The sequence below is a fragment of the Streptomyces diastaticus subsp. diastaticus genome, assembly GCF_011170125.1.
Lineage (GTDB): Bacteria > Actinomycetota > Actinomycetes > Streptomycetales > Streptomycetaceae > Streptomyces > Streptomyces diastaticus.
Map to the genome: position 1 here is coordinate 2,462,501 of NZ_BLLN01000005.1, position 115,343 is coordinate 2,577,843.

Here is a 115,343-nt window from a genome sequence, read left to right on the forward strand (position 1 = left end):
ACGATCAGGGAGACGACGACGGACGGGGCCCACCAAGTGCGGGTGCGGTGGAGGGCGGCAGCTGGGAAGTCGTGGGGGTAGAAGCCGGTCAGATCCGCGTGGTCCGGCGCGGCGGGTGCGGTGCCCACCCCTGCTCCTGGCGCGGCGGAGAGATGGGGCGGTCGGGCGCGGCCGAGTCGACGAGGGAGGGATGAGTGGTGACGCGCTTGGTAGAGGGAGACGAGTGCGTCCCTCGGGGCGGGTGAGGCGGCGTCGGCGCAGCAGGGTTTCAGGGGGCGCCCTTCCGCTTCCTGTGATGGGGGGGCGGTGCGGGACGTCAAGGACCGTCCCCGAGTGCCCCTCCTGGTGAGACGGACCCGGGCGGGGCGTTCGACAGCTTGGCGGACTGGCCGCGCGGGACAGGCCCGGCCGAGAGGTGGCACGGTGGGCGGGCCGGTGGCGGGTGAGGCCGTCCGTTGGTGCTGCGACCTGCGAAGTTGCTGAGCCGTGGTGCGGCGGTGTTGAGCGGCCTGCTTGTGACCTGGCCGGCCTTCTTGCCGGCCATGGTGGGAGGGCGGCCGTCGCCACGGCTTCACCGGGCGAGGCGGCGGTGGCGGCGATCTCCGTCGCCGTCTTCCTCCTGGTGCGGTTCGGTGGGCCGATCGCCGTCCAGGGCCCTCGGACACGGGCGGTCGCTTCCAGCTCTACCCGCGGACTGCGGGTGGTCCGGGAGGGATGGATCCCATCCGATTGCGGCACGCCTCGGTGCGCGGTGCCATGGCTGCGGTGGAGCTGCTGTTGACGATGGGCGCGGTGGCGTGTGCGGCCTCGCTGGTGTCGGAGCGGGGCCGGCGGGTCGGGTGGGGGGCGCTGATGGTGCGGGAGCGGGTCCCGGTAGGCCGAGCCCTTGAGCGGGGCGCCCCTACCGTGGCCCGCCGCCCGAACCCTGGCCCCGCCGAGCGGGTGAGGGACTGGACCTGTTGTCCACTCCCGATGCCCTGTGGCTCGCGCCGCGCCAGTACCTGGCCGGTGCCGGGCGGGGTGGGCGCGGGGCGCAACGTGGCAGCGGAGGCGTACGAACGCCGGGAGCGGGAGCGCCGGAAGGCGGCGCCGGTCCGCGAGGGTAGTTCGGGGCGGTGGTCCCGGAGGCCGGGACGCGTGGGGCCGTACGAGGGAGGGGCGGGGCGGGGTGCGAGGGGTCGGCGTCGGAGAGGGCCGGTGGGGTGGAGCGTCCGGGTCCGGGGGCGGCGACCGGGGTGGTGCCGCCGGTGCCCCGGTGCAGCGGTGCTCGCCGGGTCAGTCGGTGAAGCGGGTCGGGGGTGTCTCCAGGTCCTCGAGTTCGACGCCGGGGGCGCTCAGGACCACGTCGCCGGCGAGGTGGACGGTGTGCTGTTCCCCGGTTTCGACATCGCCGACGAGGTACTCGTCCACGGTGAGGGGACCGTTGTCAGTCGCGTGTGTTTCGCTCGTCCGCAAGGCCCACTGCTGATCGAGTGTGCGGGGAGCGAGGGCCTGGCCGGTGAAGGAGACGAGGCGGACGCGGGTCGGGGGTGACGTGGTCGTGAGGTGCAGCAGGCGGGCGGTGGCGACGAGGAAGGCCGGGGAGTTCCCGGTGAAGGCGTGGGCGGCGACGGTGCCTTCGGTCGCCTCCTCGCCGACGGGGTCGGTACGGACCCAGGTGACGCCGTCGAGGGCGCCGCCCCGGACCTGCCAGCCGCCGGAGTGCAGTTCGAGGCGGAGCGGACGGCCGAGGTCGTCCAGGGTGAGGTCGACGGAACCGAGGTGCTCGGGGCCGTCCGCCGGATCGGGGACGGCGGGCCCGGTGCCGTGCGCGTGAGTGCCGGACGCCGGGGTGTGGGCGGTGAGTTGGGCGACGTAGCGCCAGCCGTGCGGGCCTGGCGCGCAGTGGAAGTGTTCTTCGGCGAGGGGGGTGTGGTCGTGCGGATCGTGCAGGGAGTAGCGGCCTTTGGGCATGGGCTGCGGGTCCTCGTGGGTGGCCGGTATGGGGACAGGCCCCCGCCGGGGTGGCGGGGGCCTGCGGTGTGGCTGCGGGACCGGTGGTTCCGGCGCCGGACGGCGGGGCCGGCACGGCGCGCGGACGCGGCCGGGCCGGGGTCAGTACCGGTAGTGGTCCGGCTTGTACGGGCCTTCGACGGAGACGCCGATGTAGGCGGCCTGCTCCGGGCGGAGGGTCGTCAGCTTGACGCCGAGGGCGTCGAGGTGGAGGCGGGCGACCTTCTCGTCGAGGTGCTTGGGCAGCACGTACACGTCGGTGGGGTACTCGTCGGGCTTGGTGAAGAGCTCGATCTGGGCCAGCGTCTGGTCCGCGAAGCTGTTGGACATCACGAACGACGGGTGGCCGGTGGCGTTGCCGAGGTTGAGCAGACGGCCCTCGGACAGCACGATGATGACCTTGCCGTCGGGGAAGGTCCAGGTGTGGACCTGCGGCTTGACCTCGTCCTTGACGATGCCGGGGATGGCGGCGAGGCCGGCCATGTCGATCTCGTTGTCGAAGTGGCCGATGTTCCCCACGATGGCCTGGTGCTTCATCCTGGCCATGTCGGAGGCCATGATGATGTCCTTGTTGCCGGTGGTGGTGACGAAGATGTCGGCCTGGCCGATCACGTCGTCGAGCGTGGCGACCTGGTAGCCGTCCATCGCCGCCTGCAGGGCGCAGATCGGGTCGATCTCGGTGACGATGACGCGGGCACCCTGACCGCGCAGGGACTCGGCGCAGCCCTTGCCGACGTCGCCGTAGCCGCAGACGACGGCGGTCTTGCCGCCGATGAGGACGTCGGTGGCGCGGTTGATGCCGTCGATCAGGGAGTGGCGGCAGCCGTACTTGTTGTCGAACTTCGACTTGGTGACGGCGTCGTTGACGTTGATCGCCGGGAAGAGCAGCACGCCGTCGCGCTGCATCTCGTAGAGGCGGTGGACGCCGGTGGTGGTCTCCTCGGTGACGCCGCGGATCTCCGAGGCGAGCTGGGTCCACTTCTGCGGGTCCTCGCCGAGGGTGCGGGTCAGCAGCTGGAGGATGACGCGGTGCTCGTCGGACTCGGCGGTGGCCGGGTCGGGGACCTTGCCGTCCTTCTCGTACTGGACGCCGTTGTGGACGAGGAGGGTGGCGTCACCGCCGTCGTCGAGGATCATGTTGGGGCCGCCGGTGGGGGTGTCCGGCCAGGTCAGCGCCTGCTCGGTGCACCACCAGTACTCCTCCAGGGTCTCGCCCTTCCAGGCGAAGACCGGGACGCCCTGCGGGTTGTCCGGGGTGCCGTTGGGGCCGACCGCGATGGCGGCGGCGGCATGATCCTGGGTGGAGAAGATGTTGCAGGAGGCCCAGCGGACCTCCGCGCCGAGGGCGGTGAGCGTCTCGATGAGGACGGCCGTCTGGACGGTCATGTGCAGCGAGCCGGTGACGCGGGCGCCGGCCAGCGGCTGGGACGCGGCGTACTCCTCGCGGATCGACATCAGGCCGGGCATCTCGTGCTCGGCGAGGGTGATCTCCTTGCGGCCGAACTCCGCGAGGGAGAGGTCGGCGACCTTGAAGTCGTGCTGCTGGGCGGTTGCCATGGTGGGCTGCTCCTCGTATCGGGTCGAGGGTGGGTACGGCTGACAGGGCGGACGGGCGGACACACCGGTGCCCGGCCACCCGCGCTCGCAGTCCGTCGGAGGCCCTCTCTCCCTCGGCCGGCCCGGTGGGGGCCGCCCGACCGCCATCAGCAGCGACGTCTGTCTCGGGGACCGAATCTACACCGATCGGGCCCGCGGGCCCCAGTCCGCACCGGGGTCTGCGGCGATCGTGCAGGTCAGTGCGGTGAGGAATCCGGGGCGGGAGTCATACCGGGGTTGGTGCCGCGCTTGGCGGCCGCCTCGTCGTAGAGGTCGGGTTCGAGGTAGATGGCGCGGGCGATGGGGACGGCCTCGCGGATGCGGGCCTCGGCGGCGTTGATGGCGGCGGCGACCTCGGCGGCGGTGTCGTCGTGCCGGACGGCCAGCTTGGCGGCGACGAGCAGTTCCTCCGGGCCGAGGTGGAGGGTCCGCATGTGGATGACGCGGGTCACGGTGTCGCCGTCGACCATGGCGGCCTCGATCTTGCGGACCTCGTCGACGCCGGCCGACTCACCGAGCAGGAGGGACTTGGTCTCGGCGGCCAGGACGATCGCGATGACGATGAGGAGGACGCCGATGCACAGGGTGCCGACGCCGTCCCAGACCCCGTTGCCGGTGGCGAGGGCGAGTCCGACACCTCCGAGGGCGAGGACCAGGCCGACCAGGGCGCCGAGGTCCTCCAGCAGGACCACGGGCAGCTCGGGGGCCTTGGCCCGGCGGATGAACTGGCTCCAGCTCTGCTTGCCGCGCAGCGGGTTGGACTCCTTGATCGCGGTACGGAAGGAGAACGCCTCGGCGATGATCGCGAAGACCAGGACGCCCACGGGCCAGTACCAGTGCTCGATCTCGTGCGGGTCCTTGATCTTCTCGTAGCCCTCGTAGATGGCGAACATGCCGCCGACGGAGAAGAGGACGATGGAGACGAGGAAGGCGTAGATGTACCGTTCGCGCCCGTAGCCGAAGGGGTGCTGGGGGGTGGCCTGGCGCTGCGCGCGCTTGCCGCCGACGAGCAGCAGGCCCTGGTTGCCGGAGTCGGCCAGCGAGTGGACGCTCTCGGCCAGCATCGAGGACGACCCGCTGAAGAGGAAGGCCACGAATTTCGCCACCGCGATGGCGAGGTTGGCGGAGAGTGCCGCGACGATCGCTTTGGTGCCGCCTGACGCGCTCATGGTTTCTGGGTCCCAATCCCTTGGTCGTCCCGGGCCGCGGGGACGGTCCGGGTGCCGCGGCCCGGACGGGCCGGGCCGCGGCGGGACATTGTTGCAGCAGCCGGGAGAAGGGGGTGCGGGGTCAGGTGAGGGCGGTGGCGCGGAAGACCGTGCCGGGGCCGCGGAGTTCCACCGGCTCGCCCGCCGGGACGAAGACGGACTGGCCCGGGCCGAGGGCGAGCTCCCCGACGGTGGGGGTGCCCTCGGTGCCCAGCAGGATCTGCGGGGTGGTCAGGGTCAGGTCGCGGCCCGGCGTGCCGGGGGCGAGGACGAACCGGGAGAGCCGGAAGTCCTGGACGGGAGTGTCGTAGACCTCCTCGCCGTCCGGGGACGCCTCGGGGCGCAGGACGGCGGGGACGGCCGGGTCGAACCGGACGATCCGCAGCAGTTCGGGGACGTCGATGTGCTTGGGGGTGAGGCCGCAGCGCAGCACGTTGTCGGAGGCGGCCATGATCTCCACGCCGAGGCCGCGCAGGTAGGCGTGCGGGACGCCGGCGCCGAGGTGGAGGGCTTCGCCGGGTTGCAGGCTGACCTGGTTGAGGAGCATGGCGGCGAGGACGCCGGGGTCGCCGGGGTGGTGGCGGGCGAGGTCGGCGTAGGTGGCGTGCGGGCCGCCGAGGCGTTCGCAGGCGGCGGCCGCCTCGGCGACGGTGGCGGCCATCTCCTCCCGGTCTGCGGTGAGGACGGCGGTGAGGACCTCGCGCAGGGCGGCCTGCTCGGGGTGGGCGCGCAGCAGGTCGACGTACGGCTTCAGGGAGTCCAGGTCGAGGGCGGCGAGGGTGTCGGCGGCCTCGGCCGGGGCGCGGAAGCCGCAGAGCCCGTCGAAGGGGGTGAGGGCGCAGACGAGTTCGGGCTTGTGGTGCGGGTCCTTGTAGTTGCGCTCGGGAGCGGTGCGCGGGACGCCGCGGCGCTCCTCGTCGGCGTAGCCGGACGCGGCCTGGTCGCTGTCGGGGTGGACCTGGACGGAGAGGGGCGAGTCCGCCGCGAGGAGTTTGAGGAGGAAGGGGAGCTGGGGGCCGTAGCGGGCGGTGACGGCGGGACCGAGTTCACGCTCCGGGTCGGCCGCGATGAGGTCGGCGAGGGAGCGCGGGCCCTCGCCCCGGTCGACGAGGGAGGGGGCCCCGGGATGGGCGCCCATCCAGAGTTCGGCCTGCGGTTCGCCGGTGGGCTCGGTGCCGGTGAGGTGCGGGATGGCGGTGACGGAGCCCCAGGCGTAGGGGCGGACGGTGTTCTGGAGGCGATCCATGGTGTGGCTCCACAGGCGTCGGACGAGGGGGCCGGCCCGCTGCCGGGGTGGGTCTCGGGCGCGGCCCGCGGTGGGTGCGTCGGGGCGGCCGGGCAGCGGCGGACCCGGTGCCCGGTCATGATCGGGGGGTGGTGGCGAGCGCGAGGTAAACGGCGGCGAAATCCGTGGTGGCGATCAGCTCCGCGGTGGCGGCGAGATCGCCGCCCTCACCCGGTTCGAGTTCGCTGAGCGGGGCCGAGTGGGCGAGGGCGAGTTCACGGGCGGCGGGGGCGGCGGTCAGGCCGCCCGGCGGCCGGTCGCGGAGCAGGACCACGCGGGCGCGCGGCGGGCCGGGCTCCTCGACGCGGTCCCGGAAGAAGTCGTCGGCGTCGGTGGCGTCGGCGCTGCCCGTGACGAGGAGCGCGCCGTGGGCGGCAAGTGCCTCCGGGAGGGCCGCCGTGAGGGCGGGGCGACCGGCGAGTTCGGCGAGGACGGCGGTGAAACGGCGACCGATCGGTCCGGCGCCCGGTCCCTCGGTCCAGACGAGGGGCAGGGACTCGGCCAGTTCTGCGGCGAGTGTCTTGGCGGGGTTGGAGTAGGCGGCGACGGCGGGGCCGCAGCGTTCCGCGGTGGTGTCGAGACGGTCGGCGAGCTCGTGGACGGCGTCGGCGTCCGCGTCGACCAGGCCGGTGCGGTCGAGGAGGAGCAGCAGCGGGGTGAGCAGGGCCCAGAAGGCGCCGGGGGCGGCGGTCGTGCCGTTGGCGTACGCCTCGACGGGCTCCTCCTCCAGTACCTCGCCCGGAGCGGTGGCCATGGGGACGGCCAGACCGTGGGCGCCCTGGACCGCCTCGGCGACCGGGGTGCGGTCAGGGGCGACGGCCACGACGGTGCAGCCGCGTCGGTACGCCTGTTCGGCGAGGAGGGCGAGGCCGGGTTCGCCGCCGTCGTGGGTGGCGATCAGGAGCAGGTCGACCGGGCCGGCCCAGCCCGGCAGGGCCCAGCGCAGGGCGCCCGCGGCGGCGGCGACGCCCGTCGGGGCGAGCGGGACCACGGGGCAGGCACCGCCGGCGAGGGTGCCGAGAAGGTCGGCGGCGGCGGTGGCGGCCGTACCGGGACCGGCGGTCAGCACGGTGCGGGGCCTGCCGTCGGGGCGTAGCCCGGTGATGCCCGCCTCGGCGGCGAGGCGGGCCGCCGTACGGACCCGGGCGCCCGCGCCGGCCGCGTCGCGCAGGAGGCCGCGCGGGTCGGCGCGGGTGAGTGCCTCGGCGTCGTCGAGCAGGGTCTCGTCGAACATGGGAGGGGCCTCCGGTTCGCTGGCCGGGCGCGCCTCGGGGCGGCGGGCCCGTGCGGGTGCTCCTGCGTCTGCCCCGGGGTGGCGCGGCCTACCTCGTCGGGGCCCGGCCGCGCCGCGTGCGGGGGTGCTGTGCGGTGTCGTGTCCCGCGTACGCGGGTACGGCTCGTCCGCCCTGGTCAGGCCGGGCGGCGGGCCTCGTCGACGAGGAGCACCGGAATGCCGTCGCGGACCGGGTACGCCAGTGCGCAGCCCTCGCCGGTGCAGAGCAGTTCCAGGGTGGAGCCGGTCTTCGACTCCTCGAGGGGGGCGTGGCACGCCGGGCAGGCGAGGATTTCCAGGAGGCCGGCTTCGAGTGCCATGGGGGGTCCCTTCGGGGTGCGGTTGGGCTCGCGGCCCGCTTGATCAGAGCCTACCGGTGGGGAGGTGGGGTGTGGCTTCAGGTGTGGCCGGGGTGTGGCTTCGCGGCTTGCCCCGCCGAGCGCCGGCCGGGCTGCCGGCCGGCCGGGCTGCCACGGGGAGCCTCGGTCCGTTCGGCCGTGGCGGTCGCGGGGTGCCCGGCGCCCGCGGGGCCGGGGCCGCGTGACCGGTCGTCGCCGGGCCGACGGGCGCAGACGGCCTCGTGAGCCGGCCGGGGTGGTGCGGCCCTGTGAGGAGGCGCCGTCCGGCTGAGCGGCGACCGCCGGCTGGGAGACCGCTCCCGGGCCGGCGGATCCGGCGGGCCGGGTGTCCGCCCGGGCGGTGGGACGGGACGGGGCCGGTGCCGGTGGTGTCGGGTCGGGTGGCTGTCGAGTCAGCGGCCGTTCCAGGGAGCGGGGAACGGGCGTGGGCGGAGTCGTGTCGGTGGGTGGGCTCCGTCACCGGGCGGAGCATTGCGCGAGGGTGGCCGCGGCGTTGCGGCGGGCGGCGGCGGAGGTGGTGGGTGGTTCCGGAGGTGCACCGCGGGTCGTCGCGCAAGGACACGCGGGTGGTTCAGGGCCGTGGACGGGGTCGGGGCCGCGCCGGTGGTGGTGGGGCATTCGTACGGAGGTCGGTGTTCACGGGGTGCGAGCGACGGGGCACCTCGTGTACCCGGTGGCGTGGGTGCCGGACGTCGGGGAGAGCGTGGCGGGGCTGGGCGGGGCTCGGCGGCGTCGCGGGAGGCGGTGGTCCTGTGCGGGGAGGAGGGGGCGACCGGGTTGTGGCCCGTGGCCACCGGGGTGCCGTACGGGGACTGTCCCGCACCGCTCGCCGACCGCGCCGTGGGCTGTCGCGCGAGCAGGGGCCAGGGGGGCGGGAGCGGCGTGCCGGAGCGGCAGGAGTGGAGGACGACCCCCTCGACGTACGGGGTGTGTGTGCCCGGGACCGTGCGATCGCCCCAGGGTGCGGCGTACGGCCGCGCGGTGCGGCGAGGTGCGGGAGTGGCGGACCGGCCACTCCCCGTCCGGCGGGCGGCCGGGGCTCGCCGGACTCGTACGGGAGGTGCTCGCCGGGCTCGGGGGGACGGCGTGGAGGCGGACCCGCGCCCCCGCTACGGGCGGACTCGTGCGCCGGTGCCCCGCAGGGGGAGGGCGGGCGCCGGCGGGGCCTGGGTGGCGGGCGCGGCGCGGGCCGCCGTCTCCCGCCCGAGGACCCTCGCCCAGGCCGCTCTCCGCCGATCCCCACGCCCCCGGCACCCGGCGGCCGACCGCCGCTCACCCGGTCGTCGGCCCGTCCAGCGACCGGCGCTCGGGGCGCCGCCCGCCGTCACCCCCGGACCAGGTGCAGGACGTCCTTCGTGAGGCGCTCCAAGGTGGTGCGGTCGCGGGCCTCGGCGTTGAGGCGGAGGAGGGGTTCGGTGTTGGAGGGGCGGAGGTTGAACCACCAGTCGGGGGTGGTGACGGTGAGGCCGTCGAGGGTGTCGGCGGTGGCGCCGGGGTGGTCGGCGTAGGCGGCGCGGACCTGGGCGATGGTGGCCTGCTGGTCGGTGACGGTCGAGTTGATCTCGCCGGAGCCCGGGTAGCGGTCGTACTCCGCGACGAGGGCGGAGAAGGGTTCGGGCTGGCCACCGAGGGCGGCCAGGACGTGGAGGGCGGCGAGCATGCCGGTGTCGGCGTTCCAGAAGTCGCGGAAGTAGTAGTGGGCGGAGTGCTCGCCGCCGAAGAGGGCGCCGGTGGCGGCCATCTCTCCCTTGATGAAGGAGTGGCCGACGCGGGTGCGGACGGGGGTGCCGCCGTGTTCGCGGACGACCTCGGGGACCGACCACGAGGTGATGAGGTTGTGGATGACGGTGCCGTGACCGCCGTTGCGGGCCAGTTCGCGGGCGGCGACCAGAGCGGTGACGGCGGACGGGGAGACGGGCTCGCCGCGTTCGTCCACCACGAAGCAGCGGTCGGCGTCGCCGTCGAAGGCGAGGCCGAGGTCGGCGCCCTCCGCGCGGACGCGGGCCTGGAGGTCGACGAGGTTCTTCGGGTCGAGGGGGTTGGCCTCGTGGTTCGGGAAGGTGCCGTCCAGCTCGAAGTAGAGCGGGACGACCTCCAGGGGCAGGCCGCCGAGGACGGTGGGGACGGTGTGGCCGCCCATGCCGTTGCCCGCGTCGACCACGACCTTGAGCGGGCGGACGGCGCTCACGTCGACCAGCGAGCGCAGGTACGCGGCGTAGTCGGCGAGGGTGTCGCGGCGGTCGAGGGTGCCGGGGGCGGCGACGGGCGCGGGGGCCGAGGCGGGGTCGTCCAGCCAGCCTTCGGCGAGGGCGCGGATCTCGGCGAGGCCGGTGTCCTGCCCGACGGGGGCGGCTCCGGCGCGGCACAGCTTGATGCCGTTGTACCGCGCCGGGTTGTGCGAGGCGGTGAACATCGCGCCGGGCAGGTCGAGGGCGCCGGAGGCGTAGTAGAGCTGGTCGGTGGAGCAGAGGCCGATCTCGACCACGTCGAGGCCCTGCTCGGCGGCGCCCCGGGCGAAGGCGTGCGCGAGGCCGGGCGAGGAGGGCCGCATGTCGTGGCCGACGACGATCGCCTTGTTGCCCGCGGGCACAGCGGTGACCTGGGCGAAGGCGGCGCCGAAGAGGGCGGAGAGGTGCTCGTCCCACTGGTCGGGCACGACTCCGCGTACGTCGTACGCCTTGACGATCTGTGAGAGGTCCGCGGTCACGGCTGGCCCTTCTTGCCGGTGGGGCTGCTTTCGGACCGCCCAAGCTACCCGGCGGGGGCGGCGGGGCCGCCGGGCGGGCGGACCTGGCCGGGTGGGCGGGGCCGGCCGGCCCCTACAGTGCCGGGATGACGTGGGTCAGGGAGATGGCGGTGGGCGACGCCGCGGCCGTGTCGGCGGTGCGCGTGGCCGGGTGGCGCGCGGCGTACGCCGGGGTGATCCCCGGCGCGTACCTCGACGCGATGAGCGTGGAGCGGGACGCCGCGCTGCGGGAGGAACGCTTCGCCGCGGGGCGGGCGGCCGGGCTGTGCGACCTGGTCGCGGTCGGCGCGGACGGGCAGGTCGTCGGCTGGGCCTGCTGCGGTCCGCGCGACACCCCCGGAGCCGGGCCGGGGGCGGGCGAGGGCGAGCTGTACGCCCTCTACGTGCGGCCCGCGCTGCTGGGCCGGGGCGTCGGCCGCGCGCTGCTCGGGGCGGTCCACGACGAGGCGGCGGGGCGTGGCTGGGGCGCGCTGGTGCTGTGGGTGGTCGAGGCCAACGCCCGCGCCCGCCGCTTCTACGAGGCGGGCGGATACCGGGCGGACGGGGGCGCGCAGGACGAGGAGTACGAGGGGGTGGTGGTGCGGGAGGTGCGGTACCGGCGGATGACGGGGCCACCCCCGGGCGGGTCCGGCCAACCCTCGGACAGGGCCCGGGGGTGCCTGAGTTCCCGCACAGCGCCCACGGCGCCCGGCACGCGCGCCCGCCCCACCGGGCGATAGCCCGGGTACGTCCGGTACGAGAGCTTCCGCCCGGCGTGCCGAGCGCACGCACCGGACACCGCGCAGGGCCTTGAAGCCATCCCCCTAGGCCAGCATCCACCCCAGGACCGCCGTGCTCTGGCCCACCACGATCAGGCACATGACCAGCAGGAGCCCCAGGCTCCAGGGCAGCACCTTGCGCAGGAGGTCGCCCTCCTTCCCGGCGAGGCCGACGGCGGCGCAGGCGATGGTGAGGTTCTGCGGGGAGATCATCTTGCCGAGGACGCCGCCGGAGCTGTTGGCGGCGGCGAGGAGTCCGGCGGACAGGCCCGACTCGCGGGCGGCGGTGACCTGGAGGGCGCCGAAGAGGGCGTTGGCGGAGGTGTCGGAGCCGGTGACGGCGACCCCGAACCAGCCGAGGACCGGCGAGAGGAAGGCGAGGCCCGCGCCGGCCGCGGCGACGGTGCGGCCGATGGTGGCGGCCTGGCCGGAGAGGTTCATGACGTAGGCCAGGGCGAGGACGCTGACCACGGTGAGGATGGCGAAGCGGAGTTCGTGGACGGTGCCACCCCACTCACGCAGCGCGTCCTTGGCGCGGACACCGAGGACGAGGGCGGTGAGCAGGCCCGCCACCAGGACGAGGGTGCCACCGGTGGCGACCAGCGGCAGCGAGAAGACGTTGGCCCCGACCGCCTGGCCGTTCGCGTCGGACACGTCGAGGAAGGGCCAGTCGAAGGAGTGGGTCGCCTTGGCGAGGAGTTCCTTGACCGGGGGTACCTGGGCCAGGGAGAAGACGGCGACGATGAGCGCGTACGGGGCGTACGCCCGGTAGATCTCGGGGCGCGGGTCGTCGTGGTCGAGGTCGTCGCTGCGCACGCCCTGGAGGACCGAGGCGCGGACGGCCTCGTCGGCCGGCTTGCGGGCGCTCGGCACCAGCATCAGGGCGGCGGCCCCGGCGAGGGCGGCGGCGATGTCGGCGAGCTGGGCGGAGAAGTGGTTGGCGGCGAGGAACTGGGCGGCGGCGAAGGCGAGTCCGCAGGCCAGGGCGGGCAGCCACGTCTCACGCAGCCCCCGCCTGCCGTCGACCAGCCAGATGAGGACCAGCGGCACCACGAGGGCGAGCAGCGGGGTCTGACGGCCCACCACCGAGGCGACCGAGTCCAGCGGCAACCCGGTGACCTGGGCCAGCGTCACCACCGGGGTGCCCATCGCGCCGAAGGCGACGGGGGCGGTGTTGGCGACCAGGGCGACGACGGCGGCGCGGACCGGGTCGAAGCCGAGGGCGACCAGCATCACGGCGCTGATGGCGACGGGCGCGCCGAACCCGGCCAGCGCCTCCAGCAGGGCGCCGAAGCAGAAGGCGATGACGAGTGCCTGGATGCGGGGGTCGTCGGAGACGCGGCCGAAGGAGCGGCGGAGGATGTCGAAGTGCCGGGTGCGCACGGTCATGCGGTAGACCCAGAGCGCGTTGACGACGATCCACATGATCGGGAAGAGGCCGAAGAGGGCGCCCTGGGCGGCGCCGGAGAGGGTCTGGCCGAGCGGCATGCCGTAGACGAGCCAGGCGACGAGGGCGGCGACGGCGAGGCCGAGGGCGCCTGCCCGGTGTGCCTTCATGCGGACGGCGCCGAGCAGGACCAGCACGGTCACCAGCGGGAGGGCCGCGACCAGGGCGGAGAGCGGCAGGGAGTCCGCGACGGGCTCCAGGGGTTGGACGAACACGCGTGCCTCCTGGCGGGGGTGGGGTGGGGCGCGGTTGCTGTTCGTACGTGCCGGGTGGTGCCGGGGGTGCGGTGCTGCCGGAGGGGCTGCGGGGAGGACCGGGGGAGGGGGCGGGCGCTGTTTTCCGGTGGGCGGAAGCTGATCTCCGGTGGTTGGGCATGGTTGTGGCCGCCGGAAGAGTTCGTCAATGGGGTGAACGAAATCGGCGCCCGGTCGCGGTGACCGGGCGCCGTGAGCGTCCGTGCGAGTCGGGGCGGACCCGAGGGGGCGCCGGGGTCAGGAGTCCGGCGAGCGGAGCACGCGCAGGTGGCCGCGGCGGGTGGAGGGCAGCTGCTGGTCCGGGGCGGGGCGCGGTGCCGGGTCCGGGGCGCGGCGGCCGGGAGCGGCCGGGCGGTCCTGCGGGCGGGCGGCCTCGCGGACGGCGTCGGCGAGGGCCTCCAGGTCGTCGCCGCTGGGCCGGGCCGGGCCGGCGGAGTCGGCGAGACGCACGACTTCCCAGCCTCGGGGCGCGGTCAGACGCTCGGAGTGCTCGGCGCACAGGTCGTAGCAGTGCGGTTCGGCGTAGGTGGCGAGCGGACCGAGGACTGCGGTCGAATCGGCGTAGACGTACGTCAGTGTTGCGACGGCAGGGCGACCGCACGCGGTGCGCGAACAGCGACGTACAGGGCTCACGATGTTGGACGGTACCGCACTCTTGAACGGGCCGCGACGACTCTCCCCCCGCCCACGTCCCCGTGTCGGTGCCCGGACGGGTCCGGCGCGCCCCTTCTGAGGTGGGGCGATGCGGTGGGGAGCGGTGGGCGGGGCGAGGGGGTCGGGAGAGCCGCGGGGGTGCTGGGGGGCCTTCCCGCCGGGTTCGCGCCCCGGTTTGGCCGAAACCGGCCGACGCTTCCGGGGGTGGCGGCCCGGCACTCCGGGTGCCGGCCATGTGCGGCGGACTACGCTGCGACGGTGATGGACGACGTATCTCCGGGCCCGACGGACCCCGCGAGCGGGTCGGACGCCGCAGGGCGCCCCGACGACGCCGCGGGTTCACCCGCCGTGCCGCCCTGCCCGCCGCCCGGCGGTCCGCGCCCGCGCCACCGCGACCGGCACGGGCGCGGTATGCGGGGGCCGGTGGCCCCGCCCCAGGTGCCGCTCTCGGCGAGCAGGGCGCAGGTCTTCGACGACTTCGTGCGGGACGCGGTGGAGCGGCTGGAGCGGCACGTGCCGCAGATCGCCGACATCGACTTCCTCGTCCAGGAGGTGCCGAGGCCGCAGGGGGCCGGTGACGACTGGCTGGACGAGGCGGTGCCGCTGGGCGCCGCCGTGGGCGCCCGCAAGGGCCGGGCCGCGCAGGTGGTGGTCTACCGGCGGCCGGTGGAGATCCGTGCCAGGGGCCGCGACGAACGGGCGCTGCTGGTGCACGAGATCGTGGTGGAGCAGGTGGCGGAGTTGCTGGGCCTCACGCCGGAGGCGGTCGACCCCCGCTACGACGAGGGGGACTGACCGGCGCCGCCCGCCCCGCCGGCGGTGTTCCGGGGGCGGGGCGGGCGGCGGTGGCGACGGGCGCGGGGCGCCCGGCTCAGTCCAGCAGGACCCGCATCTCCGGGCGGGCCGCGGGGACGGTGACCGTGCCCCGGTCATCGGTGAGGTTCTGGACGGTGAACATCGGCACGCCGTCGGCCTCGTCGCCACTCAGGGTGAGGGTGCGGGAGGCGTGCACGGGGCCGCCGGAGACGGTCTCGACGGTCAGGGCGTAGGTGCCCTTCAGCGAGTCCGGCACGGGGATGGCCGCGGCCAGGGTCCGGCCGGCGCCGACGGAGTACGTCTTGGTGGCGGGGGTGCCGCCCTCGGTACCGGCGGAGGCGGTGACCCGGACCTTGGCGGCCTTGCCGGGCGCGGTCAGGGCCAGGTGGGTGCCCTTGGCGGCGTTGCCCGTGACCGTGGCGCGGTCACCGACCGGGCGGGCGGCCGGGATGAAGGCGCTCTCCTGGTCGGCGCCCTTGCCGCGCAGGACGCGGACCGCGGCCACCACGGGGGTCTTCCCGGAGTCGCCGCTGGGCGTGAGCACCAGGGAGCCGGCCTCCCCCCGGGTGAGTTCACCGAGGTCGACGGCGGTGGTCATGCCCGACTTCAGATGCAGGGTCTCGTGCCCGGCGGGGGCGAGCGCGCCGTTGGGCCCGGCGAGGGAGACCTTGAGGTCGGCGTCGGCGGAACCGGGCGCGAAGGCGACCAGGCGGACCGCGGTGGCATCCTTGGGGATGCCGGGCAGCACGACGGAGTCCGAGGGTTCGGCCGAGGGCGCGATCCAGTCACCGCCGAGCTTGGCGTCCAGGGCCTGCACGGCGGCGGCGACCCGGCCGCTGCGCGCGGAGACGTGCACGGTCAGGTTGGTCTGCGGCTTGCCGGTGAGGGTCGAGAGGAGCACGGGGACGCTGGAGCCCGGCGGCACCTGGATGCCCTCGCCGACCTCGGAGTCGAGCGCGCCGTCCTTGCCGTGCAGCTCGATGTCGACCACCGCGGCCGAGTCGTCGGGGTTGGTCAGGTGGAGGTAGTCGCTGCGGTCCTCGGCGGTGGAGGCGCCGGGGAACCAGAAGTCGGTGTCGGGCGCGGAGCAGCCGAGCCCGTGCAGGCCCCGTCCGGCGCCGGCGGGGAAGACGGTGGTCTGCTGGGCGCTCCAGCCCGGCGCGAGGCCGCCCTCGGCCAGCCCGATCAGCGCGGGCGCGCCGGAGCCGTTCTCCTCGGCGGTGACCGGGGTGCCCTGCTTCTTCACGGCGAGGAAGGGCTTGGCCTCCTTGCCGTCCTTCGCACCCTTGCCCTCCCCGTCCTTCTCGCCCTTGTCGTCCTTGTCGGCGAGGGCGCGGGCGGCCGGGACCAGGGCGGCGGTGCCCGAGCCGGCCGAGACCTCGGTCTTCGGCGTGTACGCGGTGTACGTCGTCTCCGCCAGCTCCGAGCTGCTGGGCGCCGGGCAGAGCAGCGAGGAGCGCTCCACCGGCTGCTGGGCGGCCCGGCCGGCGGTGGCGGGTCCCTCCTCGGGGGCGGCGACGGCGGCCACCGAGGTGATCGCCGCGAGCGCGGCGCCGGCCGCGATCAGGGACAGGGTGGTGCGCTTCACTGCTGGCTCCCGTCGGGACGCTCACGGCCGTGGCCGTGGGGCGGCTGCTCGTACTGCCCGTACTCCGGCGCCGCCGGGTCGTGGCCGCCGTAGCCGTGCTGCGGCTGCTGCTCGTACCCCGGGTGGACCTGCTGGCCCTGCTGCCAGCCGCCCTGCTGGTACGGGTCCTGGGCCTGCTGCCGGTACGGGTCGTAGGCGTTCGGGTCGTGGCCCGGCCGGGGCGGGTGGCCCTGCTGCGACGGGTCGTAGCCCTGGTCCTGGTAGCCGTACGGGTCGTAGCCGCCCTGCTGGGGGGCGACGGGCTCGTAGGGCGCGGGGGCGGCGGGGGCCGTCCAGGCCGGTTCGGGCTCCTCGGGGGCGCCGTCGCGCTGGGCCGGCAGCCCGGCCTCGGGCTCCTGCTCCGGAGCGGCGGCCTGGGCCTCCGCCTCGGCCTGGGCGCGCAGGCGGCGGGCGCGGCGGCCCTCGCCCTCGACCGGCTGGGCGGGGACGGGCGCGGGCTCGTCGGGCAGGTCGTCGTCGACGGTGCGGCGACGGCCGGGCAGGGCGAGGACGACCAGGACGAGGCCGAGGAAGCCCTGCGTCCAGATCCACACCGTGTGGGTGAACGGGTCCTCGAAGGTGACGTCGAGGCGGCCGCCGCCCTCGGGCAGCGTGAAGCCCTGCGCCCAGTCGTCGACGGTGACCCGCTCCAGCGGTTCGCCGTCGAGGGTGGCGGTCCAGCCCGGGTCGGCGGTGTCGGCGAGGCGCAGTACGCGTCCGGCCGGGCCGGCGGGGAGCTCGGTGTGCAGTTCGACGGGGCCCGCCGCGACCGGCAGCGGTTCGCCGGAGCCGTCCTTCGCGACCACGGCGGCGCGCGAGACCTGCCGGTCGACGCGCCACAGGGCGCTGCCGTCCTGCTGGCTGAGGCGGGTCAGGCCCGGCGTCGAGTCGAGAACCCGGCTCATCTCGCGCGGCGAGCCGTCACGGACCAGGACGTAGCGGACGGCGAAGCCGCCGAGCTGGTCGGCCTGGTCGGCGCCGGACCCGGCGACGAGGCGGGCCACGACGGTGGAGAGCCGGTCGTCGGACCCGGCGGCGGCGGCCAGTTCGGCGTCGCCGAGCCGCCCGCCGGAGCCGCGTACCAGGGCGTAGCTGACCTCGGCGGCGGAGTCCCCGGCGAGGACGAGGGTGCGGGCCTGGTCCTGGGTGCGGCTCTCCTCGGCGACGAACGCCGGGACCTGCACCGGGTCGCGGCGCTCCAGCGGGCCGTCGGCCCCGGCGGCCATCCAGGTGAGGGCGGCGGCGGCCGGGCCGAGGGCACAGGCCAGCGCGATCAGCGCGGCCAGCGGCTGGCGCCAGCCGAAGCTCTGCTCGGCGACCCTGTGGCGGGCGCCGTCGGCCCCCACCAGGGCAGCCCCGAGCAGGGCGGCGCCCTGGACGAGGCCCGCCGGTCCGGCCCAGCCGGAGCCGCTCGCGAGGACCGCGAGGAGCAGGGCGGTCAGGGCGACGGCCCAGGCGGTGAGGATGGCCCGGCGCCGCTCCTCGCGGAGCAGGGCGGCGAGTGCGGCGGCGACCACGCCGAGCAGCGGGAGCCCGCCGAGGGTGCCGGGGCCGCCCGGCGAGGCGCCGAGCAGGTCGAGGGGCCCGGGGGCGCCGCCGGAGGTGTCGAGGCCGGCGGTGTGGAAGAAGCCGAACGGCAGCAGCGTCAGCGACCAGGGCGCCAGCACCAGCAGCGGGGTGGCGAACTGGGCGACGAACCGCGGGGCGTAGGTGCGCAGAGCGCTCCGGCGCAGCACCAGCACACCGACGCCGAGGACCAGCGCCAGCGGCCACACCATCGGCGTGAAGGCGGTGGTCAGCGTCAGCAGCAGGGTGTACGCCCAGGTGGCGCGCCAGGTACCGGGGTGGCCGAGGAGCCCGGCGGCGGAGAGCCCGGCGCGGGCCATGACCGGGAGCAGCACGGCGAGGACGGCGGTGCCGAGGTGGCCGCCGGCCAGCGCGCCGGTGACGGCGGGCAGGAAGGCGTAGGCGACCGAGCCCCAGGCGCGCAGCAGCCGGGAGGGGACCAGGGAGCCGGAGGCGAGGTAGGCCGCGCAGCCCGCGAGCGGGACGGAGGCGACCAGGACCACGGTGACGGCGGTGTGGGTGGAGCCGAGGAAGAGCGCGGCGAGGGTGGCGAGCAGCGCCAGGTAGGGCGGGGCGGGCTCGGTGGTGCCGGTGCCAACGGCGTGCCAGCCGTCGGCGTACCGGCCCCAGAGCTCGCCGAGCTGGTCGGGCACGGGCAGCAGGGCGCCGCCCGCCAGCGCGCCGCCGCCGAACAGGGCGCGGCAGGCGACCAGCGAGGCCAGCAGCAGGACGGCGAAGAGGACCGGGCCCGGCCTGCGGGCGAGCCGCTTGAGGCGGGCGAACTGCTCGACCTCGAGGAAGTCGGCGTCGTCGCCGCCGGGGCCGGACTCGACGGCTCCGCCGTGGCGTCCGGCGCCCGGGGCGTCGGCGTCGGAGCCGCGGGTGAGGTTGCCCGCGACCTGTTCGACGGCGGCCCGGACGGTGGCGCCGGGCGGCGGGAACAGCGGCCGCAGCTCGGCCGGTTCGACGGAGCCCTTGCCGCGTCTGCGGCGGGCACCGAGGACGCGGCCGGGGCGCAGCAGCGTGCCGAGCAGACCCGAGATCTCGTCGACGGCCTGGCCGGGGGCCTTGCCCACGAGGTAGGCGAGGGTGCGGGCCAGGGTGCCGACGACCAGCCGCAGCAGGACCCACGGCAGGACGGCGGTGCGGCTGTTGACCAGCAGCGTGTGCACGGCGCCGGCCTTGTCCACACGGTGCGGGCTGGTGGTGCCGCGCCGGGCGCAGTCCACGGTGCGGCGCTCGCGGGAGGCCGCCTCGGCGTGCCGGAGGACCGCGTCGGGGGCGACCAGCACCCGGTGGCCGGCGGCCTGGGCGCGCCAGCAGAGGTCGATGTCGTCGCGCATCAGGGGCAGGGCGCGGTCGAAGCCGCCCAGTTCCTCGTAGACGTCGCGGCGGATCAGCATGCCGGCGGTGGAGACGGAGAGGACGGGGCGGACGTGGTCGTGCTGGCCCTGGTCCTGCTCGCGGCGGTCCAGCCCGGTCCAGCGGCGGCCGCTGTGCGCGATGGTGACGCCCACTTCGAGGAGCTGGCGGCGGTCGTACCAGCCGCGCAGCTTGGGACCGACGATGGCGACGTCGCCGCCGGCCTCCCGCTCGGCCTCGACGGCGCCGAGGAGTTCGGCCAGCGCGTCCGGGGCGGGGGCGCAGTCGTCGTGCAGGAGCCAGAGCCACTGCTCCGGTTCGCCGTAGGGCAGTTCCGGCAGGTCGTAGTTCTCGTCGTGCCACTGGCGGGTGACGGGGTCCCAGCCGCCGGGCCGCTTCAGGTAGGGCAGGTCGTCGGGGGTGAGGACGCCCGCGGCGCGGACGGCCTCGTCGACGGCGGTGCCGAACCCGGTGCGCCGGGCCATGTGGAGGACCCGGTCGTCGCCGAAGGCGTCGGTCACCAGGCGGGCGGAGTCGTCGGCGCTGCCGGTGTCGGCGGCCACGGCGTTCTGCACCGGCCGCTCCTGGCCGAGGAGCCCGGCGAGGGCGTCGGGGAGCCAGCGGGCGCCGTCGTGCGTGACGAGCACGGCGGTGACGACGTGGCGCGCGTAGGCGGGTGCGCTGGTGGGGTCGAGGCCCGGGAGGCTGGTCGGGGAGGCCGTCATGGCGGCGGCCGGGTCCGACATCGACCCTGCGGAGGCGGCCGGGTACTGGGCCGCCGAGTGGCTGTGCACGGACATCGAGGTACGGGCCCCGGTTCGGTGGACTGCGGTGACGCCCGCCGCGGGCGGCCGGGAGTCTCGGACGGGGCCCCACACTAACGGCACCCCGGTGGGGTGGTTGCCGCGCCGGCTCGCGCGGGCTCGCCCCGGGGGCGGGGAGTTGGGGTGGCCACGGCCGTCGGCCGGGCCCGGGACCGCGAGACCGGCGGGGCCGGGAGGCTCCGTGCGGGATCGGGGCGGCGGGCGGCGGAGCGCTGGGACGGGCGCTCCGCTCGGGAGCCGGGGCCGTCGGGCGGGCCTGCCGGGGTGGCCGGTCGTGCCGGACGGCGCTGGGGCGTCCTGCCCGCGGAGGGACGGCGCGGGCGGGGGTGGTGCGGGGTGGGGCGGCGGCCAGGGCCGGGGCCTCGGGGCCGTGCGGCTCGCGGGGCCGTACGGGTCGTGCGGTGGAGCGGACGCGCGCTCGTGCGGGGTGCGCGGGCGTGCGGGTGGTGCGGGTCCTGCGGCCGTACGCGCCGGATGCCGTACGGGTCGTGCGGTGGTGCTGGCCCGCGTGGAGCGGGCCGGGCGCTGGCGCCCGGGTCAGACGGCGGCCTTCTTCAGGCGCCGCCTCTCGCGCTCGGACAAACCGCCCCAGATTCCGAAGCGTTCATCGTTGGCGAGCGCGTATTCGAGGCATTCCGAACGGACTTCACAGGCGAGGCAGACCTTCTTGGCCTCACGGGTGGAGCCGCCCTTCTCGGGGAAGAAGGACTCGGGATCGGTCTGGGCGCAGAGTGCGCGCTCCTGCCAGCCGAGTTCTTCGTCCGCTTCCTCGACCAGCAGTTGTTCGAACAGCTCGGTCATTAGCGCCCCTCGTCTGTCTTTATGTCCCCGTGATGCTGTCGTTACCGGTTCCGGCCGGGCGACACGAGTGAAATTACAGGTGCGCCGATCCGGGCGAGTCAAGCCGGGATCTGCTATTGAGCGCCTTATTCACTCTGCGGAACCAAGCCTTCGCGGTAAGTGTACAAATCGTCCTAAAGCCGTATCTTTTTCGTCACGCGGCGGGGCGGGGGGCCGGAAATCCACCCCCGCACGGCCTCCGCGGGCCGTTCGCCGACCCCTTCCCACGAAGGGGACGCCACCCCCCGGAACCGCGTTGCACGAGCACCGCCGAAGCGAGCTTGATCACAGCGCGGTCACGAGGAGGCAACGGCGCTCGCGGCCGTCGGCCCGCTGCTCGACCTGGTGCGCCGTGTGTCCCGGGAGGCGGGTGCACAAACCTTTCTCCCTGCCCGTCAACCGGATGTGATGAAAGATAAGGCGCAATCCGGACCATGAGTTGACATCGCGGGTGTCAGCCGGTCTCCTGTGGGGCATGCTCGCGAATTCGGCGCTTTCCTGGACCCGCACCGTCGGCTCCATCAACGCTGCCCACTCCTGCGAGCCCTGTCCGCGGAGCCTCTGTCCCTCCGCCGCCGGCTGTCGCCCCGCCGGCCCCGACTGCCGCTGACCGCACCGGCCGCCCGTCCGCGGGCCGCCCCGCGCAGCACCCCGTACCGCACGAGGACCGACCGGTCCGCCCCCGGCCGCACCACGGCCCGGTGGCACCGGCCTACCCGTACGCCGCACCCCGGCTCGGTACGCACGCGACGGCCCCCGCCCACCCCGCGCCCGGCCGTCCGGCAGTCGGCCTCCCTCCGCACTCCCCCGCGCCCACCGGCGGGCGGCCGACCGCCCGCCTCTCCCCGCCGAGGACCCCCGCGCCATGAACCAGGACAGCGACCTCCAGATCGCCGGAGACCTGCTGGAAGTGCAGCACCTGCTGCGGCCCGCCCCCGAACACCCGAGCACCGTCGCCGGGTTCGTGCGGCTCGCCCGGACCGTCGCCGCCGACCGGGCGCGCTGGGCGCCGCTGGTCGCGTACGACCCGACCAGCCGCTGGTACCACCGGCTCCGCACCGGACCGGGGTACGAGGTGTGGCTGCTCTCCTGGCTGCCCGGGCAGGGCAGCGGGGGCCACGACCACGGGCGGTCGGCCGGTGTCATGGCCGTCCTCGTCGGGGCCCTCACCGAACACACGCCCGGCGGACGCGACGTGCTGTGCCCCGGCAGGCACCGCGTCATCGCGCCCGGCCACGCCCACGAGGTGGTCAACGACGCTCTGGAGCCCGCCGTCAGCCTCCACGTCTACTTCCCCGGGCTGACGAGCATGCCGGTGCGCACCCTGGAGCGGGCCACGACCACCCCGGCCGGGCAGCGGGCACGCCTGACACACTGAGGCCATGCGCATTGTGGTTCTGGCAGGCGGCATCGGCGGCGCCCGGTTTCTTCGCGGTCTCAAGGCGGCGGCCCCGGACGCGGACATCACCGTCATCGGCAACACCGGTGACGACATCCACCTCTTCGGGCTGAAGGTCTGTCCCGACCTCGACACGGTCATGTACACCCTCGGCGGCGGCATCAACGAGGAGCAGGGCTGGGGGCGGACCGACGAGACCTTCCAGGTGAAGGACGAGCTGAAGGCGTACGGCGTCGGACCCGACTGGTTCGGCCTCGGCGACCGGGACTTCGCCACGCACATCGTGCGCACCCAGATGCTCGGCGCGGGCTACCCGCTCTCCGCCGTCACCGAGGCGCTCTGCGAGCGGTGGCGGCCCGGGGTGCGGCTGCTGCCGATGACCGACGACCGCGTCGAGACGCACGTCGCCGTCGACCTCGACGGGGAGCGGCGCGCCGTCCACTTCCAGGAGTACTGGGTGCGGCTGCGGGCCTCCGTCGACGCGCTGGCCGTCGTCCCCGTCGGCGCGGAGCAGTCCAAGCCCGCGCCCGGCGTGCTGGAGGCGCTGGCCGAGGCCGACGTGGTGCTCTTCCCGCCGTCCAACCCGGTGGTCAGCATCGGCACCATCCTGGCGGTGCCCGGCGTCCGCGAGGCGATCGCGGAGGCGGGTGTGCCGGTGGTCGGCCTCTCCCCGATCGTCGGCGGCGCCCCGGTGCGCGGCATGGCCGACAAGATGCTCTCCGCGATCGGCGTCGAGACCACCGCGGCGGCCGTCGCCGAGCACTACGGCTCGGGACTGCTCGACGGCTGGCTCGTCGACGGTGCCGACACGGCGGCGGTCGCCGAGGTCGAGGCGGCGGGCATCCGGTGCCGCGCGGTGCCGCTGATGATGACCGACGTGGAGGCCACCGCCGCCATGGCCCGCGAGGCGCTCGCCCTGGCCGAGGAGGTCCGCGCGTGAGCGCCGCGCCCGCCTTCCAGGTCCGGGCCGTCCCCGGCCTCCCCGAGGTCGGCGAGGGCGACGACCTCGCCGAGCTGATCGCGGCCGCCGCCCCCACCCTGGCCGACGGCGACATCGTCCTGGTCACCTCGAAGATCGTCTCCAAGGCGGAGGGCCGGGTGCTCGCCGCCGACTCCCGCGAGGCCGCCATCGACGCCGAGACCGTCCGGGTCGTCGCCCGGCGCGGCCCCCTGCGCATCGTCGAGAACCGGCAGGGCCTGGTCATGGCCGCCGCCGGCGTCGACGCCTCCAACACCCCGGCCGGGACGGTGCTGCTCCTCCCCGAGGACCCCGACGCCTCGGCCCGCGCCATCCGCGCCGGGCTCGCCGAGGCGCTCGGCGTGGAGGTGGGCGTGCTCGTCACCGACACCTTCGGACGCCCTTGGCGCAACGGCCTGACCGACGTGGCGATCGGCTCCGCCGGGGTCCGTGTCCTGGACGACCTGCGCGGCGGCACCGACACCCACGGCAACCCGCTGCACGCCACCGTGACCGCTCTCGCCGACGAACTGGCCGCCGCCGGCGACCTGGTCAAGGGCAAGTCCGAGGGGCTGCCCGTCGCCGTGGTCAGCGGGCTCGGCACACTTGTCGGCGACGAGGAGGCGGGCGCGCGGCAACTGGTGCGCGTCGCCGCCGACGACATGTTCCGGCTGGGCACCTCCGAGGCCGTCCGCGAGGCCGTCACGCTGCGGCGGACGGTCCGCTCCTTCACCGACGAACCGGTCGATCCGGGCGCCGTCCGCCGGGCCGTCGCGGCCGCCGTCACCGCGCCCGCGCCGCACCACACCACGCCGTGGCGGTTCGTGCTGCTGGAGTCGGCCGCCGCCCGCACCCGGCTGCTCGACGCGATGCGCGACGCCTGGATCGCCGACCTGCGTCGCGACGGCAGGAGCGAGGAGTCCATCGCCAAGCGGGTCCGCCGCGGCGACGTGCTGCGCAACGCCCCGTACCTGGTCGTCCCCTGCCTCGTCATGGACGGCTCGCACACCTACCCGGACGAGCGCCGGGCCGCCGCCGAACGCGAGATGTTCGTGGTCGCCGCCGGAGCCGGAGTGCAGAACTTCCTCGTCGCGCTCGCCGGGGAACAGCTCGGCTCGGCCTGGGTCTCCTCCACGATGTTCTGCCGCGAGGTGGTCCGCGAGGTGCTTGAGCTCCCGGACGCCTGGGACCCGATGGGCGCCGTCGCCGTCGGCCGCCCCGCCGCCCCGCCCGCGGCCCGGCCGGGCCGCGACCCGGAGGCGTTCCTGACGGTCCGCTAGGGGGCGTCTTCCCCGTCCTGCGCGGTGGCCGCGGTGTCCGGTGCGTGCTCTCGGCACGCCTGGCGGAAGCTCTCGTACCGGACGTACTCGGGCTTCCGCCCGGTGCGGCGGGAGTCGTCGCCGGGCGCCGTGCGGGGCTGTGAGGCCCCCCTGGGAGTCTCTTCGCATCCTGTGGGACGGCCGCGGTGGCCGGTGCGCTCTCGGCGCACCGGGCCGGGGTTCCCCGGAGAGGTCCTCGTAGCGGAGCCGCCCGGGCCTTCGGCCGGGGCTGGGAGTGCGTGCCGGGCGTGGTGCGCGAGGTGCGGAGCCCTCGGGGGAGGACACCTCCGCCCCGCCCCGCCGCGCTCAGAGCCGCGAGATGTCGCTGTACGGCATCTTCGGCGTCCGGCGCGGCGGGACGCGGCCCGCCAGCAGGATCAGCCGGGCCGCCCGGTGGCGCTGGCCCGCGTACGGGGCCAGCAGCTCCAGCATGGCCGCGTCGTCGGTGGTGCGGTCACCGGTCAGGGCGTAGCCGATGATGCCCGGCAGGTGCAGGTCGCCGGTGGTGACCGCGTCGGGGGCGCCGTGGGTGCGCTGGACGACCTCGGCGGAGGTCCACGGGCCGATGCCCGGGACCGCCTCCAGCAGGGCCGCCGCCTTCTCGGGGGTCAGCTCGGCGGCGCGCTCCAGCCGGGAGTGGAGGCGGACGGCGCGCAGGATGGTGGCGGCCCGCTTGTCGTCGACCCCGGCACGGTGCCACTCCCAGGACGGGATCAGCGCCCAGGCCCGGGGAGAGGGCATGACGGCCATCCGCTCCGGGGCGGGGCCGGGCGCCGGTTCGCCGTGCCGGGTCAGCAGGCGGCGCCAGGCGCGGTACGCCTCGTCCGCGGTGACCTTCTGCTCCAGCACCGACGGGATCAGGGACTCCAGCACGAGGCCGGTCCGGGTCAGCCTGAGGCCCGGGGCGCGACGGGCCGAGTCGGCCACCAGGCGGTGCCGCGGGGTGAACGCCTCCGGGGTGTCGGCGGCGCCGAGCAGCTCCGGAAGCCGGTCCAGGAACCAGTCGGCGCCCACGCCCCACGCGGTCGCCTCCACCCGGCCCGCCCGCACCGCGACCCTGAGCGTCGCGGTCCCCTGCGGGGTGCGGCCGGCCCGCCACACCGCCCGGTCCCCGGTCAGCCGGAACGCCGGGTCACCCGGACCCCGGCGCAGCACGCCCAGCACCAGGCCGAGGTCGAGCGGATAGGGCGGGGTCCAGCTCCGGGACCGGGCCACCGCCTCGGGCCTGGCCGCGGCGGTGGCCCGCGTGGCCGCGCGGAACGCCCGGGCGCCCGTCGGGTCGGGCCGGGTGTCGGGGCCGGGGGTGCCCCCGCTCGTGCCGTACGGGGCACGGGGCCTCGGGGGGAAACGTCCTGCCATGCGCCAGAGCGTACTGGCGCGAGGCGTCGGGGGGCCGGGAGACGGGGCGCCTTCGCCCTCCCCCAGCCCTGGACCGGCCTGCTGCCGGGGGCCGTTGCGTCGCCGTGCGACACCGGTCACAGCTGCCCTAGGACGGCGGCCGGGCACGGTCTGCCCCCACCGCCGAAAGAGAGCCGAGCCCGTCAGGGACGCGGGGGCGGCCACTCGGCCGACGTCGCAGAACAGCCCGGCCGGCGCCGGGGGGTCACCCGGCGGAAGCCCGGCCCGGCGGGGAGCACCTCACTGGTCGGGCGAGAACCGGACGGCGCCGTCCGGCAGGACGGCGTCGCACCACAGGCGGAGCCCGTCCCGGAGCTCGTTGTCCGCCCCGGCGTCGGCCCCGTCGCCGACGACGGCCCCGGTGACCTGGGTGCGGGCCCCGACCCGCGCCCCGACGCCGATGAGGGAGTCGGTGACGACGGCGCCCTCGGCGACGTACGCGCCGTCCAGGAGGGTGGACCCGGCGACCCTGGCCCCCGCGCCGACGAAGGCGCCCGCCCCGACGACGGTCCCCTCGGAGAGCTTCGCGTCGGCGGCGACCCGTGCCCCGTCGAGGACGAGGGACTCGCCGCGCCGCCCGGGGACGGCGGGCGAGGGCGCCCGGCCGAGGACCAGGTCGGCCGAGCCGCGGACGAACGCCTGCGGGGTGCCGAGGTCGAGCCAGTAGGTGGAGTCGACCATGCCCTGGAGGTGGGCGCCGCCCTCCAGCAGCCCGGGGAAGGTCTCGCGTTCCACGGAGACCGGCCGGCCGGTGGGGATGGTGTCGATGACGGAGCGGCGGAAGACGTACGCCCCGGCGTTGATCTGGTCGGTGACGATCTCCTCCGGCGTCTGCGGCTTCTCCAGGAAGGCGAGGACGCGCCCGGAGTCGTCGGTGGGGACGAGGCCGAAGGCGCGCGGGTCCTCGACGCGGCTGAGGTGGAGGGAGACGTCGGCGCCGCTGTCCTGGTGGGTGGCGACCAGCGCCGGGATGTCGAGCCCGGTGAGGATGTCGCCGTTGAAGATGAGGACCGGGTCGTCGGGGCCGGAGTGGAGCCGGTGGGCGACGTTGCGGATGGCGCCGCCGGTGCCGAGGGGCTCCTCCTCGGTGACGTACTCCAGGTGGAGGCCGAGCGCCGAGCCGTCGCCGAAGTACGGCTCGAAGACCTCGGCGAGGTAGGAGGTGGCCATCACCACGTGTTCGACACCGGCGGCGCGGGCGCGGGCCAGTTGGTGGGTGAGGAAGGGGACGCCCGCGGCGGGCACCATCGGCTTCGGCGTGCGCACCGTGAGCGGCCGGAGCCGGGTGCCCTTGCCGCCCACCAGGAGGATCGCTTCTGGGGCCTGAGTCACTGTGCGTCTCTGCTTCCTGCCGGGGCCGGCCGAACTGTCTTTCGGCCGGCCAGTCTATGCAGACCGGTGCGGCACGCCCCATTCCGCGGCCCGCGCGGTGTGCGCCGGTCAGCGCCCCTGGAGCTTGGCGGAGGCCGAACGTGCCGCACCGAGCTGGCCGTAGAGGCGGGTGCCCGGGCATTCGGTCGAGTAGCCGTCCCGGTGTCCGGAGATGACGTGCAGGCTCACCTTCCTGCCCTTCGCGTAGAGGTTGCTGCCGCCCGAGGTGAGCGTCACCTTTCCCTTGGGGTTGGCGCCGGACAGGCCGAGTTTCCAGGCGGTCAGCTTGGCCACCGCGTCGACGGCCGCCTTGGGCGGTTTGGCGCTGCTGAAGCTGCCCAGGACGGCGATGCCCGTGCTGTTGCTGTTGAAACCGAGTGTGTGGGCGCCGAGGACGGCCTTGTCGACACCGCCGGCCCGGCCCTCGTACACGGTGCCGCACTTGTCGACCATGAAGTTGTAGCCGAGGTCGCGCCAGCCGCTGCTCTTGGTGTGGTAGCGGTAGATACCGCGGATGACGGAGGGGGCCTCGGCACAGGTGTAGTTGTTGCCGGTGGCGCTGTGGTGCACGAAGGCCGCCTTGACCGTGCCGGTGTACGCGAAGCTCTTGTCGCGCAGGCTCTCGTCGGCGCCCCATCCCTTGCGGGTGACGATCTTCGGGCGCGGCCCCACGTAGGGCTGCGCGCGCTGCTCGGGGCCGGCGGCGGCCTGGGCGGCGGGGGCGGGCTCCCCCGCGGTGCGGGCCGCCTCCAGCTCGGCGAGCGTCTCCTCGCGGGTCAGCTCCGGCAGCACGGCCGGTTCCGCCCGGGGCCCGGGGAGCGCTGCGTTCTCGGCGCCGGCCGCGCCGGCCCGGGTGGGCTCGGGGCGGGGCGCCTCCTCGGCGGGCGGTGCGTCGCCGGGGTCGACGAGGTCCAGGCGCAGCCCCGCGGGGAGCGTGTCGCTGGTGCCTCCCCCCTGGTGGCGGTGGTCGTCGCGGGAGGTCACCCGCAGTTCGACGGCGTCGGAGCGCCCGACCCACAGCGGCGCGGTGGCGCCCCGGCCGGCCGCCCCCTCCGGGGTGGAGCGGTCGGCTCCGTGGTCGTCGTGGTGGGTCTCCAGCTCCTGCCAGTCCGACCAGGTACCGGTGACGGTGGAGCGGGTCCGCACCTGGACCCGGCCCTCCAGGTGGGCGTCCGGGTCGTCCCAGACCACGCCGAGCAGGGAGAACGGCTCGACCTCACGAGGAGTCAGGGCCCGCTCCCGCGCGTCCTCACCGGGGGCGGCCGAGCGGTCGGAGGGCGCGTCGGGGAGCGGCAGCGACTGGGTGGTGCCGGGCAGTTCGCCGTCGGCGGCGGGCAGGGCGCGCCCACTGGAGGGCGGGGCGGGGGTGGCGTCCGCGATGGGGACGCCCCCGGTCGAGGTGTCGGCCGCGCCGGCCCGAGGGTGGGCGGGGGGCGCGGCGAGGGCTCCGGAGGGCAGGGCGGCGGGCAGGGCCAGGGCGGCCGCGCAGGCCACGCCGATCGAGGAAGCAAGGAATCCACGCATACAAATGATCTTTGGCATATCCGACCAAAGCTGTCCATGGGTGACTTGACGGTACGTCGGCGTGTCGCCGCGCTCCGCACTCCGGCGCCCGACACCCGCACGGCACGCCCCGCGTACGCTTGCGCGCGTGAACGCCATCGACCGCACCCCCGCCGACCTGCTGCGATCCGCGCTCGCCGCCGATCCGGCCCGCCCGCTCGTGACCTTCTACGACGACGCGACGGGCGAGCGCGTCGAACTCTCCGTCGCCACCTTCGCCAATTGGGTGGCCAAGACCGCCAACCTGCTCCAGGGCGACCTCTCCGCCGAGCCCGGCGACCGGCTCGCCCTGCTGCTCCCGGCCCACTGGCAGACCGCCGTGTGGCTGCTGGCCTGCCACTCGACCGGCGTGGCCGCCGAGATCGGCGGCGACCCGGCCGCGGCCGACCTGGTGGTGAGCGGGCCCGACGGCGTCGAGACGGCCCGCGCCTGTTCCGGCGACCGGATCGCGCTGGCGCTGCGCCCCCTGGGCGGGCGGTTCCCGCACGCTCCCGAAGGCTTCGCCGACTACGCCGTGGAGGTACCGGGACAGGGTGACCGGTTCACGCCCTTCGCCCCGGTGTCGCCCGACGAGCCGGCCCTGGTGGTGGCGGGCCGCGAGCTGACCGGCGCCGAGGTCGTCGAGGAGGCCCGCGCCGAGTCGGCCCGTCTCGGTCTCGGGCCCGGGGACCGGGTGCTGACCGGGCTGGGCTGGGACGACTGGCAGGGGGTCGCGGCCGGGCTGTACGCGCCGCTGGCCGCGGGCGGCTCGGTCGTGCTGTGCCGCAACACCGGGCAGCTCTCCGAGGAGGGGCTGGCCCGCCGCGTCGCCGACGAACGGGTGGGGCTGACCCTGCTCTGATCCGGCACCGCCCTCCCCTTCCACCCGGCTCGGGCACCAGGCACGCGTCACCGCGCCGCGCGCCGCTCACCCGTACGGCCCACACCACCCCCTGGCCCGCGCGCCCCGCGGGCCGGGGGGTGGTGTCGTCGTGAGGGAGGGGTGCCCGGCATTCGGGGACGCCGTACCGAGACGGAGGGTGGTGGCCGAAGGTGACGGACCGCGCGGGCCCGCCCGGCGACCCGGAGCACGGCGGGGAACGGGAGCAGGGAAAGGCGTACGGCGGGGCGGGGCCGCCCCGGCCGGGCGGTCCTGGGGACCGCGGCGCCCGCTGGGGCCCTCGTCCGGGCCGCGAGGGGCCCGTCCCCCGGCCGTTCCTGCGACGGCGCTGGGTGCGGTGGACGGCGGCCGGGACGGCGGTGGCGCTGCTCGGCGCCGGGTTCGGCGCGTGGGCGCTCTACGACCGGCTCCAGGGCAACATCACGCGGGACGACGCCGTGATCGCCGAACTGGAGCGGCACGAGAAGGAACGGCCGCTCCCCTCGAAGCAGGGGGCGCTCAACATCCTGCTGGTCGGCTCCGACACCCGTGCCGGGCAGGGCAACGGCCAGTACGGTTCCACCCGGGGCCAGCGTTCGGACACGGTGATCCTGCTCCACCTCGCGGCCGACCGCCGCAACGCGACCGCCATGTCGATACCGCGCGACCTGATGGTGGACATCCCCTCCTGCCGGCGCGCGGACGGGCGCAGCGCCCCGGCGCGCACGGCGCAGTTCAACTACGCGTACTCCTACGGCGGGACGGCGTGCACCATCCGTACGGTCGAGCGCATGACGCGGATCAGGGTGGACCACCACATGGTGGTGGACTTCCAGGGGTTCAAGCGGATGGTGGACGCGGTCGACGGGGTGCGGATCTGCCTCAAGCAGCCGATGGACGACAAGGACGCCCACGTCCGGCTCCCGGCGGGCGAGCACACCCTCGACGGCGAGCAGTCGCTCGGCTACGTCCGGGCCCGCAAGAGCCTCGGCGACGGCAGTGACACCGACCGGATGGAGCGCCAGCAGCAGTTCCTCGGCGCGCTGGTGGACAAGGTGCAGAGCAACGGCGTCCTGCTCAACCCGGGCAAGCTCTACCCGCTGCTGGACGCGGCCACCTCCTCGCTGACCACCGACCCGGCCATCGCCTCGCTGATCGATCTCTACGACCTGGTGCGCTCCATGCGGAACATCCCCACGAAAGAGGTGCGGTTCCTGACCGTTCCGCGCGAGGCGTACGCGGGAGACCCCAATCGTGACCAGTTGGTGGAGCCCGCCGCCAGTGAACTCTTCACCCTGCTGCGGGAGGACGAACCGGTGCACATCACCCCTCGCCCGAGCGACTCGGGGGCGCCCTCCCCCTCCCCCAGCCCCACGGACACGGGCCGGGCCGCCCCGAGCGGCCCGCCGGCCCCCACCGGCACCCCGGAAGCGGGTACGACGCCCGTTCCTGATCCGACCTTCAGCGGTAATAGCGCGGCCCGTTCCGCCTGTGAATGATTCCTGTGGGTAAAAGACCACTCAATACCGTGGAACAGCGCACGGGATTGCGCCGTAATGCCCACTTGTAAGCAACAAGCAATGCCTCACCGCCGTCGCCTTGGGCCGAAGAGGCCGGATAGTGTGAGCGATCCGGCGCGCCCGACAGGCCGTCGGAGACTGACGGACCGACCGAATGAGCGCCTTGCGGGGAGGGGACCCGAGGCGCCGCGTGGCCCTGACGGAGGATTCGGACAACCGTGGACGCGCAAGGCCGTGGGCGGGCGGAGAATATCGACCCCGCAGACCAGTGGGTGCTCAACCCGGAAACCGGCGATTACGAATTGCGACTGAGCCCTTCCGATGGGCGACCGCCGGGCAATGGGCGCCGGGGCTCCGTCCCGCGCTCCCGCCAGGCTCCCGACCGTGAGCGCCCGCGGCGCGGCCCGGGTGAGGACCGCCCGCGCCGCCCCGCCCCGCCCCAGGACCGCGAATCCGGCCGCGGCCGCGAGCGCGAGGACGACGCCGAGTTGCGCCCGTCCCGCGAGACGGTCCCCGGGCAGCGCAGGCGCCGGGGCGCCGAGGACGGGCCGCCGCCGGGCCGGGCCGCTTCGCGGCGCGCGGGCGGGCGCATGGGGCGCGGCCAGAAGCAGAAGAAGGGCGGCAAGAAGAAGGTCCTGCTGTGGACCGGCGGCGTGCTGGCCTTCGTGATGGTGGCGCTGGCCGCGTCGGCCTACGCGTATCTGGAGCATCTGAAGGACAACATCAACTCGGTCGCCGACGACGGCGCGGGGACCGGCGGCTTCAGCAAGGACCGGGCCATCAACGTCCTGCTGATCGGCACGGACAAGCGCAGCGGCGAGGGCAACGAGGGGTACGGCGACAAGGACAGCCCCGGCCACGCCGACACCACGTTCATCCTGCACGTCTCCAAGGACCGCAGCAACGCGACCGCGCTCAGCATCCCGCGCGACCTGATCACGGACATCCCGGACTGCCCGACGCAGCAGGAGGACGGCACCGAGACGGTCATCCCGGGCCAGCAGAACACCAAGTTCAACGAGAGCCTCGGCCAGAGCGAGCGCACCCCGAGCTGCACCATGCGGACGGTCACCGAGCTGACCGGCATAAAGATGGACCACTTCATGGTGGCCGACTTCAACGCGGTGAAGACCCTGAGCACGGCCGTCGGCGGCGTCGAGGTCTGCCTCGCCAAGGACATCGACGACCCGGACTCGCACCTGAAGCTGTCCAAGGGCACGCACACCATCGAGGGTGAGGAGGCGCTGGCCTTCGTCCGCACCCGGCACTCGGTGGGCTTCGGCGGCGACCTCAGCCGGATCGAGATCCAGCAGCAGTTCCTCAGTTCGCTGATGCGCAAGCTCAGTTCGAACGACACCCTGACCAGCCCCACGAAGATGTTCTCCCTGGCGGAGGCGGGCACCAAGGCGCTGACCGTCGACTCGACGCTGGCCGACATCTCCAAACTCCGCGACCTCGGCATGGAGTTGGGCAAGCTCGACCCCAAGAACCTGACGTTCACCACGATCCCGGTGGTCGACAACCCGGCCGAGACGGTCAAGGCGACGGTCGTGCTCGACGAGCGGAAGGCGCAGACCGTCTTCCAGATGGTCCGCGAGGACGTCTCGTTCACGGCGGTGAAGAAGAAGGAGAAGAAGGAGAAGGCGGCGGTCGCGGCCCGGCTGAAGGGTGAGCGCGCGGACGCCTCCGAGGTCCGGGTCGACGTGTACAACGGCGGGGCGGCCACCGGTTCGGCGCAGACCACGCTGACCTGGCTCCAGAACACCCAGGGTGTCCTGAAGTCCACGCAGTTGGGCAACGCTCCCGGGGAACTCGCGAAGACCACCGTGGAGTACGGCGAGGACGAGGCCCCGCAGGCCCGCAAGCTCGCCGACCTGATGGGGCTGCCGGCCTCCGCGCTGAAGCCGGGCGAGTCCGTGAGCAACTCCCAGGGGCTCCCGGCGGTCAAGCTCACACTGGGCCGCGACTTCAAGGGCGCGGGCATACCGCTCGTCGCCCCGAAGGAGGCCCCGAAGGACGTGAAGAAGGTCAGCGCGGACAAGACCGTCTGCGCCAAGTGATCCACCGTCGCATCCGCCCCGGCCGCTCACCACGGCCGGGGCGGCTCTCGGGCGTGCGGTGCGAGGTGGGGAGGGCACGACATGGGCTCAGCACGGTCGGAGGGCGGTCCCGATCGGGACCAGGACCCCGCCGGGGCACTGGGGTGGGACGACGGACTGTACGAAGGGCGTCAGGCGGCGGTGGAGGCCGGGCGGGCCAAGGTGCCCGCACAGCGCGGCGCGAGTGACACGCGGCAGGCGGACGGCGAGGGGGAGGCGGAGCCGGAGGACCCCGACGAACGACCGGGGCAGGGCTCCGGCACGGCCGCCCCCGGCGTCCCGGAGCAACCCCTCGCGCCCGCCGGCGAGCCGGCCCCGGAGCGCGCCACCGCGCCTGCCCCGGCACGGGAGGACGCCGAGGAGCCGGCCCCGGCGGGCACACCGGAGAGCTCCGGCACCGGCCCGGCGGACGACCGGGCGGGCGAGGCGGCGCCCGGCAGGCCCGGGAAGCGCCGCAGACGTCGCCGCGTCCTCGCCTGGACGGCGGCCGGACTGGCGCTGACCCTGGTCGCGGCGGGCACGGCCGGCTGGTTCTACTACCAGCACCTCAACGACAACCTGGACCGCAAGCCGCTGCACATCGGTACCTCCCGCGCGCCCGAGCCGACGCCCAACGCGGCCGGGCAGACCCCTCTGAACATCCTGCTGATCGGCTCGGACGCCCGCGACTCCGAGGAGAACCAGCGACTCGGCGGCGCTCGGGAGACCTTCGGCGGCCCGGCCCTGGCCGACGTGCAGATGCTGCTCCACCTCTCGGCGGACCGCAGCAACATGTCGGTGATCAGCATGCCCCGGGACACGCTGGTGAAGATCCCCGAGTGCACCGACCCGGACACCGGCGAGGTCCACCCGGCGACGGTCGGCACCCGGATGACCAACCAGACGCTTATGCGCGGCGGCCCCGGCTGCACCGTGGCGACCTGGGAGGAGCTGACCGGCATCCGGATCGACCACTTCATGATGGTCGACTTCGCGGGCGTGGTCTCGATGGCCGACGCGATCGGCGGCGTGCCCGTCTGCGTCGACGCCAACCTCCACTCACGCACCGCCGACGGCAAGGGTTCGGGCCTCAAGCTCAGGAAGGGCACCACGGAGATCAAGGGCGAGGACGCGCTGGCCTGGCTGCGCACCCGCTACGGCTTCGGAGACGGCTCGGACATAGCCCGGGCCAAGGCCCAGCACATGTACATGAACTCGCTGGTGCGCAAGTTGCGCGAGAACACCGGCCTGAGCAGCCCGAACAGGCTCCGCAACCTGGCCGAGGAGGCCACCGAGGCTCTGACCGTCGACGAGGAGCTGGCCTCCGTCGCCGAGCTGTACGCGCTGGCCGAGGAGTTGAAGAAGGTCGCGCCCGACCGGACCACCATGGCGACCATGCCGTGGATCTGGTCGCCCTCGGACCACAACCGGGTGGAGCCGAAGCCGGACGACGCCGAGCGGCTGTTCCGGCTCGTCCGCGAGGACGTCGCGCTGGACGGCCGGGCCGAGGCCGGTACCTCGCCCTCTCCCTCGCCCGAGGAGGACGAGACCTCCGAGGACCCCGCGGCCGACCCCGCCGAGATCGCCGTCCTGGTCCGCAACGGCACCGGTTCCCCCACGGCCGCGCCGGTCTCGGGCCGGGCCACCGATCTCGTCGCGCTGCTGGCGAAGGCCGGGTTCACCCGCGCCTCGGCCGACCAGAACCAGGTGAAGAACCGGGCAAAGACCGCGATCCTCTACCCCAGCGCCGAGCTGGAGGGCGACGCCCAGTCGGTCGCCGAGGCGCTGGGCATGCCGCTCGGCACCGTCCGCAAGTCCACCGAGGTCTCCGGGGTGACGCTGGAGATCGGCGCGGACTGGGCCGAGGGCGACACCTTCCCGAAGCCGGAGAAGGGCGACAACGAGCCGCCGGAGTCCGCCGAGACCCTCAACGGCTCCGACGACACCGCCTGCATGGAGGTCGACCCGGCCTTCACCTGGTGACGCCCGGCGCACGAGGGGCCGTACCGCCCGCTGCGGCGGTACGGCCTCTCGGAGGTGTGCCCGGTCAGACGGTCTCGGCCGGGTCGGCGGTGACGGCCGGGCGGCGGCTGGCGATGACCTTGCGGGCCAGCGAGCGCGGGCTGGTGAGGAAGCCCCATCCCCACGACATGTGCATGGTCGCCAGCGCCACCGGGATGCGCAGCCGGGCACCGGCGCCGAGCCCCTTGCCCGCGGGCAGCGAACCCGCGGTGATCGCCGCGAGGTAGCCGCCGGGGATCACGAAGCCCCACGGGGTGAGGAGGGCACCGGCGACGGTCCCGGCCGCGATGGCGACGACCGCCGCGGGCGGGGCGAGGTAGCGCAGATTGATCGAGCCGGCGTGGTAGCGGGCGACGACGTGGCGCCAGCGGCCGTAGTCCTTGTACTGCTTGGCCAGCGCGCGCACGGTGGGCCGGGGGCGGTAGGAGACGCGCAGCTCGGGCGAGAACCAGATGAGGCCCCCTGCCTCGCGGATGCGGAAGTTCAGCTCCCAGTCCTGGGCGCGGATGAACTCGGTGTTGTAGCCGCCCTGCCGCTCCAGCGCCTCACGGCGGAAGACGCCGAGGTAGACGGTGTCGGCCTCCTGGGCCTCGCCGCCGGTGTGGAAGGCGGCGTTGCCCACGCCGATCTTCGAGGTCATGGCGGCGGCTACGGCGTGCTCCCAGTCGTTCTCGCCCTCGGCGTGCATGACGCCGCCGACGTTCTGCGCGCCGGTCTCCTCCAGCAACCGCACGGCGGTGGCGATGTAGCCGGGCGAGAGGATGCCGTGACCGTCGACGCGGACGACGACCGGGTGGCGGGAGGCGCCGATGGCGGCGTTGAGGGCGGCGGGGGTGCGGCCGGTGGGGTTGGGCACGGTGTGCACGCGCGGGTCCTCGCGGACCAGCTCGGCGGCGATCTCGTCCGTACGGTCCGTGGAGGGACCGAGGGCGATGACCACTTCCATCTCGCCGTCGTACTCCTGGGCGAGGATGGCGCGGACGGCGCCGCGCAGGTGCCGCTCCTCGTTGAGCACCGGCATGATCACGGATACGGCGGGCGGGGACCCCGCGGGATTGGCGTTCATCAGCGGTCACGTTACCGCGAACGGGGGACCCGGACGCGCGCCGTCCGCCCCCTTCCCCCGGTCGGTAAGTCATATCTGCTTACCGTGCTGGGCGTCCCGTCGCTCCCGTCCCCCGCCCGTGCCCGTCACGCGGAGGTGTCCCCCCGTGCCCACGCCGCCCCGTCCCGCAGCCCGCGCCCCACGCCCCCTCGCCCGCAGGCGGCCCGTCCCGCCCGGGCGGGGGCGCCGGCGGCGGCCCCGCTGGGCGGTGCGGCTGGTGACGGCCGTGTCGGTGGCGGTGCTCGCCGCCTCCGGAGTCGGACACGCGGTGATGTCGGGGCTGGACAGCGGCATCGAGCGGGTCGACCCGTTCAAGGACATGAAGAACCGGCCCGCCGCCGGGAACGGCCTGAACATCCTGCTGGCCGGGACCGACGGCCGCGACACGATCACCGAGGAGCAGCGCGAGGCGTACCGGCTGGGCGGCAAGCCCTGCCACTGCACCGACACCCTGATGCTGCTGCACCTCTCGGCGGACCACTCCCGGGTCAGCGTGGTCAGCCTGCCGCGCGACAGCTACGCGATGACGCCGCCGCACACCGACCGCACCACCGGCGAGAAGCACCGCTCGCATCCGGTCAAGCTGAACGCCGCGTACGCGGAGGGCGGGCCGGGGCTGACCGTGCGGACGGTGGAGAAGATGACCGAGGTGAAGATCGACCATTACGTGGAGGTCGACTTCACCAGCTTCATGGAGACCGTGGACGCCGTCGGCGGGGTGGAGATCTGCACCGTCCGGCGCCTCAAGGACTCCTACACGGGCCTCGACCTGGCCCCCGGCCGGCACCGCCTCGACGGCGGCCGGGCCCTCCAGTACGTACGCTCCCGCCACCTCGACGGGACCGGCGACCTCAGCCGGATGCAGCGCCAGCAGCGTTTCCTCGCCGCGCTCACCGCCGAGGTGACCGACAGCGGGGTGCTGCTCAACCCGGTGCGGTTCCGTGAGGTGACCCGGACCGTGCTGGGCTCGCTGCGCGCCGACAGCGGCTTCACCACGGAACGGATGCTCGACCTCGGCCAGGCGATGCGGAACTTCAGCCCGGCCTCCGCCGAGTTCACCTCGGTGCCGGTGCTGGAGAAGGGCCGCGAGGTCCCGGAGGTCGGGACGACGCTGGTCTGGGACCCGCAGAAGGCCGGCCGGATCTTCGGCGCGCTCCGCGAGGACCGCCCGCTCGCCGCCCACGACCCGGCGAGGCGGAGGGCGACGGTGGTGGACGTGCCGCCGGAGCGGATCCGCGTCCAGGTGGAGAACGGCACCCCGCGCCGGGGACTGGGCGCCGAGGCCGACCGTGCCCTGCGGGACACCGGCTTCGGCACCAGCGGTGAGGCCGTCGACGCCGCGGACCGCGCCACCGCCCGCACCACCGTCCTGTACGACCCGCGCTGGGACCGCTCGGCCCGTACGGTCGCCGCGGCCTTCCCGGGCGCCGAACTGAAGGCGGTGCCCGGCCAGGGCGGCACGTTGCGGGTGGTGCTCGGCGCCGACTTCACCGAGGTCACCCCGGTCCGCGCGGAGGACCCGCCGGAGGGCCGCGCCGAGGCGCTGCGGGGCGACGAGGTCACCTGCGCCTGACGCGGGCCCGGGCGTCTCAGTCGTCCGCGTCGAGCCCCTCGGCGGCGCGCTGCTCGCGGAGGTCGAGAATGGCGCGGCGGCGGGCCAGCCGGTGGGTTCGGCGGATCTGCGCCTCCTGGTAGCGGCGCTTGTCGCGCTCGGTCTCCGGGACGACCGGCGGGACCTGGCGCGGCTTGCCGTCGGCGTCCACGGCGGTGAAGACCAGGTAGGCGGTGCCGACCTGCTGGGCCGGGGTGGAGTCGTTCCAGCGCTCGGCCACCACGCGCACCCCGACCTCCATGGAGGAGCGGCCGGTCCAGTTGACCTGGGCGCGGACGTGCAGGAGGTCACCGACCCGCACCGGCATGAGGAAGGCCATCTCGTCCATGGAGGCGGTGACGGCGGGCCCCTCGGAGTGGCGTCCGGCGACGGCTCCGGCCGCGTCGTCCACGAGTTTCATGATCACGCCGCCGTGCACCGTCCCGAGGAGGTTGGTGTCGTTGTGCGTCATGATGTGCGAAAGCGTCGTTCGGGAAGCCGAGGTGGGCTTGCCGGGAATATCCGATTCCGAGGCGCGGGCCGGGTCTGTCATGGGGTCCACTGTATGTCGCCCCCGCTCACCTGCTCGAATGCATCAGCTTCGCAACAGCCCTGGCCGGATTCCGGCACCCCTCTGTCTGGGGCTCCCCCGGACGGCGCACACTGTCACGCATGAATGACTGGCCCGCCGGGCGCGACGAGCAGCAGCCCAGATACGGGCGGGGCAGCGGCTCCGCCCGACCCGAGAGCGCCCGCTCCCTTCCGCACGTGCGGCGCCGCCAGGCCCCGCCCCCGGCGGCGCCCCCACGCACCACGGTCCCGCCGCAGCCCCAGTACGGCCGCCCGGCCGGCGGCCCGGGCCGCCACGAAGACGGCTACAACACCGGGCAGGTCTACGGCGGCGGGGGCGGCCGGGGCGGCGGCCCCCAGGACGGCCCCGGCGGTCCCGGCGGCCGGCGGCCGGCGCCGGACTGGGGCCGGCGCGTCAAGGTGGGCCTCATCACCTTCCTCGTCGCGGCCCTGGTGGTCAGTGTCGGCACGTACATGTGGGCCAGCTCCAAGCTGCGCGGCGAGGTCGACCTCGCCAAGGTCATCGAGCGGCCCGAGGAGGGCGAGGGGACCAACTACCTCATCGTCGGCTCCGACAGCCGCGACGGCATGACCGACGACGACAAGAAGCGCCTGCACACCGGCTCCGCCGAGGGCAAGCGCACCGACTCGATGATGATCCTGCACGTCGGCTCCAACGGGAACACGATGGTCTCGCTGCCGCGTGACTCCGAGGTCGAGATCCCGTCGTTCAAGGGCTCCGAGTCGGGCAAGCTCTTCCCGGCGCAGGGCCGCCGCGTCAAGCTCAACGCCGCCTACGCCGAGGACGGCCCAGAGCTGCTGGTCCGCACGGTCGAGTACAACACCGGCCTGCGCATCGACCACTACGCGGAGATCGGCTTCGGCGGCTTCGCCAACATCGTGGACGCCCTCGGCGGCGTCGAGATGGACATCCCGAAGGCGTTCAAGGACAAGAAGTCCGGCGCCGACTTCCAGGCGGGCGAGCAGACCCTCGACGGCCAGCAGGCCCTCGCCTTCGTCCGTACCCGGTACGCCTTCGCCGGCAGCGACCTGGACCGCACGAAGAACCAGCAGAAGTTCCTCGCGACCCTGGCGAACCAGGCCGCCACCCCGTCCACCGTGCTGAACCCGTTCCGTCTCTACCCGACGCTCGGCGCGGGCCTGGACACCCTCGTCGTCGACGAGGACATGGGCCTGTTCGACCTGGCCGGCATGTTCTGGGCGATGAAGGGCCTGTCCGGCGGCGAGGGCACCTCGATGAACATGCCGATCTCCGGCTCCAACGGCGGCAACCTGGTGTGGGACAAGGCCAAGAAGGACCAGCTCATGCAGCAGCTCCGCAACGACGAGAAGGTCACCGTCACGGAGTGAGCCCACCGGGCCGCTCCTCTCGCCCGGACAGCTCCCCTCGCGCCTCCACCGCGCCCCCGGCGCTGAAGCCGGGGGCGCGGGGTCGTGGGCGACAACCACCGGCCCGCTCCCCGCGTACGCGAGGGGCGGGCCGGAGGCGTAGCGGCCGGTGCGGTCAGCGCCGCGTCACCACGTGGTGCTTGTCGGGGACGCAGTGGGTCATCGTGAGGCCCGTGACGTCGCGGGGCGGGTTGTCGCCGAGGCGGCCGAGGCGGGCACGGTCCTCCTCGGTGAGGGTCTGGCCGGGGAGCGGCGGCATGTGGGCCACGTCGCCCGGAGTGATGCCGATACCCTCGCCGACGCGCAGGCCCAGCTCGTTGTCGGCCATCAGGCAGTGCCAGACCATCCGCTCCTGGACGGGCCGGGTGCACTGGGCGAACAGGTCGGTGAAGTTCTTGACCAGGTCGTCCTTCTCCCACTGCTCCATGAGCTGGTAGCGCTGTCCGGCCTGGAGGTAGTCGTTGGTCCGGGGGATGCGCGCGCGCGTGAGGCGGCCCTGGAGCACCGGACCCTCCTCGTCGCGGGTGGGGTAGTCGGCCTCGCGCAGGCCGCCCATGATCGAGGGCTCGTAGTTGACCTCGGGGTTCTCCCCGTCGGGCCCGTTCTCGTACGCCATCTGCCCGTCGCGCTGGTTGGTGGCGACGGGGGCCTTGGGCTGGTTGACAGGGAGCTGGAGGTAGTTCGGGCCGACCCGGTAGCGCTGGGTGTCGCTGTACGAGAAGGTGCGGCCGACCAGCATCTTGTCGTCGGAGAAGTCGAGCCCGTCGACGAGGACGCCGGTGCCGAAGGCGGCCTGCTCGTTCTCGGCGAAGTAGTTGCCGGGGACCCGGTCGAGGACCATGCGGCCGACCGGCTTGGGCGGGAAGTCCTGCTCGGGCCAGGTCTTGGTGTCGTCCAGGGGGTCGAAGTCCAGCTCGGGGTGGTCGTCGTCGGACATCATCTGCACCCGCAGCTCCCACTCCGGGTAGTCGCCGCGGCCGATGGCCTCGTACAGGTCCTTGGTGGCGTGGCCGAGGTCGCCCGCCTGGACGTTGGCCGCGTCCTCCTCGGTCATGGAGCTGACGCCCAGCTTGGGCTCCCAGTGGTACTTGACGAGCACCGTGCCGCCCTCGGCGTCCACCCACTTGTACGTGTTGACGCCGAAGCCCTGCATGTGGCGGTAGTCGGCCGGGATGCCGCGCGGACTGAAGAGGTTGACCAGCATGTGCATGGACTCCGGGGTCTGCGACATGAAGTCGAAGATCCGGGCGGGCTTCTGCTCGTGGGAGACCGGGTCGGGCTTGAGCGCGTGGATCACGTCGGGGAACTTGATGGCGTCCCGGATGAAGAAGATCCCGAGGTTGTTGCCGACGAGGTCCCAGTTGCCGTCCTCGGTGTAGAACTTCACGGCGAAGCCGCGCGGGTCCCGGGCCGCCTCGGAGGAGTCCCGCCCGCCGATCACGGTGGAGAACCGCACGGCGACGTCGGTCCGCTTCCCCGCCTCCTGGAAGAGCTTGGCCCGCGTGTACCGGCTGATCGGCTCGTCGCCCCACTTGCCGTACGCCTCGAAGTACCCGAAGGTCGTCACCCCGCGCGCGTGCACCACCCGCTCCGGGATGCGCTCGCGGTCGAAGTGGCTGATCTTCTCCAGGAACTGGTAGTTCTCCAGTGTGGCCGGCCCGCGGGCGCCGACCGTGCGCTGGTTCTGGTTGTCGTAGACGGGGTGGCCCTGCCGGTTGGTCAGGTGAGGGCGGTCCTTGTTGGCGGGCTCGGTCACGGCTGGGCTCCTAGGTCGCACGGCGCTGACCGCACAGCCGTGCCCGCCGGCACGCCCCGCCACGCGGCCGCCGCCCGGTCTTCCACCGTCCGCCACGCCGGGACCACCCGGACGGACGCCTGCGCGGCGCCACCTCGTCGCCCGTGAGGCGACGGGCGGGACGCCGCGGGGGACGCCAGGGCCCCCGGCCGCGACGGGCGGCCGGGGGCCCTGGACACGTGCGCGGGGCGCCTTACGGCAGGTTGCGCGCCATGACGATGCGCTGGACCTGGTTGGTGCCCTCGTAGATCTGGGTGATCTTCGCGTCCCGCATCATCCGCTCGACCGGGTAGTCGCGGGTGTAGCCGTAGCCGCCGAGGAGCTGGACGGCGTCCGTGGTGATCTCCATGGCGGCGTCGGAGGCGTAGCACTTGGCGGCGGCGCCGAAGAAGGTGAGGTCGGCCTCGACGCGCTCGGACTTGGCGGCGGCGGCGTAGGTGAGCTGGCGGGCCGCCTCCAGCTTCATCGCCATGTCGGCCAGCATGAACTGGACGCCCTGGAAGTCGCCGATCGGCTTGCCGAACTGCTTGCGCTCCTGGACGTAGCCCTTGGCGTAGTCCAGCGCGCCCTGGGCGATGCCGAGGGCCTGGGCGGCGATGGTGATGCGGGTGTGGTCCAGGGTCTTCATCGCGGTGGCGAAACCGGTGCCCTCCTCGCCGATCATGCGGTCGGCGGGGATGCGGACGTTGTCGAAGTAGACCTCGCGGGTCGGGGAGCCCTTGATGCCGAGCTTCTTCTCCGGGGCGCCGAAGGACACGCCCTCGTCGCCCTTCTCCACGACGAAGGCGCTGATGCCCTTGGAGCGCTTCTCGGGGTCGGTGACGGCCATCACCGTGTAGTACTCGGAGACGCCGGCGTTGGTGATCCAGCGCTTGACGCCGTTGAGCACCCAGAAGTCGCCGTCGCGGACGGCCTTGGTCTTCATGCCGGCCGCGTCCGAGCCCGCGTCGGGCTCGGAGAGGCAGTACGAGAACATGCCGTCGCCCTTGGCGAGCGGGCCCAGGTACTTCTTCTTCAGCTCCTCGGAGCCGGAGAGGACCACCGGGAGCGAGCCGAGCTTGTTGACGGCCGGGATCAGCGAGGAGGAGGCGCAGACGCGGGCCACCTCCTCGATGACCAGGACGGTGGCGAGGGCGTCGGCCCCGGCGCCGCCGTAGCTCTCCGGTACGTGCACCGCGTGGAGGTCGGCGGCGGTGAGCGCGTCGAGCGCCTCCTGCGGGAACCTGGCCTCCTCGTCGACGGCGGCGGCGTGCGGGGCGATCTTCGCCTCGGCCAGCGCGCGGACCGTCTCGCGGAGCATCGTGTGCTCCTCGGACAGGCGGTACAGGTCGAAATCAGGCGCTCCGGCCACGGTCTCTCACTCCCCAGACATGCAAACTACCGTTAAGTAACCCAGTGACTCATCCAAAGCTTAGGGCCCGTGCCTCCCCCAGCGGTACGTGAGGTTGACGACAGGGGGGAAATGCCCAGCCGGGGAGCGCGCCACGCGCGGGGCTATGCTCGGTCGGCGCATGACCCGTGACGCCTCGATCCGCCTCCCCCAGACGCACTGGAGCACCCACCATGGCCCTCAGGATCACCGTGATCGGCACCGGCTACCTCGGCGCCACCCATGCCGCCGCCATGGCCGAGCTGGGCTTCGAGGTGCTCGGGCTGGACGTCGTCCCGGAGAAGATCGAGCTGCTCTCCAAGGGCCGCGTCCCGATGTACGAACCGGGCCTGGAGGAACTCCTCGGCAAGCACGTCGCGGGGATGGAGGGTTCCAGCGGGCGGCTGCGGTTCACCACCTCCTTCGAGGAGGCCGCGGACTTCGGCGACGTCCACTTCGTCTGCGTGAACACGCCGCAGAAGCAGGGGGAGTACGCCTGCGACATGAGCTACGTGGAGAACGCCTTCGCCTCGCTCGCCCCGCACCTGACCCGGCCCGCGCTGGTGGTCGGCAAGTCGACGGTCCCGGTGGGCTCCGCCGACCGGCTGGCCGCCGAGCTGGCCGCGGCCGCGCCGGTGGGCGCGGCCGCCGAGCTGGCCTGGAACCCGGAGTTCCTGCGCGAGGGCTTCGCCGTCGACGACACCCTGCGCCCGGACCGGATCGTGGTCGGCGTGCGCAGCGCCCGCGCCGAGGAGCTGCTGCGCGAGGTGTACGCGACTCCGGTCGCCGAGGGCTCTCCCTTCATCGTCACCGACTTCCCCACCGCCGAGCTGGTGAAGACGGCCGCCAACTCCTTCCTCGCCACCAAGATCTCCTTCATCAACGCGATGGCCGAGGTCTGCGAGGCGGCCGACGGCGACGTGGCGAAGCTCGCCGAGGCGCTCGGCCACGACGACCGGATCGGAGGCAAGTTCCTGCGGGCCGGCATCGGCTTCGGCGGCGGCTGCCTGCCCAAGGACATCCGGGCGTTCATGGCCCGCGCCGGTGAGCTGGGGGCCGACCAGGCGCTGACCTTCCTGCGCGAGGTCGACTCGGTCAACATGCGGCGCCGGGGGCACATGGTGGAGCTGGCCCTGGAGGCGGTCGGCAACACCTCGTTCCTCGGCAAGCGGGTCGCGGTGCTGGGTGCCACCTTCAAGCCCGACTCGGACGACGTACGGGACTCCCCGGCGCTGAACGTGGCCGGGCAGATCCACCTCCAGGGCGGCCAGGTCACCGTCTACGACCCGAAGGGCATGGACAACGCCCGCCGCGTCTTCCCCACTCTCGGCTACGCCGGCTCGGCGCTGGAGGCGGTGCGGGGCGCCGACGTCGTCCTCCACCTCACCGAGTGGAGCGAGTTCCGCGAGCTGGACCCGGCCGAGCTGGCCGCCGCCGTCTCCACCCCGATACTGCTGGACGGCCGCAACGCCCTGGACCCGGAGGTCTGGCGCAAGGCCGGCTGGACGTTCCGGGCGATGGGCCGGCCGCGCGCCTGACCGTGTCGCGGCGGGGGGCGGCGGACCGGCCCGGCCCTACTCCCCCGCCCGCCGCGCCCGGTACGCCCGCATCTTCGCCCGGGCCCCGCAGACCTCCATGGAGCACCAGCGGCCCCGCCCCGCCGGGCTGCGGTCGTAGTAGGCCCAGCGGCAGGTCTCGTCCTCGCAGACCTTCAGCCGCTGCCAGGTGCCGTCCATCGAGCCGAGGGCGACGGCGACCGCGACGCGGGCGGTGAGGGAGTCCGGGTCGGCCGGGACGATGCGGGCCGAGCCGTCCGCCGGGTCGACGGCGGTGAGCAGCGGCGCGCGGGCCAGCAGGTCGCCGAGGGCGGGCACGTCGTCGTGGGGCGGGTGCCCGGCGTGGGCGAGACAGGCGGCGCGCAGGGATTCCCGCAGCTCCCGGACGGCCGCCACCTCCGCCCGGTCCACGCCCAGCGCCGCCCGGCCCTCCGCCGTGTCGAGCGTGTCGGTCCCCTCCTCCAGGTCCACCGTGTTGACCAGGGCTTGGACGAGGGCGAGGGGCCCGGGGGCGGAAGGTCTGGCCATGCCCACGACGTTACTCGCAGCCGGGACTACCGGGCCCCGGCCGCCGCCCGGGGTGTGAGGACCTGGTCGAGGGAGTCGGTGCGCCACTGCCGCAGAAGGGCGTGGAAGGCGACGGCGCCGTGCGGGTAGGCGGCGACGTTGGCGCGGCCGCCGCCCTCGCGGTTGTAGTACCCGGGCGTGCACTCGGCGTGGAACCACTCGTGGTCGGGGGCGCCCTCGCGTATCTCGGCGAGCCAGGCGTCCTCGGTCTCCCGGGAGGGTTCGAGCACCGCGTCCGCGGCCTCGGCGGCGGCGACGAGGGCGGCCGCGTGGAGGGCCTGCTCGTCCAGGATGTGGGTGTAGTTGACGCTGCTGGCGTTCTGCAGGCTGCCCATCTGGAGCAGGTTGGGGAAGCCGTGGCCGGTGAAGCCGTGCAGGGTGCGCGGGCCCTGCCGGCCCCAGGCGTCCAGCAGGGACACGCCGCCGCGCCCGCGCACGGGCAGCTTGCCGGAGAGGACACCGGAGACGCCGACGGAGAAGCCGGTGGCGAAGATCAGGCAGTCGAGCGGGTAGGTGGTGTCGCCGACGACGACGCCGTCCTCGGTCAGCCGCTCGATCCCGTGGGTGTCCGCGGTGTCGACCAGGGTGACGTTCTCCCGGTTGAAGGCCGGGTAGTACACGTCCGAGAAGGCGGGCCGCTTGCAGGCGTACCGGTACCAGGGCTGGAGCTTCTCGGCGGTGGCCGGGTCGGTGACGCTGTCGGCGACCCGGGCGCGCAGCTCGTTCATCTTGGCGGCGTCGGCCGCCTCGTAGGCCGCTTCGAACGTCTCCCGGTCGCCCTCGCGGCGGAAGCTCGGCAGCAGCTTCTCCAGCAGGCCGGCGGAGGCCGTCCAGCCGTCGGCCACCAGGTCCTCCTCGACGGGCTCGCCGGAGACGACGCGCAGGAAGTTCTCCCGGCGCTCGCGGGCCCAGCCGTCGTGGTCGGCGCCGACGTCCCGGGCGTCGGTACGGCGGTTGCCGCGTACGTCCACGGAGGAGGGGGTGCGCTGGAAGACGAGGACGTGCCCGGCGTCCTCCGCCAGCTTCGGGATCGCCTGTACACCCGTGGCCCCGGTGCCGACGACGCCGACCCGCTTGCCCGCGAGCTTCGTCATGCCGCCGTCCGGGCCGCCGCCGGTGTAGCCGTAGTCCCACCGGGAGGTGTGGAAGGTGTGGCCGGCGAACTTCTCGACGCCGGGGATGGCGGGGAGCTTGGGCTCCGAGAGGGTGCCGGTCGCCGTGATCACGTACCGCGCCCGGAACGCGTCGTCCCGGTCGGTGGTGACCAGCCACTCCTCGGCCGTCTCGTCCCAGCTCAGGGAGGTGACGGTGGTGGAGAAGAGGGCGTCGGCGCCGAGGTCGAACTGCTCGGCGACGCGGACGGCGTGGCGGCGGATCTCCTCGCCGGGCGAGTACTTCCACTCGGGCACGTAGCCGGTCTCGTCCAGCAGCGGCAGGTAGACGTGCGACTCGATGTCGCAGTGCACGCCGGGGTACCTGTTCCAGTACCAGGTGCCTCCGAAGCCGCCGCCCGTCTCGACGACGCGGACGCGCCGCACGCCCTGCTGCCGCAGCCGCGCCCCGGCGAGGATGCCACCGAACCCGCCGCCGACGACGGCCACGTCGACGGTGTCGCGCAAGGGGTCGCGGTCGGGAACGCCGTCGGCGTACGGGTCGGCGGCGTAGTAGCCGAACTCGGCCTCGGCCCCACGGTACTGGCCGGTCCCGTCGGGGCGGACCCGCCGCTCGCGTTCCTGCCGGTAGCGCTTCCTCAGCTCGGCGAGTTCTTCTTCGCCGACGGGGTGAGAGGTCGTCATGTCGAGCTGTTCCTCGTCCTGTTGGGGGAGTCTTCCGAGGAGCGGACCGGCCTGGTGAAGGCGGGGGCGGCCCGCGCCGCGAGCGGGGTGTCCACTACCGTACACCCCAACCGGACAGCAGTGTCCGGTAGTCAGGCGCCGCTCCCCACGCGACCGCCCGGCGGCTGCCCCGGGGTTCGCGAAGGCGAATCCAGCGGGCGGCGGCGCCTGCTGACCCGCCGACAGGAAGAGTGCTCCCCCTCATGCGACGCTTCACGATCCGCGTACTGGCCGGGCTCGCGGCCGCCGGCATGCTGACCCTCACCGGCTGCGGCACCCAGCCGGCCGCCACCGCGGACGGCGAGCCCGCCGCCACCGCCGGGCGGACCATCACGGCCGAGCGCCTGGCCCGGCTGACCCGGCCGCACGAGGAGACCGGCATGACCCTGCTGGAGGGCCCGCTCCTCGACGAGCGGGGCCGCCTGCTGGTCGTCGACGTCACCGCGCCGGCCGGCGAGCCGAAGGTGATCCGCGTCGACGTGGAGCGGGGCAGGGGCACGCCGTTCCACACCGACGACCGCGGCGCCTACACCTCCGCCCAGTTCAGCCCCCACGACGGGCGGATCTACCTCACCGACTACGCCCACGGCGAGATCGTCAGCCTCGCCCCGGGCGGCGGCGACCGGCGCGTCTTCTTCACGGGCGAGGTCGACGGCGCCCCGATGAACCCCGACGACCTCGCCTTCGACCGCGAGGGCCACCTCTACGTCAGCGACTCGCGCGGCCTCACCGAGGGCACCGCCGAGGGACGCCTGGTGCGGATCGACCGGAACGGAGAGAAGGCCACCGTCCTGGCCGAGGACCTGGCCGCGCCGAACGGCATCTCCTTCGACGAGGAGTACCGCGGACTGTGGTTCAGCGAACTCACCGAGAACCGCGTCTCCTACCTGCGGCTCGACGCCCAGGGCGAGGCGGCATCCCGGCACACCGCCATCCGGGTCGACGGCGGGATCGCGCAGACCGACTCGATCGCCGTGGACGCCGAGGGCAACCTCTACCAGGGCCTGCACGGCCGCCCCGCCATGGCGGTGTACGACCGGCACGGGGCACGCCTGGCCACCGTCGAGGTGCCCGCCCGCCACAAGGGGCTCGAATCCGCCACCAACGTCGCCATCACCCCCGGCGGGACCCGTGCCTACATGACGGTGAGCGGCCCCGCGGGCGGGTACGTCTACACCTTCGACGCCCTGGGCCAGGGCATCCGCCAGTCGAACGGAGGCTGAACCCCGGCCGCGTCAGCCGCTGAACGGCCCCACCGGCCCCACCTCGACCCCGAGCAGCGCCCAGGCCGCCAGGGCCCGGCGCTCGCGGTCCTCCCGGGTGGGGCCGGTGACCGCGCCGGAGACCATGGCCACGGCCAGCATCAGATCCGCCACCCCCAGCGGACTCCCGCCGCGCAGGGGGGTCCGCAGGGCGCGCTCCAGGCGCCCCGCCAGTTCCTCGGCGTGCGCGAGCGCCTCGCGGTGCCGGGTCGTCCCCTCCGCGCGCAGCAGGCCGATGAAGGCGGCGGACTCCGCGAGGTGCCAGGTCAGGACGGCCAGGACGTCGGCGAGGGTGGCGCCCTCGACGGCGGCGGCCCGCTCGACCTGCCGCACGTTCTCCTCCAGCACGGTGGCCGCGATGGCGGACCGGTCCGGGAAGTGCCGGTAGAGGCTGCCCTGCCCGACGCCGGCCCGGCGCGCGATCTCGGCCATCGGGGCGTCCAGACCGACCTCGGCGTAGACCTCGCGAGCCGCCGCGACCAGGGCGGCGCGGTTCCGCGCGGCGGCCTTCGGCCCCTGGTTCACCCGGTGTCGCTCCCCGGACGCGCTCGGCTCTGTCACCTCGGCAGCATAGCCAGGCTCCGGGCGGCCACCCGCCGACGGGCTGCGGGCAGGGACCGGCGGAACACCACGGCCACCACACGGCGCGTTACTCCTTGAAAGCTTCTACCAGTAACGGGATGATGCTCGTCGACACCCCGTGCACCCGTCCGTGAGGAGCTCCCATGCCCATCGCCACCCTCGACGTGGTCGTCCTGGACACCCCCACCCCCCTGGCCCTGGCCAACTTCTACGCGGCGATCCTCGGCGGCACCGTGGAGCAGCCCGCCGAGTACTGGGTCGAGCTGCACGGCCCGGGCGTCAAACTGGCCTTCCAGGAGGCGCCGGACCTGGTCCCGCCCACCTGGCCGTCGCCGGACAACTCCCAGCAGTTCCACCTCGACCTGAACGTCCCCGACCTGGAGGTCGCCGAGAGCCAGGTCCTGGCGCTCGGCGCCCGCCCGCTCGACACCCGCCCCGACCGCTCGTTCCGGGTCTACGCCGACCCGTCCGGCCACCCGTTCTGCCTCTGCCGGGAGTGACCCCGTACGCGAGGAGCCCCCGCCGGTCAGGGCGGGGGCTCCTCGCGTACGGCCGCACGGAACGGGCGGGCGGGTCAGCCGTCGAGCTGCTCCAGAGTCGCGTTGGAGGGTCCCCGCCGGGCGGAGAGGTCCCGTGAGACGGCCTCGGCGTCGCGCAGCACGCGGACCGCGTTGCCCCAGGTCAGCTTGGCCAGGTCGGCCGTGGACCAGTTGCGGCTGAGCAGTTCGGCGATCAGGTTCGGGTAGCCCGCGACGTCCTCCAGGCCGGCCGGGGTGAAGGCCGTGCCGTCGTAGTCGCCACCGATGCCGATGTGGTCGACGCCCGCCACCTCGCGCATGTGGTCGAGGTGGTCGGCGACGGTGGAGGCGGTCGCGACGGGACGCGGGTGGGCCGCCTCGAAGGCGCGGTGCAGCGCCATCGCCTCCTCACCGGTGTCGAGGTGGTGGTGACCGTGGGAGCGCAGGTTCTCGTCCGCCCGCAGGGTCCACTCGACGGCGGCGGGAAGGATGAACTTGGGCACGAAGGTGGCCATCGCGACCCCGCCGTTGGCGGGGAGCTGGGCCAGCACGTCGTCGGGGATGTTGCGCGGGTGGTCGCAGACCGCGCGGGACGAGGAGTGCGAGAAGATCACCGGCGCCTCGCTGGTGGCCAGCGCGTCGCGCATGGTGCCCGCCGAGACGTGGCTGAGGTCGACCAGCATCCCGGTCCGGTTCATCTCCCGGACCACCTCGCGCCCGAAGGCGGAGAGCCCGCCGAGGCGTTCGGTGTCGGTGGCGGAGTCGGCCCAGGCGATGTTGTCGTTGTGGGTGAGCGTCATGTAGCGCACGCCGAGCGCGTACAGGGCGCGCAGGGTGGCCAGCGAGTTGTTGATCGAGTGGCCGCCCTCGGCCCCCTTGAGGGAGGCGATGCGGCCCTCGCCGCGCGCCTTCTCCATGGCGTCGGCACTCTCGGCGCGCGCCAGGTCGGCCGGGTGGCGGGCGAGGAGCTGGTCGACGCAGTCGATCTGCTCCAGGGTGGCGCTGACCGCCTCGTCGCCGCCGAGGTCGGAGCGGACGTAGACCGACCAGAACTGCGCGCCGACCCCGCCGGCCCGCAGCCGGGCGATGTCGGTGTGCAGGTGCGCCGACTGGTCCTCGGCGATGTCGCGGCGGGACAGGTCGTAGCGGACCTGCTCGCGCAGGGCCCACGGCAGGTCGTTGTGGCCGTCGACCACGGGGTGCTCGGCGAGGAACTCCATGGCCGTGGGCAGGAGCCCGGCGTGGGGGACGGGTCCGGTGGGGGTGCTCGTCACGTCGTACGCCTCACTTTCCGAAGCCGAAGCCGGCCGGGCCGCCGGAGGTCTTGGCCCGCAGCCGCTTGCCCTTCTCGGTGGCCTGCTCGTTCAGCTCGCGCTGGAAGTCCTTCATCCGGGTGAGCAGCTCCTCGTCGTGGGCGGCGAGGATGCGGGCGGCCAGCAGCCCGGCGTTTCGGGCGCCGCCGACCGAGACGGTGGCGACCGGCACCCCGGCGGGCATCTGCACGATGGACAGCAGCGAGTCCATGCCGTCGAGGTACTTCAGCGGCACCGGCACGCCGATCACCGGCAGCGGGGTGACGGAGGCGAGCATCCCGGGGAGGTGGGCGGCGCCGCCCGCCCCGGCGATGACCGCCTTCAGCCCGCGCCCGGCGGCCTGCTCACCGTAGGCGATCATCTCGTGCGGCATACGGTGGGCGGAGACGACGTCGACCTCGTAGGCGATCTCGAACTCGTCGAGGGCCTGGGCGGCGGCCTCCATGACGGGCCAGTCGGAGTCGGAGCCCATGACGATGCCGACGACGGGGTCCTGGCTGGTGTGTGCGGTCACTCGGTGATCGTTCCCCTGAGGTATCCGGCAGCGTGCCGGGCGCGCTCCAGCACCGCGTCCAGGTCGTCGCCGTAGGTGTTGACGTGGCCGACCTTGCGGCCGGGCTTCACGTCCTTGCCGTACATGTGGATCTTCAGCTGGGGGTCGCGCGCCATGCAGTGCAGGTACGCGGCGTACATGTCGGGGTAGTCGCCGCCCAGCACGTTGCACATCACGGTCCACGGCGCGCGCGGGCGCGGGTCGCCCAGCGGCAGGTCGAGGACGGCGCGGACGTGGTTGGCGAACTGCGAGGTGACCGCGCCGTCCATGGTCCAGTGGCCGGAGTTGTGCGGGCGCATCGCCAGCTCGTTGACGAGGACACGGCCGTCCTCGGTCTCGAACAGCTCGACGGCGAGGTGGCCGACGACGCCCAGCTCCTCGGCGATCCGCAGCGCCAGCTCCTGCGCCCGGCCGGACAGCTCCTCGCCGAGCCCGGGGGCGGGGGCGATCACCGTGTCGCAGACACCGTCGACCTGGCGGGACTCGACCACCGGGTAGGCGACGGCCTGCCCGTGCGGGGAGCGGACGATGTTGGCGGCCAGCTCGCGGCGGAACGGCACCATCTCCTCGGCGAGGACGGGGACGCCCGCGCGGAACGGCTCGGCGGCGTCCGCCTCGGAGCGGACCACCCACACGCCCTTGCCGTCGTACCCGCCGCGCACCGTCTTCAGCACGACGGGGAAGCCGCCGCCCTCGGGCGAGGCGGCCAGCTCGGCGGCGAAGGCGGCCACGTCGGCCGGGCCGTCCACGATGCGGTGCCGGGGACACGGCGCGCCGATCTCGGTCAGGCGGGTCCGCATCACCCCCTTGTCCTGGGCGTGCACCAGCGCGTCGGGCCCCGGGCGGACGGGGATGCCGTCCGCCTCCAGGGCCCGTAGGTGTTCGGTCGGGACGTGCTCGTGATCGAAGGTGATCACGTCACAGCCCCGCGCGAAGTCGCGCAGTGTGTCCAGGTCGCGGTAGTCGCCGACGACGACGTCGCCGACGACCTGGGCCGCCGAGTCCTGGGGCGTGTCACTGAGGAGCTTGAACCTGATGCCGAGCGGGATGCCTGCCTCGTGCGTCATGCGCGCGAGCTGTCCACCGCCGACCATGCCGACTACCGGAAACGTCACGCTGCCCAGGGTATCGGCCCTTTCGCCGGGCCCCCGAGCCGCGCACCGTACGTCACCGGTCGCGGACCCCGCGTCGATCCGGCGGGACGGGGCAGACGCCCGTGGTTAGCATGACCGGGTTGACGCGGCCACGGAAAGCCCGGCCGCCCGACGCACCGGCGGTACCGACGACGAGCGACAGGGGCTGAGCCCGTACATGAGTCCTGCACCGGGAGAACCGACGCCCGCCGCCACCGCACCGGCCGGGTCCGCGCTCCGGGAGCGGGTACGGCGGCTGGTGCGCGAGATCGCCAGGTTCGGCGCGGTCGGCGGGGCCGGCGTCCTGGTCAACCTCGCCGTCTTCAACCTCGTGCGGCACGTCACCGAACTCCCGGTGGTCCGCGCCAGCGTCCTCGCCACCGTGGTGGCGATCGTCTTCAACTACCTAGGGTTCCGCTACTTCGCGTACCGCGACCGCGACAAGGGCGGCCGGACCCGGGAGATGACCCTCTTCCTCGCCTTCAGCGTGGTCGGCCTGGTCATCGAGAACGGCATCCTCTACACCGGCACCTACGGCCTGGGGTTCGACGGCCGGCTGGAGTCGAACGTCCTGAAGTTCACCGGCATCGGCGTCGCCACCCTCTTCCGCTTCTGGTCCTACCGCACCTGGGTCTTCCGCGCCCCCGCCGCCGTCCGCGCCACCGAGGCCGCCGAGCCGGTACGCGAGCCCGTCGCCTCCGGCCCGTCCGCCGGCCGCGGCTGAGCCGCACCCGCCGGACCCGCCCGGCTCACTCCTCGGGCGCGCGCGAGAGGAAGAGGCCGAAGACCGCCGGGTGGGCCTGGAGCATCTCCAGCCGCCCGCCGTCCGCCTCCGCGAGGTCCCGGGCGACGGCCAGCCCGATCCCGGTGGAGTTACGCCCGCTGATCGCCCGCTCGAAGATCCGCGCGCCCAGGTCGGCGGGGACGCCGGGGCCCTCGTCGGCGACCTCGACCACGGCCTGGTTCCCGGTCACCCTGGTCCGCAGCGCCACCGTGCCCCCGCCGTGCATGAGGGAGTTCTCGATCAGCGCCGCCAGCACCTGGGCGACCGCGCCGGGGGTGGCCACGGCCCGCAGGTCGCGGCGGCCGGAGCAGACGATGGCCCGTCCCTCGGAGCGGTACGCGGGCCGCCACTCCTCCAGTTGCTGCTTGACCACCTCGTACAGGTCGAAGGCGACCGCCGAGCCGGTCATCGGGTCGCGGGCGTTGGTCAGCAGCCGCTCGACCACGTCGGTCAGGCGCTCCACCTGGCCCAGCGCGATGGTCGCCTCCTCGCGCACCGTCTCCAGGTCCTCGGTGAGGGTGATCTCGTCCAGCCGCATGGACAGGGCGGTCAGCGGGGTGCGGAGCTGGTGCGAGGCGTCCGCGGCGAGCCGTCGCTCGGCGGTGAGCATCCGGGCGATCCGCTCGGCCGAGCCGTCGAGCACGTCGGCGACCCGGTCCAGCTCGGGCACGCCGTACCGCTTGTGGCGCGGGCGGGGATCGCCCGAGCCGAGGCGCTCGGCGGTCTCGGCGAGGTCGGTCAGCGGTGCGGCGAGCCGGTTGCCCTGGCGCACGGCGAGCAGTACGGCGGCGACGACCGCGAGGAGGGCGACCCCGCCGATGATCAGCAGGGTGCGGCCCACCTCACCGGTGACGGCGGCGCGCGGCTCCTGCACCAGGACGGACTCGCCCTCCTCGCCGGTGGCGCGGGCCTCGATGGTGTCGCCGTCGGGCCGCTCGCCGATCTCGATGGCGTCCCGGCCGGGGATCTCGATGCGGGCGTAGCGCTTGGCGGCGATCTGGTCGCGCAGCAGGCCCGCGCTGACGTGTTCCTCGCTGATCAGGCGGCTGTCGACGATGGAGGCGAGGCGCAGCGCCTCGGACTCCACGCTCTCCTGGGCGCTGTTGGTGATGGTGCGGGTCTCCACGAGCACCAGGGAGCCGCCGAAGACGGCGATCACCACGAGCACCACGGCGAGGGTGGAGTTGATCAGTCGGCGGCGCACGAAGGTCCTCGGGGCGGGGGTGGCGGACGGGTCGCGCGCAACCCGGGGACGGGCCGGGGCGCGCGGCGGGGTGCCGGGGCTCCGGCGCGGTCGCGGGCGGTGCCCCCGGTCAGGACTTCTCGAAGCGGAAGCCGACACCGCGCACGGTGGCGATGTAACGGGGGTTGGCCGCGTCGTCGCCGAGTTTCTTGCGCAGCCAGGAGATGTGCATGTCGAGGGTCTTGGTCGAGGACCACCAGGTGGTGTCCCAGACCTCGCGCATGAGCTGGTCGCGGGTGACGACCCGGCCGGCGTCCCGCACCAGAACCCGCAGCAGGTCGAACTCCTTGGCGGTGAGCTGGAGTTCCTCGTCGCCCATCCAGGCCCGGTGCGACTCGACGTCGATCCGGACGCCGTGCGTCGCGGCGGGCTGGGGCGGTTCGGCGGCCCCGCGCCGCAGCAGGGCCCGGACCCGGGCCAGCAACTCGGCGAGGCGGAAGGGCTTGGTGACGTAGTCGTCGGCGCCCGCGTCGAGCCCGACGACGGTGTCCACCTCGTCCGCGCGGGCGGTGAGGATGAGGATGGGGACCGTGTGACCGTCGGAACGGAGCCTGCGGGCGACCTCCAGGCCGTCCATGCCGGGCAGCCCCAGGTCGAGGACGACGAGGTCGACTCCGCCTCGCAGTCCGGCATCGAGGGCGGTGGGCCCGTCCTGCCGGACTTCCACCTCGTACCCCTCTCTGCGCAGGGCACGGGCCAGGGGCTCCGAGATGGACGCGTCGTCCTCGGCGAGCAGTACACGGGTCATGAGGCGATGGTAGTCCGCGCCGCCCCGGCGGCGCCCCGGCCGAGCCCCAGGTCGGCGCCGCATCGGAGCGCGCCTGCGAGCTGGGGATGGAATGATGTATTCACCTTTGATTGAGGCGTGGGACACGTGGTTCACCTGTGATCCACGTCTCAAACTCTTCCATAATGCGGATAGTCATGACGTATGGTGGCGAGACGCCTGTAGCACTACACGAGGACCTTTGGCGCGCTATGCGGGCTGAAGGTCTCTTTTGTGTGCGGGCCGGTTCCCGCCGGCCATGAAAGGAATGACCTGTGGCCGGGCCCCGGCCGTCCTGCCCCGAGATCCCGCGCGGACCTGGAGGCGGTGGCGGTGCGCGGGGCGTGGATCCCGGTGTCGCCGTCCCCCGCCTCACGGGCATCCGCGAGGTCCGGACCCCTGGGCGTGGGGGAACTGGGACGGAGGACGACGCCGGTGCCGGCCGAACCCCCCACCGGGCGCGTGACCGCTCAGTCAGCCGCGCGTCCCGAACCCACAAGGATCGACCCATGGCGTCCAGCCTGACGAAGGACGCGGCCGGCAACTCCGGTCCGCAGAAGACCTTCTTCGGCCACCCCCGCGGACTGGCCACACTCTTCCTCACAGAGATGTGGGAGCGCTTCAGCTACTACGGTATGCGCGCGCTCCTCCCGCTCTACCTGGTCGCGCCCGGCGGGCTCGGCCTCGACGTGCCGACCGCGACCGCCATCACCTCGCTCTACATGGCCCTCGTGTACCTGCTCGCCCTGCCCGGCGGCTGGTTCGGTGACCGCTACTGGGGCCCGCGCAAGACCGTCGCCATCGCGGCGGGCGTCGTCATGGCCGGTCACCTGTCGCTGGCTCTGCCCGGCACGGTGATGTTCTACTTCGGCCTGCTCCTGGTCGCCCTCGGCTCCGGCCTGCTGAAGGCCAACATCTCCACGATGGTCGGCCACCTCTACGACGGTCCCAACGACCCCCGCCGCGACGGCGGCTTCACCGTCTTCTACATGGGCATCAACATCGGCGCGTTCGTCGCGCCGCTGGTGATCGGCACCGTCGGGCAGAACGTCGGCTGGCACTGGGGCTTCGCCCTCGCCGCCATCGGCATGGGCCTGGGCCTGCTCCAGTTCCTCGCCTTCGGCCGGGACCTCAGCCCGCGCTCCTCCGAGGTCCCGAAGCCGCTCACCGCCGCCGAGCGGACCGTCGTGCTGCGCAAGGGCCTGATCTGGCTGCTGATCGCCGCGGTCTTCTACGGCGTCGTCGGCTTCAGCGGCAGCTTCACCCTGAGCTGGGTCACCATTCCGCTGATCGCCCTCGGCCTGATCATCCCCGTCGCCGTGCTCGCCCGGATGAAGCGCGACAAGGAACTCACCGGCGCCGAGCAGTCCAAGCTCACCGCCTACCTGTGGTTCTTCGCCGCCGCCGCGATCTTCTGGATGATCTACGACCAGGGCGCCACCACGCTGGCCCTCTTCGCGGACGGCAAGGTCGACAACCAGGTCCTCGGCTGGGAGTTCCCGGTCTCCTGGTTCCAGTCGGTCAACCCGATCCTGGTCATGGCGCTCGCGCCGGTCTTCGCCTGGATCTGGCTCTACCTCAACCGCAAGGGCAAGGAGCCGAGCACGATCGCCAAGTTCGCCGGCGGTCTGATGCTGGTCGGCATCTCCTTCTTCGTCTTCCTGCTCCCGCTGACCGACAGCTCCGGCGGCACGCTGGTCAGCCCGTGGTGGCTGGTCGTCATCTACTTCTTCCAGACCACGGCCGAGCTGATGCTCTCGCCCGTCGGCCTGTCGGTGACGACGAAGATGGCTCCGGCGAAGTACGCCTCCCAGATGATGGGTGTCTGGTTCCTCGCGGTCACCGCGGGCGACAGCGTCACCGGGCTGCTCTCCGAGGCCGGGGCGGATCTCAACCGCACCGGCGTGGTGGCCCTGGAGGCGGTGCTCGCCTTCCTGGCCGGTGTGGCGATCTTCATGTACCGCCGCAAGGTCAAGGCCCTCATGGGCGAGATCCGCTGACCCCGTCCTTCCCGCACCCGGAGCCCCGCTGCCCGGCCCTCCCGGCCGGGCAGCGGGGCTCTGGCCTTTCCGCGCCGCCGGGCCGCCTCGAACGCCGGCCGGTGGTGGGGGCTGAGCCACGGCTCCCCGCGGCCGTCCACGACGGCCTCGAACGCCCGCCGGCTTCTCCGGCCGGCCTCGAACGCGGGGCCGGGCCGGGGAGCGGCCGGGCCGAGGACGTCGGGGCGGCGGCCGCCAGTTCCAGCCAAAAACCGCCCTCAAACGCCGGCCGGGCCCGGGATGCGGAGGCCCCCTTCAGCCCGGCCCGGGTGAGGGGCGCACCGTCAGCCCGGCCGGCGCTTGTGAGGCACCCACGGCGACACGGCCAGGCGTGAAGAAGCGCCGCCGGCCCGGCCGGCGCCCGAGGCCGCCCCGAACGCCGGCGTGCGGACGCAACCCGATCCACCCCTGTCCGGCCGGCGCTTGAGGCACCCCACCCCGGCGCGGCCTGGCGTGAGGGCGCACCGGCGGCCCGGTCGGCGTTCGAGGCCAGGAGGGCCCCGGGCCCGGCCGGGCTCGGAAGAGGGGGGTCAGGCGGAGGTGGGGGGCGGGAGGTCGTCGGGGGCGGCGAGTTCGGCCCAGACGGTCTTGCCGGGGACACCGGGGACGCGCAGGACGCCCCAGTCGAGGCAGAGCCGCTGGACGATGAACATCCCGTGCCCCCCGGGCCGCCCGGCCCGGTGAGGCGTACGGGGAGCAGGCTCCCCGGCGCCCTTGTCGGCGACTTCGAGCCGGAGCACCTTCCCCTGCGCGCCCACGCGCAACTCCTGCGGCCCGTCCGCGTGCAGGCACGCGTTGGTGACCAGCTCGGAGACGACCAGCAGCACGTCCTCCGCGGCGGCCCTGCGCTCGGCGTTGGGCGCCGGCAGCCAGCCCCAGTCGTAGAGGGCCTGCCGGGTGAAGTCCCGGGCCATGGGGACGATGCCGGTGGCGTCGGCGAGCCCGAGCTTGCGCACCAGGCGCTCCACGGGCGCCAGGGGCCCCGGGGCGACGTTCGCGTCCGTCTCGGGCCCGCGGTCGCCCGGCAACGAGGGCCGGGTGGTGCTCATCAGCGCTTCACCTCACCGATTCGCCAGTTCAACGATGTGCCTGGTCGATCCTGCGGAACATAGGGGGAACTTATAGGGGTTTTCGGTGCACCGCCCGTACGCACCGGGCGAGGCGTCCAGGATCTCTCCTGCCCGAAGTGACCGTGAGAACACCCACGTATTTCGCGTCCGGCCTGTGACAGTGGTAACGCATCGATCACGGCCGGACAACTGTGGGGTAAATCCTGGTCCTGGCGGCCCGGAGGGTCCGGGAGGTCAGTCGGCGAGCGCGGACTCGAGGGAGTCGTGGACGGTGAAGACCGCCTCGGCCCCGGTGATCTGGAAGACGCGCGCGACCACCGGCCGCATCGCGACGAGGTGGACCCCGCCTCCCGCGGCCTCCGCCTTCAGACGGGCGCCGAGCAGGACGTTGAGCCCGGTGGAATCGCAGAACTCCAGTTGCGAGCAGTCCACGACCAGACGCGCCCTGCCTTGGGATACGGCCTCTTCGAGGGGTTCGCGGAGCAGGTCGGCGGTGTGGTGGTCCAACTCACCCGCCGGAGTCACCACGGCACTGCTGCCCTCGTTCCGGACGTCTACACGGAGTCGGCCCCGCTGGGTGCTGCCGACCGTCTGGCGGTCCATGCCGTTACTCATTTCCGACCGGTCCTGAACTACTGACTGACGCCCTCGAACACTACGCCCTCACCAGGTGGTCCGGTAGCCGAACCGGCCCCGAGAAACGGACATTTCACCACGAAGCTCACTTGCGACCTGGTCCGGGGATTCGGTAGGGCTATAGGAGCACCCATTCGACACGGCCGGCTTCGGAGGCGCCGCACCTTCAGTGCACGTATTGGCATCGGCAGCCATATGCCGAGAACGATGGAGGACATCATGTCACCCCAGCTCGACGCGCAGACCCGCCTGACGGCGTCGACCGCCCCACTCGCACACCTGTCCGCCGACGGCGCAGGGGAAACCCAGGAAACGCGCGAGGACTCTCCGGTGGCCACCGCCACCGACGACCTGCCTTATGACGACCCGGGCCACGAGTTCCCGGTCCTCCTCGCCGACCTGCCGGAGATCCCCCCGTACGACGAGGTGGGGCCGCTGGACGCCCGGGCGCTCTCCAAGACCCTCTTCATCCGGCTGGAGACGCTGGTGGAGGGCACCTCGGAGTTCGCCTACGTACGGAACACCCTGGTCGAGCTGAACCTCGCCCTGGTCAAGTTCGCCGCCTCGCGCTTCCGCTCCCGCAGCGAGCCGATGGAGGACATCATCCAGGTCGGCACGATCGGCCTGATCAAGGCGATCGACCGGTTCGAGCTGAGCCGTGGCGTGGAGTTCCCCACGTTCGCGATGCCGACGATCATCGGTGAGATCAAGCGGTTCTTCCGCGACACCTCCTGGTCGGTGCGGGTCCCGCGCCGACTCCAGGAACTGCGTCTGGACCTGGCGAAGGCCGGGGACGAGCTGGCGCAGAAGCTGGACCGCGCGCCGACCGTGCGCGAGCTCGCCGACCGCCTGGGCCTGAGCCAGGAGGAGGTCGTCGAGGGCATGGCGGCGTCCAACGCGTACACCGCCAGTTCGCTGGACGCCCAGCCCGAGGAGGACGACTCCGAGGGCGCGCTGGCCGACCGCATCGGCTACGAGGACAACGGCATCGAGGGCATCGAGTACGTCGAGTCGCTCAAGCCGCTGATCGCGGAGCTTCCCACGCGTGACCGCCGCATCCTCTCGCTGCGTTTCACCGCCAACATGACGCAGTCGGAGATCGGCGAGGAGCTCGGCATCTCCCAGATGCACGTCTCCCGTCTGCTGACCCGCACGCTCAACCGGCTCCGGAAGGGGCTGACGGTGGTGGAGTGACCGGCCCCACGGCCGCGCCGCCCGCCCACAGGCTTCGGCAGGGTCCGCTCCCCCGCACGGGGAGCGGGCCCTGCCGCGTTCCCGCTGCCTCCCGCTCAGCCCAGCGGGACCACCGGCCGGCCGGCCCGCCAGACGCCCGCCACCAGCGGCACCCCCGGCCGGTAGGCGAGGTGGACGTGGCTGGGCGCGTCGAGGAGGACCAGGTCGGCCCGGGCGCCGGGGGCCAGACGGCCCACGTCGTCGCGGCGCAGGGCGGCGGCCCCGCCCGCGGTGGCCGCCCAGAGCGCCTCGTCCGGGGTCATCCCCATGTCGCGGACGGCGAGGGCGACGCAGAAGGGCACGGAGGAGGTGAAGGAGGAGCCGGGGTTGCAGTCGGTGGAGAGCGCCACGGTGGCCCCGGCGTCGAGCAGCCGGCGGGCGTCGGGCCAGGGGGCGCGGGTGGAGAACTCGGCGCCGGGCAGCAGGGTGGCGACGGTCCGGCCGGCGGCGAGCGCGTCCACGTCGGCGTCGGTGAGGTGGGTGCAGTGGTCGGCACTGGCGGCGTCGAGTTCCACGGCGAGCTGGACGCCGGGGCCGTGACCGAGCTGGTTGGCGTGGACGCGCGGGACGAGGCCCTTGGCGCGCCCGGCGGTGAGGATCGCGCGGGCGGCGTCGCCGTCGAAGGCTCCGCGTTCGCAGAAGACGTCGACCCACCGGGCGTACGGCGCGCAGGCGTCCAGCATGGGCCCGGTGACGAGGTCGACGTAGCCGGCGGGGTCGTCGGCGTACTCGGGGGCGACGATGTGGGCGCCGAGGTAGGTGACCTCGTCGGTGTGGGCGGCGGCGACGCGCAGGCAGCGGGCCTCGTCCTCGACGGTGAGGCCGTAGCCGGACTTGGTCTCGAAGGTGGTGGTGCCCTGGCGCAGCGCCTCGGCGAGGTAGCGGGCGACGTTGGCCGAGAGGGCCTCGTCGCTCGCGGCCCGGGTGGCGGCGACGGTGGTGCGGATGCCTCCGGCGCTGTAGGGGCGGCCGGACATGCGGGCGGCGAACTCCTCGGTGCGGTCGCCCGCGAAGACGAGGTGCGAGTGGGAGTCGACGAAGCCGGGGACGACGGCCCGGCCGCCCGCGTCGCTGACGTGGTCGGTGACGGGGACGCGGGCGCTCTCCCCCGTCCACACGATCCGGTCGCCCTCGATGACCACGGCCGCCTCCCGGATCACCCCGAGCGGCGAACCGTCGCCCTGCGCGGGGTCGTTGGTCACCAGTGAGGCGATCCCCACCACCGCCGTCGATCCGGCCTGCTCGTTCCCGTACCCGCTCCGCACCACAACCACCGTTCCTGACATGGGATCTGCTGACGTCTTGCGGCGATCCGCCGGGCCGCGCGGCTCACCGCGCCGCCGCCCGGCCCCCGTCTTGGACCGCGGCCACCGCCTCGGCCAGCGCCCGGCCGGTCTCCGGCAGCGTGACGTGGCGTCCGTCGCGGACGATCACCCGGCCGCCCACCAGCACGTGCCGCACATCGGCGGCGCCCGCCGCGAAGACGGCGGTCTCCGCACCGAGCAGCGGCGGCGCCCCGGCCGTCCGCACGGTGTCGAGCGCGAGCGTGGTGAGGTCGCCGGGGGCGCCGGGGGCGAGCGTGCCGGCCTCGGGGCGGCCGAGGGCGGCGTGGCCGTCGGCGGTGGCGGCGCGCAGCAGGGCGGCGGCGGTCCAGTGGCCGCGGGTGCGGCTGCGCAGCCGCTCGTTCAGTTCGAGGGCGCGGGCCTCCTCGAAGAGGTCGATGACGGCGTGGCTGTCGCTGCCGAGGCTGAGCGGGCTGCCGGCGCGCTGGAGGCGGGGGGCGGGACCGATGCCGTCGGCGAGGTCGCGTTCGGTGGTGGGGCACATGCAGGTGCCGGTGGAGCTGGTGCCGATGAGGCTGATGTCCTCGTCGGTGAGGTGGGTGTTGTGCACGCCGGTGGTGCCGGGGCCGAGGACGCCGTGGTCGGCGAGGAGCTGGGCCGGGGTGCGGCCGGTGGCGGCGAGGCACGCCTCGTTCTCGGCGCGCTGTTCGGAGAGGTGGACGTGCAGGGGCGCGCCGCGGCGCCGGGCGAACTCGGCGACGGTGGCGAGCTGCTCGGCGGGGACGGCGCGTACCGAGTGGACGGCGGCGCCGATCAGGGTGTGGCTGTCGCCGCGCAGTAGGTCGGCGCGGGCGGCCCACTCCTCGGCGGTGGTGTCGCTGAACCGGCGCTGGTGGCGGTCGGGCTCGGCGCCGAAACCGGAGGAGAGGTAGGCGGTGTCGAGCAGGGTGAGGCGGACGCCCGCGTCGGCGGCGGCCGCGATCAGCGCCTCGCCCATGGCGTTGGGGTTGTCGTAGGGGCGGCCGTCGGGCTGGTGGTGCAGGTAGTGGAACTCGCCGACCGCGGTGATCCCGGCGAGCGCCATCTCCGCGTACACGGCACGGGCCAGCGCGTGGTAGCTGTCCGGGGTGAGGGCGGCGGCGAAGCGGTACATGGTCTCGCGCCAGGTCCAGAAAGTACCGGAGCCGACCTGCGCGGTGGCGCGCAGCGCGCGGTGGAAGGCGTGCGAGTGGGCGTTGGCGAGGCCGGGCAGGGTGAGGCCCGGCAGCCGGACGGCGCCGGCCGGCGGTGTGGCGACGCCGGTGCGGACGGCGAGGATGTGGCCGGGCGGGACGGGGCCTGGCGCGGTGGCGCCGTTTCCCAGCTCCTCGTCGACGGGTACGGGTCCGGGGGCGTCCGGGGGGACGAGGTCCACGACGACACCGTCCTCGACGCGCTCGCCGACCCAGCCGTGCTCCAGCCAGTAGGTGGTCACACGCACGCGAGCCCCTCCAGGACGTCGGTGAGGGCCTGGACGCCGGCGAGGCAGTCGTCCTCGGTGGCGTGTTCGGCCGGGGAGTGGGAGACGCCGGTCGGGTTGCGGACGAAGAGCATGGCGGCCGGTACGGAGTCGGCGAGGATGCCCGCGTCGTGTCCGGCGCCGGTGCCGAGGACGGGCACGGGCGGCATACCCGGCGCGTCGAGGATGCGGCCGAGTTCGGCGCCGAGGGCCCGGTGGAACTCCACCACGGGGGTGAACGACTCGCGGACCACGTCCAGCGCGATGCCGTCGCGGGCGGCCCGGGTGCGGGCGGCGGCCTCGACGGCGCCGGTGACGGCGTCCAGGCTCGCCTGGTCGGGGGCGCGGGAGTCGAGCCAGCCCCGCACCAGCGAGGGGATCGCGTTGACGCCGTTGGGTTCGACGGCGACCTTGCCGAAGGTGGCGACGGCGCCCGCGAGTTCGGCTTCGCGGCGGGCCTCCAGGACGGTCCCGGCGTAGGTCAGCATCGGGTCCCGGCGGTCGCCGAGCCGGGTGGTGCCGGCGTGGTTGGCCTCGCCGTGGAAGTCGTACCGCCAGCGGCCGTGCGGCCAGATGGAGCCGGCGATGCCGACCGGATCGCCGGTGAGGTCGAGGGAGCGGCCCTGCTCGACGTGGAGTTCGACGAAGGCGCCGATCCGGGAGAGCCGGTCGGGGTCGGGGCCGAGGGTGTCCGGGTCGTAGCCGGCGGCCTCCATGGCGGCGGGCAGGGTGATGCCGTCGGCGTCGCGGAGCCGGCCCGCGTCGGCGGGGGACAGGCGGCCGGTGGCGAGGCGGGAGCCGACGCAGGCGAGGCCGAAGCGGGCGCCTTCCTCGTCGCCGAAGTTGACCAGCGCGATGGGGCGGGTGGGGACGGCGCCGCGCTCCAGCAGCCGGTCGAGGGCGGCGAAGGCGGAGACGACGCCGAGGGGGCCGTCGAAGGCGCCGCCGTCGGGGACGGAGTCGAGGTGGGAGCCGGTGGCGACGGCCTGGCCGGGGCCCACCTCCGCCCAGCCGGAGGCGCCGTGCCAGGCCCACTGGTTGCCGTTGCGGTCGACCTCGTGGGCCAGGCCGCGCAGCTCTGCCTGTTCGCGGAACCAGGCGCGGCACTCGCGGTCGGCACCGCCCCAGGCGTAGCGCCGGTAGCCGCCGCTCGCGGAGTGGCGGCCGAGGGGGGCGAGATCGCGCCACATGGTGAGGAAGTCGGGGGCCTGGCGGACGGTGCCCGTCGGGCTCGCGGGGCGGGGCTGGGACACAGGGGTCTCCTCCGGAGGGGGACGGCCCGCACCCTGTTCATTCACGAGCCGTTCCGCTGAATATAGCTAGTCAGGGCGGGGGCGTCAGCCCCGACGCCCCGGCGCCCCCTGGCCACGGGCGCGTCGCGATGGTTGCCTGGCCCCATGGGTGATCACCAGAGCGACTTCCGCAACCTCCCGTACGGCGCGCAGGCCGCCGACGACACCAACGAGCCCGACGCCCGCGCCGCCCGCCGGGACCGCGCCGTCCGCGCCGCCGTCGCCCAGGGCGTGGTCGGCCCGGACGAGCCGATCGCCGGGCTGCTCGACGTCACCGGCATCCGCGCCTCCGCCGCGGCCCTGCACGCCGCCTTCGACGCCGTCACCGCGCCCGGCACCCCGGTACTGCACGCCTTCGCCGTCAAGGCCACCCCGCTGGTGCCGGTGCTGCGACTGCTGGCAGAGGCGGGGCTCGGCGCGGAGGTCGCCTCCCCCGGCGAACTCGCCCTCGCCACCGCGGCGGGCATCCCGCCGGAGCGGATCGTCCTCGACTCCCCCGCCAAGACCCCGGCCGAGATCCGCGAGGCGCTGCGGCTGGGCGTCGCCCTCAACGCCGACAACCCGCAGGAACTGGAGCGCCTCGACGCCATCCTGGACGGCGCCACCCCGTCCTCCCCGGTCGGCGTCCGCGTCAACCCGCAGGTCGGCGGCGGCTCCATCGGCGCCCTCTCCACCGCCACCCCGACCTCCAAGTTCGGCGTCGCGCTGCGCGACCCGGGCGCCCGCGACTGGGTCCTGAACGCCTACGCGGCCCGGCCCTGGCTGACCCGGCTGCACGCCCACTCCGGCTCCCAGGGGATGCCGCTGGAGCTCCTCGCCGAGGGGCTCGGCGTCCTCCACGGACTGGCCGAGGAGATCAACGAGGCGGCCGGGCGCAAGCAGATCGACACCCTCGACATCGGCGGCGGCCTGCCGGTCAACTTCCAGTCCGACGCCGACGACCCGAGCCACGCCGCCTACGCCGCGCTGCTGAGGAAGACCGTGCCCGGCCTCTTCGACGGACGCTACGGCCTGGTCACCGAGTTCGGCCGGTCGGTGCTGGCCAAGCACGGCACGGTCCTCGCCCGCGTCGAGTACACCAAGTCGGCGGGGGCCCGCCCCATCGCCGTCACCCACGCCGGGGTCCAGGTCGCCACCCGCACCGTCTACAACCCCGGGTCCTGGCCGCTGCGCATCGCCGCCTACGACGCCGAGGGCCGCCCGCGCACCGGCGACACCGTCGTCCAGGACGTGGCGGGCCCCGCCTGCTTCGCCGGTGACCTCCTCGCCACCGGGCAGCACATGCCGCGTCTGCACCCCGGCGACTGGGCGGCGGCCCTGGACACCGGGGCGTACTACTTCGCCCACCACTACGCGTACAACAGCCTGCCGCGGCCGGCCGTGCACGGGTGGGTGGAGACGCCGGCCGGGCCGGGCGGCGAGGACGCGGAGGCGGCGGTGCGCTTCGCGACGGTGCGGCCCGCGCAGACCGTCGCGGAGATCGTCGCCGAGGGCGGAGCCGCCCACCTCGACAGCCTCACCACCCTCGGCGGGGCCACCGGCCCGGCCTGAGACGCCCTTCCGAGGCCGGGACCTCCGTTGCTTGTACGGGCCGGGGGCGGGTAAGGAAGCCTCCATCACTGAGCTGCGGAGGACTCATGGACGCCACCCGACCCGCCGGCACGCCCGGCAACCCGCCTGAGGGGGCGGCCGGTTCCCCGACCGGGGAACCGGCCCTCAAACGGGCCATCGGCCCCAAGCTGCTGATCCTCTTCGTCATCGGAGACATCCTCGGCACCGGCATCTACGCCACCACGGGCAAGGTCGCCGGGAAAGTCGGCGGGGCCCTGTGGGTCCCGTTCGCGATCGGCTTCGTGGTGGCGCTGCTGACCGCCGCCTCCTACGTCGAACTGGTCGGCAAGTACCCCAAGGCGGCGGGGGCGGCGCTCTACGCCCAGAAGGCGTTCAAGGTCCCCTTCCTCACCTTCATCGTGGCCTTCATGGTGATGTGCTCGGGCCTCTCCTCGGCCAGCGCCGCCGCGCTCGCCTTCAGCGGCGACTACATGAGCGAGCTGACCGCGGGCGCGCTGCCGCCCACCCTGATCGCCGTCGCGTTCGTGCTGGTCCTGGCGGCCGTCAACCTCCGCGGCGTCGCCGAGTCCGTCAAGATGAACGTCGTCCTGACCCTGGTCGAACTCAGCGGCCTCGCCGTCATCCTGGGCATCGGCGCGTACGCGGTGCTCAGCGGCGGGGGTGAGCCGTCCCGGCTGGTCGAGTTCGAGTCGAGCGGCACCGGCTTCGCGCTGATGACCGGGGTGCTCGGCGCGACCGCGCTCGGCTTCTTCGCCTTCGTCGGTTTCGAGGACTCGGTCAACATGGCCGAGGAGACCAAGGACCCCGCCCGCACCTTCCCCCGCGCCATCTTCATCGGCGTGGCGGTCACCGGCACCATCTACGTCCTGGTGGCCCTGGTCTCCTCGCTCCTGGTCGACCCCGGCACGCTCGCCGGCTCCGACGGACCGCTGCTGGAGGTGGTCAAGGCGGGCGGCGTCCAGTTCCCGCCACAGCTCTTCGCGCTGATCGCCCTGTTCGCCGTCACCAACTCGGCGCTGATCAACATGATGATGGCCTCGCGGCTGTGCTACGGCATGGCCAACGAGCGCATCCTGCCGCGCGTCATGGGCCGGGTGCTGCCGCGGCGCCGGACGCCCGTGGTCGGGATCGTCTTCGTCTCCCTGCTCGCCCTCGGCATGGTCCTCACCGGCGAGATCGAGGGACTCGGCGACACCACCTCGTTCCTCCTGCTCTGCGTCTTCGCCGTCGTCAACGTCGCGGTCCTGGTCCTGCGCAAGGACCGCGTCGACCACGCCCACTTCCGCACCCCCACCGCCCTCCCGGTCCTCGGCGCCCTGACCGCCCTCGTCCTCGCCAGCCCTCTCGCCGACCGCCCCGCCGACGTCTACATCCGCGCCGGCGTCCTCCTCCTCCTCGGCATCGGCCTCTGGCTCCTCAACAAGCTGGCCCTGCGCGGGGAGCGGGGCTGAGTCCCCGCTGACCGCCCCGTGGTGCGCCGTGGACCGGTCCACGGCGCCGGATGCGGCGTGCCGGGCGGCCGGGGGTCACCGGCACACGGAGGTACGTGGAAGTTCCGGCGACGCCGTGAGGGCCGCGGTGTCCTCGTGCCCCCGCCGAGGCCGGGGACAGCTCCTCGGGCCCTCACCCCGCCTCCCCCGGGTACCGCAGGCCGACGATGTCCCGCACGGTGTCGAGCGTCCCCATCACCTCCAGGCTCCGCCGGAGCGGCACCAGCGCCGACTGGGTGGCTCCCGCACGCAGGCAGCGCATCACCTCCCTCGCCTGGGGGACGTACCCGTTGCCGGCCTCCGCCTGGGCCTGGACCACCTCGGGCGCACGGCCGCTGCGGTGCAGCACCAGCTGGGCCGGGCGGTAGAAGTCGCCCGGGATCTCGATGCGCCCCCCGGTGCCGTGGATGACGGCCGCGCGGGCGCTGTCCGCCTCCAGGGAGCACGACAGCACGGCCATGGCGCCGCCGGCGTACCCGAGGACCATCCCGGTCGTCTCGTCCACCCCCTCGGGTCCCAGGTGGGACCAGGCGGTCACCTCGTCGGGCCGGCCCAGGACGAGGTGGGCCAGCGAGACCGGGTAGGTGCCCAGGTCGAGCAGGGCCCCGCCGCCGGCGTGCGGGTCGCGCAGCCGGTGGCCCGGCACGCGGGGAGCCCGCGCGCCGAAGTCCGCGTGGACGGAGCGGACCTCGCCGATCAGCCCGTCACCGATCATGGCGAGCATCCGGCGGACCAGTGGGTGCACGCACGTCCACATGGCTTCCATGAGGAGGAGCGCGCGCCGCTCGGCCAGCGCCACCATGGCCTCGGCCTCACCCCGGTTGAGCGCGAACGGCTTCTCGCAGAGAACCGGGGTGCCCGACTCCAGCATGAGGGTGGTGGCCGCCAGGTGGTGGGCGTGCGGGGTGGCGACGTACACGACGTCGATCTCCGGGTCGTCCGCCAGCTCCCGCCACGTGCCGTAGGCGCGCGGCACCCCGAACCGGTCCGCGAAGCGCCGCGCGGAGGCTTCCGAACGGGAGGCCACCGCCCCCACCTCGGCGTCCGGAAGCAGCTTCAGGTCCTCGGTGAAGGCCGCCGCCATGGGCCCGGTGGCGAGGACGCCCCAGCGGACCGGCCTCACGGCCGGTCCGCCGGGGCACTCCGGCTCGCTCACCGGCCCGGCCCGGCGTCGGCCGGGAGGGCGCCGGTGCGGGCCACCTCGGCGTACCACCGCGCGCTCGACTTCGGGGTCCGGGTGCCCGTCGGGTAGTCCACGTGGACGGCGCCGAAGCGCTTGCTGTATCCGTAGCCCCACTCGAAGTTGTCCAGGAGGGACCAGAGGAAGTAGCCGCGGACGTCGACGCCCGCCTCGATCGCCCGGTGCACGGCGGTCAGGTGACCGTGCAGGTAGGCGATGCGCTCCGGGTCGACGACCTCGCCCTCCGGGTTGACGTAGTCGTCGAAGGCGGCCCCGTTCTCCGTGATCATCAGCGGCAGACCCGGCTGGTCGGCCTTGAGGCGCAGCAGCAGGTCGTAGAGACCGCTGGGGTCGACCGCCCAGCCCATGGCGGTGGTGTCGCCGGGCGGGCGGTGGAAGGCCACGCCGTCGGCGCCGGGCCACGGGCTGTGCTCGCTCGCCCCGTGGCCGTCGGAGCCGTGCCCGCCCTCGCCGGTGGCGGCGGAGACCAGGGTGGGCGTGTAGTAGTTGACGCCCAGGAAGTCGAGCGGCTGGTGGATCGTGGCGAGGTCCCCGTCCTGGACGAAGGACCAGTCGGTCAGGCTCCGGGTGTCCTCCAGGAGGTCCGCGGGGTACTCCCCCTCCAGCAGGGGCCCGGTGAAGACGCGGTTGGCCAGCGCGTCGATGCGCCGGGCCGCGTCGAGGTCCTCGGCGGACTCCGTCAGGGCCCGCACGTGGTGGATGTTGAGGGTGATCGACGTCTCGGCGCGGGCGGGGAGTTCGGCGCGCAGCGCCTGGACGGCCATGCCGTGCGCCAGGTTGAGGTGGTGCGCCGCGCGCAGGGCCGCCACGGGTTCGGTGCGGCCGGGCGCGTGCACTCCGGAGGCGTAGCCGAGGAAGGCGCTGCACCACGGCTCGTTGAGGGTGATCCAGGTCTTCACCCGGTCCCCGAGGGCACGCGCCGCCAGGGTGGCGTAGTCGGCGAACCGGCCGGCGGTGGCGCGGCCGGGCCAGCCGCCGACGTCCTCCAGCTCCTGGGGCAGGTCCCAGTGGTAGAGGGTGACGACCGGCTCGATGCCCTTCTCCAGCAGGGCGTCGGTCAGCGCGCGGTAGAAGTCGAGTCCCCGCTCGACCGCCGGGCCGCGGCCCGTCGGCTGCACGCGGGGCCACGCGAGCGAGAACCGGTAGGCGCTCACCCCGAGGTCGGCCATGATCTCGACGTCCTCGCGCCAGCGGTGGTAGTGGTCGGTGGCCACGTCACCGGTGTCGCCGTTCCGCACCCGGCCGGGCGTGTGCGCGTAGGTGTCCCAGATGGAGGGGGTGCGCCCGTACGCGGAGGCGGCGCCCTCGATCTGGTAGGCGGCGGTGGCGGTGCCCCAGGTGAATTCCTGCGGGAAGTGGCGGACGCCGGGGGTCTGCGGGGCGGTGGCGGGACGTCGGGGGGCGATGGTCACGTGGTTCCTTCCGAGCGGGGCTGCGGGGCGGGGTTCGGGGCGCGCGGGCCGGCGACGGGGCCCGGGCGCGGGGAGGCGGCGGGCACTCATCCCTTCACGGCGCCCTGCATGATGCCGCCGACGATCTGGCGGCCGAAGACGACGAAGAGGGCGAGCAGGGGGAGCGTGCCGAGCAGGGCGCCGGCCATGATCAGCGACTGGTCCCGGACGTATCCGGCGCTCAGCTGGGTGAGCGCCACGGGGACGGTCGGGTTGCTCATGTCGAGCACGATGAACGGCCAGAAGAAGTCGTTCCACGTGTGCACGAACGTGATCATGAAGAGCACGGCCATCGCGGGCCGCGCGATGGGCAGGACGATGCTCCAGAAGATGCGCAGCGAGTGCGCCCCGTCCACCCGCCCGGCCTCGACGAGTTCGTCGGGCAGCGCCTCGGCGAGGTACTGCCGCATGAAGAACACGCCGACGGCACTGACCAGGGTGGGGAAGATGACGGCGGGCAGTTTCTGTCCCCAGCCCAGCTCGGTCATCATCATGAAGAGGGGAACGACCCCGAGCTGCGGCGGGACCATCATCGTGCCGATGACGAGCATCAGCAGGATGTTGCGGCCCTTGAAGCGGAGCTTGGCGAAGGCGAATCCGGCCAGCGTCGCGAACAGCACCGTGGACAGGGCGACCGCGCCGGCCACGATCAGGCTGTTGAACATGGCCTTGCCCAGCGCGGCGTCCTGCCATGCCTTGCCCAGGTTCTCCAGCAGATGCGGGCCGGGGAGGAACGGCGGCGGCGTCTGGGTGACCCGGGTGTTGTCGGACGAGGCGGCCACCAGGGTCCAGTAGAGCGGGAAGAGCGAGAGGAGCGACGCCAGGCCGAGCAGGACGTACGCGAGGGGGCCCGCGTGGTGCTGGCGCCCCGCGCTGGGGCGCAGGGAGAACCGCCGGCGCCGTGGGCCCGGCCGGGGGCCTCTGCCCGGTTCCGGCGCCACGGGCGTGTCCGGGGGCCGGACCGGGAGGCTGTCTGTGGTCATGGGGGATCTCCCGGTCAGGCCTTGCGCGCGACGAAGCGCTTGACGAGGCGTTGGACGGCGAAGACGAGGATGAGGAGCAGGAACATCGCCCAGGCGACCGTGGCGGCCCGGCCCATCTGGTAGCTCTTCCAGCCCTCCTCGTACAGCAGCAGACCGAGCGTCTGGTACTGGTTGTCCGCTCCGCCGGTGACGCCGTTCGGCCCCTGCCCGAAGATCAGCGGCTCACCGAAGAGCTGGGTGGCACCGATGGTCGACAGCACGATGGTGAAGACGATGGTGGAGCGGATGCCGGGGACGGTGACCTTGGTGAACTGCTGCCACCGGGAGGCGCCGTCGATGGCCGCCGCCTCGTACCGGTCGCGGGGGATCGCCTGCATCGCCGCGAGGTAGAGCAGCGCGTTGTAGCCCGTCCAGCGCCAGATGACGATGGTGGAGATGGCCGCCTGCGCGGCCCACTTGTTGTTCTCCCAGTCCAGGTGCTCGAACCCGAACAGGCTCAGCCCCCAGTTGATCATCCCGAAGTCGCGCTCGAAGAGCATGGTGAAGACCAGGGCGGCCGCCCCCACCGAGGTGGCGTACGGGGTCAGGCTGGCGACGCGGAAGAACGTCGAGCCGCGCAGCCGGTAGTTGAGCAGGTGCGCCAGTCCGAGCGCCATCAGCAACTGCGGCACGGTCGACAGGACGCCGATGGTGATGGTGTTGCCCAGCGCGTTCCAGAAGCGCTCGTCACGCACCAGCGCCAGGTAGTTGTCGAGCCCCACCCACTCCATGAAGTTCAGGGAGGCGAGCTCCACACGGTGGAGCGAGATCCACGACGTGTAGATGAGCGGATAGAAGCTGAAGGCCGCGAAGACGACGAAGAACGGTGCGATGAAGGCGTACGGCGCGCCCTTGACGTCCAGTCGGTGCAGCAGCGCGCCGCGCCGTCGGCGCTTCACACCGGGGTCGGTGCCGGGCGGCGGGGCGGTACCGGTCGTTCGGTCCTGGGGGGACGAGGTGGAGGTGGCCACCGGAAGGCGTCCTTCCTGGGGGTGGGTGGGCGGTCGGGGGTCCGGCGCCCTCAGGGGAGGCAGGGGGCGCCGGACCACTGCGAGGGGGGCGCCGGGCCCCCCGGGTCAGCCGACGGCCTTCTTGACGCGCTCGTCCGTGGTGTTCCACGCGTCGTCGGGGGTCTTGTTCTGCGACTCGATCAGCGTCAGGCCCTGGGAGAAGATGTCCTTGATGGTGCCGTCCTTGCGGCCGAGCACCTGCTCCTCGGGGACCTCCCGGGCCGCGGCGCCGAAGATCTCCCCGATCGGCGCGTCGTTGAAGTACTCCGACTTGGTGCCGGCGACCTCAGGGGATTCCAGGGCGGTCCGGGACGAGGGGAAGGAGCCCTGCTTCTGGAAGAGGAACGCCTGCTGCTCGGGCGCGGTGAGCCAGGCGACGAGTTCCTGGGCCTCCTTCTTGACGGGGCTGTTCTCCATCACCCCGAGGAACGAGCCGCCCCAGTTGGCGCCCTTGGGGGCCTTGGCCACGTCCCACTTGCCCTTGTTGGCCTCGCCCGCCTTCTCGCTGATGTGCGCCAGCATCCAGGCCGGGCACACGGCGGTGGCGAAGGTGCCGTTGGCGAGCCCGGGGTCCCAGCCCGGCTGGAACTGGCGGAGCTTGGCGGTGAGGCCGGACGTGGCGGCCTTCGAGGCCAGCTTCCAGGCGTCCTTCACGACGGGGTTGTCGGCGTAGACCAGCTCCCCCTCCTTGTCGTAGAACTGCTGGGGGCCGCCGTAGATCATGGCGTTGAACAGTCCGCTGGCACTGTCCATGAAGGCGACCTTGTCGCCCTTGACGCCCTTCTTGAAGCTCTCGCCGACGGCGACGTACTTCGCCCAGTCGCCCTCCCACAACTTGGCGACCTCGTCCCGGTCGGTGGGCAGGCCCGCCTCCTCGAACTTGTCCTTGCGGTAGCAGACCGCCATCGGGCCGATGTCGGTGCCGAGGCCGATGACCTTGTCGTCGGCCGCGGTGACCTGGCTCTGCTTCCACGGCAGGAAGTGGTCGGTCCCCTTCACGCCGGACAGGTCGGAGAACTTGTCCTTCTGGGTGTCGACCAGTTCCTTGGCCCGGCCGATCTCTATGCCCTGGATGTCCTTCAGCCCGCTGCCGGCGGCCAGATGGGTCTGGAGCGCGGTGTAGTAGGTCTGTTCGTCGCCCGCGATCTCCGCCTCGACGACGACGTCCGGGTTCTCCTCCATGTACTTGTCGAGCAGCCCGGCCTCCTTGAAGCCCATCACGCCGTACAGCCCCATGCTGATGGTGACCTTGCCGTCCTTCCGGCCGCCGCCGGTCCCCTCACCACCGCCTGAGCAGCCGACGAGCAACCCGAGGGCCGACACCGCGGAGATGGCGGCGACGACTCTTGTACGCGGCTTCCTGCGGGTTCTGGCCATGTAGTCCTCCTCAGCGGCGCTCGCGCACCGGGGTTCGAGCCCGCGTAGCTGTCCCGCAGGGCCGATTTGCGTGGTGGGTACGTTCCCAAATGACGATGGGAACGTGCCCACTCCGGGAGCTCGAAGACTGGCCGCCACCGAAAGGCTCTGTCAAGAAGTTGACGCGACTTTGTTTCGGGAGGATGTCCGTCCGCCACCCTCCGGCCCCCTCGCCCGCAGGGGCGTTCTGGCAGAATGCGCAGGCGAACGGCGGCAGGTCACGGCCAGGCCCCGCCCGGCGGATCACGGTCTGACCGACCTGGCGCGAGGGAGGCTTCATGGGCAGCAGGCAACGCCCGACGATCAAGACCGTCGCCGCGCGTGCGGGCGTGGGACGGACCACGGTGTCCCGCGTCATCAACGGTTCGGAGCTGGTCAGCGACGAGGCCAGGTCGGCCGTGCTCGCCGCCATCGCGGAGCTGAACTACGTGCCCAACTCGGTCGCCCGGGGGCTGGTGACCAGCAGGACGGACTCCGTCGCCCTGGTCATCCCCGAGTCGGAGAGCCGGCTGGGCTCGGAGCCCTACTTCTCCGCCGTCATCCGCGGCGTCAGCACCGGTCTCACCGAGCGGCGGATCCAGCTCCAACTGGTCCTCGTACGCGACCAGGCCGAGCGCGACCAGCTCACCGAGTCGGTCGCCGAGCGCCGGGTGGACGGGGTGCTGCTGGTCTCGGTGCACGAGCACGACCCGCTGCCGGGCCTGCTGGAGAACATGGGGCTGCCCACCGTCCTCGCCGGCCGGCGCGCCCACGGCGAGCCGCTCAGCCATGTCCGCGCCGACAACGAGGGCGGCGCCGCGGCGGCCGTCGCCCACTTGGTGGCCCGGGGGCGGCGGCGGGTCGCCACCATCAGCGGCCCCCTCGACATGGACGTGTCGCGCAGTCGCCTCGACGGCTGGCGGGACGCCCTGCGCGGCGAGGGCGTCGAGGCGGCGGAGACGCTGGTGGCCTCCGCCGACTTCACCGAGGCCGGCGGCGAGGCCGCGATGCGTTCACTACTTGAACGCGAGCCGGGTCTGGACGCGGTGTTCGCCGCCTCGGACGTCATGGCGGCCGGCGCGCTGGTGGAACTGCGCCGCCAGGGCCGGCGGGTCCCCGACGACGTGGCGGTGATCGGCTTCGACGACTCCGTCGTCGCCCGGCACAGCAACCCGCCCCTCACCAGCGTGCGCCAGCCGGTCGAGGCGATCGGCCGCACGATGGCCCGGATCCTCCTGGCGGAGATCGACGACCCCGGTCAGCCCCGGCAGCACGTCGTCCTGCCGACGGAACTCGTCGTACGGGAGTCGTCCTGACTCCGCCCCGTGGCGGGTGGGCGGCGGGCCGGCCCCCACGACTCGGCTGATCCGCAGGCGGCTTCCAGGGCAGGCGCAGGCGCCTCGGGCGCCCAGGTTTCGGCCGCCCAGGTTGCGGGCGTCCGGGCCTCGGCCGCGACGCCCGCCAGGCCGGGGCGGGCAGGTGGACGGGCGGGTGGGCCACGGCCGCCTGGACGCGCCGCGGCCCAACTCGGCCGTGGGCCGGTGGACCGGCGGACCGGTGGGCCGGTGGGCCGGTGGACCGGTGGACCGGTGGACCGGTGGACCGGTCCACCGGTGGGCCGTGAACCGGCCAGAGCGGCCGTAGCCGGCCCGGGCGTGCGTTCCCTTGCTCGGCCATGCCCATACAGTCCTGCCGCCCTCCACGGCAACCCCCGTGAACAAAGGGGCCGAACTTTAGCGCTCCGAACGCAAGTACCCCTGGAAAATGCCAGAACTTCCCCAAGCCTCCACCACCATGCGTAGCCTCTTGCTCACACCCCAGCCGCACCCCACGTCCGGGAGGAACCCCCGCATGCCCGGAATCGACGAGTGCCTGCTCGACATCATGAAACTCCCCGGCGCCCGCGGCGCGGCCGTCGTCGACTGGACGAGCGGCCTCGCCCTGGGCACCATCGGCGAGTCCCCGCACGACGACCACGAGGCGACCGCCGCCGAGACCGCCGAGGTCGCCCGCATGGCCGCCGAACAGCCCGCCTTCGCCCAGGACTCGGTACGTGCCGCGGCCTCCCCCGAGGGGGCCGCGGACGGGGGCGTGGAGGACGTCATCGTCACCTCCCGGGCCGGGTACCACATCCTCCGTTTCGTCGAGACCGACTTCGACAGCAGCGTCTTCGTCCACCTGTGGCTGCACCGCTCCGAGGGCAATCTGGCGCTCGCCAGGATCCGCCTCGGCGAACTGGCGGATCGGCTGGTCCTGGCATGACCTCCGCCGGCTCCTCCACCGCGGCGTTACCCCCGCTCTCCCCGATGCTCCGGCGGCTCGCCGACGAGCGGGCCACCGGGGCGCTCATGCGGGACCGGGGCACGCTCTACCTGGCGGACGGCCAGGTGGTGCACGCGGAGTCCCCGGCGACCCCGGGCATCGACGTCCTGCTGACGGCCGGCGGCACGCTGGCCAGGGCGGGCTGGTGGGAGGCGGTGGCGGCCGCCGGGGCGCGGCAGCGCGTCGCGGCGTACCTGGTGGACAGCGGTCGGGTGCCGGGGGGCGCGCTGGAACTCTGCCACCTCGGCGCCCTGTACGACGCCGCCTTCTTCGCCCTGGCCCCCACCAGCACCCCGGCCCGCTTCCGGTACGGCGTCTCGCACTGGATCGGCCCGGTGCACCCGGTCCCGGCCCGCTCGGTGGAGCGCGAGACACTGCGCCGCCGCGAACTGCTGGACCGGATCTGGCCGGACGCCGCGGTCGACACCGCGCCCCTGGCCCGCCTCACCGACGGGGCCGACCTGCCTCTGACGCCGCGCCGCCGCGCGGTCCTGGAGGCGGTCGACGGCACCCGGACGGCAGCCGCGATCGCCCTCGGACTGGGCCGCTCCGCCTTCCACACGCTGATCGACGTACGGCGGCTGGCGGCGGCGGGCGCGCTGGACGCCGTCCGGTCGTACGGCCGTCCCGAGGACGCCTCGCCCGGCGCGCACGCCGGGGCGCCCGTCCTCCCCGAGGTGACGCCCGATCCGGACATCGCCCTGCTGCGCCGGCTCCGAGACGCCCTGGAGGTCCTGTGATACGCGCGCGCCGACAGCGTGCCGAGAGGAGACAACTGATGGCCGCCGAGCGGGAAGTCCTCGACGAACTCCAGCGGCTGCGGGCCCGTGTCCCGCTGCTCTCGGGCGCCCTGGCGGCCTCGGCCGACGGCCTGGTCCTGGCCCAGGACACCGCCGGGACCGAGGCGGAGAGCCTCGCCGCCCTGACCGCCGCCGCCCTCGGCGTGGCGGTCCGCCTGACCGACGCCACCGGCCGCGGCTCCTTCCGTGAACTCCTGGTCCGCGGCGAGCAGGGCTACGTGGCGACGTACGCGGCGGGCTCCTCGGCGGTGCTGACCCTGCTCGCCGAGGACCGCATCAACGTGGGCCGCCTGCATCTGGAGGGCCGCCGCGCCGGAGCCCGGATCGGCGCCCTGGTCGACGCCGCCCTGGACCGTGCGGCCACCCCGCAGCCGCCTGCCGAGTACCCCCGCGTCCGGCCTCCGGCCCGCCCGGTCGCTCCCCCGCCGCCGCCCCCGGCGGGCGCGTCCCCCGGCACGCCCGGCAGCCTGCCCCGGCGCCCCGTATGACCCCGCCCCGTACCAGAGCCACATCCGAGCCCCCGGCCACCGCGGCCGGCGGCGCAGCACGCAAGCGATCCACCCAAGGCAAGCAACCGAGGAAGAAGAGGACTGCACCCATGGCGAACACCGAAACGTCCCTCAAGGAAGCGATGAGCGTCATCGAGGGCGCCACCGGCGTCGCCCTCGTCGACTACACGAGCGGCATGGCGCTGGGCACTCTCGGCGGCGGCAAGGACTTCAACCTGGAGGTCGCGGCGGCGGGGAACACCGACGTGGTCCGCGCCAAGCTCCGCACCATGGAGCACCTGGGGCTGAAGGAGGAGATCGAGGACATCCTCATCACCCTCGGCGGCCAGTACCACCTGATCCGCCTGCTCAAGTCCCGGGGCGGCAACGGCCTCTTCCTCTACCTGGTGCTGGACGCCGGCCGCGCCAACCTGGCGATGGCCCGCCACCAGCTCCGCCGGATCGAGTCCGAACTGGAGGTCTGAGCCCGTACGACGGGTACGCGTCGCCCGGCGCGGTCAGCGCCGCCTGCCGCCGCCCGGCGTCGCGTCCCCCGCGCGCGACCCGGTCGTCCGCAACCGGGTGGCCTTCGCGCCCAGCGGATCGCCCCCGCCCCGGCCGAGCGCGTCGGCGGTGGTCCACAGCAGGGCGTCGTGGGACTCCTCCACCCGTCCCGTCCTGCGGGCCCGCAGCCACAGCCCCGTCCCCCAGCCGGCCAGCAGCATGCCGCCGGCCGCGGGCAGGGCGAAGGCGCTGCCGAGGGCGGCGGCGAAGGCGAGCGCGAGCCACCAGGCGTGGCCGCGCCGCCAGTTGCGTACCGTCACCGAGCGGGCCTGGAGGACGTCGGAGCGGGCGGCGCGTACGGCGTGCTCGGCGAGCGCGGCGGCCCGGCCGCCGCGCACCAGGGTGACGAGGGCCGCCGCCGACAGGAACAGCAGGGCGCCCGTGAGGACGCCGATGCGGCGGCCGGTCAGCCCGTCCGGGACCAGCCCGGCGCCCGCCGCGACCACTCCGAGCCACCACAGGGGTGCCGCTCCGGCCCGCTGGACCACCGCCACCCGTACCAGTCCCCGTGCTCCGCCTCTCAACTCCCGCTCCTCCTTCACGCGTCGCCCCCGGACGCCGGGGGCCGATGTGGGCCCGGAGGTTACCGGCCTTTCCTGAGACGCGGGTGAGAAACGGTCGCCTCCGCCCCTACTCGGCGAACAGCCCCCGGTCGGCGGCGCGCGCGTCGAACCGCTCCAGCCGGGCCTGCGCGTCGGGGAGCGCGTCGCACATCGCCTCCAGCAGGACCCGGCCCAGCAGCATCGGCGCGCAGGCCGTGTCGAAGGCGAGCCCGGTCCCCACCGCCCCCGGGACGAGCACGTCCGATTCCGCGGCGACCGGCGCGAAGGCCGAGTCGGCCACGGTCACCACGCGCAGCCCGCGCTCCCTGGCGTACGCCAGTGCCTCGACCACCTCGCGCGGGTGGCGGGGCAGTGCGAAGCAGAGCAGGGCGGAGGCACCGGCCAGCCGGGCGGCGTCGATCCGGTCGACCAGCATGGTGCCGCCCTCGTCGAGCAGCCGTACGTCCGGGTGGACCTTGGCGGCGAAATAGGCGAAGCCGCGTGCCTGGGCGGCGGCCGCCCGCAGTCCCAGCACCGGCAGCGGCCGCGAGCCGGCCAGCAGTCGCCCGGCCCGCTCCAGCGGGCCGGGGTCGGCGAGGAAGTCGGCGAGCCGCCGCAGGTTGGCGATCTCACCCTCGACGGCCTGCTGGTACCCGTTGGCCTCGGCGGCCGCGGCGGGCGCGGCGGGCACCCGCTCACGCAGGTCGCGCCGGAGCGCCGGGTAGCCGTCGAAGCCGAGGGCGACCGCGAACCGCGTGACGGAGGGCTGGCTGACTCCGGCCAGTTCGGCCAGCTCGACGCTGGACAGGAACGGCACCTCGTCGGCGTGGCGCACCATGCAGTGGGCGATCCTGCGCTGCGTGGGCGTCAGCCGACGGCCCTCGAAGAGCCCCTGGAGCCTGCCGGCCGGGCTGTGGGTCATCTCTCGCGTCCCCTCGGAACTCGCCGCCATTCATCCGTCTCGCACCGTGCATGACCCTATACAGAGCGGCTGGGGGCGCCCTCACCCCGGCCCCCCGGAGCTGCGAGCGGCGAGGCCGGCGGCACCGGCGGGCCCTTCGGCGCTCGTGCCGTTCGGCTCAGGGGCGTCGTGGGGCCGGGGAGGTCACCGTCAGGCGGCCGGCCTGCCGTCAGCGGCGCAGGTGCGCCACGCCGGAGCGGACGCCCCACCGGTAGGTGGCCAGGGCGGAGAGGGCCACCGCGACCGTGTCCCAGGGCGCCGGGATCAGGTTCATCCCGCCGAAGCTGCCGAGACCTGACATGACCAGCAGCCACACGAGGTAGCCGAGGAGCCACGCGCCGGTCCGCAGCTCGGCACGGAGGTCGAGGTCACGGCGGCGCAGGACGGCGAACAGGAGCACGGCGGCGAGCAACTCGGGCAGCGCGATCCGCAGGTTCTCCCAGTCCGACCAGTGCACAAGCTCCGAGGCGACCACGAAGCCCGCCGGCGCGATCCAGCCGAGGCCGCGGACCCAGCCCGCCAGCCGCTCGGGCGCGGCCTCCCGGAACGTGCCCGCCGCCACGGAGCACAGCGCGTAGGTCAGCAGGGCCAGGGTGCCGACCACGGTGATGAGGTCCCGCCACCCGCTGGAGGGCAGCAGGATGACGACGCTCAGCGCGAAGTTGAGAGCCATGGCCCTTCGCGGGACACCGGACCGCTCCGACACCCCGGCGAACCACCGGGGCAGCGCCTCGTTCTTGGCCACCGCGTACGTCTCCCGGCTGCCGGCGGCCACCGCCACGTACGTCGAGCCGCCCGGTGAGAACACCGCGTCGGCATAGACGACCGCCGCCAGCCAGCTGAGGTTGAGCAGCAGGGCGAGCTCCCCGAACGGCGAGGCGAAGGTCAGCCCGCGCCAGCCGTCCCCGAGACTCTCCGTCGGAACGGCGAAGACGAACGTCAGCTGGAGCACGATGTTCAGGAGGACCGCGAGTCCGATGGCGGTGAGAACCGCGCGCGGTATGTCCCGCCGGGGGTTCTTCGCCTCGGCGGACAGCTCGATCGGTGAGGCGAAGCCGTCGATGGCGTAGATGATCCCCGCACCGGCGATCGCGGTCAGTGACGCCGACCAGCCGTAGGGGGCGAAGCCGCCGCCGGCTGAGATGTTGCCGGGGTGGAAGCTCGACACCAGCAGCGCCACGATCGTGAGCACGGGGACGAGTACCTTGACGGCGGTGACCAGCAGGTTCAGCCGGGCGAAGAGCCTGACCCCGAACCAGTTCAGGATGACGAGGACCAGCAGGAGCCCCACGCCGGCGAACCGGCCCCGGAGCGTCAGCGCCTCGTCCTCGTACAGACCCGGCAGGTAGCGGTTGGCGTACTGCACGATGGCGGAGGCCTGGGCGGCCATGGTGCTGGCGACCGCGAGGAGCATGGTCCAGCCGATGAGAGTGCCCGCGAGGGGTCCGTTCGCGATGAACGGCCACCGCACCATGCCGCCGGCCTCGGGCCTGCCGGCGCCCAGTTCGATGAGGACCAGGGCGACCAGCGTCAGCGCGGCACCACCGATCACCCAGGAGATCACGGCCGCGGGGCCGGCCGCCTGGGCGCCGTAGAACGAGCCGAAGAGCCAGCCCGAACCGATGATGCCGCCGCACGCCACGCCTGTCAGGCTCCAGTAGCCGAGATCGCGCTTCAGGTTGGCGTCCTGCCCGGGCTCCGGCCGGGTGTCAGGGCCCGTCGCGGTGGCCGTCACGCCGCACCTCCGGGGTTCGTTGTCCCGGCGTCGGGCACGACGCATCCGCGTGCTGTCCGTTCCATGGTGTGTCTTCCCCCGTGTGCGGTGATCGGTGAGCGGCGAGCGGCGTTCCCGTGGGTACGCGCCTCCTGTCAGGCGCGGTCGGCGACAAGTCGGGCGAGCCGCGCGATGCCCACGTCGATCCGCTCGGGAGTCAGGGCGCTGAAGGACAGTCGGATCTGGTGTGATCCGCCCTCCCCCGCGTAGAAGTGGTACATGGGTGTCCAGAGCACCCCGAAACGCTCGGCGGAGCGCGTGAGCAGGACGTCGTCCGCGCGCATCGGCAGGGTGACGACGACGAACATGCCACCCTCCGGAACGTTCCACGAGACCCCGGAACCGGGCAGCGCGCCGTCCTCACCGAAGTGCTTCTCCAGGCCGGCGAGGACGGCACGCAGGTTGTCGCGGTAGACCTGGGCCTCCCGTACGGTGGCGCGTTCCACGCTGCAGTCGTTCCTCAGCAGAAAGCCGCCCACGACGGCCTGGGCGACCGTGGAGGTGTTGAGCGTGAGCATGCTCTTGAGCTTCGCGAGCTCGTCGGCGAAGAGTGCGCCGTCGGCCATCGGCTGGTCGGCGACCACGTACCCGACGCGGGCGCCCGCGAACGCCGTCTTGGCGAACGACCCGAAGTAGACCACCCGGTGCCCCACGTCCATGGATTTCAGGGTGGGCAGCCGGCCCTCGCCCCCGTGGAACATCGAGTACGGGTTGTCCTCCAGGAGCAGCACGTCCTCCCGCTCCGCGAGCTCGAGGAGTCTGCGGCGGTCGGCCTCCGGGATGCTGACACCGCCGGGGTTGGCGAAGTCGGGCACCACGTAGCAGGCGCGCGGCCGCAGGCCGTCGGCCCGCGCACGGCGGATCTGCTCCGCCAGGTCGGCGAGGTCGATGCCGCCCGGCCCTTCGGCGACCGGCCGCACCTGCGCATCGACGAGCCGGGTCGCGCCGAGGAATCCGACATACGTGGGATACGCGGCGAGGACGACGTCGCGCTCGTCGCGGCACAGCGCCCGCAGGACCAGGACCATGGCCTCCTGGCACCCGGTGGTCACGAGCACCGATTCGGGGTCGACCGTCATCCGCTCGTCACTGGCGAGATGCCGGGCGATCAGGTGGTGGATGAACCCCTTGGTGCGGCCGTACTGGAAGAAGGTCCGGCGTACGTCCTCCGGCCCCAGTCCGAGATCGTCCACCAGGTGCCGCTCGAAGGCGGTCAGGTGGTCCCCGAGCGCGGCGACCTCGTAGAAGCCCTCGTACGGGCGGCCCGCGGCGAACGAGACGGCGTCCGGGTGGCGTCCGGCGATGTCGTTGAGCAGGGTCATCGCCGTCAGGCACGGGTCGCTCACCGAGGCGTGCAGTTCGGCGGCGTCCAGCCGGACACCGCCGGGCGCCGGCGCACGTGGTACCGGCGCGGTGTCGAGATGCTCGGAAACACTGGTCATGCGGGGTCCTGTTCTCGCCGCCCGGCCCGCCGGCGCGGAGGCGGATGGGACGGCTCGGTCACGGTGCTGGGAGCCGGGCCGGTGGACTCGGGCGACGGGTTCAGTCGGGCAGCGCTTCGGCCCGCAGTTCCAACAGACGCCAGGGCTCCCGGAGGTCCTCCTGGACCTGGCCCATGTCCTCCCCCACGGCCACGACATGGCCGTAGCGGGTGAAGAACGCGGCCGGCGGCAGGTCGAGTTCGTCCCCGGGGTCAGCGGTGATGCCGGTCTCGTGGACCGTGGGCCCGAAGCGGTCCGTGTGGGTGACGACCTCCACGGTGCGGCAGCGGCCCTCGGGCAGCAGGAACCTGACGGCCGCCGCCTTGCGGTGGACCGGAGTGAGGTCGGCCCTGCGGCCGGCTGCGGCGTGCGCCGCCGCGACCGTGGGGTCGACGCCTGTGGCGAGCAGGCCGAGGTAGGGGATGAGGTCCCCTCCGAGCCGTGCGTTGACCTCCACCAGGCGCGGGCCGCGAGGGGTCAGCTTGAACTCGGAGTGGGTCGCACCATGGGTGAGGCCGAGGGCGCGGTGGATGTCGCGGAGCTGGCGGAGCAGTTCCTCGTCCTCGAAGAGCGGGTCGCGCGCGTCGACGTCGTGGCCCGTCTCCTCGAAGTACGGTTCGAGGCCGAGCCGCTTGTGGGCGATGACGGTCGGAGTGACCTCCCCGTCGTGGATGACGGCGTCGACGCTGATCTCCGGCCCGGTCAGATACTCCTCGACCAGCACGTTCGCGGGGTAGCGCGGCAGGTCCATGAAGTCGGCGCCGTCGGCGGCGGCGAAGGCGGCCGCGATGTCGGCGGCGTCGTCCGCGCGGACGACGCCGAAACTGGCGGCCATGCCACGCGCCTTGACGATGACCGGGTAGCCGATCCTCTCCGCCGCGCCGAGTGCCTCCTCGGCGGTGGTGACGACGACGGAGGCGGGCTGGGGCACCCCGGCCGCGGCGAGGGTGGCACGCGTGGCCGCCTTGTCACGGCAGTTGGTGATGGCCTCGGGCGGGCTGCCCGGCAGACCGAGGTCCTGCGCGAGGCGCGCGCAGGACACGACCTGCGTCTCGTCGTAGGTGAAGACGCCGACGACCCGCAGGGACTCACCGACGGCCAGGGCCGCCTCGCGCACGGCGTCCGCGTCGCGGGTGTCGACGCGAGTGGCGCCCGCGCAGTACCGCAGCTGCCACGTCGCCTCGTGCGAGTCCAGGAGCCACAACCGGTAGTGCTGGGAGACCGCGGCCAGGATGTACTCGCGATAGGGGCGGTACCCGCTGCCCACGAGCAGCAGGACGGGCGCCTCCCGCGCGTCGGTGTACGGGCTGTGAACGGCCAGGTCGGTCATGAGATTCCTTCGGTCTGTACGGAGACGAGCCGTGCGCGCAGACCGGCGCACGCCGTGCGGCGAACGCGGGACGCGGCGGCTGACGAAAGGCCCGGACGACTCCGAGGAAAAGCCGCCCCATTCGCGGATCAATCCGCTGGGCCCAAGGGTCCGAGAGGTGAATACCGCAACCGGAAGGGATTTTCACCCGTCTTGATTCTTGCTGGATCCCCGAACGCCTGTCAACAGGTTTCCGGACCGTCTGGAATTCCGGACCGACACCACTCGTCCGCCGCCCGAAACTGCCGGTTCTGCGCGGACAATCGGGGATTGCACACCATTCCACGACATGGCCGCGCGCACGACCGGGACGCTAAAATACTTCACATGAATCCCCGCACACAGAACAATCCGGAGAATTTCCGGAGCACCTCATTCCCCTTTACGGAAAAGATCTCCGTCTGGCTACCGACTCCGGAATCCGAGGCGCTCATGGGCGGGCTGCCGACGGGGTTCCGGGCCGAGGTGTGGACCGGAGAGGCCGAATTTCCGGCGTCGGCGGACACCGTGGAGGTGATCATCCCGCCCTACGGCGTCGGTGCCGACCTTCTGTCCCGGTTCGCCGAGCTGCCCCGGCTCCGGCTGCTGCAGCTGGAGTCCGCCGGCGTGGAGTGGATCAGGCCGTACGTTCCGGAAGGCGTCGTGCTGTGCAACGCCAAGGGCGCGTACGACCGGGCGGTCACGGAGTGGGTCACCGGCGTCGTCCTGGCCCATCTGCTGCGACTGCCGCGCTTCGAGCAGGCCCGCCGCGATGAGCGCTGGGACTACACACACACCGACTCCCTGGAGGGCAAGCGTGTGCTGCTCGTCGGGTACGGCTCCCTCGGCTCGGCCCTGGCCCCGGTGCTGGCCGGCTTCGGCGCCGAGGTCGCAGCCGTGGCCCGGCGGGCCCGCCCGGGCGTGCACGGCGTGGACGAGCTGCCCGGACTGCTGCCCGAGGCGGACATCGTGGTCCTGCTGCTGCCGTTGACCGAGGCCACCACCGGCCTCGTCGACGCCACGTTCCTGAGCCGCATCCGGGACGGCGGCTTGCTGGTGAACGCCGGCCGTGGCCGCCTCGTCGACACCGACGCGCTGGTCGCCGAGTTGCGCGGGGGCCGGCTGTACGCGGCACTCGACGTGACCGCCCCGGAGCCGCTGCCGGCGGGGCACCCCTTGTGGTCGGCCCCCGGACTCATCCTGACCCCGCACACCGCCGGGTCGAACACCTCGCCGCCGGCGAGGGCCATGGCTCTGGCCAAGGCCCAACTGGCGCGCTACGCCGCCGGCGAGCCGCTGGCCAACGTGGTCGGAGAAGCGGGCTACTGACCGCCCCTCGGGGGCGCCGGCCCCCCGAACGGGCGGCCGGCGCCCCCGAGGACTCACAGCCAGCCGGAACGGACCAGCGCCTGGAACTGCCCCTCGACGGGTTCGGGCGGTACACCCGCCGGCCGGTTCCCGATCTCGCCCGCGCGGACCCGGTCGAGGAGCCTGCGGGTCGCGTCCACGATCTCCGGAGCCGCCCTGCGCAGCTCGGCGGCGTCGGCCGGACCGGCCGTGTCGGCGGGGAGACCGGCCGTCTTCAGCAAACCGCCGAGGTCGGCGAGGCGGTCGCCCAGCCAGCCCATCGGGTCGGCGGACAGCTCGCGGACGAAGACCCGGTCGCCCGGGTCCCAGCCCGTGAAGACCGGGTGGTGGTGGGTCCGGTCGAAGCTCCCGGGCCTGCCGTCGACCGACTCCAGGAAGTCGGCGCGCCACACCGGCTGGTCCACGGTGATCGGGTAGGCGGCGTAGACGGAGTCCACGAGTGCGCCCTGCTCGACCAGTCTCAGCTCGAGCCGGACCCCGTGCTCGGCGCTCTCCTGTCCCTTGAGTGGTTCGGGATCGACGAAGTACAGATCCCCCACCACTATGCCGACCTTGTCGAAGGCGAACATGTAGAGCATGTCGTTCCTCTCGCAGCGTACGTCGTGACCGAAGGCGGGGCAGGTCCTAGGCCGCCTTCTCCGATTCGGTTCCCACAGGCGCCCGGAAGCTGCGCACGCCCGCCCAGATCAGGACCGCCAGGACCGAGGTGATCAGGGCCGGGGCGAACCGCAGTACCTGCTCCGGCAGCGTCACGGACCAGCCCAGCAGCAGGGAGGACAGGGCGGCGCCGCCCAGGATGAACGCCCGCATGACGGCGTTGACCCGGCCGGACACCTCATCGGGTATCGCCCGGAAGCGGTACTCGTTCGTGGTGACGTTCATGCCTCCTTCCCCGGCCATCAGACAGCAGAAGCCGAGGACCACCACTTCTTCCCAGGGGGCCAGGAGGCCGACGGAGGAGACCGCGCACACCAGGAACCAGAGCCGGATGCGGCGTTCCGCCGAGGCGTTGTGCCAGAGCCTGCCGCCCAGCCACGAACCGAGGGCGCTGCCGGCGGCCCCGGCTGCGAGGACCGCGCCCGCCAGGCCGCTGGACCAGCCCCAGGTTCCGGCGGCGACGACCAGGATGATGGTCGGTACGGCGCCCGCGCCGAGGTTGTACACCGAGAGCACCAGGGTGAGCCGCGGCACTCCGCGGATCTTCCGGAAGCTGCGGAAGCCCTCGACCTGCATGCGGAGGAAGCCGCGTTCGACGACCGGCTTCTCACCGCGCGGCAGGAAGGCCGCGATGACCGCCGTGACCAGGAACGTCGCGGCGTCGATCCACAGCGCCCCGTACCCTCCGACCACGGCGAGCACCAGTCCGGCGACGGCCGGCCCGGCCGTGCGGGCCAGTTCCGTCACGGCACCGAACCTGCTGTACGCCTCGGTGAGCCTGTTCTCCGGCGCGAGCATGGGGAGCAGACTGAAGTCGCTGGTCAGGTTGGAGGTCACGGTGCCGCAGCCGGCGACCAACAGCACCACGAGGACGAGCTCGACCTGGTCCGCCATGAGCAGCAGCGGGGTCAGCGCGATGAGCACGCCTTGGACCAGTTCCGAGACCATGAAGACCATGCGGCGTTCGTAGCCGTCGATCAGGGTGCCCAGCAGGGGCGAGGCGACGAACGGCAGGTACTGCACGCCCAGGCTGAGCGCGGCCATCAGGGCGGATCCCGTACTGGCCAGGATGGTCCACGGCATCGCCAGGTGCAGGAAGGTGTTGCCCATCTCGGAGACCGACGCCGCGGAAGTCAGTAGCCAGAACTTGCCCCACGTCTTCTGCGCGGCCGGCCGCCCCGGCGGGTGCGACACGGCCGAGTCCGCGCCTGACCCGTCAGTTTCCGCACTGTCCATGCTCTGTCTCCTCGCTCCGTCCATCACTGCGGTGAGCACGCCCGCGCCCACGGGCGTGCTCACCAGGGGGTCAGCTCACGCGAGCGGCGATCGTCCGGGCGCAGTCCAGGGACTCGGTGCGGCTGGTGTCGACCTCGACGTCGTAGGTGACGCCCTTGTGCACGATCTCCGCCTGGGAGACGGCCATGCCGATGACCCGGTCACCGCGGGCCAGTTCTCGGCCGGCCGCGATCTCGGCGTCGCAGCGCACGCCGACCCAGAGCACCTCAAGACCCTCCAGCTGGGCCCGCAGGCGGTCCTGGGAGGCCGCCCCGCTGAGAAACACGTCGTCGATGATGATCCGGGCTCCGGCACGCGCCATGGCCGCGACGCCCTTCGTCCACGCCTCCTCCATCTCTCGGAAGCCGTCGCCGAGGTGGACCTCGCCCTGCTGTCCGAACTCGACGCCGGAGCCGGCCTCGACCAGGGACGGCGGCAGCCGGTCGATCAGGTCGTCGACGCCGAGGTTGATCCACGGGTGAGGGAGGATCGCCTTCAGGCAGCGGGTGATCCCCGTCTTGCCGGAGCTGGATCCACCGTTCAGGACAATGACTTGAGTGCTCACTTGATCGACTCGCCTTCGAGGGTGATGCGTTCCATTTTGCGGGTGTGCGGCCAGTAGTCGGAGACGGCGTAATGCTGGCTGGCAAGGTTGTCCCAGATCGCCACGTCGCCCTCTTCCCACGAGAAGCGGCACTGGAATTCCGGGCGCCACGCCAAAAGGTGCACCATATCCAGAATCCGCTTGCTCTCCGCCTCGTCGACTCCTTAGACGCGGACGCCCGAAACCTTGTTGGAGAAGAGGGACTTCTCGCCGGTGAAGGGATGCGTGAGGACCAGGGGGTGGGATTGCGCCGGGTACTTCTCCCGCATACGGGCCAGTGTTTCGTCGTTTCCGTCGAAGGCGGGGAAGTAGATCTGCATCCAGTCGTGGACGACGCGCAGACCGTCAAGCTGCTCCTTGACCTCGGAGCTGAGTGAGGCGTACGCCGCCGCCATGTTCGCCCAGCAGGTGTCGCCACCGCGCGGCGGGATCTGCACGGCGCGCAGGAGCGAGCCGAAGGTCGGCACCTCGCGCCAGTTGAGGTCGCTGTGCCAGGCGTTGAGGTTCCCCGTGTGCTCCTCGTCGTGGTAGATGCCGGTGATCTCCGGATACTCGTGGTACGGCTGGAACGGTGAGATGCCGTGCACCACGGGCTCGTCCTCGGAGATGAAGGGGTGCACCTCGGTCCGGCCGATCCGCTTCGCGACCTGCATGAAGGTGTGCCGGTCCAGGTGCTGGCTCTTGAAGAACACCACCTTGTGCTGCAACAGCAGCTCGGTGACGAAGTCGCGGAGCCCCGGGTCCGCCGGGTCGAGCCGGTAGTCGTCCACGACGACTCCGATGTGCGTGCCGAGCCTCGTACGAGCCACTAGTCGCCTGCCTTCGTCTCGAGTGTGTACGTGCTGATGATCCGCGCCATGTCCCGCTCCACCGCGAGCGTGGAATCCCCGCGGACGAGGAACCCTCCAGCGGTCGCCCAGATGAGCCCCTCGGAGTCGAGGACGTCACCCACCGACGGGGTGTTGACGCCCACCACGGAGCCGGGGAGTTCGTCGAGCCCGCGGACGGCGACGACCCGGACGGCACCGCTGACGGCCGGCATGTACAACCATCCCGAGGCGCCCACGTCCCGGTGGTCCAGCATGGTCGTGGGCGTGGCCACTTCGGACGGCCGGCCCAGGCAGGCCAGAACCGACTCGCGGGCCAGGTCGACGCCGTAGACCTGGCGCTGGTGCCAACTGATGCCGGCCCCGCCGAAGCGGTTGCCGATCTCCAGGAAGACCAGCTCGTCGCCGGGGGTGTGGAACAGCTCCATGTGGTACGTGCTGTCCGTGAGTCCGAGGGCTTCCAGCACCGTCCCGGTGACGTCTCGCATCCTGCGCACGAGTCCGGGGCTGTCGGGGGTCACCGCCCCCAGGGGAGCGGTGCCGTGCCGGAAGTCGAAGCAGGTGTCGAGATAGCGGGAGGCGCAGAACCAGCGCATCTCGCCGTCCCGGACCACACCGTCGATGTGGTAGATGGAGCCGTCGACGAACTCCTCGGCCTCGTACCCCTCCTCGATGCCGCCGGCGTCGGCCAGGGCCAGGAGTTCCGCGGCGCCGTCCAGAATGCGCACGCCGATGCTGGCGCCCTGGCTCCGCGGCTTGAGCACCACCCGGCCGGGCAGTCCGCGGGCGAACTCGCTCAGTTCGGCGCGCGGGGTGTCCGGGCCCACGGCGAGGAACCTCGGCACCCGGATGCCGGTGCCCGACAAGGCCTCCTTCATCGGCACCTTGTCCCGGCACAGGAGCGCCGTCTTCGCGCCGGTGCCCGGCACCCCGAAGTGCTCGCGCAGCCGGGCCGCCGGCAGCGTGGTGTGCTCGTAGAGGCCGACGATCGCCGCAGGCGGACCGAACTGCGCGACCAGGTCCTCCACGAGCTCGCGCATCCGGTCCACGGCGCGGTCGTACGTGTCCAGGTCGTCCGAATCGGGCAGGTCGAGGACCTCGATGCGGGCGAACCTCGCGGCCAGGGCGGCGGGCAGCCGCGCGGCGCTCGCCCTGGGCATCACGACGGTCACGTGGTCGGCCTCGAAGTCCACGGTGTGCGCCTCGGAGGCGTGGAACCCGATGTGGACGACGTGCGGCTTGCCCGCGTTCACGGGCGAATCGCGATCGTCTCGTGCAGGAACAGCCGCTTCGCGGTGCCGCCCCGCTCCCCGACATGGGCGACCAGTCTGTCGCTGTCGATCATCGCCGGATGCTTCTCGTCGTACTCGACGCACATGACCGCGCCGAGCCACGGCTCCTGGCCCATCGCGTACACGTAGACGGAGTCGGCGCCGAGCGCGTCGACGATCTCCGCCGCCTGCGCGAAGTTGCTGCCCTTCAACCGCCGGCCCGCGTCGATCCGGCGTTCCAGTTTCTCCGGGAAGAGCGGGCCGTAGAGCCAGCTGACCGCCGCCCCCACGCTCTCCATCCCGATGAACACCGTGTGCACCTGGCCGAGCGCGGCCGTCACCTGCGGGTACAGCTCCGGCGAGACGTTGGTGGAGTCGGCGGCGAACAGCACCCGGGTCCCGTCCAGGTCCAGCATCCAGCCGCACTTGGTACGGATCCGGATGTCCCCGTGCTCCCCGAGGAACGGCACCGCGGTGATGCTGCCGCCGGGGGTGTCGAGCGTGTCCAGGTCATCGAGTTCGACGATGTCCCGGAAGCCGAGACCCGTCAGGATCCGTTTGAGATCGGGATCGACGAGGCTGGAGTTGGCGGACTTGGCGATGACGACGCGCCCCACACGGTGACGGATCTTGATGAGCGTCTCCAGGAGCATGTGGTCCTGGTGGTTGTGCGTGATCATCACGTAGTCGATGCGCTCGGGCAGGTCGTCGAAGGTGAACCTGCCGTCGCTCTCGTGCCCGTAGCCGCTGTAGCTGATCACCGGGTCCACCAGGAAGGTGGTCCCCCGGTGCCGGACGAACACGCAGGCGTGGCCCACGTATTCGAGGACGTCCTCGCCGGGCTCCGCGTGCCCCGGGCTGTCCGCGGGCTCCGGGTCCTCTGCGAAGAAGCCCTTGAAGGCGGCAGCGCGTTCCCCGTCGAGGCCAAGGCCGTCGATCACCCGGCGCAGCTCCTCCTCGGTGAGTCCGCCGCGGAAGACCGTGTCGAGGAGTTCCGATTCCAGCGGCACCGTGACCAGCACCTGCTCGGGGGTGTAGGCGAGGACCGGGGTGGTCAGGGCGAACTGGCGCGCGTCCTGGTGGACCTCGGAGAACCTGACCTGCTGGAGAGCGGTGTCGAAGTAGGGGGAGGCGTAGAGGAACGGCTCGATGAACCGGTAGTCCGGCGTGCGGTTGTCCCGGTTGTAGAACAACTCCACACGGCCGGCCAGCGGCGCGGGCAGTCGCCGGTACACCTGGTCCAGTGAGGCGCCGGTCTGCTCCGGAAGGATCTTCTGCTCCAGCTCGTCGATGGCGTCGGCGAGTTCGAGGAGCGGGGCGTACTGCTCGCGGGCGGTGTCGTACCACTTGCGGATCCGGTCGTAGGAGCCGTCCTGCTCGTACACGAACGGGCCGCCGAGGAAGCGGGCGTTCCGCAGTGCCGTGCGGTGGGTCTGAGGGTCGGCAAGGTAGGACTCGACGATGTTTCGGTAGTGGTTCTTGAGGTACTTCGCCAGCGTCTGAGGAGGGAGCAGGTACGACCAGGCGTACCATCCCGCGACGGCCGGCTCCGCGATGACGTTCTTCTTGAGAGACAGGGTCACATCAGGCTCCGTGTTCACACACGTAGTACTGGAAGAGGTGGTCGTCCTGGCGCGCGACGGTCTGCCGGACGCGCAGCCCGGCGCTCACCAGGTCCACGGCGTCGAGCAGGACGGGGCTGTGTCCGAGCAGGACCATGGTTCCGCCCGGACGCAGCGTGTCGACCAGTGCCGGCAGAAGGGACCGGGCCTGGGCGGTGGAGACGACCTCGGAGTTGAGGAACCGGCTGAACAGGATGTCGACGCTGCCGGACTCGACGGCGGGGGAGGCCGCGTCACCGCAGACGACCCTCTCCAGACGGGAGGCGGCGAAGTCGGCCATCTGACTGCTCAGGTCCTGGCCCACCGTGCGGATCCGGGCGGGGTCCATGGTGGCGAACTCGGACAGGAACTGACCCGTCGAGCAGGCCGGGTCGTACGCGAGGAGGTCGCCGTCGGCGGCTTCGCACCACGATCGGAACCGTTCCCGGGTGTAGCGCCGGAGGTGCTGCTCACCGAGACCGAGGAACGCCGCGCGTTCCTCCGTGACCAGCCAGCCGTCGGAGGGGCTGGTCTTCTCGCGGCCGGGATCACGCTGCTTGGCGAAGGGGTGCACGATCTCCGTGAGTGGCGTGATCGCCTCGAAGGCGGCACGGCGGCCGGTCTCGTCCAGCGGCTCGAAGACGATCCGGGCGTCAGTGTCGGAGGTACGGACGGACGTCACCGTGCCGACCACGTTGTACCAGTACACGCGGCTGCAGAAGACACCCGGCATACCCTGGTCGAGCACGTAGTCGGAGATCGTCTTGCAGCCCGCGTACCAGTGGCCCTCCGTCTGGAAGAGGAACAGCCGCTCGGGACGGTCCGTGAGCCGCTCACGCAGCTCGTGGCCGCCGGCGCGTCGCCAGCGGGTGAAGTCGCCCCGGCGAAGCTCCTCCCGGATGCTGATCTCGCCGTCGACGAACCCCGCGTCGAGGGGCGGGCCCGGATCCCAGCGCTGCTCGGAAACCACGGTCATGGCCGTGTCGGAAGTCATGCGTCAGATCTCCAAGGTCTTGATGAGTTCCCGGATGATCGGCCGGCACGTGGCGTGTACCGGTCCGCTCCAGCCCTGCTCGTCGAGCCAGAGCCGGAGTGCGGCCAGCACGCGGGGGTCCGTGGCACCGGCCTCTGTCACGGCCGCGAGCCACTCCCGCGGATCGGCCAGGGCCACGCCGCCGAGCTCGGCGCTCAGCTGGTCGGTGTCGTAGGTGCGCTGCAAGAGGACGGCTCGCCGCTCCGCCGCCCGCCCGGCGGCCGCGGTCAGCAACGTCTCCACGACGTCGGCGACGTGGCACACCGGCACGAGACCGGCCAGCCTCGGCATGACGCGGCGCTGCCCGGAGATCCGCAGCAGGTTGGCGAAGACATCGTCGTCGAGGAAGGCCGCGTCGCCCGCCTGGTGCCCGTACACGAGTCCGGTGCGGACGATGTCGACCCGGCAGCCCGTGCCGTCGAGCGCTCCGACGTAGCTCTCGGCCACGAACTTCGACTGGGAGTACGGGTCGCCGACGGCCTCCAGGGCGTCCTCGGTCAGCGGCACGAACTCCTGGCCGACGGAGGCCGCGGAGACGAACACGAACTGATGCGCGCCGCGCTCGGCCGCTGCCCGGACCAGGGTCCGGGTCGTCGCGATACTGTCCTTGACCTGGCGCTCCAGTGGCAGCACGTGGTTGACGTGGTAGCCGCAGTGCACGACGGCGCCCCAGCCTCCGGTGTCCTCCGCCGGCGCCTCCAGGTCGTCGTAGCTCAGGAACCGCACATCGGAGAAGTCGGCCTCCTGACGGCCGAACCGCACACAGTGGCGCTCGACGACGCGGCGGGGGCTGCTGGTGGTGACGACGACCAGCGGACGGCCGGTGCCGAGCAGCTTGTCGAGGACGTGCCCACCGATGAATCCACCGGCTCCGGTGACGGTGACCGTCCCCGGGGCACCTGATGCCTCCTGCCGCAGGGCCGTGAGCGAGGCGGTCAGTCCGGCCAGATCGCTGGAGACCGTGCGGAGGACGGCGGGTACCGGGGAGGCCGCGGCCTGCGGAGCGTCGCCCACGGCGGCGAGGAACCCCTCGACGGTGAAGTCGTAGTTGAGCAGGTCGAAGGCGCTCTGCACCCGCTCCTCGCCGTACAGCTGGGCGAGCTTGACCTGGAGTTGCACGAGCCCGAAGGAGTCGCCGCCCGCGTCGAAGAACGACGTGCCGGGGGTGACCGGGACACCGAGGAGTTCTTCGACCAGGGCACTCACGGCGTCCTGACCGGCTTCCTCGCCGGCTCCGCCGGACCGCGTGCCGGTGCCGTCGCGCCCGACGAGGGCGCGCAGGGCGTCCTTGTCGGCCTTGCCCGTGTGCCCGACCGGGATGTCGGGGACCAGCAGGAGTGTGTCGGGCACTTCCCAGTTCGGGAGCACCTCGCGCAGCCACGCCTTGAGCTCCGGCTCGGTCCGGCCGGTGGTGGTGTGGGCGAGGACCAGAGAGCCTTCGTGTGTCAGTACCGCGACGCGCGATCCGAGCAGCGCGGACAGCCGGCCTTCGAGCTCGGTGAGGGCGATCCGGTGGCCGAGACGCTTGATCCGGTCGTCGATGCGGCCACGGTAGAAGACCTCCCCATCGCGGAGTTCGACCTCGTCCCCGGTGTGATAGGCCCTGGCCCCGTCGACCGTGGTGAAGGGTGCTTCTCCCCGCTCCACACCTTCGTACCCCAAGGCGACTCCCTGGCCGACGATGACGAGTTCGCCCAGTCCCGACGTGTTGTACGTGTGCGTCGCCGGATCGTGGACGCGGGCCTCGTACCCGTCGACGGGGCGGCCGACCGAGGTGGTGAACCGGCTCGGCTCGGCCACGGAGAAGCAGACTGTGCCCTCGGTGGGGCCGTAGGCGTTGAACACCCGGCTGAACCGGGCCGCCATCCGGAAGTCGACCTCGGTCATGGCCTCGCCCGCGAAGACGACCGTGCCGATCATCTTGCGCGCCTCGTCGGTCAGCCGCGCGTACACCGACGGCGGGGCGGTGATCACGTCGCAGCCGTGCTCGGCCAGGTGGGTGCCCACCGCGTTCACCCAGGAGCCGCCGTCCCATACGGGGACGACGAGGGTGCCGCCGGCGTAGAGGGTCACGAGCACCTCGGCGACGGAGGCGTCGAAGGCGAGGGAGGAGAACTGGAGCACACGGTCGCCAGGTTCGACACCGAACAAGCGCGTCTGGGCCTCGCAGAGGGCCTCGACGCCCTGGTGGCCGACGTTCACCAGTTTGGGCAGCCCGCTGGATCCCGAGGTGAAGATCGAGTAGGCCGTCTCCTGCACGGGCCAGGACACCGGGCTCTCGGCACCGTCCGCCAAAGAAGCCCCGGCGGCCAGTTGAGCCGCGTCGATCACCGGCCTGCCGAGGTCCTCCTCGCGCAGGGGCTCGGTGGTGCAGCGGAGCACCAGGTCGGGTCCGGCCACACGCAGGGCCTCACGCATCCGCTCCGGCGGAAGGCCGGGGCTGAGCGGGGTGTGGACCAGCCCGGCGCGCATCACGGCCAGCGTCCAGACGAGCGCCTCCGCTGTGTGCTCGCCGACCAGCGCGATGCGTACGGCCTTCGGGTGGAGGCCGCGCAGCCGCGCGGCCCGGTCCCGGGTGATCCGGTCCAGGTCGGCGTACGACCAGGTCCGCGTACCCGACTCCAGGGCCGGCTCGGCACCGCGCGCGCCGAGGTGGTGGGCGAGGAACGTGGAAAGATCCACCGGGCTTCCCTTCAGGTTGGCTTGTCGCTCGGCGGGAACCCGTCCGGCACCGGGCGGGCCCCCCGCGCGTCAGGACTGTGCGGTGTCCGGCCGGGGGACTGTCAGTTCGCGCAGGATCTCCACGTACTCCGCCAGCGTGCGCGCGGCGACCGGCTCGTCCATGACGTCGGCGCTGTACGGCAGGACCACGACCAGTTCGTCCCCGACCTCGTTGATCTCCACCGTCAGGTCGGCCTTGGCCGTGCCGTTGTCCACGAGCCACGGCACCACGTGGGCCCCGGTGAGGGCGGCGCGGGGACGCAACGGCCCCTGGTAGGCCAGGACCACCTGGACGAGCGGCTGGCCCGACGTGCCGCCCCGGGCGCCTACCGCCCGCACGACGTCGTTGAACGCGACGTACTGGTGCTCCAGGCCCTCCTGGATCCGCTCGTCCACGGCGCCGAGCAGCGGGAGCGGGTCGAGGCGGCCGTCGAGTCTCACCCGCATCACCACGGTGTTGGTGAAGAACCCGATGACGTCCTCGGCCTCCTGGCTCGGCCGGCCCGAGAAGGGAGAGCCGATGAGGACGTCCCGCTGCCCGGTGCGCCGGGACACCAGTACGGCGAGGGCCAGGAGACACACCGCGTACGGGGTGGTGCCCGCCTCCTTGGCCAGCCTTTCGACCGCCGCGCGTAGTTCGGGTCCCGTCTCGTGGTTCACCCGGCCACCGAGGTGGCTGAACGAGGCCGACCGGGTACCCGCGGTCGAAAGGTTCGTCACGGTGGGGGCGCCGTCGAGCACGGCGCGCCAGTGATCGAGACCCGCCGCGAGCACCGGGTGCCCGGCCGTGGTGCGCTGCCACAGGGCGTGGTCGCGGGGGCGGAGCTCCTTCCCGGGCCGCGGAGCCGGTTCCCGTCCCGCCCCGCGCGCGGCGTAGCACTGCGCCAGGTCGTGGTCGAGCACGTCCTGCGAGAGGCCGTCAGCGACGGTGTGGTGGGTGACGAGGACAAGTACCCGTGTCTCCGCCCCCAGGTCGAGCAGGGTGGCTCTGAGCAGCGGTGCCCGCTCCAGGTCGAAGGGGAGGGCACCGAGTTCCGCGACCCGCCGAGTGGCCGCCGCGAAGGGATCGGCGGTCCCGGTCAGATCCTCCTCGGCCAGCTCCACCGTGACGTGCGCGGCGATGTCGACGCGGAGGTCGGCGCCGTCCAGGTGCAGACTGCTCCGAAAGGCCTCGTGCCGGTCCGCCAGGTCCTGCACCGCGCGCCGCAGGGCGGACAGGTCCACGGGTCCGGTGATGTGGAGGGCGGACGTCTCGTTGTAGGCGACGGACGCGGCCTGCTTCGCCCGGGCCTGGGCCCAGAGGCGCCGCTGGTGCAGGGAGGCGGGGTGCGACGGGCCGGCCGCGGTGCGGGTGAGCGGCGGCAGGGCACCACGTCCGGCGTCGCCGGCTGCCAGAAGGCGGGCCAGGTCCGCCAGGGTGCCGGCGCCCACGAGTTCCCGGACGGTCAGCGGAACGCCGAAGTGTTCGCGGATCCGGTTCTGCGCCCTGATGGCCTGGAGCGAGGTACCGCCGAGGGCGCGGAAGCCGTCCTCGGGACCGACCTCCTCGACCTCCAGGACCTCCTCCCAGATGCGGGCCAGGTCAGCCTCCGGCCCGGGGCGCGGAGCCGGCCGGGCGACGCGGGAGCCCGCCCCCCGCCGGCGGTGCGCGCGCAGCGCGGCCAGATCCACCTTGCCGTGCTGATTGAGCGGGAGGCGCTCCAGGGGCACGAGGAACGACGGCACCATGGCGGGCGGCAGCTCATCGGCCAGCCGGTCGCCCAGTTCCTTCTCCACCCCAGGGGTGCCGACGACAAAGCCCACGAGCCTGGCGTCCGAGCCCTCCCCCTGGACGACGACCGCGCAGGACCGCACGCCCGGGTGTGCGGCCATCACCGCTTCGATCTCTCCCCGTTCGACGCGCTGGCCACGGACGTTGAGCTGTCCGTCCACGCGGCCCAGGAACTCCAGATTGCCGTCCGGCAGGTACCGCACCCGGTCGCCGGTGCGGTAGAGGCGGGAGCCGGGCCGCCCGCTGAAGGGGTCCTGCGGGAACTGGCGTTCCGTGAGTTCGGGGAGTCTCCAGTATCCGCGCGCCAGGCCCCGGCCGCCCACGTGGAGTTCACCCGGCGCGCCTTCGGCGACAGGATTCATCTGCTCGTCGAGCACGTGCAGTTCGCGACCGGGCAGGGCCTTGCCGATCGGCGGTGCGTCGCCGGGCGGGCGTTCGTCCGAGGCGCTGGCCGCGACGGTCACCTCGGTGGGGCCGTAGAGGTTGATCAGGCGTCGGCCGCTCCCCCAGCGTTCGGCTGTCCGGGGCCGGCATCGCTCCCCGATGTAGGCGAGCGTGTGCAGGGCCGGCAGGGGCGGTTCCTCGGCCAGCTCGGCGAGCAGCGCGGGGGGCAGCAGCGCCGTGGTGACGCGGGCGTCCCGGAGGAACCGCACCAGGCCGGGCCCGGCCGTCTCGGTGCCGGCGGGCGGGATGACCACGGTGCCGCCGGCGGCGAGCACCGCGTAGATGTCGAGGGCCTGGATCTCCCAGGTCAGCGGGTAGAACTGGAGGAACCGGGTGCCGGGCGCGAGGCCCAGGTAGGGCTCGATCATCTCCATGAAGTAGGTCATGGAGTCGTGCACGTGCATGACGCCCTTGGGGCGGCCCGTTGTTCCGGACGTGTAGGTGATGAAGGCGAGCCTCTCGGGATCGCCTTCGGAGGGCACCGCGCCCGGCTCCCCCGGCATCGGGGCGACGTCCGTTCCGTGCGCCGGCGACGCGTCGTCCAGCTCCTCGGCGACGAGGAGCGGTATACCGGCCGGGGGCACCGTGTGCCGCATGGCGCGGCTCGCCACCGCCAGGCGCGGGGCGATGTCCTCGAGGATCCAGCGCAGCCGTGCCTCCGGATACGCGGGGTCCAGGGCGACGTAGCTGCCACCCGCCTTCAGGATGCCCAGCAGCGTCACCACCATGGCGGCGGAACGCTCCAGGGACACCGCGACGAAGACGCCCGGCGCGACGCCGTGCGCGCTCAGTCTCCGGGCCGCGGCGTCGGACCGGCGCTCCAGTTCGCGAAAGTCGAGGCATTCGTCCCCGTACTCGACGGCCGGAAGGCCCGGAGTCGACCGAGCACGTGCGGCTATGAGGCCGTGAATGGTGGACCGGCTCATTTACAGAAATCCACGGTGCGTTTCCCCCTGCGCAGTGCAATTTCTTCGCCGCGAAGCCCATGACCTCGGGGCACAATGGAAGGAACAACGAAGGAAGGCAAATTTCACCCATCCCAGCGAAACCTGCCGGATCGGGAGCACGGAGCTCATCCGGCAAACTCGCGGAACTCACCGGATGCGGGCATACGGATACCCCGGCGGCAGTTCTGGCTGAAGAATCGCAGGGCGCGGGAAGTCGCACACACCCATCACGAAGAAGCGGGACGCTCCCCGAATCGGCCATCAGCCTCGAACGAGGCGGATCACGCAATAGCTGCGGGGTGACCGATGGAAAGGGGAGTCACCGAAGAGGCTTGGAGCCCTACTGGACGCGCCCGAAAATGTCCGGAAGTTCGCCCCGCTGGAAAGAGAAAGTCCTGAAAATCCTGCGCGACGGCTGACACTCCGCCGCTCCACCCCGTTCCATCCTCACTCCGCATCCCCCGTTTCACGCAATTTTCGGCACGCCTCGCGAGCCGCGAGCTGCACTATAGTTTGGGCCCGCAGAGGAGGCAAGAGTCAATCTCTGCACGCGACTTGACGAAGATGCTTGCGCCGTTCGGACGTTTCTGTTTCGATGACGGACGCAAAAGGTGAAGGCCTTGACACGGGGGTGTCTTCGATGGGCGACACAGACGGGCACAGCCCGGGTACGCCATTCAATACCACAGCGTCGTGCCCCTTCGGAACTCCGGCACCGCAACAGAATGCCGAACAGGCCGAACCTTCACGAAGCGGATCGAGGCGCGACCCCGGTCCGCCACTCGGGACCCGGCTGGAACCTCTGGAAAAGTAGCGGTCTCAACCACCGAAACCACACGGTTCCGGCTCGTCCCGGCGCATTCCCAGGCCATGCCCGGCAAGCGGAATAAATGAATCCGCCAGGCCGGAACGGTCGTCTGCGACGACGCGCACGGTCGAGCCCGTGCGGGTTTCGGCAGGCCGGACCCGGAATCAGTCTCGACCTCAGGGAGGCGCCTGGTGATTCAGGTACGTGAACCGACACAGCCACCGGCCGTCGCCGGCGGCGATCCCACCGGCAGCACCATCGCACCGCTCGACGACGTGGCGATCAGCCTCACCCCCGCCGAACGCGAAGCCGCCGGCGAGGTGTTCGCCGCGTCGGCCCGCGCCCTGAAGGGCCGGCCGCTGGACGACGAGGAGGTGCTGACGGAGGCCGAGTTCGCGGGGCTCCGGCTGCCGAGGCGGATCCTGGAGGCACTCGGCCGGTTCCGCCGGCAGGGCAACGACGCCGGCGCGCTCCTGATCCGGAACATGCCGGTCGACCTCGCGCCCCCCGCCACTCCGGCCGACGGGTTCCTCTCCCACTGGAACGACCTTCCCGTGGCCACTTTCGGGCAGCTCGCCGTGGCGTCGACCGTGGGTGACGTCATCGCCTACGCGGACGAGAAGCTCGGCAGGCTCGTCCAGGACATCACCCCGGTCCAGGGGGACGAGAGGCGTCAGGAGAACTCCGGGACGGTCTATCTCGAACTCCACACCGAGGACGGGTTCCACCCGTCCAAACCGGACTTCATCACGCTTCTGTGCATACGCCCCGACCACGAACGCGTCGCCCGGACCGTCGTCGGCGCGGCCGCCGGGGCGCTGCCGCTGCTGTCCGAGCGAGCCGCCGGCGTCCTGAGGGAACCTCGCTTCCGCCTCAGGGTGAGCAGCTCGTTCGGGGGCGGCGCCGACGACCTGCTCACCGAGCCTCTGCCGGTACTCTCCGGCACGGCCGAGGTCCCGGACCTCCTCGCCGACTTCCACGCCATGGACGCACTCGACGAGGAGGCGGGAGCGGCCCTGGAGGAACTCAGGTCCGCCTTCCTCGCCACCTTGCGGGGCGGTGTCCTCGAAGCGGGGGACCTGGTCGTCGTCGACAACCGCACCGCCATCCACGGCCGTTCGGAGTTCACCGCACGTTACGACGGAACCGACCGCTGGCTGCGCCGGTGCTTCGCCGTCACAGACATCCGCTCCTCGCGAGCGGACCGACCGGCCGGCTCCCGTGTGTGCCACCCCCTGCGGGACATCGGCCTCTTCGTCCCCGGCCCTTCCACCACTCCACGAATCGAGGGTCCGGCGTGCATGGGTTCCTGACCGGCCTGGAGGAGATCGCCGACCAGCCGCCGCGGCACATGCTGCTGCTGTACTCCGGCGGCGTCGACGGGACCTACCTCCTCCAGCGGCTCCAGTCCCTGGGAGTCAGGGTGACGGCGCTGCACCTTCGCATCGGCGACCGCGAATCCTCGGCCACCGCGGCCGCACACGCCCGGCAGTTCGGCGCGAGCTTCATCGACGTGGACGTGACGGACCAGTTCTTCGACGTGTTCGCTCCTGCCGCCGTCCACGCGGACGCCGTGTACCAGGACCAGTTCCCGGTCGGTTCGACGCTCACCCGGCCGCTCATGGCCAGGACTGCCGTCCGGGTGGCGCGGGAACACGGATGCGAGGTGATCGGCCACACGGCGACGTACATGCAGAACAGTTCCATCCGGCTCAGCGGTTCGATCGCCGCCCTTGCCCCGGAGATCGGCGTGGCCGCGCCGTTCCTCGGCTCCGACCTGCCGCGTGAGGCCAAGCTGGCCGCACTCGCGGAGGCGGGCATCTCCTTTCCCGAGGGCATCCACAGCGTCGACGCCAATCCCTGGGCGCGGGTCATCGAGTGCGGCTCCCTGGAGAGCCCGGAGAACCGCCTGGACGAAAGCGTCTTCCGGTGGACCCGGGACGTCGAGGACGCTCCCGCCGAGCCGGCCGAGCTGCTCCTCACGTTCCGACGGGGGCTGCCGGTGGCCCTCGACGAGGCGCCGATCGCCTTCGGCGACCTCGTGGAACGCCTCAATCTGCTGGCCGGGGAGCACGGAGTGGGCCGGTCCTCCGGGCTCGAGGACACTCCGTTCGGTGTGAAGAACCACGAGGTCCGCGAGGCACCCGCCGCCACCGTGATCATCAAGGCCCACCAGGTCATGGCCAACGCGGTCTTCACGGCCCAGGAGCACGCGGTTCGCGGGGCGATCGCCCGGGAGTGGACGACGACCGTGGTCCAGGGCGGCTGGTTCAGCCATCTCGGCGAGAGCCTGGCCAGATGCCTGGCCGACCTGGACCGCCCCCTGGAGGGTTCCGTGCGGCTGCGGCTGCACCGGGGGGCCGTCACCGTGCTCAGCGTGAACTCGCGGAACGGTCTCTACTACACACGGTTCGGCGAGACGTTCCACGCGTCGATGTCCGACTACTCCTACACGCCTTGGCTGTCACTGGCCACCCTGCCCAGCCGACTGCGACGATTCGGAGCTCCACGATGACCACCGCCAAGAGGGACCTCGTCGACCTTTCGCACGTGGTGCGCCAAGGCATGACCACCTACCCGGGGCTGCCCGGGCCGGTGATCGAGGACCACATGTCACGCGTGGATTCCCGGGACCGCTACTCCCCCGGTACGGAGTTCCAGATAGGGCGCATCACCCTCGTCGCGAACACCGGGACCTACGCCGACGTCCCCTTCCACCGCTTCGAGGGCGGCGCGGACCTCTCGCAGGTGCCGCTGTCCCGGTTCGTCGACCTGGAGGGCGTGGCGGTCAGCGTCCCCGCCGGCTCTCCGAGCGGCGTCGGCCCCGAGGTGTTCGACGGCCTCGAGGTGACCGACCGTGCCGTCCTCGTCCACACGGGCTGGGACCGGCACTGGGCCACTCCGTCCTACGGGGACCCGGCCCACCCCTTCCTCACGGAGGCGGCCGTCGCCTGGCTGGTGGCCAGGCGCCCCGCCCTGGTGGGTATCGACTCGGTCAACATCGACGACATGGCCGACCTGGCGCGGCCCGCGCACACCGGACTCCTCGCTGCCGGCATCCCGGTGGTCGAGCACATGACCGGCCTGGGACAGGTCGTGGGCCAGGACTTCCGCTTCCACGCCGCGCCGATCCCCGTCGCCGACATGGGCACCTTCCCCGTACGGGCCTACGCCCTCGTCGACCGAGAAGGGTGACCGGCACCGCCGGCGCGAAGGACCACACTGCTGCTACGGAGGTCGTGGACATGGAGAAGTACCACCTGGACGCCCGGGCCAACGCGGACATCGACGAGCTGGTGCGGGAGTTGACCCGTGACCTGTCGAGCGTGCACGAGGCGGCGTTCCACAGAAGAGCCGCGGTGCTGGCGCACGAGTTGCCCCGGGAGCTCCGGAAGGCACTCGTCGGATTCCGGCTCACCGAGCCGTCCGGGGGGTTCCTGCTGTCCGGCATCCGGATCGGGGAGGAGATCGGCCCCACCCCCGCCGACTGGCACCAGCCCGCCGGGGTGGTCTCGCCCGCCCTGCGCGAGGAATCGGTCTTCGTCCTCTGCGCGCAGCTCCTCGGCGACCCCTTCGGGTACGCCACCCTCCAGAACGGGCTGATGATGCACGACATCGTGCCCATCCAGGGGCATGAGAAGGAGCAGATCTCCTCCGGCTCCGAGGAGACCCTCGAGTGGCACACCGAGGAGGCGTTCCACCCCCACCGGGCGGACTACACCGCGCTGATGTGCCTGCGTAATCCTTACGGCGCGCCGACCACGTACGCCGAGATCTCCGACCTCGACATCACCGAGGCGGACCGCGCCACACTCCGGCAGCCGCTCTTCGCCACCCGGCCGAGCGGCTCGCATTCCGCGGAGCGCAACGCGTACACCACCCACCTGCCAAAGAGCCGGCACGCCCTGGCGAAGGAGAGCTTCGACCGGATCGAGGAGCAACACCGCAACCCGCCGACCGTGAGCGTCCTGTTCGGTGACGAAGCCGATCCCTACCTGTGCGTCGATCCCGACTGCATGACTCCACTGACCGAAGAGGCGGCCGGGGCGCTGGAGCGACTGTGTGCCGAGATCAACCGCAAGCTCCAGGACGTCAACCTCACCCCCGGTGACATCCTCTTCCTCGACAACAACAGCGCGATCCACGGACGCCGGCCGTTCAAGGCGCGCTTCGACGGCTCGGACCGCTGGCTGAAGCGGATGAACATCACCCGCGACCTGCGCCGTTCGCGGTCCCGTCGGCTCTCGGCCGACGACCGCGTCGTCCGTTAGGGGATGTCATCGAAGTCCCGCACGGTGTCCGCGGTCTTCGGTGCCTGCTTTCGGCGTGCCGGACGAAGGACTACGTGGCGCGGGGGGATTGGGCCTTCGGCCGGTGCGGCGAGAGGCGCGCCGGACGCCGTGCGGGACTTCGAGAACGCCCCCGGGGGATGCCCCGGCCGCTCGACGTGTCTTCGCGGCCCGCGGTCCTCCCACCGCGGGCCGCCCAAGCTCACCCGGCCGCGTGCAGCAGGGGGAAGGCCTCGGCCACCGAGGTCACGACCTGTCCGGAGACCGACTCCCCGTCCTGGGGCGTCCGGCCGCCGGAGACCCAGATCGTCGACATACCCACGGCGGTGGCGCCCGCGATGTCGTGTTCCAGGGAGTCGCCTATCATCCAGGCCCCGTCAAGTCCGGTGCCCGCGCGGTCGGCGACCAGCCGGAAGATCTCGGGGTCCGGCTTGCGCATCGGCTCGTCGTCGGCGAAGCAGACCACGTCGAAGAGATCCGCCAGGCCGTCCCGCATCTTCGGCTGCTGGTCCACCTCCGTACCGTTCGTCAGAAGGGCCGTCCGCCACCCGCGCGCCCGCAGTTCCGCGAGGTTCTCCAGTACGCCGTCGAACGTGCGGGAAAGACGTGGTACGCGGTCCAGGAATATGCTGCGGAGTTCATCCGGTGATTCGGTGAAGCCGAATCTGTCGATGATGGCCTGAAAAGATTCCCGAGGGGATACCGGACGCTCCTGTTCCGCCCGGAGGAATTCGAGCCCGGCCGCACCGAGGTTCCGCTGTTCGGAGACTTCGATGAACCACCGGTCCACCGCTCCGGTGCTGTCCACCAGCGTATCGTCGAGATCGAAGATGGCGAATCTTTCCATGTGGCCCCAATCATGTGGTGGGTGCGGCAGGACCGAGTACCGGAACCCCGCTATTCGCGGGCGCCCGTCGGCGCCGGCAGCGCGTCCAACTCGTCAAGGTCCTCCGCGGACAGGACCAGTTCGGCCGCCGCGACGTTCTGCTCCAGGTAGCGCGGAGTCTTGGTGCCCGGGATCGGGATCACGTGCTCGCCCTGGGCGAGCAGCCAGGCGAGGGCGACCTGGGCAGAGGTGGCGCCACGACGCCGGCCCACCGCCCCGACCCGGTCCACCAGCCCGGCGTTGGCCGCCATCGCCTCCTCGGTGAACCGGGGCATGTCGGCCCGGTCATCGCCTTCGGTGAGGTCCCCGCGGGTCCTGTAGCGCCCGCTCAGAAGTCCGCTGCCGAGCGGTGAGTGGCACAGGAACGCGATGCCGTGCTCGCGGCACAAGGGCACGACGTCGTCCTGGAAATCCCGCGTGAACAGGGAGAACTCCGATTGGACGGCGGCAACCGGGTGTACCGCACCTGCCCTGCGGACCTCGTCCGCGGACGCCTCGGAGACACCGAGGGCGCGCACCTTGCCCTCGGCCACGAGGTCCGCGAGCTCGCCCCAGCTCTCCTCCACCGGGACTCGCGGGTCGACACGGTGCAGGAAGTAGAGGTCGAGGTGGTCGGTGCGCAGACGCCGCAGGCTGGCCTCCAGGGCCGACCTGAGGTACTCCGGGCGTCCGTCGAGGGTGACCTCCGCCCCGTCGAACCGGACACCGCCCTTGCTCGACAGCACGGCCTCGTGACGCCGGCCGAGCAGAGCGCGCCCGACGAGTTCCTCGTTGGCGAACGGCCCGTACACATCCGCCGTGTCGATCAGATTGACGCCCAGATCGAGCGCGCGACGGATGACGGTGATGGAGGTGCCGTCATCGCGGTGTCGCGGATCATAGGCGAAGGACATTCCCATCGCGCCCAGTCCTATCCGGCCGACGGCCGGACCTCCGTCACCGAGTTCGGTGGTGCGCACGAAACATGCCTTTCGAACAGGAGCGGGGCGTATCGCCTTTTCTTCGGGGTCGACATGAACGCCCCGTCACAGCATCATCGGCCGAGTCAGCATAGGACCCTCCGGCATGGCGCGACAACCCTTTCCTAAAAGGCTTTCGGCGCCGCCGAGAACTGTTGAGTCACTGCGCGGGAATTTCCCGTCCTGAAGTTGATCGGCGCAGAGGTCTCCGCGGTCCCGCGCGTGGTGACGCCGCGTCACCTCCGGCCGGGGCGGTCGAGCAGGCGGCGAAGCCGCTCCGCCAGTTCCGCCCGCCCTCGGGCCTCGGACGGAGGGGGTGCGCGGGGACCGCCGCACCCCCCGGGCCGGGCCCAGGAGGGCGGGACGACGGCGGTCCCCGCGAGGGGCGGGCGCCGGGTCAGGGCCGGGCGCCGCGCCCGCGGGCGTCGTTCGGAGGTCCGGGAGCCGCTCCGGAGGTCCGTGACGCCGTTCGCGTGCCGGTGGTGAGCGGCACATCGCCCCCGGTTCTCCCGGTGGTCGTGTGCCGTCCCCTGCCGACACCCACCAATGTGCCCGACGCGTGTTAACCGGGTGCTGCGCCGACGTGTCGGGCTCGTACCACTTGCGCGAAGGGGAGCGCGGCCCGCCCCCGGGCGTCCGGGGCGCGGGCCGCGCGGTCGGTCACTTGACGGCGGTGCCGGCCGAGCGGGCGAGGAAGGAGAGCAGGTCCTGGCGGCTGACGACGCCGGTCGGCTTCCCCTCCACCAGCACGATCGCGGCGTCCGCCTGGCCGAGGACGGCCATCAGGTCGGCGACCGGCTCGCCGGAGCCGACCTGCGGCAGCGGGCGCGACATGTGCTTCTCCAGCGGGTCGTCCAGGGCCGCCCGGCTGGCGAAGAGGGCGTCGAGCAGTTCCCGCTCGACGACGGAGCCGACGACCTCGGCGGCCATCACGTCGGGGTGGCCGGCGCCCGGCTTGACGATCGGCATCTGGGAGACGCCGTACTCGCGCAGCACCTCGATGGCCTCACCGACGGTCTCCTCGGGGTGCATGTGGACGAGGTGGGGCATGTCGCCCTCCTTGTCGCGCAGCACGTCGCCGACGCGCGGCTCGTCGCCGCCCTGGTCGAGGAAGCCGTAGTCGTTCATCCACTCGTCGCTGAAGATCTTCGAGAGGTAGCCGCGGCCGCTGTCGGGCAGCAGCACGACGACCACGTCGTCGGGGCCGAGCTCCCGGGCGACCTCCAGGGCGGCGACGACGGCCATCCCGCAGGAGCCGCCGACCAGCAGGCCCTCCTCCTTGGCGAGGCGGCGGGTCATCTGGAAGGAGTCCTTGTCGGAGACCGCGACGATCCGGTCGGTGATGTCCCGGTCGTAGGCGGTCGGCCAGAAGTCCTCACCGACGCCCTCGACCAGGTACGGACGGCCCGAGCCGCCGGAGTAGACCGAGCCCTCGGGGTCCGCGCCGACCACCTGCACACCACCGTCGCCGGCCTCCTTGAGGTAACGGCCGGTGCCGGAGATGGTGCCACCGGTGCCGATGCCCGCGACGAAGTGGGTGATCTTCCCGTCCGTCTGCTCCCACAGTTCGGGGCCGGTCGAGTGGTAGTGGGAGAGGGGGTTGTTCGGGTTGGAGTACTGGTCGGGCTTCCACGCCCCCGGCGTCTCCCGGACCAGCCGGTCGGAGACGTTGTAGTACGAGTCCGGGTGGTCAGGGTCGACCGCGGTGGGGCAGACCACGACCTCGGCGCCGTACGCCCGCAGTACGTTGATCTTGTCCAGCGAGACCTTGTCGGGGCAGACGAAGACGCACTTGTACCCCTTCTGCTGCGCGACGATGGCGAGGCCGACGCCGGTGTTGCCGCTGGTCGGCTCGACGATCGTGGAGCCGGGGCCGAGCAGGCCGCGCTCCTCGGCGTCCTCGATCATGCGCAGGGCGATGCGGTCCTTCACGGAGCCGCCGGGGTTGAAGTACTCGACCTTGGCCAGGACCGTCGCCTGGATTCCCTCGGTCACGTTGTTGAGCCTGACCAGCGGGGTGTTGCCGACCAGGTCGACCATCGAGTCGTGGATGTGCACCGTTGTCTCCGGGCGTCGATGAACTGCGTAACGCAGGGCTGTATGGGTGGGCACAGCGTAAGCCGCCCGGGGCCTCGCGCGTGGCCGTCAGGGATTGGCGGACCTGCCCGGCGGGGCACAGTGTGGGTGTACGGCTACGAGGAGGTGGCTGCCGGTCATGTCGAGGGCGAGGGTGGCACGGCGGATCGCGGCGGGCGCGGCGTACGGCGGTGGCGGCATCGGGCTGCTGGGCGTGGCCGGTGTCGGCGTGCTGCTGGCCGAGGCGCAGTTGGCCAAGCGTTCCGTGGGGAGCCAGGGGGACGGCGCCGCGCCGCCGCGCGCCGACGGGGTGTACGGAAGGGCGTTCGGCGTCCGGCCCGAGGGCGGGCCGGAGGTGGAGCCGCTGCGGTTCCTCATGCTGGGCGACTCGACCGCCGCCGGGCAGGGGGTGCACCGTTCCCGGCAGACCCCGGCGGCGCTGCTCGCCAGCGGCCTGGCGGCCGTCGCGGAGCGCCCGGTGGAGCTGCGGAACGTCGCGGTGCCCGGCGCCCGCTCCGACGACCTCGACCGGCAGGTCTCGCTGGCGCTGGCCGACGGCGGCTGGGTCCCGGACGTCTGCGTGCTGATGGTCGGCGCCAACGACGTCACCCACCGCATGACCGCCACCGAGTCGGTACGGCTGCTCGCCTCCGCGGTACGGCGGCTGCGGACGGCCGGGGCCGAGGTGGTGGTCGGGACCTGCCCCGACCTCGGCACCATCGAACCCGTCTACCAGCCGCTGCGCTGGCTGGCCCGGCGGGCCTCACGGCAACTGGCGGCCGCGCAGACGATCGGGACGGTGGAGCAGGGCGGGCGGACCGTGTCGCTCGGGGACCTGCTGGGGCCCGAGTTCGCGCAGAACCCGCGGGAGCTGTTCGGGCCGGACAACTACCACCCCTCGGCGGAGGGGTACGCGACGGCGGCGATGGCGGTGCTGCCCACGCTCTGCGCCTCGCTCGGCCTGTGGCCCGAGGGGGAGCGGCCGGAGGCCGCTCGGGACGAGGGGTTCCTGCCGGTGGCCCGCGCCGCCGCTCGGGCCGCCTCCGAGGGCGGCACCGAGGTGGCCGCGGCCGGGGGCGCGCGGGGGCCTCTCGCCCTCCTCAAGCGGCGCCGGCGCCGGCGCATCACCCACGAGCCCTCCCCCGCTCCGGCCACGGGGGCCCCGGCGGCCGAGGGGGCCGAGGGGGGCGGCCTCGATCGCCGGCCGGGCTGAGTTCCGGTACGGACCGGCTCAGGAGCACCGGTTCACGATGCCGAGCATCACCTCGGCGCTCCCGGCCCAGCCGGCGTCCGGGGCCGCCCGGCCCGGCCGGTGCCTGGGGACGCCGGGCGGCGGCACCGGAGCACCGCCCCACCCCAGGACGGCTCGGCCCCCGTCCCTCCGGTCGAGCCACACACCCATGAGCAAGCGCTTAGAAAGTGCGGCCCGTGTCACAGCCCCCAGTGGGTGACCCGCACGTTACGTACGGGTAGCTTCCGCAGGAGAAGCCCCGCCCCCGTACCGACTGGAGCCGCCCGATGCCCGAAGCCGTGATCGTCTCTGCCGCCCGCTCCCCCATCGGCCGCGCCTTCAAGGGCTCCCTGAAGGACGTACGCCCGGACGACCTGACCGCCCACATCATCGAGACGGCCCTGGCCAAGGTCCCCGAGCTGAACCCTCGTGACATCGACGACCTGATGCTCGGCTGCGGCCTGCCCGGCGGCGAGCAGGGCAACAACCTCGGCCGGATCATCGCCGTCCAGATGGGCATGGACCACCTGCCCGGCTGCACGGTGACCCGCTACTGCTCCTCCTCCCTCCAGACCAGCCGCATGGCCCTGCACGCCATCAAGGCCGGCGAGGGCGACGTCTTCATCTCGGCCGGTGTCGAGACGGTCTCCCGTTTCGCCAAGGGCAACTCCGACTCCCTGCCGGACACCCGGAACCCGGTCTTCGCCGAGGCGGAGGCCCGCACGGCCGCCGTCGCCGAGCAGGGCGCGGACTCCTGGCACGACCCGCGCGAGGACGGCAAGCTGCCCGACGCGTACATCGCGATGGGCCAGACCGCGGAGAACCTGGCCCGGCTGAAGGGCGTCACGCGTGAGGAGATGGACGAGTTCGGCGTCCGCTCGCAGAACCTCGCCGAGGAGGCCATCGAGAAGGGCTTCTGGGAGCGCGAGATCACCCCGGTCACCACCCCGGACGGCACCGTGGTGAGCCAGGACGACGGCCCGCGCGCCGGCGTCACCCTGGAGGGCGTGCAGGGCCTGAAGCCCGTCTTCCGCCCCGACGGCCGCGTCACCGCGGGCAACTGCTGCCCGCTCAACGACGGCGCCGCCGCCCTGGTGATCATGTCCGACACCAAGGCGCGCGAACTGGGCCTGACCCCGCTGGCCCGCATCGTCTCCACCGGCGTCTCCGGCCTCTCCCCCGAGATCATGGGTTACGGCCCGGTCGAGGCGAGCAACCAGGCCCTGCGCCGGGCCGGGCTGAGCATCGACGACATCGACCTCGCCGAGATCAACGAGGCGTTCGCCGCCCAGGTCCTCCCCTCCTACCGCGACCTCGGCCTGCCGCTGGAGAAGGTCAACGTCAACGGCGGCGCCATCGCCGTCGGCCACCCCTTCGGCATGACCGGCGCCCGCATCACCACCACCCTCATCAACAGCCTCCAGTTCCACGACAAGCAGTTCGGTCTGGAGACCATGTGCGTCGGTGGCGGCCAGGGCATGGCCATGGTCATCGAGCGCCTGAGCTGACCCGGCACGGAACCCACGGAGGGTGGCCCCGCGCGCACGCCGGGCCACCCTTCGCAGGTGGGGAGGGGAGGGGCGCGAAGGCCCCCCTCCGCCCCGCTCACCCCTCCTCCGTTCCGTGACCCAATCTCCCCCAGGATGTGACCTATATCCCGGGGGATCGGCGTTTTCGCAGGTCACTATGGGTCGAGGGGGAACGACCCACCGAAAGACCTGTCCCTTTCGTGACGTAATGCACTGACAGCCGGATGGTTCGCCCTTCAAGCTGATGTAGGAAGTCGGGGACCGACTCGAACCGGGAGTACGTCAGTGAGCGCCATGACCCTTGCCCTGCTGATCGCCCTCGCCGCCGTGGTGGCCGTGGGAGCCGTCGCCCTGCACGCCGTGCACGGGCTCCGCCGGCAGATCACGGCGCTCCGCGCCGAGCTGCACGCCACCCGCCCCGGCCGGGCCACCGTCCCGGCCGCGCGGGCCGACGCCGAGGGCATCCGCGAGGCCGTCGCGGAGGCGCTCGCCGAGGAGCGCGAGCGTGAGCTGGCCGAGGCGCGGGCGTTCTGGGCGGCGCAGGAGGCGCGGGACGCCTCGGACGCGCCCTCGCTCCTGGGTGGCCTGCACGGGCTGGTGGACGACCTGTTCATCCCGCGCCAGGCGGACCTGGCAGGACTGGACGCGCTGGACGCCGCCGAGGCGGCGTCGCAGAAGCCGGCCGGCGAGCCGGAGGAGGACTCCCCCGAGCTGGCCGCCGCCCGCCGCCGCCACCCCTCGCACCCGGACTTCGTCCCGGTCCGCCCCACCCCGGTGGAGCGCGAGGGCGCCGGTGACGACCACGAGACGACGGTGGCGGTGCTGGAGGAGCTGGCACAGTCCCGTACGGCCCTCGCCGACGTGCGCCCGGGCCCGCTGGGCACCCTGGACGTCTACGTGTTCGCCGACGGCACCACCCTCTGCATGACCCCGGGCCACCGGGAGACGGCCGAACTGCTGGCGGGTTCGCTGCGGGCCGGTGAGGCGCCGGTGCTGCTGGGCGGCTCCGGGGTGTCGGGCGCGTACGCGCTGACCTTCTCCTGCGGTGAGGACAACGTCTACCTGCTGGCCGACCGCGTCATAGCCTCCGTCTGACCTCCACCCGTCCGAAGACGGGCCCTCCCGCCGCCAGGTCCGCGTCCCGTCCGGGGCGCGGACCTCGCGCGTCTGGCGCCGGTACGCCGCGCGGGCGCGTACGCCCCGTCAGATCCCGGCCCGCTCCCGGGCCTCGGCGACCCGGGCCACCGCCGCGTCCAGGGCCTCCTTGCCGGGCAGGACGAGGGCCAGGTCGTGGGCGGCGACGGTCACCTGGTCGGCGACGGCGAACATCCCGGCGTCGGGCATCACACGCACCTCCCCGGCGGGCTGCTCCAGGCGCTGGGCGCGGGCGGAGAGTTCCCGGGCCAGTTCCAGGGCCTCGGCGGCGGCGCCGCGCTGGAGCTTGCTCTGCGGGGCGGCCCGAAGCCGGTCGGCGAACTGGTCCACGGCGCTGGTCAGCGGGGTCGTATCAAGCACACCGCCGACCCTATGCCCTGGCCAGGGAACGACGAAGCGCCCCGCGGATGCTCCGCGGGGCGCTTCGTCGTGCGGGGACCTGCCGTCAGTCGTCACCCTGGAGGATGGCGATCAGGCGCAGGAACTCCATGTAGATCCAGACCAGCGTCATGGTCAGGCCGAAGGCGGCCAGCCAGGACTCCTCGCGCGGCGCGCCGTAGGCGATGCCGTCCTCGACCTGCTTGAAGTCGAGGGCGAGGAAGCAGGCGCCGAGCAGGACGCCGATGATGCCGAAGATGATGCCGAGGCCACCGCTGCGGAAGCCGAGGCCGTCACCGCCGCCGAAGACGGCGAAGAGCAGGTTGACCGCCATGAGGAGCACGAAGCCCATCGCGGCGGCCATCACGAAGCCGTAGAAGCGGCGGTTGACGCGGATCCAGCCGGCCTTGTAGGCCACCAGCACCGCGGTGAAGACCGCCATGGTGCCGATGACGGCCTGCATGGCCGCGCCATTGGCGATGTGCGTGTCGACGACGTTGCTCACGACGCCGAGGAAGACGCCCTCGAGGGCGGCGTACGCCAGGATCAGCGCGGGCGAGGCCTTGCGCTTGAACGACTGGACGAGCGCCAGCACCATCGCGACGAGACCGGCGCCGATGGCGATGCCGTACGACTTGCCCATGTTGGCCGCGTCGACCGGCAGGAACCACCAGGCGAGGGCGGCCGTGACGATCAGCGTGCCGAGGGTCGTCGCCGTGCGCATGACGACGTCGTCCATCGTCATGCGGTCGGTGGTGGGCGCCTGGACGCCGTACTGGTCCTGCGCGTACGGGTTGGCGTACGTCTGCTGGTCGCCCTGGGCGTACGGGTTCTGACCGGCGTACGGGTTCTGTCCCGCGTAGGGGTTGCCGCCCGCGTACGGGTTGCCCTGCTGCGTTCCTACGGCGGGGCCCCCGGCCTGCGGCGCCGCGTTGAACTGCGCGTGGCCGTTGTCGCGGCTGAACCCCCGTCGCGAGAAGACCGGGTTGCTGCTCCTCATCTCACTCCTCCGTGGCCACCCTGCGTGGCCTTGGCCCAAGAGTAATGCGTGGGCAAAAGAATGACCCTACTGCTCGGGAAGGATCTTTCCCCGCTCTTGACCGATTTCCTCCGGGGGCAAACCCCCATAGCGGGCTCTCCGGGACAACTCGCCGCACCCCCGTACGAGGACCGTCCGCGCAGGCGGGACGGGGTGCGCGCGGCCGGGCCGGCGCCGCGTCGCGCCGGGGATCGCGGCGGTGACGCCGGGCCGGGGCCCACCGCGTGACGTTCGCCTCACGGCGTACGGGGATGTCCCCGGACGGGTGGCGCACGCCCGGCACCGGACCGTACCCGCTACGGCTTCAGCGGGGCGAACGGCGTCAGGGAGAACACGAACTCCACCGGTACGCCGAAGTAGGCGGCGATGCGCAGCGCGAGGTGCAGGCTGGGGCTGTACTCGCCGCGTTCCAGGTAGCCGATGGTCTGGTAGTGGACGCCGAGGGCGTCGGCGAGCTGGCGGCGCGTGACGTGGCGTTCGACGCGGAGCATCGCGATGCGGTTGTGGACCGGGTCCGGCCCGGCGCCCGCGCCCGGCCCGGCCCCCTCCGTACGGGGCGTCATCCACGGCTCCTCAGTACCGCTGGAGCGCCGTCTCCCGCCGGGCGGACATCGAGGCGCCCGACTCCCTGCGGGCCATCCGGCGCAGCAGCACCGGCGCCAGGACCAGTCCGAGCAGGGCCCAGGCCCCGAGGACCGCGTAGCTCTCCCACACCTGCCAGCTTCCGTTGATCTCTCCGGCCGCCGCGGCGTCCGGCAGCATCGCCGACCGCAGGCCGTGCCCCAGCCAGTAGAGGGGGAAGACCTGCGCGAGCCCGGCCACCCAGCCGGGCAGCACCGACAGCGGGAAAAAGGTACCGGAGATCCCGACCAGGCCGCTCATCAGCATGAACCCCCAGCCTCCCAGTGCACGGGGGTTCTTGACCAGCGAGCCGACGGCGAAGCCGAGCGGGGTCGAGGCGAGCACGCCCAGCAGCACCAGCGAGGCCGCGTGCGGAACCCCCCACACACCACCCGACCAGGCGTTGTCGAGCAGGATCAGGCCGGGCACCAGCAGCAGGACGAGGGAGAGGACGACCTCCAGCGCGGCCCGGGTGCTCTGCCCCACGACGTAGCCCGTGGTGCCGTGCGGGAGCGACTTGGCGCGCAGCAGGGTGCCGTCCTCCCGCTCGGTGGAGACGGCGGTGGCCAGCCCGAAGAGCGCGCCGAAGATGATCGTGAAGCCCAGCACCCCGGGGAGCATGAGCGCTCCCGCGCTGACCCCGGTCGTCTCGTCGACGCTGTGGCGGTTGAGGAACATGACGACGAGGAAGACGGCCGAGCCGACGATGTAGTAGCCCACGTCCGCCGGGGTGCGCAGGGAGTTCAGGAACTCCGTGGCGCCGCGCCGGACCCCGGGGCCGTAGCCGTGGCCCCACGCGAACCGGGCGGCTTCCCGCTCCCGCTCGCCCGCACCGCTCACTGCCTCACTCATGCCGGTTCCCCCGTCCGTTCCCTGGCCGGCCCCGTGCCCGGAGCCGGCTCCGCCTCGCCGGGGACGGAGCCCGGCGCTCCCGCCTCCGCCTCGCTCTGCGCGACCATCCGCAGGTAGGTGTCCTCCAGACTGGCCCGGCGCACCTCCAGTTCGGTGACCTCCTCGCCGTGCCGCTCGAACAGCTCGCGGGTGAACCGTGTGCCGTCCGGTGTCAGGTGGACCTCGCGCACGCCGTGCCGCGTCCAGCGGACCTCGTCCTCGCCCGCGACCTGCCGGGCCAGCTGCTCCGAGCTGCCGTCGGCGACGATTCCGCCACCGTCGAGGATGAGGATGCGGTCGGCGAGCTTCTCCGCCTCGGCGAGGTCGTGGGTGGTGAGCAGGACCGTGGTGTCCTCCAGGTCCGAGAGGGCGTGCACCAGGTCGTGGAAGTCGCCACGCGCCTTGGGGTCGAAGCCGGTGGTCGGCTCGTCGAGGAAGAGCAGGCTGGGCCGTCCGACGATGCCCACGGCCACGTCGAGCCGCCGCCGCTGGCCGCCCGAGAGCGCCCCGGCCTTGGTCTCCGCCTTGTCGGACAGCCCGACCCGCGCCAGCAGCTCGGCCACCTCGTACGGCCCCGGGTACCCGTCGCGCCCGGTGTACGGCCGGTAGTAGGAGGCGAACTGCTCCAGCAGCGCGCCGACCCGCCAGCGGCTGTGGTCGCGCCAGGACTGGAGCACCACGCCGACCCGCGCCCGCCAGGCGTCGTCACCCTTCAGCGGGTCCACGCCGAGCACCCGCACGTGTCCGGAGGAGGGCTGCCGGAACCCCTCCAGGATCTCGATGGTGGTGGTCTTGCCGGCACCGTTGGGCCCGAGCAGTCCCAGCACCTCGCCCCGCCGGATCTCGAAGGAGATCCCGCGCAGCACGTCCTTCTCCCCGTACCTCATCCACAGGTCCCGCACGTCGACGACGGCGTCCCCGCCGCCTCCCGCGCCCCCGCTGCCGAACACCATCGCCCGCTCCCCCGTCCGCCCTCACGACCCGTCTTCCGTCTTGTTCCTGCGATGGAACGTAGCAGGAGTACTACATCTCTTCCAGCGTTTTCCCGCAGCAGCACCAAGAACGGGCAAAGTCCACGCCCGGAGGCGTGGCGGGAAGGCGACCGCGAGGGGGAGCGGCGCGGCACAGCTCCCGCCCGCGTCCGCCAGGAGCAGCACGTGCCCGACCAGGCGCCCTCCGCCGCCTGAGGGACCACGACCCGACGGCCGGCGAGGAGGTCGAGGCCGCGTACGTCGAGCCGCGCCCCGGCTCGACGGGCCGGTCGCCCTCGTGCGGTACGCACCGTGCCGGTAGGCGTGCGCCGCCGAGGCGGCCCGGATCGGCGCGCGGCCGGCCGGGCTCCCGCACCACGTCGAGCACGCCGGCCCGCCCTCGATCCCGGCCCTGCCGGCCAAGCCCGCCCCGGACCTCCCCCTGACCGTCCCCGGCCCGGCCGACGAGGACG

At 73.1% G+C, this 115,343-nt stretch carries 91 protein-coding genes and 1 pseudogene (1 of these 92 cut by a window edge); 33 read left to right on the plus strand and 59 right to left on the minus strand.

Features of this window, described 5'->3' with window-relative positions; translation table 11 throughout:
* Window positions 1–1,275: 1,275 nt before the first annotated feature.
* The 7 genes from Sdia_RS27915 to Sdia_RS27945 form a co-directional block, all read right to left on the minus strand.
* Window positions 1,276–1,953 carry a hypothetical protein gene (locus Sdia_RS27915; protein ID WP_115067915.1) on the minus strand — a complete coding sequence of 226 codons (678 nt, stop codon included), beginning with the start codon at window positions 1,951–1,953 and terminating at the stop codon, window positions 1,276–1,278.
* A 141-nt stretch (window positions 1,954–2,094) separates the two neighbouring features.
* Window positions 2,095–3,549, minus strand: a complete 1,455-nt coding sequence (ahcY, locus tag Sdia_RS27920) for an adenosylhomocysteinase (RefSeq protein ID WP_100456558.1) — start codon at window positions 3,547–3,549, stop codon at window positions 2,095–2,097.
* Window positions 3,550–3,785: 236 nt separating this feature from the next.
* Complete coding sequence (locus Sdia_RS27925) at window positions 3,786–4,757, minus strand: cation diffusion facilitator family transporter (RefSeq protein WP_100456560.1); 972 nt, start codon at window positions 4,755–4,757, stop codon at window positions 3,786–3,788.
* Window positions 4,758–4,878: 121 nt separating this feature from the next.
* Complete coding sequence (gene manA, locus Sdia_RS27930) at window positions 4,879–6,042, minus strand: mannose-6-phosphate isomerase, class I (RefSeq protein WP_100456562.1); 1,164 nt, start codon at window positions 6,040–6,042, stop codon at window positions 4,879–4,881.
* A 115-nt stretch (window positions 6,043–6,157) separates the two neighbouring features.
* Window positions 6,158–7,315: an SIS domain-containing protein gene (locus tag Sdia_RS27935; protein ID WP_100456564.1), complete on the minus strand. Its 1,158-nt coding sequence runs from the start codon at window positions 7,313–7,315 to the stop codon at window positions 6,158–6,160.
* A 176-nt stretch (window positions 7,316–7,491) separates the two neighbouring features.
* Entirely contained in the window at window positions 7,492–7,674 is a 183-nt protein-coding gene (locus Sdia_RS27940; RefSeq protein ID WP_100456566.1) for a Trm112 family protein, read from the minus strand.
* 1,363 nt (window positions 7,675–9,037) lie between these two features.
* A complete protein-coding gene (locus tag Sdia_RS27945; protein WP_100456568.1) occupies window positions 9,038–10,420 on the minus strand; it encodes a phosphomannomutase/phosphoglucomutase in 1,383 nt (460 codons plus the stop codon).
* Between the two features lie 125 nt (window positions 10,421–10,545).
* On the opposite strand from Sdia_RS27945, the gene Sdia_RS27950 reads away from it, so the two are divergent.
* A complete protein-coding gene (locus Sdia_RS27950) occupies window positions 10,546–11,178 on the plus strand; it encodes a GNAT family N-acetyltransferase (protein ID WP_100456570.1) in 633 nt (210 codons plus the stop codon).
* 84 nt (window positions 11,179–11,262) lie between these two features.
* Here Sdia_RS27950 and Sdia_RS27955 read toward each other — a convergent pair whose 3' ends face one another.
* Together Sdia_RS27955 and Sdia_RS27960 are read right to left on the minus strand one after the other, a co-directional pair.
* On the minus strand, window positions 11,263–12,879 hold the full coding sequence (locus Sdia_RS27955; protein ID WP_189500551.1) for an L-lactate permease: 1,617 nt from the start codon (window positions 12,877–12,879) through the stop codon (window positions 11,263–11,265).
* A gap of 276 nt (window positions 12,880–13,155) precedes the next feature.
* Window positions 13,156–13,551, minus strand: a complete 396-nt coding sequence (locus Sdia_RS27960) for a DUF3499 domain-containing protein (protein WP_100456574.1) — start codon at window positions 13,549–13,551, stop codon at window positions 13,156–13,158.
* 432 nt (window positions 13,552–13,983) lie between these two features.
* Here Sdia_RS27960 and Sdia_RS27965 point away from each other — a divergent pair, with 432 nt between their 5' ends.
* Window positions 13,984–14,367 carry a metallopeptidase family protein gene (locus Sdia_RS27965; RefSeq protein ID WP_100456576.1) on the plus strand — a complete coding sequence of 128 codons (384 nt, stop codon included), beginning with the start codon at window positions 13,984–13,986 and terminating at the stop codon, window positions 14,365–14,367.
* 76 nt (window positions 14,368–14,443) lie between these two features.
* On the opposite strand, the gene Sdia_RS27970 is transcribed toward Sdia_RS27965, so the two are convergent.
* From Sdia_RS27970 to Sdia_RS27980, 3 genes are all read right to left on the minus strand, one after another.
* Window positions 14,444–15,976 carry a DUF5719 family protein gene (locus tag Sdia_RS27970; protein WP_100456578.1) on the minus strand — a complete coding sequence of 511 codons (1,533 nt, stop codon included), beginning with the start codon at window positions 15,974–15,976 and terminating at the stop codon, window positions 14,444–14,446.
* Window positions 15,973–19,743 (minus strand): glycosyltransferase family 2 protein, encoded by a 3,771-nt coding sequence (locus Sdia_RS27975; RefSeq protein ID WP_189500550.1) that lies wholly within the window; start codon window positions 19,741–19,743, stop codon window positions 15,973–15,975. Before Sdia_RS27975 ends, Sdia_RS27970 begins: the two co-directional genes overlap by 4 nt.
* A 561-nt stretch (window positions 19,744–20,304) precedes the next feature.
* Window positions 20,305–20,568: a WhiB family transcriptional regulator gene (locus Sdia_RS27980; RefSeq protein WP_003950432.1), complete on the minus strand. Its 264-nt coding sequence runs from the start codon at window positions 20,566–20,568 to the stop codon at window positions 20,305–20,307.
* A gap of 904 nt (window positions 20,569–21,472) precedes the next feature.
* On the opposite strand from Sdia_RS27980, the gene Sdia_RS27985 reads away from it, so the two are divergent.
* The 3 genes from Sdia_RS27985 to Sdia_RS27995 are packed head-to-tail and all read left to right on the plus strand — an operon-like array spanning window position 21,473 to window position 24,244.
* Complete coding sequence (locus Sdia_RS27985; RefSeq protein ID WP_100456582.1) at window positions 21,473–21,985, plus strand: cysteine dioxygenase; 513 nt, start codon at window positions 21,473–21,475, stop codon at window positions 21,983–21,985.
* Between the two features lie 4 nt (window positions 21,986–21,989).
* A complete protein-coding gene (gene cofD, locus Sdia_RS27990) occupies window positions 21,990–22,946 on the plus strand; it encodes a 2-phospho-L-lactate transferase (protein ID WP_100456584.1) in 957 nt (318 codons plus the stop codon).
* Entirely contained in the window at window positions 22,943–24,244 is a 1,302-nt protein-coding gene (locus Sdia_RS27995) for a coenzyme F420-0:L-glutamate ligase (RefSeq protein ID WP_124287633.1), read from the plus strand. The genes cofD and Sdia_RS27995 overlap by 4 nt, the downstream gene beginning before the upstream one ends.
* 345 nt (window positions 24,245–24,589) lie before the next feature.
* On the opposite strand, the gene Sdia_RS28000 is transcribed toward Sdia_RS27995, so the two are convergent.
* The 3 genes from Sdia_RS28000 to Sdia_RS28010 form a co-directional block, all read right to left on the minus strand.
* Window positions 24,590–25,642: a DNA-3-methyladenine glycosylase family protein gene (locus Sdia_RS28000; RefSeq protein WP_100456588.1), complete on the minus strand. Its 1,053-nt coding sequence runs from the start codon at window positions 25,640–25,642 to the stop codon at window positions 24,590–24,592.
* A gap of 279 nt (window positions 25,643–25,921) precedes the next feature.
* Complete coding sequence (gene manB, locus Sdia_RS28005) at window positions 25,922–27,013, minus strand: mannose-1-phosphate guanylyltransferase (RefSeq protein ID WP_115067907.1); 1,092 nt, start codon at window positions 27,011–27,013, stop codon at window positions 25,922–25,924.
* Between the two features lie 108 nt (window positions 27,014–27,121).
* Window positions 27,122–28,576 (minus strand): peptidoglycan recognition protein family protein, encoded by a 1,455-nt coding sequence (locus Sdia_RS28010; RefSeq protein ID WP_164494978.1) that lies wholly within the window; start codon window positions 28,574–28,576, stop codon window positions 27,122–27,124.
* Window positions 28,577–28,703: 127 nt separating this feature from the next.
* Between Sdia_RS28010 and Sdia_RS28015 the strand changes: the two genes are divergently transcribed.
* From Sdia_RS28015 to Sdia_RS28030, 4 genes are all read left to right on the plus strand, one after another.
* A complete protein-coding gene (locus Sdia_RS28015) occupies window positions 28,704–29,456 on the plus strand; it encodes a TIGR03089 family protein (protein WP_189500549.1) in 753 nt (250 codons plus the stop codon).
* A 191-nt stretch (window positions 29,457–29,647) separates the two neighbouring features.
* Entirely contained in the window at window positions 29,648–30,973 is a 1,326-nt protein-coding gene (locus Sdia_RS28020) for an LCP family protein (protein WP_229831612.1), read from the plus strand.
* 239 nt (window positions 30,974–31,212) lie between these two features.
* Window positions 31,213–33,054, plus strand: coding sequence for an LCP family protein (locus tag Sdia_RS28025; RefSeq protein ID WP_181843945.1), 1,842 nt, complete (start codon window positions 31,213–31,215; stop codon window positions 33,052–33,054).
* 81 nt (window positions 33,055–33,135) lie between these two features.
* Window positions 33,136–35,055, plus strand: a complete 1,920-nt coding sequence (locus tag Sdia_RS28030; RefSeq protein WP_100456600.1) for an LCP family protein — start codon at window positions 33,136–33,138, stop codon at window positions 35,053–35,055.
* A 64-nt stretch (window positions 35,056–35,119) separates the two neighbouring features.
* Here the strand turns inward: Sdia_RS28030 and Sdia_RS28035 are convergent, their stop codons facing one another.
* Complete coding sequence (locus Sdia_RS28035) at window positions 35,120–36,160, minus strand: glycosyltransferase family 2 protein (protein ID WP_100456601.1); 1,041 nt, start codon at window positions 36,158–36,160, stop codon at window positions 35,120–35,122.
* A gap of 145 nt (window positions 36,161–36,305) precedes the next feature.
* Here Sdia_RS28035 and Sdia_RS28040 point away from each other — a divergent pair, with 145 nt between their 5' ends.
* Complete coding sequence (locus Sdia_RS28040; protein ID WP_115067904.1) at window positions 36,306–37,772, plus strand: LCP family protein; 1,467 nt, start codon at window positions 36,306–36,308, stop codon at window positions 37,770–37,772.
* A 16-nt stretch (window positions 37,773–37,788) separates the two neighbouring features.
* Here Sdia_RS28040 and Sdia_RS28045 read toward each other — a convergent pair whose 3' ends face one another.
* Complete coding sequence (locus Sdia_RS28045; RefSeq protein ID WP_115067903.1) at window positions 37,789–38,343, minus strand: acyl-CoA thioesterase; 555 nt, start codon at window positions 38,341–38,343, stop codon at window positions 37,789–37,791.
* A 119-nt stretch (window positions 38,344–38,462) separates the two neighbouring features.
* Here Sdia_RS28045 and Sdia_RS28050 point away from each other — a divergent pair, with 119 nt between their 5' ends.
* The gene (locus Sdia_RS28050) at window positions 38,463–39,731 is read left to right on the plus strand and encodes an LCP family protein (protein ID WP_185393353.1); all 1,269 of its coding nucleotides are present in this window, start codon (window positions 38,463–38,465) and stop codon (window positions 39,729–39,731) included.
* A gap of 154 nt (window positions 39,732–39,885) precedes the next feature.
* Here the strand turns inward: Sdia_RS28050 and Sdia_RS28055 are convergent, their stop codons facing one another.
* Both Sdia_RS28055 and Sdia_RS28060 read right to left on the minus strand, forming a co-directional pair.
* Window positions 39,886–41,526, minus strand: a complete 1,641-nt coding sequence (locus Sdia_RS28055) for a catalase (RefSeq protein WP_115067902.1) — start codon at window positions 41,524–41,526, stop codon at window positions 39,886–39,888.
* A gap of 232 nt (window positions 41,527–41,758) precedes the next feature.
* Window positions 41,759–42,916: an acyl-CoA dehydrogenase family protein gene (locus tag Sdia_RS28060; protein ID WP_100456612.1), complete on the minus strand. Its 1,158-nt coding sequence runs from the start codon at window positions 42,914–42,916 to the stop codon at window positions 41,759–41,761.
* Between the two features lie 212 nt (window positions 42,917–43,128).
* On the opposite strand from Sdia_RS28060, the gene Sdia_RS28065 reads away from it, so the two are divergent.
* The gene (locus tag Sdia_RS28065; RefSeq protein ID WP_100456614.1) at window positions 43,129–44,472 is read left to right on the plus strand and encodes a UDP-glucose dehydrogenase family protein; all 1,344 of its coding nucleotides are present in this window, start codon (window positions 43,129–43,131) and stop codon (window positions 44,470–44,472) included.
* A 36-nt stretch (window positions 44,473–44,508) separates the two neighbouring features.
* Here the strand turns inward: Sdia_RS28065 and Sdia_RS28070 are convergent, their stop codons facing one another.
* Together Sdia_RS28070 and Sdia_RS28075 are read right to left on the minus strand one after the other, a co-directional pair.
* A complete protein-coding gene (locus tag Sdia_RS28070; RefSeq protein WP_100456616.1) occupies window positions 44,509–45,018 on the minus strand; it encodes a CGNR zinc finger domain-containing protein in 510 nt (169 codons plus the stop codon).
* A gap of 26 nt (window positions 45,019–45,044) precedes the next feature.
* Window positions 45,045–46,853, minus strand: a complete 1,809-nt coding sequence (locus tag Sdia_RS28075; RefSeq protein WP_100456618.1) for a flavin-containing monooxygenase — start codon at window positions 46,851–46,853, stop codon at window positions 45,045–45,047.
* A 242-nt stretch (window positions 46,854–47,095) separates the two neighbouring features.
* On the opposite strand from Sdia_RS28075, the gene Sdia_RS28080 reads away from it, so the two are divergent.
* Window positions 47,096–48,115, plus strand: coding sequence for an SMP-30/gluconolactonase/LRE family protein (locus tag Sdia_RS28080; protein WP_189500548.1), 1,020 nt, complete (start codon window positions 47,096–47,098; stop codon window positions 48,113–48,115).
* A 12-nt stretch (window positions 48,116–48,127) separates the two neighbouring features.
* Here Sdia_RS28080 and Sdia_RS28085 read toward each other — a convergent pair whose 3' ends face one another.
* The gene (locus Sdia_RS28085) at window positions 48,128–48,679 is read right to left on the minus strand and encodes a TetR/AcrR family transcriptional regulator (protein WP_100456622.1); all 552 of its coding nucleotides are present in this window, start codon (window positions 48,677–48,679) and stop codon (window positions 48,128–48,130) included.
* A gap of 200 nt (window positions 48,680–48,879) precedes the next feature.
* Between Sdia_RS28085 and Sdia_RS28090 the strand changes: the two genes are divergently transcribed.
* A complete protein-coding gene (locus tag Sdia_RS28090; RefSeq protein ID WP_189500547.1) occupies window positions 48,880–49,236 on the plus strand; it encodes a VOC family protein in 357 nt (118 codons plus the stop codon).
* A gap of 74 nt (window positions 49,237–49,310) precedes the next feature.
* Here Sdia_RS28090 and Sdia_RS28095 read toward each other — a convergent pair whose 3' ends face one another.
* The 3 genes from Sdia_RS28095 to Sdia_RS28105 all read right to left on the minus strand — a co-directional run bounded on the left by Sdia_RS28095 (window position 49,311) and on the right by Sdia_RS28105 (window position 52,187).
* On the minus strand, window positions 49,311–50,474 hold the full coding sequence (locus Sdia_RS28095) for a dipeptidase (protein ID WP_181843977.1): 1,164 nt from the start codon (window positions 50,472–50,474) through the stop codon (window positions 49,311–49,313).
* A gap of 64 nt (window positions 50,475–50,538) precedes the next feature.
* Window positions 50,539–51,081 carry a 5-(carboxyamino)imidazole ribonucleotide mutase gene (gene purE / locus Sdia_RS28100; protein WP_181843944.1) on the minus strand — a complete coding sequence of 181 codons (543 nt, stop codon included), beginning with the start codon at window positions 51,079–51,081 and terminating at the stop codon, window positions 50,539–50,541.
* Window positions 51,078–52,187: a 5-(carboxyamino)imidazole ribonucleotide synthase gene (locus Sdia_RS28105; protein ID WP_308429957.1), complete on the minus strand. Its 1,110-nt coding sequence runs from the start codon at window positions 52,185–52,187 to the stop codon at window positions 51,078–51,080. Before Sdia_RS28105 ends, purE begins: the two co-directional genes overlap by 4 nt.
* Before the next feature lie 244 nt (window positions 52,188–52,431).
* On the opposite strand from Sdia_RS28105, the gene Sdia_RS28110 reads away from it, so the two are divergent.
* Entirely contained in the window at window positions 52,432–52,977 is a 546-nt protein-coding gene (locus tag Sdia_RS28110; protein WP_100456630.1) for a GtrA family protein, read from the plus strand.
* Window positions 52,978–53,002: 25 nt separating this feature from the next.
* Here Sdia_RS28110 and Sdia_RS28115 read toward each other — a convergent pair whose 3' ends face one another.
* Complete coding sequence (locus tag Sdia_RS28115) at window positions 53,003–54,241, minus strand: sensor histidine kinase (RefSeq protein WP_100456632.1); 1,239 nt, start codon at window positions 54,239–54,241, stop codon at window positions 53,003–53,005.
* Between the two features lie 109 nt (window positions 54,242–54,350).
* Window positions 54,351–55,028, minus strand: coding sequence for a response regulator transcription factor (locus tag Sdia_RS28120; RefSeq protein WP_100456634.1), 678 nt, complete (start codon window positions 55,026–55,028; stop codon window positions 54,351–54,353).
* Window positions 55,029–55,555: 527 nt separating this feature from the next.
* Between Sdia_RS28120 and Sdia_RS28125 the strand changes: the two genes are divergently transcribed.
* Entirely contained in the window at window positions 55,556–57,046 is a 1,491-nt protein-coding gene (locus Sdia_RS28125) for a peptide MFS transporter (RefSeq protein ID WP_100456636.1), read from the plus strand.
* A gap of 569 nt (window positions 57,047–57,615) precedes the next feature.
* Here Sdia_RS28125 and Sdia_RS28130 read toward each other — a convergent pair.
* Window positions 57,616–58,134 carry an ATP-binding protein gene (locus tag Sdia_RS28130; RefSeq protein ID WP_100456638.1) on the minus strand — a complete coding sequence of 173 codons (519 nt, stop codon included), beginning with the start codon at window positions 58,132–58,134 and terminating at the stop codon, window positions 57,616–57,618.
* Window positions 58,135–58,389: 255 nt separating this feature from the next.
* Complete coding sequence (locus tag Sdia_RS28135; RefSeq protein ID WP_100456640.1) at window positions 58,390–58,758, minus strand: STAS domain-containing protein; 369 nt, start codon at window positions 58,756–58,758, stop codon at window positions 58,390–58,392.
* Window positions 58,759–58,998: 240 nt separating this feature from the next.
* Between Sdia_RS28135 and Sdia_RS28140 the strand changes: the two genes are divergently transcribed.
* Window positions 58,999–59,985: an RNA polymerase sigma factor SigF gene (locus tag Sdia_RS28140; protein WP_100456642.1), complete on the plus strand. Its 987-nt coding sequence runs from the start codon at window positions 58,999–59,001 to the stop codon at window positions 59,983–59,985.
* Window positions 59,986–60,080: 95 nt separating this feature from the next.
* Here the strand turns inward: Sdia_RS28140 and hutI are convergent, their stop codons facing one another.
* Genes hutI through Sdia_RS28155 form a run of 3 tightly spaced genes read right to left on the minus strand, consistent with a single transcriptional unit; the run spans window position 60,081 to window position 64,058 of the window.
* The gene (hutI, locus tag Sdia_RS28145; protein WP_100456643.1) at window positions 60,081–61,310 is read right to left on the minus strand and encodes an imidazolonepropionase; all 1,230 of its coding nucleotides are present in this window, start codon (window positions 61,308–61,310) and stop codon (window positions 60,081–60,083) included.
* A gap of 43 nt (window positions 61,311–61,353) precedes the next feature.
* Window positions 61,354–62,781, minus strand: a complete 1,428-nt coding sequence (locus Sdia_RS28150) for a formimidoylglutamate deiminase (protein WP_185393782.1) — start codon at window positions 62,779–62,781, stop codon at window positions 61,354–61,356.
* A complete protein-coding gene (locus Sdia_RS28155; protein ID WP_100456644.1) occupies window positions 62,778–64,058 on the minus strand; it encodes an allantoate amidohydrolase in 1,281 nt (426 codons plus the stop codon). The genes Sdia_RS28150 and Sdia_RS28155 overlap by 4 nt, the downstream gene beginning before the upstream one ends.
* Before the next feature lie 144 nt (window positions 64,059–64,202).
* Between Sdia_RS28155 and Sdia_RS28160 the strand changes: the two genes are divergently transcribed.
* Together Sdia_RS28160 and Sdia_RS28165 are read left to right on the plus strand one after the other, a co-directional pair.
* Entirely contained in the window at window positions 64,203–65,648 is a 1,446-nt protein-coding gene (locus Sdia_RS28160) for a type III PLP-dependent enzyme domain-containing protein (RefSeq protein ID WP_115067900.1), read from the plus strand.
* Between the two features lie 86 nt (window positions 65,649–65,734).
* Window positions 65,735–67,120, plus strand: coding sequence for an APC family permease (locus tag Sdia_RS28165; protein WP_100456646.1), 1,386 nt, complete (start codon window positions 65,735–65,737; stop codon window positions 67,118–67,120).
* A gap of 172 nt (window positions 67,121–67,292) precedes the next feature.
* On the opposite strand, the gene Sdia_RS28170 is transcribed toward Sdia_RS28165, so the two are convergent.
* The 5 genes from Sdia_RS28170 to Sdia_RS28190 all read right to left on the minus strand — a co-directional run bounded on the left by Sdia_RS28170 (window position 67,293) and on the right by Sdia_RS28190 (window position 73,220).
* Window positions 67,293–68,282 (minus strand): Gfo/Idh/MocA family protein, encoded by a 990-nt coding sequence (locus Sdia_RS28170; protein WP_258057200.1) that lies wholly within the window; start codon window positions 68,280–68,282, stop codon window positions 67,293–67,295.
* Between the two features lie 29 nt (window positions 68,283–68,311).
* A complete protein-coding gene (locus tag Sdia_RS28175; protein ID WP_100456647.1) occupies window positions 68,312–69,772 on the minus strand; it encodes a GH1 family beta-glucosidase in 1,461 nt (486 codons plus the stop codon).
* A gap of 86 nt (window positions 69,773–69,858) precedes the next feature.
* Window positions 69,859–70,794 (minus strand): carbohydrate ABC transporter permease, encoded by a 936-nt coding sequence (locus Sdia_RS28180; protein ID WP_100456648.1) that lies wholly within the window; start codon window positions 70,792–70,794, stop codon window positions 69,859–69,861.
* Between the two features lie 14 nt (window positions 70,795–70,808).
* Window positions 70,809–71,804: a carbohydrate ABC transporter permease gene (locus tag Sdia_RS28185; RefSeq protein ID WP_100456650.1), complete on the minus strand. Its 996-nt coding sequence runs from the start codon at window positions 71,802–71,804 to the stop codon at window positions 70,809–70,811.
* Window positions 71,805–71,909: 105 nt separating this feature from the next.
* Window positions 71,910–73,220 carry an ABC transporter substrate-binding protein gene (locus Sdia_RS28190; RefSeq protein WP_185393351.1) on the minus strand — a complete coding sequence of 437 codons (1,311 nt, stop codon included), beginning with the start codon at window positions 73,218–73,220 and terminating at the stop codon, window positions 71,910–71,912.
* A gap of 317 nt (window positions 73,221–73,537) precedes the next feature.
* On the opposite strand from Sdia_RS28190, the gene Sdia_RS28195 reads away from it, so the two are divergent.
* The 5 genes from Sdia_RS28195 (at window position 73,538) to Sdia_RS28215 (ending at window position 77,333) form a co-directional block, all read left to right on the plus strand.
* Window positions 73,538–74,554: a LacI family DNA-binding transcriptional regulator gene (locus Sdia_RS28195; RefSeq protein ID WP_100456654.1), complete on the plus strand. Its 1,017-nt coding sequence runs from the start codon at window positions 73,538–73,540 to the stop codon at window positions 74,552–74,554.
* A 535-nt stretch (window positions 74,555–75,089) separates the two neighbouring features.
* On the plus strand, window positions 75,090–75,500 hold the full coding sequence (locus Sdia_RS28200; RefSeq protein WP_100456656.1) for a hypothetical protein: 411 nt from the start codon (window positions 75,090–75,092) through the stop codon (window positions 75,498–75,500).
* Window positions 75,497–76,300 (plus strand): hypothetical protein, encoded by an 804-nt coding sequence (locus Sdia_RS28205; protein ID WP_100456658.1) that lies wholly within the window; start codon window positions 75,497–75,499, stop codon window positions 76,298–76,300. Before Sdia_RS28200 ends, Sdia_RS28205 begins: the two co-directional genes overlap by 4 nt.
* Before the next feature lie 38 nt (window positions 76,301–76,338).
* Window positions 76,339–76,848, plus strand: a complete 510-nt coding sequence (locus Sdia_RS28210; RefSeq protein WP_100456660.1) for a roadblock/LC7 domain-containing protein — start codon at window positions 76,339–76,341, stop codon at window positions 76,846–76,848.
* A 110-nt stretch (window positions 76,849–76,958) separates the two neighbouring features.
* On the plus strand, window positions 76,959–77,333 hold the full coding sequence (locus tag Sdia_RS28215; protein WP_100456662.1) for a hypothetical protein: 375 nt from the start codon (window positions 76,959–76,961) through the stop codon (window positions 77,331–77,333).
* A 33-nt stretch (window positions 77,334–77,366) separates the two neighbouring features.
* Here Sdia_RS28215 and Sdia_RS28220 read toward each other — a convergent pair whose 3' ends face one another.
* From Sdia_RS28220 to Sdia_RS28240, 5 genes are all read right to left on the minus strand, one after another.
* Window positions 77,367–77,906, minus strand: a complete 540-nt coding sequence (locus Sdia_RS28220) for a hypothetical protein (protein WP_189500553.1) — start codon at window positions 77,904–77,906, stop codon at window positions 77,367–77,369.
* Window positions 77,907–78,042: 136 nt separating this feature from the next.
* Complete coding sequence (locus tag Sdia_RS28225) at window positions 78,043–78,876, minus strand: MurR/RpiR family transcriptional regulator (RefSeq protein ID WP_100456666.1); 834 nt, start codon at window positions 78,874–78,876, stop codon at window positions 78,043–78,045.
* A gap of 208 nt (window positions 78,877–79,084) precedes the next feature.
* On the minus strand, window positions 79,085–80,650 hold the full coding sequence (locus Sdia_RS28230; protein WP_229831611.1) for an APC family permease: 1,566 nt from the start codon (window positions 80,648–80,650) through the stop codon (window positions 79,085–79,087).
* Between the two features lie 134 nt (window positions 80,651–80,784).
* Window positions 80,785–82,131 (minus strand): aminotransferase-like domain-containing protein, encoded by a 1,347-nt coding sequence (locus Sdia_RS28235; RefSeq protein ID WP_189401213.1) that lies wholly within the window; start codon window positions 82,129–82,131, stop codon window positions 80,785–80,787.
* A 100-nt stretch (window positions 82,132–82,231) separates the two neighbouring features.
* Window positions 82,232–83,500 (minus strand): ATP-grasp domain-containing protein, encoded by a 1,269-nt coding sequence (locus Sdia_RS28240; protein WP_100456672.1) that lies wholly within the window; start codon window positions 83,498–83,500, stop codon window positions 82,232–82,234.
* Between the two features lie 552 nt (window positions 83,501–84,052).
* On the opposite strand from Sdia_RS28240, the gene Sdia_RS28245 reads away from it, so the two are divergent.
* On the plus strand, window positions 84,053–84,847 hold the full coding sequence (locus Sdia_RS28245; RefSeq protein WP_202854059.1) for an NAD(P)-dependent oxidoreductase: 795 nt from the start codon (window positions 84,053–84,055) through the stop codon (window positions 84,845–84,847).
* 53 nt (window positions 84,848–84,900) lie between these two features.
* On the opposite strand, the gene Sdia_RS28250 is transcribed toward Sdia_RS28245, so the two are convergent.
* The 9 genes and pseudogenes from Sdia_RS28250 to Sdia_RS28295 form a co-directional block, all read right to left on the minus strand.
* Complete coding sequence (locus tag Sdia_RS28250) at window positions 84,901–85,464, minus strand: hypothetical protein (protein ID WP_206432843.1); 564 nt, start codon at window positions 85,462–85,464, stop codon at window positions 84,901–84,903.
* Window positions 85,465–85,510: 46 nt separating this feature from the next.
* Window positions 85,511–86,737: an MFS transporter gene (locus Sdia_RS28255; RefSeq protein WP_189500545.1), complete on the minus strand. Its 1,227-nt coding sequence runs from the start codon at window positions 86,735–86,737 to the stop codon at window positions 85,511–85,513.
* 112 nt (window positions 86,738–86,849) lie between these two features.
* Window positions 86,850–87,383 carry a chloramphenicol phosphotransferase CPT gene (gene cpt / locus Sdia_RS28260; RefSeq protein ID WP_100456678.1) on the minus strand — a complete coding sequence of 178 codons (534 nt, stop codon included), beginning with the start codon at window positions 87,381–87,383 and terminating at the stop codon, window positions 86,850–86,852.
* Window positions 87,380–88,231 (minus strand): annotated as a pseudogene (locus tag Sdia_RS28270) (TauD/TfdA dioxygenase family protein). The gene cpt and the pseudogene Sdia_RS28270 overlap by 4 nt, the downstream one beginning before the upstream one ends.
* Window positions 88,231–89,502, minus strand: coding sequence for an ATP-grasp domain-containing protein (locus Sdia_RS28275; protein WP_124287621.1), 1,272 nt, complete (start codon window positions 89,500–89,502; stop codon window positions 88,231–88,233). The pseudogene Sdia_RS28270 and the gene Sdia_RS28275 overlap by 1 nt, the downstream one beginning before the upstream one ends.
* Window positions 89,499–91,103, minus strand: coding sequence for an MBL fold metallo-hydrolase (locus Sdia_RS28280; protein ID WP_189500542.1), 1,605 nt, complete (start codon window positions 91,101–91,103; stop codon window positions 89,499–89,501). Before Sdia_RS28280 ends, Sdia_RS28275 begins: the two co-directional genes overlap by 4 nt.
* Window position 91,104: 1 nt before the next feature.
* Window positions 91,105–92,115 (minus strand): class I SAM-dependent methyltransferase, encoded by a 1,011-nt coding sequence (locus Sdia_RS28285; RefSeq protein WP_100456685.1) that lies wholly within the window; start codon window positions 92,113–92,115, stop codon window positions 91,105–91,107.
* 3 nt (window positions 92,116–92,118) lie between these two features.
* A complete protein-coding gene (locus Sdia_RS28290) occupies window positions 92,119–94,836 on the minus strand; it encodes an AMP-binding protein (RefSeq protein ID WP_115067895.1) in 2,718 nt (905 codons plus the stop codon).
* Between the two features lie 69 nt (window positions 94,837–94,905).
* The gene (locus Sdia_RS28295; RefSeq protein ID WP_189500541.1) at window positions 94,906–98,016 is read right to left on the minus strand and encodes a non-ribosomal peptide synthetase; all 3,111 of its coding nucleotides are present in this window, start codon (window positions 98,014–98,016) and stop codon (window positions 94,906–94,908) included.
* A gap of 1,020 nt (window positions 98,017–99,036) precedes the next feature.
* Between Sdia_RS28295 and Sdia_RS28300 the strand changes: the two genes are divergently transcribed.
* The 4 genes from Sdia_RS28300 to gntD are packed head-to-tail and all read left to right on the plus strand — an operon-like array spanning window position 99,037 to window position 103,116.
* On the plus strand, window positions 99,037–100,158 hold the full coding sequence (locus Sdia_RS28300; protein ID WP_185393349.1) for a TauD/TfdA family dioxygenase: 1,122 nt from the start codon (window positions 99,037–99,039) through the stop codon (window positions 100,156–100,158).
* On the plus strand, window positions 100,143–101,360 hold the full coding sequence (locus Sdia_RS30450) for an argininosuccinate synthase domain-containing protein (RefSeq protein ID WP_100456692.1): 1,218 nt from the start codon (window positions 100,143–100,145) through the stop codon (window positions 101,358–101,360). Before Sdia_RS28300 ends, Sdia_RS30450 begins: the two co-directional genes overlap by 16 nt.
* Window positions 101,357–102,040, plus strand: a complete 684-nt coding sequence (locus tag Sdia_RS28310; RefSeq protein WP_115067892.1) for a cyclase family protein — start codon at window positions 101,357–101,359, stop codon at window positions 102,038–102,040. Before Sdia_RS30450 ends, Sdia_RS28310 begins: the two co-directional genes overlap by 4 nt.
* A 50-nt stretch (window positions 102,041–102,090) precedes the next feature.
* Window positions 102,091–103,116, plus strand: a complete 1,026-nt coding sequence (gntD, locus tag Sdia_RS28315) for a guanitoxin biosynthesis L-enduracididine beta-hydroxylase GntD (protein WP_100456696.1) — start codon at window positions 102,091–102,093, stop codon at window positions 103,114–103,116.
* Window positions 103,117–103,336: 220 nt separating this feature from the next.
* On the opposite strand, the gene Sdia_RS28320 is transcribed toward gntD, so the two are convergent.
* From Sdia_RS28320 to Sdia_RS28330, 3 genes are all read right to left on the minus strand, one after another.
* Window positions 103,337–103,981, minus strand: a complete 645-nt coding sequence (locus Sdia_RS28320; RefSeq protein ID WP_115067891.1) for an HAD family hydrolase — start codon at window positions 103,979–103,981, stop codon at window positions 103,337–103,339.
* 50 nt (window positions 103,982–104,031) lie between these two features.
* Window positions 104,032–104,979, minus strand: coding sequence for an aldo/keto reductase (locus Sdia_RS28325; protein ID WP_115067890.1), 948 nt, complete (start codon window positions 104,977–104,979; stop codon window positions 104,032–104,034).
* 660 nt (window positions 104,980–105,639) lie between these two features.
* Window positions 105,640–107,037, minus strand: coding sequence for a cystathionine beta-synthase (locus tag Sdia_RS28330; protein ID WP_100456702.1), 1,398 nt, complete (start codon window positions 107,035–107,037; stop codon window positions 105,640–105,642).
* A 172-nt stretch (window positions 107,038–107,209) separates the two neighbouring features.
* On the opposite strand from Sdia_RS28330, the gene Sdia_RS28335 reads away from it, so the two are divergent.
* From Sdia_RS28335 to Sdia_RS28345, 3 genes are all read left to right on the plus strand, one after another.
* Entirely contained in the window at window positions 107,210–108,268 is a 1,059-nt protein-coding gene (locus Sdia_RS28335; protein WP_370464560.1) for an SGNH/GDSL hydrolase family protein, read from the plus strand.
* Between the two features lie 305 nt (window positions 108,269–108,573).
* Window positions 108,574–109,794: an acetyl-CoA C-acetyltransferase gene (locus Sdia_RS28340; protein WP_189500540.1), complete on the plus strand. Its 1,221-nt coding sequence runs from the start codon at window positions 108,574–108,576 to the stop codon at window positions 109,792–109,794.
* Window positions 109,795–110,109: 315 nt separating this feature from the next.
* On the plus strand, window positions 110,110–110,910 hold the full coding sequence (locus Sdia_RS28345; RefSeq protein WP_100456708.1) for a hypothetical protein: 801 nt from the start codon (window positions 110,110–110,112) through the stop codon (window positions 110,908–110,910).
* Window positions 110,911–111,018: 108 nt separating this feature from the next.
* Here the strand turns inward: Sdia_RS28345 and Sdia_RS28350 are convergent, their stop codons facing one another.
* From Sdia_RS28350 to Sdia_RS28370, 5 genes are all read right to left on the minus strand, one after another.
* Window positions 111,019–111,330 (minus strand): hypothetical protein, encoded by a 312-nt coding sequence (locus Sdia_RS28350; RefSeq protein WP_100456710.1) that lies wholly within the window; start codon window positions 111,328–111,330, stop codon window positions 111,019–111,021.
* An 85-nt stretch (window positions 111,331–111,415) separates the two neighbouring features.
* Window positions 111,416–112,348, minus strand: coding sequence for a Bax inhibitor-1/YccA family protein (locus tag Sdia_RS28355; protein ID WP_071337256.1), 933 nt, complete (start codon window positions 112,346–112,348; stop codon window positions 111,416–111,418).
* Window positions 112,349–112,683: 335 nt separating this feature from the next.
* On the minus strand, window positions 112,684–112,950 hold the full coding sequence (locus tag Sdia_RS28360; protein WP_100456711.1) for a helix-turn-helix transcriptional regulator: 267 nt from the start codon (window positions 112,948–112,950) through the stop codon (window positions 112,684–112,686).
* Between the two features lie 10 nt (window positions 112,951–112,960).
* The gene (locus Sdia_RS28365; protein WP_229831609.1) at window positions 112,961–113,860 is read right to left on the minus strand and encodes an ABC transporter permease; all 900 of its coding nucleotides are present in this window, start codon (window positions 113,858–113,860) and stop codon (window positions 112,961–112,963) included.
* Entirely contained in the window at window positions 113,857–114,852 is a 996-nt protein-coding gene (locus Sdia_RS28370; protein WP_100456712.1) for an ABC transporter ATP-binding protein, read from the minus strand. Before Sdia_RS28370 ends, Sdia_RS28365 begins: the two co-directional genes overlap by 4 nt.
* A gap of 364 nt (window positions 114,853–115,216) precedes the next feature.
* Here Sdia_RS28370 and Sdia_RS28375 point away from each other — a divergent pair, with 364 nt between their 5' ends.
* Window positions 115,217–115,343, plus strand: the start of a protein-coding gene (locus tag Sdia_RS28375) for a GrpB family protein (RefSeq protein ID WP_229831614.1). 248 nt of this gene lie beyond the right edge of the window; the window shows 127 of its 375 coding nt (coding positions 1–127); the start codon lies at window positions 115,217–115,219; the stop codon falls past the right edge of the window.

Bases quoted from the DNA above. Each gene is read 5' to 3' on its own strand.
- Sdia_RS27915 (WP_115067915.1), bottom strand. From the start codon at position 1,953: ATGCCCAAAGGCCGCTACTCCCTGCACGATCCGCACGACCACACCCCC.
- ahcY (WP_100456558.1), bottom strand. From the start codon at position 3,549: ATGGCAACCGCCCAGCAGCACGACTTCAAGGTCGCCGACCTCTCCCTC.
- Sdia_RS27925 (WP_100456560.1), bottom strand. From the start codon at position 4,757: ATGAGCGCGTCAGGCGGCACCAAAGCGATCGTCGCGGCACTCTCCGCC.
- manA (WP_100456562.1), bottom strand. From the start codon at position 6,042: ATGGATCGCCTCCAGAACACCGTCCGCCCCTACGCCTGGGGCTCCGTC.
- Sdia_RS27935 (WP_100456564.1), bottom strand. From the start codon at position 7,315: ATGTTCGACGAGACCCTGCTCGACGACGCCGAGGCACTCACCCGCGCC.
- Sdia_RS27940 (WP_100456566.1), bottom strand. From the start codon at position 7,674: ATGGCACTCGAAGCCGGCCTCCTGGAAATCCTCGCCTGCCCGGCGTGC.
- Sdia_RS27950 (WP_100456570.1), top strand. From the start codon at position 10,546: ATGACGTGGGTCAGGGAGATGGCGGTGGGCGACGCCGCGGCCGTGTCG.
- Sdia_RS27965 (WP_100456576.1), top strand. From the start codon at position 13,984: ATGCGGGGGCCGGTGGCCCCGCCCCAGGTGCCGCTCTCGGCGAGCAGG.
- Sdia_RS27975 (WP_189500550.1), bottom strand. From the start codon at position 19,743: ATGTCCGTGCACAGCCACTCGGCGGCCCAGTACCCGGCCGCCTCCGCA.
- Sdia_RS27980 (WP_003950432.1), bottom strand. From the start codon at position 20,568: ATGACCGAGCTGTTCGAACAACTGCTGGTCGAGGAAGCGGACGAAGAA.
- Sdia_RS27985 (WP_100456582.1), top strand. From the start codon at position 21,473: ATGAACCAGGACAGCGACCTCCAGATCGCCGGAGACCTGCTGGAAGTG.
- cofD (WP_100456584.1), top strand. From the start codon at position 21,990: ATGCGCATTGTGGTTCTGGCAGGCGGCATCGGCGGCGCCCGGTTTCTT.
- Sdia_RS28000 (WP_100456588.1), bottom strand. From the start codon at position 25,642: ATGGCAGGACGTTTCCCCCCGAGGCCCCGTGCCCCGTACGGCACGAGC.
- Sdia_RS28010 (WP_164494978.1), bottom strand. From the start codon at position 28,576: ATGCGTGGATTCCTTGCTTCCTCGATCGGCGTGGCCTGCGCGGCCGCC.
- Sdia_RS28030 (WP_100456600.1), top strand. From the start codon at position 33,136: ATGGGCTCAGCACGGTCGGAGGGCGGTCCCGATCGGGACCAGGACCCC.
- Sdia_RS28035 (WP_100456601.1), bottom strand. From the start codon at position 36,160: ATGAACGCCAATCCCGCGGGGTCCCCGCCCGCCGTATCCGTGATCATG.
- Sdia_RS28045 (WP_115067903.1), bottom strand. From the start codon at position 38,343: ATGACAGACCCGGCCCGCGCCTCGGAATCGGATATTCCCGGCAAGCCC.
- Sdia_RS28050 (WP_185393353.1), top strand. From the start codon at position 38,463: ATGAATGACTGGCCCGCCGGGCGCGACGAGCAGCAGCCCAGATACGGG.
- Sdia_RS28065 (WP_100456614.1), top strand. From the start codon at position 43,129: ATGGCCCTCAGGATCACCGTGATCGGCACCGGCTACCTCGGCGCCACC.
- Sdia_RS28070 (WP_100456616.1), bottom strand. From the start codon at position 45,018: ATGGCCAGACCTTCCGCCCCCGGGCCCCTCGCCCTCGTCCAAGCCCTG.
- Sdia_RS28075 (WP_100456618.1), bottom strand. From the start codon at position 46,853: ATGACGACCTCTCACCCCGTCGGCGAAGAAGAACTCGCCGAGCTGAGG.
- Sdia_RS28080 (WP_189500548.1), top strand. From the start codon at position 47,096: ATGCGACGCTTCACGATCCGCGTACTGGCCGGGCTCGCGGCCGCCGGC.
- Sdia_RS28090 (WP_189500547.1), top strand. From the start codon at position 48,880: ATGCCCATCGCCACCCTCGACGTGGTCGTCCTGGACACCCCCACCCCC.
- Sdia_RS28095 (WP_181843977.1), bottom strand. From the start codon at position 50,474: ATGGAGTTCCTCGCCGAGCACCCCGTGGTCGACGGCCACAACGACCTG.
- Sdia_RS28105 (WP_308429957.1), bottom strand. From the start codon at position 52,187: ATGACGCACGAGGCAGGCATCCCGCTCGGCATCAGGTTCAAGCTCCTC.
- Sdia_RS28110 (WP_100456630.1), top strand. From the start codon at position 52,432: ATGAGTCCTGCACCGGGAGAACCGACGCCCGCCGCCACCGCACCGGCC.
- Sdia_RS28120 (WP_100456634.1), bottom strand. From the start codon at position 55,028: ATGACCCGTGTACTGCTCGCCGAGGACGACGCGTCCATCTCGGAGCCC.
- Sdia_RS28125 (WP_100456636.1), top strand. From the start codon at position 55,556: ATGGCGTCCAGCCTGACGAAGGACGCGGCCGGCAACTCCGGTCCGCAG.
- Sdia_RS28130 (WP_100456638.1), bottom strand. From the start codon at position 58,134: ATGAGCACCACCCGGCCCTCGTTGCCGGGCGACCGCGGGCCCGAGACG.
- Sdia_RS28135 (WP_100456640.1), bottom strand. From the start codon at position 58,758: ATGGACCGCCAGACGGTCGGCAGCACCCAGCGGGGCCGACTCCGTGTA.
- Sdia_RS28140 (WP_100456642.1), top strand. From the start codon at position 58,999: ATGGAGGACATCATGTCACCCCAGCTCGACGCGCAGACCCGCCTGACG.
- hutI (WP_100456643.1), bottom strand. From the start codon at position 61,310: ATGTCAGGAACGGTGGTTGTGGTGCGGAGCGGGTACGGGAACGAGCAG.
- Sdia_RS28160 (WP_115067900.1), top strand. From the start codon at position 64,203: ATGGGTGATCACCAGAGCGACTTCCGCAACCTCCCGTACGGCGCGCAG.
- Sdia_RS28165 (WP_100456646.1), top strand. From the start codon at position 65,735: ATGGACGCCACCCGACCCGCCGGCACGCCCGGCAACCCGCCTGAGGGG.
- Sdia_RS28180 (WP_100456648.1), bottom strand. From the start codon at position 70,794: ATGACCACAGACAGCCTCCCGGTCCGGCCCCCGGACACGCCCGTGGCG.
- Sdia_RS28190 (WP_185393351.1), bottom strand. From the start codon at position 73,220: ATGGCCAGAACCCGCAGGAAGCCGCGTACAAGAGTCGTCGCCGCCATC.
- Sdia_RS28195 (WP_100456654.1), top strand. From the start codon at position 73,538: ATGGGCAGCAGGCAACGCCCGACGATCAAGACCGTCGCCGCGCGTGCG.
- Sdia_RS28200 (WP_100456656.1), top strand. From the start codon at position 75,090: ATGCCCGGAATCGACGAGTGCCTGCTCGACATCATGAAACTCCCCGGC.
- Sdia_RS28205 (WP_100456658.1), top strand. From the start codon at position 75,497: ATGACCTCCGCCGGCTCCTCCACCGCGGCGTTACCCCCGCTCTCCCCG.
- Sdia_RS28210 (WP_100456660.1), top strand. From the start codon at position 76,339: ATGGCCGCCGAGCGGGAAGTCCTCGACGAACTCCAGCGGCTGCGGGCC.
- Sdia_RS28215 (WP_100456662.1), top strand. From the start codon at position 76,959: ATGGCGAACACCGAAACGTCCCTCAAGGAAGCGATGAGCGTCATCGAG.
- Sdia_RS28225 (WP_100456666.1), bottom strand. From the start codon at position 78,876: ATGACCCACAGCCCGGCCGGCAGGCTCCAGGGGCTCTTCGAGGGCCGT.
- Sdia_RS28235 (WP_189401213.1), bottom strand. From the start codon at position 82,131: ATGACCAGTGTTTCCGAGCATCTCGACACCGCGCCGGTACCACGTGCG.
- Sdia_RS28240 (WP_100456672.1), bottom strand. From the start codon at position 83,500: ATGACCGACCTGGCCGTTCACAGCCCGTACACCGACGCGCGGGAGGCG.
- Sdia_RS28250 (WP_206432843.1), bottom strand. From the start codon at position 85,464: ATGCTCTACATGTTCGCCTTCGACAAGGTCGGCATAGTGGTGGGGGAT.
- Sdia_RS28285 (WP_100456685.1), bottom strand. From the start codon at position 92,115: ATGACTTCCGACACGGCCATGACCGTGGTTTCCGAGCAGCGCTGGGAT.
- Sdia_RS28295 (WP_189500541.1), bottom strand. From the start codon at position 98,016: ATGAGCCGGTCCACCATTCACGGCCTCATAGCCGCACGTGCTCGGTCG.
- Sdia_RS28310 (WP_115067892.1), top strand. From the start codon at position 101,357: ATGACCACCGCCAAGAGGGACCTCGTCGACCTTTCGCACGTGGTGCGC.
- gntD (WP_100456696.1), top strand. From the start codon at position 102,091: ATGGAGAAGTACCACCTGGACGCCCGGGCCAACGCGGACATCGACGAG.
- Sdia_RS28320 (WP_115067891.1), bottom strand. From the start codon at position 103,981: ATGGAAAGATTCGCCATCTTCGATCTCGACGATACGCTGGTGGACAGC.
- Sdia_RS28340 (WP_189500540.1), top strand. From the start codon at position 108,574: ATGCCCGAAGCCGTGATCGTCTCTGCCGCCCGCTCCCCCATCGGCCGC.
- Sdia_RS28345 (WP_100456708.1), top strand. From the start codon at position 110,110: ATGACCCTTGCCCTGCTGATCGCCCTCGCCGCCGTGGTGGCCGTGGGA.
- Sdia_RS28355 (WP_071337256.1), bottom strand. From the start codon at position 112,348: ATGAGGAGCAGCAACCCGGTCTTCTCGCGACGGGGGTTCAGCCGCGAC.
- Sdia_RS28360 (WP_100456711.1), bottom strand. From the start codon at position 112,950: ATGACGCCCCGTACGGAGGGGGCCGGGCCGGGCGCGGGCGCCGGGCCG.
- Sdia_RS28365 (WP_229831609.1), bottom strand. From the start codon at position 113,860: ATGAGTGAGGCAGTGAGCGGTGCGGGCGAGCGGGAGCGGGAAGCCGCC.
- Sdia_RS28370 (WP_100456712.1), bottom strand. From the start codon at position 114,852: ATGGTGTTCGGCAGCGGGGGCGCGGGAGGCGGCGGGGACGCCGTCGTC.